At 69.8% G+C, this 114,872-nt stretch carries 101 protein-coding genes and 4 pseudogenes (2 of these 105 cut by a window edge); 59 read left to right on the forward strand and 46 right to left on the reverse strand.

What is annotated here, in order from left to right; translation table 11 throughout:
* Positions 1–378 carry the 3' portion of a MerR family transcriptional regulator gene (locus QF037_RS04345; protein WP_307021965.1) on the forward strand. It extends 342 nt beyond the left edge of the window, so only the last 378 of its 720 coding nucleotides appear in the window; its start codon lies beyond the left edge, outside the window; its stop codon occupies positions 376–378.
* 151 nt (positions 379–529) lie between these two features.
* Here QF037_RS04345 and QF037_RS04350 read toward each other — a convergent pair whose 3' ends face one another.
* Positions 530–2,704, reverse strand: coding sequence for an MMPL family transporter (locus QF037_RS04350; protein WP_307021969.1), 2,175 nt, complete (start codon positions 2,702–2,704; stop codon positions 530–532).
* Positions 2,705–3,026: 322 nt separating this feature from the next.
* On the opposite strand from QF037_RS04350, the gene QF037_RS04355 reads away from it, so the two are divergent.
* From QF037_RS04355 to QF037_RS04375, 5 genes are all read left to right on the forward strand, one after another.
* Positions 3,027–3,704: a TetR/AcrR family transcriptional regulator gene (locus tag QF037_RS04355; protein ID WP_307021970.1), complete on the forward strand. Its 678-nt coding sequence runs from the start codon at positions 3,027–3,029 to the stop codon at positions 3,702–3,704.
* Between the two features lie 177 nt (positions 3,705–3,881).
* Positions 3,882–5,009, forward strand: a complete 1,128-nt coding sequence (locus tag QF037_RS04360; RefSeq protein ID WP_307021972.1) for a 4Fe-4S binding protein — start codon at positions 3,882–3,884, stop codon at positions 5,007–5,009.
* Positions 5,006–6,304: a DUF3533 domain-containing protein gene (locus QF037_RS04365; RefSeq protein WP_307021974.1), complete on the forward strand. Its 1,299-nt coding sequence runs from the start codon at positions 5,006–5,008 to the stop codon at positions 6,302–6,304. Before QF037_RS04360 ends, QF037_RS04365 begins: the two co-directional genes overlap by 4 nt.
* 234 nt (positions 6,305–6,538) lie before the next feature.
* A complete protein-coding gene (locus QF037_RS04370) occupies positions 6,539–7,108 on the forward strand; it encodes a TetR/AcrR family transcriptional regulator (protein ID WP_307021976.1) in 570 nt (189 codons plus the stop codon).
* Positions 7,109–7,279: 171 nt separating this feature from the next.
* Positions 7,280–8,095, forward strand: a complete 816-nt coding sequence (locus QF037_RS04375) for an oxidoreductase (protein WP_307021978.1) — start codon at positions 7,280–7,282, stop codon at positions 8,093–8,095.
* Between the two features lie 226 nt (positions 8,096–8,321).
* Here QF037_RS04375 and QF037_RS04380 read toward each other — a convergent pair whose 3' ends face one another.
* The 3 genes from QF037_RS04380 to QF037_RS04390 all read right to left on the reverse strand — a co-directional run bounded on the left by QF037_RS04380 (position 8,322) and on the right by QF037_RS04390 (position 9,404).
* On the reverse strand, positions 8,322–8,702 hold the full coding sequence (locus QF037_RS04380; RefSeq protein WP_307036978.1) for a toxin Doc: 381 nt from the start codon (positions 8,700–8,702) through the stop codon (positions 8,322–8,324).
* A complete protein-coding gene (locus QF037_RS04385) occupies positions 8,702–8,941 on the reverse strand; it encodes a hypothetical protein (RefSeq protein WP_307021980.1) in 240 nt (79 codons plus the stop codon). Before QF037_RS04385 ends, QF037_RS04380 begins: the two co-directional genes overlap by 1 nt.
* 67 nt (positions 8,942–9,008) lie before the next feature.
* A complete protein-coding gene (locus tag QF037_RS04390) occupies positions 9,009–9,404 on the reverse strand; it encodes a VOC family protein (protein WP_307021982.1) in 396 nt (131 codons plus the stop codon).
* A gap of 144 nt (positions 9,405–9,548) precedes the next feature.
* On the opposite strand from QF037_RS04390, the gene QF037_RS04395 reads away from it, so the two are divergent.
* Positions 9,549–10,598 carry a hypothetical protein gene (locus QF037_RS04395; RefSeq protein ID WP_307021984.1) on the forward strand — a complete coding sequence of 350 codons (1,050 nt, stop codon included), beginning with the start codon at positions 9,549–9,551 and terminating at the stop codon, positions 10,596–10,598.
* A gap of 52 nt (positions 10,599–10,650) precedes the next feature.
* Here the strand turns inward: QF037_RS04395 and QF037_RS04400 are convergent, their stop codons facing one another.
* From QF037_RS04400 to QF037_RS04445, 10 genes and pseudogenes are all read right to left on the reverse strand, one after another.
* Positions 10,651–12,771 (reverse strand): PQQ-dependent sugar dehydrogenase, encoded by a 2,121-nt coding sequence (locus QF037_RS04400; RefSeq protein WP_307021986.1) that lies wholly within the window; start codon positions 12,769–12,771, stop codon positions 10,651–10,653.
* Between the two features lie 204 nt (positions 12,772–12,975).
* Positions 12,976–14,139 (reverse strand): sugar phosphate isomerase/epimerase family protein, encoded by a 1,164-nt coding sequence (locus QF037_RS04405; protein ID WP_307021988.1) that lies wholly within the window; start codon positions 14,137–14,139, stop codon positions 12,976–12,978.
* A gap of 61 nt (positions 14,140–14,200) precedes the next feature.
* Positions 14,201–14,397: pseudogene (locus QF037_RS04410) on the reverse strand (alkaline phosphatase family protein); the annotation flags it as partial.
* 21 nt (positions 14,398–14,418) lie between these two features.
* Positions 14,419–15,570, reverse strand: coding sequence for an inositol-3-phosphate synthase (locus tag QF037_RS04415; RefSeq protein ID WP_307021990.1), 1,152 nt, complete (start codon positions 15,568–15,570; stop codon positions 14,419–14,421).
* 535 nt (positions 15,571–16,105) lie between these two features.
* A complete protein-coding gene (locus tag QF037_RS04420; RefSeq protein ID WP_307021992.1) occupies positions 16,106–17,113 on the reverse strand; it encodes a sugar phosphate isomerase/epimerase family protein in 1,008 nt (335 codons plus the stop codon).
* A gap of 145 nt (positions 17,114–17,258) precedes the next feature.
* The gene (locus QF037_RS04425) at positions 17,259–18,473 is read right to left on the reverse strand and encodes a Gfo/Idh/MocA family protein (protein ID WP_307021993.1); all 1,215 of its coding nucleotides are present in this window, start codon (positions 18,471–18,473) and stop codon (positions 17,259–17,261) included.
* Between the two features lie 68 nt (positions 18,474–18,541).
* Positions 18,542–19,591, reverse strand: coding sequence for a substrate-binding domain-containing protein (locus tag QF037_RS04430; protein ID WP_307021995.1), 1,050 nt, complete (start codon positions 19,589–19,591; stop codon positions 18,542–18,544).
* A gap of 101 nt (positions 19,592–19,692) precedes the next feature.
* On the reverse strand, positions 19,693–20,721 hold the full coding sequence (locus tag QF037_RS04435) for an ABC transporter permease (RefSeq protein ID WP_307021997.1): 1,029 nt from the start codon (positions 20,719–20,721) through the stop codon (positions 19,693–19,695).
* Positions 20,718–22,241 (reverse strand): sugar ABC transporter ATP-binding protein, encoded by a 1,524-nt coding sequence (locus tag QF037_RS04440; RefSeq protein ID WP_307021999.1) that lies wholly within the window; start codon positions 22,239–22,241, stop codon positions 20,718–20,720. Before QF037_RS04440 ends, QF037_RS04435 begins: the two co-directional genes overlap by 4 nt.
* A gap of 375 nt (positions 22,242–22,616) precedes the next feature.
* Positions 22,617–23,798 (reverse strand): ROK family transcriptional regulator, encoded by a 1,182-nt coding sequence (locus QF037_RS04445; protein WP_307022001.1) that lies wholly within the window; start codon positions 23,796–23,798, stop codon positions 22,617–22,619.
* A gap of 441 nt (positions 23,799–24,239) precedes the next feature.
* Between QF037_RS04445 and QF037_RS04450 the strand changes: the two genes are divergently transcribed.
* Positions 24,240–24,665, forward strand: a complete 426-nt coding sequence (locus tag QF037_RS04450) for a MarR family winged helix-turn-helix transcriptional regulator (protein ID WP_307022003.1) — start codon at positions 24,240–24,242, stop codon at positions 24,663–24,665.
* Between the two features lie 166 nt (positions 24,666–24,831).
* The gene (locus tag QF037_RS04455) at positions 24,832–25,293 is read left to right on the forward strand and encodes a MaoC/PaaZ C-terminal domain-containing protein (protein WP_307022005.1); all 462 of its coding nucleotides are present in this window, start codon (positions 24,832–24,834) and stop codon (positions 25,291–25,293) included.
* A gap of 58 nt (positions 25,294–25,351) precedes the next feature.
* Here QF037_RS04455 and QF037_RS04460 read toward each other — a convergent pair whose 3' ends face one another.
* Genes QF037_RS04460 through QF037_RS04470 form a run of 3 tightly spaced genes read right to left on the reverse strand, consistent with a single transcriptional unit; the run spans position 25,352 to position 27,331 of the window.
* Positions 25,352–25,576: a hypothetical protein gene (locus QF037_RS04460; protein ID WP_307022007.1), complete on the reverse strand. Its 225-nt coding sequence runs from the start codon at positions 25,574–25,576 to the stop codon at positions 25,352–25,354.
* Between the two features lie 28 nt (positions 25,577–25,604).
* Positions 25,605–26,549 carry an LLM class F420-dependent oxidoreductase gene (locus QF037_RS04465; protein ID WP_307022009.1) on the reverse strand — a complete coding sequence of 315 codons (945 nt, stop codon included), beginning with the start codon at positions 26,547–26,549 and terminating at the stop codon, positions 25,605–25,607.
* Positions 26,546–27,331, reverse strand: coding sequence for an ABC transporter ATP-binding protein (locus QF037_RS04470; RefSeq protein WP_307022011.1), 786 nt, complete (start codon positions 27,329–27,331; stop codon positions 26,546–26,548). The genes QF037_RS04465 and QF037_RS04470 overlap by 4 nt, the downstream gene beginning before the upstream one ends.
* 271 nt (positions 27,332–27,602) lie before the next feature.
* On the opposite strand from QF037_RS04470, the gene QF037_RS04475 reads away from it, so the two are divergent.
* The 6 genes from QF037_RS04475 (at position 27,603) to QF037_RS50885 (ending at position 34,861) form a co-directional block, all read left to right on the forward strand.
* Positions 27,603–28,631, forward strand: a complete 1,029-nt coding sequence (locus QF037_RS04475; protein ID WP_307022013.1) for an ABC transporter substrate-binding protein — start codon at positions 27,603–27,605, stop codon at positions 28,629–28,631.
* A gap of 58 nt (positions 28,632–28,689) precedes the next feature.
* On the forward strand, positions 28,690–29,427 hold the full coding sequence (locus QF037_RS04480) for an ABC transporter permease (protein ID WP_307022015.1): 738 nt from the start codon (positions 28,690–28,692) through the stop codon (positions 29,425–29,427).
* 311 nt (positions 29,428–29,738) lie between these two features.
* Positions 29,739–31,277: an RICIN domain-containing protein gene (locus tag QF037_RS04485; RefSeq protein WP_307022017.1), complete on the forward strand. Its 1,539-nt coding sequence runs from the start codon at positions 29,739–29,741 to the stop codon at positions 31,275–31,277.
* Positions 31,278–31,495: 218 nt separating this feature from the next.
* A complete protein-coding gene (locus QF037_RS04490) occupies positions 31,496–32,836 on the forward strand; it encodes a jacalin-like lectin (protein WP_307022019.1) in 1,341 nt (446 codons plus the stop codon).
* A gap of 216 nt (positions 32,837–33,052) precedes the next feature.
* Positions 33,053–34,387, forward strand: coding sequence for a glycoside hydrolase family 43 protein (locus QF037_RS04495; protein ID WP_307036980.1), 1,335 nt, complete (start codon positions 33,053–33,055; stop codon positions 34,385–34,387).
* 189 nt (positions 34,388–34,576) lie between these two features.
* Complete coding sequence (locus tag QF037_RS50885; RefSeq protein WP_373463939.1) at positions 34,577–34,861, forward strand: RICIN domain-containing protein; 285 nt, start codon at positions 34,577–34,579, stop codon at positions 34,859–34,861.
* Positions 34,862–34,957: 96 nt separating this feature from the next.
* Here QF037_RS50885 and QF037_RS04505 read toward each other — a convergent pair whose 3' ends face one another.
* Positions 34,958–36,307, reverse strand: coding sequence for a mucin-1 (locus QF037_RS04505; protein WP_307022021.1), 1,350 nt, complete (start codon positions 36,305–36,307; stop codon positions 34,958–34,960).
* A 179-nt stretch (positions 36,308–36,486) separates the two neighbouring features.
* On the opposite strand from QF037_RS04505, the gene QF037_RS04510 reads away from it, so the two are divergent.
* The 9 genes from QF037_RS04510 to QF037_RS04550 all read left to right on the forward strand — a co-directional run bounded on the left by QF037_RS04510 (position 36,487) and on the right by QF037_RS04550 (position 47,284).
* Positions 36,487–37,506: a LacI family DNA-binding transcriptional regulator gene (locus QF037_RS04510; protein ID WP_307022023.1), complete on the forward strand. Its 1,020-nt coding sequence runs from the start codon at positions 36,487–36,489 to the stop codon at positions 37,504–37,506.
* A 98-nt stretch (positions 37,507–37,604) separates the two neighbouring features.
* Positions 37,605–38,948, forward strand: coding sequence for an ABC transporter substrate-binding protein (locus tag QF037_RS04515; RefSeq protein ID WP_307022025.1), 1,344 nt, complete (start codon positions 37,605–37,607; stop codon positions 38,946–38,948).
* A gap of 28 nt (positions 38,949–38,976) precedes the next feature.
* Positions 38,977–39,969, forward strand: coding sequence for a carbohydrate ABC transporter permease (locus QF037_RS04520; RefSeq protein ID WP_307022027.1), 993 nt, complete (start codon positions 38,977–38,979; stop codon positions 39,967–39,969).
* A gap of 5 nt (positions 39,970–39,974) precedes the next feature.
* A complete protein-coding gene (locus tag QF037_RS04525; RefSeq protein WP_307022028.1) occupies positions 39,975–40,817 on the forward strand; it encodes a carbohydrate ABC transporter permease in 843 nt (280 codons plus the stop codon).
* Between the two features lie 294 nt (positions 40,818–41,111).
* On the forward strand, positions 41,112–42,329 hold the full coding sequence (locus QF037_RS04530) for a DUF3500 domain-containing protein (protein ID WP_307022030.1): 1,218 nt from the start codon (positions 41,112–41,114) through the stop codon (positions 42,327–42,329).
* Positions 42,326–43,732, forward strand: coding sequence for a HupE/UreJ family protein (locus QF037_RS04535; RefSeq protein WP_307022032.1), 1,407 nt, complete (start codon positions 42,326–42,328; stop codon positions 43,730–43,732). Before QF037_RS04530 ends, QF037_RS04535 begins: the two co-directional genes overlap by 4 nt.
* A 237-nt stretch (positions 43,733–43,969) precedes the next feature.
* Positions 43,970–44,659, forward strand: a complete 690-nt coding sequence (locus QF037_RS04540; protein WP_307022034.1) for an NPCBM/NEW2 domain-containing protein — start codon at positions 43,970–43,972, stop codon at positions 44,657–44,659.
* A gap of 24 nt (positions 44,660–44,683) precedes the next feature.
* The gene (locus QF037_RS04545) at positions 44,684–46,402 is read left to right on the forward strand and encodes a 5'-methylthioadenosine/S-adenosylhomocysteine nucleosidase family protein (RefSeq protein WP_307022036.1); all 1,719 of its coding nucleotides are present in this window, start codon (positions 44,684–44,686) and stop codon (positions 46,400–46,402) included.
* A 66-nt stretch (positions 46,403–46,468) separates the two neighbouring features.
* On the forward strand, positions 46,469–47,284 hold the full coding sequence (locus QF037_RS04550) for an SAM-dependent methyltransferase (protein WP_307022038.1): 816 nt from the start codon (positions 46,469–46,471) through the stop codon (positions 47,282–47,284).
* Between the two features lie 132 nt (positions 47,285–47,416).
* Here the strand turns inward: QF037_RS04550 and QF037_RS04555 are convergent.
* A pseudogene (locus QF037_RS04555) lies at positions 47,417–48,517 on the reverse strand (pectate lyase family protein); the annotation flags it as partial.
* Positions 48,518–48,953: 436 nt separating this feature from the next.
* On the opposite strand from QF037_RS04555, the gene QF037_RS04560 reads away from it, so the two are divergent.
* A complete protein-coding gene (locus QF037_RS04560; RefSeq protein WP_307022040.1) occupies positions 48,954–50,141 on the forward strand; it encodes a right-handed parallel beta-helix repeat-containing protein in 1,188 nt (395 codons plus the stop codon).
* Between the two features lie 217 nt (positions 50,142–50,358).
* Here the strand turns inward: QF037_RS04560 and QF037_RS04565 are convergent, their stop codons facing one another.
* Complete coding sequence (locus tag QF037_RS04565) at positions 50,359–50,799, reverse strand: tetratricopeptide repeat protein (protein ID WP_307022043.1); 441 nt, start codon at positions 50,797–50,799, stop codon at positions 50,359–50,361.
* On the reverse strand, positions 50,799–51,908 hold the full coding sequence (locus tag QF037_RS04570; protein ID WP_307036982.1) for an LLM class flavin-dependent oxidoreductase: 1,110 nt from the start codon (positions 51,906–51,908) through the stop codon (positions 50,799–50,801). The genes QF037_RS04565 and QF037_RS04570 overlap by 1 nt, the downstream gene beginning before the upstream one ends.
* Before the next feature lie 235 nt (positions 51,909–52,143).
* On the opposite strand from QF037_RS04570, the gene QF037_RS04575 reads away from it, so the two are divergent.
* Positions 52,144–52,515: a DoxX family protein gene (locus tag QF037_RS04575; protein WP_307022045.1), complete on the forward strand. Its 372-nt coding sequence runs from the start codon at positions 52,144–52,146 to the stop codon at positions 52,513–52,515.
* 171 nt (positions 52,516–52,686) lie between these two features.
* On the opposite strand, the gene QF037_RS04580 is transcribed toward QF037_RS04575, so the two are convergent.
* The 3 genes from QF037_RS04580 to QF037_RS04590 all read right to left on the reverse strand — a co-directional run bounded on the left by QF037_RS04580 (position 52,687) and on the right by QF037_RS04590 (position 56,663).
* Positions 52,687–54,006 carry a replication-associated recombination protein A gene (locus QF037_RS04580; RefSeq protein ID WP_307022047.1) on the reverse strand — a complete coding sequence of 440 codons (1,320 nt, stop codon included), beginning with the start codon at positions 54,004–54,006 and terminating at the stop codon, positions 52,687–52,689.
* 60 nt (positions 54,007–54,066) lie between these two features.
* Positions 54,067–54,267 (reverse strand): hypothetical protein, encoded by a 201-nt coding sequence (locus tag QF037_RS04585; protein ID WP_307022048.1) that lies wholly within the window; start codon positions 54,265–54,267, stop codon positions 54,067–54,069.
* Between the two features lie 173 nt (positions 54,268–54,440).
* A complete protein-coding gene (locus QF037_RS04590) occupies positions 54,441–56,663 on the reverse strand; it encodes an alpha-L-fucosidase (protein ID WP_307022050.1) in 2,223 nt (740 codons plus the stop codon).
* Positions 56,664–57,091: 428 nt separating this feature from the next.
* On the opposite strand from QF037_RS04590, the gene QF037_RS04595 reads away from it, so the two are divergent.
* Entirely contained in the window at positions 57,092–57,586 is a 495-nt protein-coding gene (locus QF037_RS04595) for a carboxymuconolactone decarboxylase family protein (protein WP_307022052.1), read from the forward strand.
* Between the two features lie 218 nt (positions 57,587–57,804).
* On the opposite strand, the pseudogene QF037_RS04600 reads toward QF037_RS04595, so the two are convergent.
* Positions 57,805–58,116, reverse strand: a pseudogene (locus QF037_RS04600) (NmrA family NAD(P)-binding protein); the annotation flags it as partial.
* A gap of 263 nt (positions 58,117–58,379) precedes the next feature.
* Complete coding sequence (locus tag QF037_RS04605; RefSeq protein ID WP_307022055.1) at positions 58,380–58,724, reverse strand: MarR family winged helix-turn-helix transcriptional regulator; 345 nt, start codon at positions 58,722–58,724, stop codon at positions 58,380–58,382.
* 246 nt (positions 58,725–58,970) lie between these two features.
* Between QF037_RS04605 and QF037_RS04610 the strand changes: the two are divergent.
* From QF037_RS04610 to QF037_RS04630, 5 genes and pseudogenes are all read left to right on the forward strand, one after another.
* Positions 58,971–59,081, forward strand: a pseudogene (locus QF037_RS04610) (HAD family hydrolase); the annotation flags it as partial.
* Positions 59,082–59,286: 205 nt separating this feature from the next.
* Positions 59,287–59,523, forward strand: coding sequence for a hypothetical protein (locus QF037_RS04615; RefSeq protein ID WP_307037826.1), 237 nt, complete (start codon positions 59,287–59,289; stop codon positions 59,521–59,523).
* A gap of 83 nt (positions 59,524–59,606) precedes the next feature.
* A complete protein-coding gene (locus QF037_RS04620; protein WP_307022057.1) occupies positions 59,607–59,915 on the forward strand; it encodes a GNAT family N-acetyltransferase in 309 nt (102 codons plus the stop codon).
* Positions 59,916–59,926: 11 nt separating this feature from the next.
* Positions 59,927–60,337, forward strand: a complete 411-nt coding sequence (locus QF037_RS04625; RefSeq protein WP_307022059.1) for a (4Fe-4S)-binding protein — start codon at positions 59,927–59,929, stop codon at positions 60,335–60,337.
* A 308-nt stretch (positions 60,338–60,645) separates the two neighbouring features.
* Positions 60,646–61,647 carry an NAD-dependent epimerase/dehydratase family protein gene (locus QF037_RS04630; RefSeq protein WP_307022062.1) on the forward strand — a complete coding sequence of 334 codons (1,002 nt, stop codon included), beginning with the start codon at positions 60,646–60,648 and terminating at the stop codon, positions 61,645–61,647.
* Between the two features lie 35 nt (positions 61,648–61,682).
* Here QF037_RS04630 and QF037_RS04635 read toward each other — a convergent pair whose 3' ends face one another.
* A complete protein-coding gene (locus tag QF037_RS04635; protein ID WP_307022064.1) occupies positions 61,683–62,795 on the reverse strand; it encodes a sensor histidine kinase in 1,113 nt (370 codons plus the stop codon).
* Positions 62,792–63,532 carry a response regulator transcription factor gene (locus tag QF037_RS04640; RefSeq protein ID WP_307022066.1) on the reverse strand — a complete coding sequence of 247 codons (741 nt, stop codon included), beginning with the start codon at positions 63,530–63,532 and terminating at the stop codon, positions 62,792–62,794. Before QF037_RS04640 ends, QF037_RS04635 begins: the two co-directional genes overlap by 4 nt.
* Before the next feature lie 122 nt (positions 63,533–63,654).
* On the opposite strand from QF037_RS04640, the gene QF037_RS04645 reads away from it, so the two are divergent.
* The 3 genes from QF037_RS04645 to QF037_RS04655 are packed head-to-tail and all read left to right on the forward strand — an operon-like array spanning position 63,655 to position 65,752.
* Positions 63,655–64,335, forward strand: a complete 681-nt coding sequence (locus tag QF037_RS04645) for a glycosyltransferase family 2 protein (RefSeq protein WP_307022068.1) — start codon at positions 63,655–63,657, stop codon at positions 64,333–64,335.
* Complete coding sequence (locus tag QF037_RS04650; protein ID WP_307022071.1) at positions 64,332–65,000, forward strand: TIGR04282 family arsenosugar biosynthesis glycosyltransferase; 669 nt, start codon at positions 64,332–64,334, stop codon at positions 64,998–65,000. The genes QF037_RS04645 and QF037_RS04650 overlap by 4 nt, the downstream gene beginning before the upstream one ends.
* Complete coding sequence (locus tag QF037_RS04655; protein ID WP_307022073.1) at positions 64,997–65,752, forward strand: class I SAM-dependent methyltransferase; 756 nt, start codon at positions 64,997–64,999, stop codon at positions 65,750–65,752. The genes QF037_RS04650 and QF037_RS04655 overlap by 4 nt, the downstream gene beginning before the upstream one ends.
* Before the next feature lie 316 nt (positions 65,753–66,068).
* Here QF037_RS04655 and QF037_RS04660 read toward each other — a convergent pair whose 3' ends face one another.
* Complete coding sequence (locus QF037_RS04660; RefSeq protein WP_307022074.1) at positions 66,069–67,331, reverse strand: molybdopterin-dependent oxidoreductase; 1,263 nt, start codon at positions 67,329–67,331, stop codon at positions 66,069–66,071.
* Positions 67,332–67,445: 114 nt separating this feature from the next.
* Here QF037_RS04660 and QF037_RS04665 point away from each other — a divergent pair, with 114 nt between their 5' ends.
* The 3 genes from QF037_RS04665 (at position 67,446) to QF037_RS04675 (ending at position 71,647) form a co-directional block, all read left to right on the forward strand.
* Positions 67,446–68,777 (forward strand): hypothetical protein, encoded by a 1,332-nt coding sequence (locus QF037_RS04665; RefSeq protein ID WP_307022076.1) that lies wholly within the window; start codon positions 67,446–67,448, stop codon positions 68,775–68,777.
* A gap of 63 nt (positions 68,778–68,840) precedes the next feature.
* Positions 68,841–70,742 (forward strand): SMI1/KNR4 family protein, encoded by a 1,902-nt coding sequence (locus QF037_RS04670; RefSeq protein ID WP_307022077.1) that lies wholly within the window; start codon positions 68,841–68,843, stop codon positions 70,740–70,742.
* A 734-nt stretch (positions 70,743–71,476) separates the two neighbouring features.
* Positions 71,477–71,647, forward strand: a complete 171-nt coding sequence (locus tag QF037_RS04675) for a hydrophobic protein (protein ID WP_307022079.1) — start codon at positions 71,477–71,479, stop codon at positions 71,645–71,647.
* An 88-nt stretch (positions 71,648–71,735) separates the two neighbouring features.
* Here the strand turns inward: QF037_RS04675 and QF037_RS04680 are convergent, their stop codons facing one another.
* Positions 71,736–72,905, reverse strand: a complete 1,170-nt coding sequence (locus QF037_RS04680; protein WP_307036984.1) for an MFS transporter — start codon at positions 72,903–72,905, stop codon at positions 71,736–71,738.
* Between the two features lie 121 nt (positions 72,906–73,026).
* Positions 73,027–73,575: a YciI family protein gene (locus QF037_RS04685; protein WP_307022081.1), complete on the reverse strand. Its 549-nt coding sequence runs from the start codon at positions 73,573–73,575 to the stop codon at positions 73,027–73,029.
* A 186-nt stretch (positions 73,576–73,761) separates the two neighbouring features.
* Here QF037_RS04685 and QF037_RS04690 point away from each other — a divergent pair, with 186 nt between their 5' ends.
* Together QF037_RS04690 and QF037_RS04695 are read left to right on the forward strand one after the other, a co-directional pair.
* The gene (locus QF037_RS04690) at positions 73,762–74,688 is read left to right on the forward strand and encodes a DUF1353 domain-containing protein (protein WP_307022083.1); all 927 of its coding nucleotides are present in this window, start codon (positions 73,762–73,764) and stop codon (positions 74,686–74,688) included.
* Between the two features lie 484 nt (positions 74,689–75,172).
* Positions 75,173–75,646, forward strand: a complete 474-nt coding sequence (locus tag QF037_RS04695) for a hypothetical protein (protein WP_307022085.1) — start codon at positions 75,173–75,175, stop codon at positions 75,644–75,646.
* A 20-nt stretch (positions 75,647–75,666) separates the two neighbouring features.
* Here QF037_RS04695 and QF037_RS04700 read toward each other — a convergent pair whose 3' ends face one another.
* The 3 genes from QF037_RS04700 to QF037_RS04710 all read right to left on the reverse strand — a co-directional run bounded on the left by QF037_RS04700 (position 75,667) and on the right by QF037_RS04710 (position 80,760).
* Positions 75,667–78,516 (reverse strand): ATP-binding protein, encoded by a 2,850-nt coding sequence (locus QF037_RS04700; RefSeq protein WP_307022087.1) that lies wholly within the window; start codon positions 78,514–78,516, stop codon positions 75,667–75,669.
* A 136-nt stretch (positions 78,517–78,652) separates the two neighbouring features.
* On the reverse strand, positions 78,653–80,095 hold the full coding sequence (locus tag QF037_RS04705) for a sensor histidine kinase (protein WP_307022089.1): 1,443 nt from the start codon (positions 80,093–80,095) through the stop codon (positions 78,653–78,655).
* Positions 80,092–80,760, reverse strand: a complete 669-nt coding sequence (locus QF037_RS04710) for a response regulator transcription factor (protein ID WP_307022090.1) — start codon at positions 80,758–80,760, stop codon at positions 80,092–80,094. The genes QF037_RS04705 and QF037_RS04710 overlap by 4 nt, the downstream gene beginning before the upstream one ends.
* A gap of 171 nt (positions 80,761–80,931) precedes the next feature.
* Between QF037_RS04710 and QF037_RS04715 the strand changes: the two genes are divergently transcribed.
* A complete protein-coding gene (locus tag QF037_RS04715) occupies positions 80,932–81,600 on the forward strand; it encodes a PepSY domain-containing protein (protein ID WP_307022092.1) in 669 nt (222 codons plus the stop codon).
* A gap of 187 nt (positions 81,601–81,787) precedes the next feature.
* Here the strand turns inward: QF037_RS04715 and QF037_RS04720 are convergent, their stop codons facing one another.
* The 6 genes from QF037_RS04720 to QF037_RS04745 form a co-directional block, all read right to left on the reverse strand.
* Positions 81,788–82,642, reverse strand: a complete 855-nt coding sequence (locus QF037_RS04720; RefSeq protein WP_307022094.1) for a DUF3592 domain-containing protein — start codon at positions 82,640–82,642, stop codon at positions 81,788–81,790.
* Positions 82,643–82,734: 92 nt separating this feature from the next.
* On the reverse strand, positions 82,735–83,580 hold the full coding sequence (locus QF037_RS04725) for a carbohydrate ABC transporter permease (protein WP_307022096.1): 846 nt from the start codon (positions 83,578–83,580) through the stop codon (positions 82,735–82,737).
* On the reverse strand, positions 83,577–84,935 hold the full coding sequence (locus QF037_RS04730) for an ABC transporter permease (protein ID WP_307022098.1): 1,359 nt from the start codon (positions 84,933–84,935) through the stop codon (positions 83,577–83,579). Before QF037_RS04730 ends, QF037_RS04725 begins: the two co-directional genes overlap by 4 nt.
* A gap of 5 nt (positions 84,936–84,940) precedes the next feature.
* Positions 84,941–86,266, reverse strand: a complete 1,326-nt coding sequence (locus tag QF037_RS04735) for an ABC transporter substrate-binding protein (RefSeq protein WP_307022100.1) — start codon at positions 86,264–86,266, stop codon at positions 84,941–84,943.
* Between the two features lie 51 nt (positions 86,267–86,317).
* Positions 86,318–87,964 (reverse strand): glycoside hydrolase family 13 protein, encoded by a 1,647-nt coding sequence (locus tag QF037_RS04740; protein ID WP_307022102.1) that lies wholly within the window; start codon positions 87,962–87,964, stop codon positions 86,318–86,320.
* A 195-nt stretch (positions 87,965–88,159) separates the two neighbouring features.
* Positions 88,160–89,428 (reverse strand): ABC transporter substrate-binding protein, encoded by a 1,269-nt coding sequence (locus tag QF037_RS04745; protein WP_307022105.1) that lies wholly within the window; start codon positions 89,426–89,428, stop codon positions 88,160–88,162.
* Positions 89,429–89,552: 124 nt separating this feature from the next.
* Here QF037_RS04745 and QF037_RS04750 point away from each other — a divergent pair, with 124 nt between their 5' ends.
* From QF037_RS04750 to QF037_RS04760, 3 genes are read left to right on the forward strand one after another with little or no spacing between them, the layout of a single operon-like run.
* On the forward strand, positions 89,553–90,068 hold the full coding sequence (locus QF037_RS04750) for a PadR family transcriptional regulator (RefSeq protein ID WP_266818932.1): 516 nt from the start codon (positions 89,553–89,555) through the stop codon (positions 90,066–90,068).
* Entirely contained in the window at positions 90,065–90,814 is a 750-nt protein-coding gene (locus QF037_RS04755) for an ABC transporter ATP-binding protein (RefSeq protein ID WP_307022108.1), read from the forward strand. Before QF037_RS04750 ends, QF037_RS04755 begins: the two co-directional genes overlap by 4 nt.
* Positions 90,815–90,817: 3 nt before the next feature.
* Positions 90,818–93,109 carry an ABC transporter permease gene (locus QF037_RS04760; RefSeq protein ID WP_307022111.1) on the forward strand — a complete coding sequence of 764 codons (2,292 nt, stop codon included), beginning with the start codon at positions 90,818–90,820 and terminating at the stop codon, positions 93,107–93,109.
* Between the two features lie 54 nt (positions 93,110–93,163).
* Here QF037_RS04760 and QF037_RS04765 read toward each other — a convergent pair whose 3' ends face one another.
* Positions 93,164–95,233, reverse strand: a complete 2,070-nt coding sequence (locus QF037_RS04765; RefSeq protein WP_373463940.1) for an alpha-galactosidase — start codon at positions 95,231–95,233, stop codon at positions 93,164–93,166.
* A gap of 242 nt (positions 95,234–95,475) precedes the next feature.
* On the opposite strand from QF037_RS04765, the gene QF037_RS04770 reads away from it, so the two are divergent.
* The 5 genes from QF037_RS04770 to QF037_RS04790 all read left to right on the forward strand — a co-directional run bounded on the left by QF037_RS04770 (position 95,476) and on the right by QF037_RS04790 (position 102,537).
* The gene (locus tag QF037_RS04770; protein WP_307022115.1) at positions 95,476–96,546 is read left to right on the forward strand and encodes a LacI family DNA-binding transcriptional regulator; all 1,071 of its coding nucleotides are present in this window, start codon (positions 95,476–95,478) and stop codon (positions 96,544–96,546) included.
* 108 nt (positions 96,547–96,654) lie between these two features.
* Positions 96,655–97,965 (forward strand): ABC transporter substrate-binding protein, encoded by a 1,311-nt coding sequence (locus QF037_RS04775; RefSeq protein WP_307022117.1) that lies wholly within the window; start codon positions 96,655–96,657, stop codon positions 97,963–97,965.
* A 78-nt stretch (positions 97,966–98,043) separates the two neighbouring features.
* Positions 98,044–99,000 carry a carbohydrate ABC transporter permease gene (locus QF037_RS04780; protein ID WP_373463664.1) on the forward strand — a complete coding sequence of 319 codons (957 nt, stop codon included), beginning with the start codon at positions 98,044–98,046 and terminating at the stop codon, positions 98,998–99,000.
* Complete coding sequence (locus QF037_RS04785; protein ID WP_373463665.1) at positions 98,997–99,851, forward strand: carbohydrate ABC transporter permease; 855 nt, start codon at positions 98,997–98,999, stop codon at positions 99,849–99,851. Before QF037_RS04780 ends, QF037_RS04785 begins: the two co-directional genes overlap by 4 nt.
* Before the next feature lie 130 nt (positions 99,852–99,981).
* On the forward strand, positions 99,982–102,537 hold the full coding sequence (locus tag QF037_RS04790) for a CBM35 domain-containing protein (protein WP_307022119.1): 2,556 nt from the start codon (positions 99,982–99,984) through the stop codon (positions 102,535–102,537).
* Between the two features lie 48 nt (positions 102,538–102,585).
* On the opposite strand, the gene QF037_RS04795 is transcribed toward QF037_RS04790, so the two are convergent.
* The gene (locus QF037_RS04795) at positions 102,586–102,897 is read right to left on the reverse strand and encodes an NIPSNAP family protein (RefSeq protein ID WP_307022121.1); all 312 of its coding nucleotides are present in this window, start codon (positions 102,895–102,897) and stop codon (positions 102,586–102,588) included.
* Positions 102,898–103,047: 150 nt separating this feature from the next.
* Here QF037_RS04795 and QF037_RS04800 point away from each other — a divergent pair, with 150 nt between their 5' ends.
* Positions 103,048–104,265, forward strand: coding sequence for a GNAT family N-acetyltransferase (locus QF037_RS04800; RefSeq protein ID WP_307022123.1), 1,218 nt, complete (start codon positions 103,048–103,050; stop codon positions 104,263–104,265).
* Between the two features lie 116 nt (positions 104,266–104,381).
* Here QF037_RS04800 and QF037_RS04805 read toward each other — a convergent pair whose 3' ends face one another.
* Positions 104,382–106,733, reverse strand: a complete 2,352-nt coding sequence (locus tag QF037_RS04805; RefSeq protein WP_307022125.1) for an ABC transporter permease — start codon at positions 106,731–106,733, stop codon at positions 104,382–104,384.
* A complete protein-coding gene (locus tag QF037_RS04810; RefSeq protein WP_307022126.1) occupies positions 106,730–107,437 on the reverse strand; it encodes an ABC transporter ATP-binding protein in 708 nt (235 codons plus the stop codon). Before QF037_RS04810 ends, QF037_RS04805 begins: the two co-directional genes overlap by 4 nt.
* Positions 107,438–107,678: 241 nt before the next feature.
* Between QF037_RS04810 and QF037_RS04815 the strand changes: the two genes are divergently transcribed.
* From QF037_RS04815 to QF037_RS04825, 3 genes are all read left to right on the forward strand, one after another.
* On the forward strand, positions 107,679–108,953 hold the full coding sequence (locus QF037_RS04815; protein ID WP_307036991.1) for a sensor histidine kinase: 1,275 nt from the start codon (positions 107,679–107,681) through the stop codon (positions 108,951–108,953).
* Positions 108,950–109,648 (forward strand): response regulator, encoded by a 699-nt coding sequence (locus QF037_RS04820; RefSeq protein WP_307022128.1) that lies wholly within the window; start codon positions 108,950–108,952, stop codon positions 109,646–109,648. The genes QF037_RS04815 and QF037_RS04820 overlap by 4 nt, the downstream gene beginning before the upstream one ends.
* A 160-nt stretch (positions 109,649–109,808) precedes the next feature.
* Positions 109,809–110,336, forward strand: a complete 528-nt coding sequence (locus QF037_RS04825; protein ID WP_307022130.1) for a mycothiol transferase — start codon at positions 109,809–109,811, stop codon at positions 110,334–110,336.
* Between the two features lie 91 nt (positions 110,337–110,427).
* Here QF037_RS04825 and QF037_RS04830 read toward each other — a convergent pair whose 3' ends face one another.
* Entirely contained in the window at positions 110,428–110,673 is a 246-nt protein-coding gene (locus tag QF037_RS04830; protein ID WP_266883698.1) for a hypothetical protein, read from the reverse strand.
* Between the two features lie 110 nt (positions 110,674–110,783).
* Here QF037_RS04830 and QF037_RS04835 point away from each other — a divergent pair, with 110 nt between their 5' ends.
* Positions 110,784–110,987, forward strand: coding sequence for a hypothetical protein (locus QF037_RS04835; protein ID WP_307022132.1), 204 nt, complete (start codon positions 110,784–110,786; stop codon positions 110,985–110,987).
* 177 nt (positions 110,988–111,164) lie between these two features.
* Positions 111,165–111,809, forward strand: a complete 645-nt coding sequence (locus QF037_RS04840; RefSeq protein WP_307022134.1) for a hypothetical protein — start codon at positions 111,165–111,167, stop codon at positions 111,807–111,809.
* A gap of 108 nt (positions 111,810–111,917) precedes the next feature.
* On the opposite strand, the gene QF037_RS04845 is transcribed toward QF037_RS04840, so the two are convergent.
* Complete coding sequence (locus QF037_RS04845; RefSeq protein ID WP_307022136.1) at positions 111,918–112,892, reverse strand: helix-turn-helix transcriptional regulator; 975 nt, start codon at positions 112,890–112,892, stop codon at positions 111,918–111,920.
* A 144-nt stretch (positions 112,893–113,036) separates the two neighbouring features.
* Between QF037_RS04845 and QF037_RS04850 the strand changes: the two genes are divergently transcribed.
* From QF037_RS04850 to QF037_RS04865, 4 genes are all read left to right on the forward strand, one after another.
* On the forward strand, positions 113,037–113,432 hold the full coding sequence (locus tag QF037_RS04850; protein ID WP_307036993.1) for a RidA family protein: 396 nt from the start codon (positions 113,037–113,039) through the stop codon (positions 113,430–113,432).
* Positions 113,433–113,551: 119 nt separating this feature from the next.
* On the forward strand, positions 113,552–114,019 hold the full coding sequence (locus QF037_RS04855) for an NUDIX hydrolase (RefSeq protein WP_307022138.1): 468 nt from the start codon (positions 113,552–113,554) through the stop codon (positions 114,017–114,019).
* 70 nt (positions 114,020–114,089) lie between these two features.
* Positions 114,090–114,413 (forward strand): antibiotic biosynthesis monooxygenase, encoded by a 324-nt coding sequence (locus QF037_RS04860; RefSeq protein ID WP_307022140.1) that lies wholly within the window; start codon positions 114,090–114,092, stop codon positions 114,411–114,413.
* Between the two features lie 159 nt (positions 114,414–114,572).
* Positions 114,573–114,872, forward strand: partial view of a glycosyl hydrolase gene (locus QF037_RS04865; RefSeq protein WP_307022142.1) — the 5' portion only. Its footprint extends 2,712 nt past the window's final position; 300 of the gene's 3,012 nt are visible here — the first part of the coding sequence; the start codon lies at positions 114,573–114,575; the stop codon falls past the right edge of the window.

Consider the following 114,872-nt stretch of genomic DNA (forward strand, 5'->3'; position numbering starts at 1 on the left):
GCCGCCGGCGAGGTGGCACCGGCCGGAGCCGCCGCGAGGGTCGAGGCTCTCATCGAGAACATGGGCTGGCAGATCTCCGACGCGTCGCCGCACCGCCCGGCTCTCGCCGAAAGCCTCGCGGCACTCAGCCGCCTCGGCACCGACTACACGGCCGACGACCTCGTCCCTTATGCACGGCTCGCCACCTCCACCGCGGACCTGGACTTCGCGCAGTTCGACGGGATCGAGGACCGCATCGCCCTCGCCGAGCGAGCGGTGGTCCTCACCGTGCTGTTCGAGCCGGTCGTCAGGCTGCTGCGACGGCTGGCCCAGGAGGACGCGAACCACCGTCGCCACCAGCGCCGGGCGGGCGGGCGGGGTGAGCAGCCGACGGAGTGAACCGTCGGTGGGGTGGCCAGACGGCAGGACACCGGCATGTACTCCCGCTCACGCCATGAAGACGCAGCAGGGGCCGAAGTGCCGCGTGGGGAAGGCACTTCGGCCCCTTGCCGGGTTCAGGCCCCGACCGGGTTTCGGACTCCGACAGGGGTCAGACCCCGACAGGGACCGGCTTGTCGGCCTCTGCCGGGAGGTCGCCCTCCTTGATGCCGAACCGGTCGTAGAAGCGGGCGAGCGGGCCCGGAGCCCACCAGGCCGCCCTGCCCAGCAGCCTCATGACGGCCGTTCCCAGCAGGACCCGCACCACCAGCACGTCCGCCAGGACCGCGAACACCATGCCGACGCCGAAGAGCTTGATGGTCAGCACATCGCTCATCCCGATCGCCGCGAGCGGCACACACATCAGCACCGCGGCGCTCACGACCAGGCGGCCGATGGACTGCAGCCCGGTCGCCACGGCCTCCGTGCTGTCGCCCTGCTTGTCGTACTGCTCCCGCATCCGGGACACCAGGAACACCTCGTAGTCCATGGAGAGTCCGAAGATCAGCGCGAACAGCATGATCGGCATGTTGGGCTCGATGTTGCCCGTCGGGTCGAAGCCGAGCAGGTGGTGCAGATGACCGTCCTGGAAGATCCAGACCAGGACACCGAAGGTCGCGGTCAGCGACAGCATGTTCATCGCGATCGCCTTCAGCGGCAGCAGCACCGAGCCGAACGCGAGGAACAGCAGGATGTACGTCATCACCGCGATGTAGAGCAGCATCCACGGCAGGGTCTCGCCGAGCGCGTCCAGGGTGTCGTCGTACACCGCCGACTCGCCGCCGAAGTACGCCCGGGCGCCCGGCGGTTCGGGGACGTCCTTGAGCCGGTTCACCAGGTCGCGCGCGTGGGTCGAGACGGGATTGCCGTCGAAGGTGACCGACACCCGGGCCGTGGTTCCCTCCATGCCGCTGATCCGGGCGCCCGTGGCGCCCTCGGTGGCGCCGAGCCGCTCGGCGTACGCCTTCAGTGCCGCGCCCTGCTCCTTCGAGGTCCCGTCGGACTTCAGGACGAGCAGCGAGTCGATGGACTTCACCGCGTCGCCGTCGAAGTCGTGCTCCATGGCGTTGAAGACCTGGCGGCCCTCGGAAGTGCTCGGCAGCTGCTGCGCGTTGATGGAACCGAACTCGATCCTGGAGAACGGCAGGGCGAGCGTCAGCAGCAGGCCCACCGCGCCCACCACCACGAACCACCGCCGCCGCATCAGGCCGTGCCCGAACCGGTACCAGGCACCCTCACCTGCCGCCGTCGGAGGAGTGGCCTTCCTGCGACGCAGCGGGAAGGCGTTGACCTTCGGTCCCATGACGGCGAGCAGCGCGGGCAGCGCGACCAGTGAGAAGAGCACCGCCAGCAGGACCGCTGCCACACCGCCGTACGACATCGACTTCAGGAAGGTCGACGGGAAGAGGGTCAGGCCGGCCAGCGCCGCCGCGACCGTGGTGCCGGAGACCATCACGGTGCGGCCGGCCGTGGCGAGGGTGCGCCCGATCGCCTCTTCGCCGGTGTGGCCGGCCGCCAGTTCCTCGCGGTAGCGGCTCACGATCAGCAGGCCGTAGTCGATGGCGACCGCGAGACCCAGAATCGTGACCAGGCTCATGGAGAACACGGAGACGTCGGTGATGTTGGCGATGGTCCGCAGGACGGCCATCGAGCCGAGGATGGAGAGCACGCCGACGATCAGCGGGAGGAAGGCCGCGGCCAGACCGCCGAACACGACCAGAAGGAGCAGGAAGAGCACGGGGGCCGAGATGATTTCCGCGGTTCTCAGGTCATGTTCGATCTTCGCGCTGGCCTGGTGGCCGGTGGGCACCGTTCCGCCTTGGAGGGTCTGCAGACCGGGTGCCGGGATCTTGTCCTTGACCGCCTCGTACGCGTCCTCCTTGGCCTTCTCGGTGCTGCCGTGGAGGTTCAGGGCGACGTAGGTGGCGTGCCGGCCATGACTGACCTGCGCCGGCATCTTGGTGGTCCAGAAGTCCAGGTAGCCGGTCACCTCCGACGTCGGCAGCGACTCCAGCTGCCGGACGACCGCCTGCCGGAAGGACGGGTCGTCGACGGTGCGGTCCTTGTCGCGGTAGACGATCACCGCGTCGGGTGTCCGCTGCGGGAACGCCTTCTCGGCGATGTGCGCCGCCCGCACGCTGTCCGAGCCGGGGTCCTGGAAGCCGAGCGGTGTCAGGGAGCCGAAGACTCCGGCGCCGTAGGCCCCGGACAGGACGGCGAACAGCACGGTCAGCATCAGCAGGGGCTTTCGCCTGCGGTGGAGCAGACGCCCGAATCTTTCAAACATGGAGACTCCTGGATAAGTGGGAAGTTGCTGTCAGCCGTTGCTGGGGCCGGCCTTCGACCAGCAGGCCGGGCTGCTGCTTCTGGAGGAAGTGACCGGCGTCGTAGGCGGCCTTCTCCTCACGGCTGAGGACAGGGGCGGTCTGGTAGCCAGGCACCGGTTCAGGCCGCGTGGGACTCGTACGCAGGCCCTCACGTCAGGTGCGCTTTCGATGTCCGCCCAAGGAACCATAACAGTGTTTTGATTGCTCGCCTCAAGCCCGGCAGGCGCTTCGAAGCCACCAAGGGAGGGAGCATTCATAACGGTGTTGTAATACGCTGGCACCATGGCCAAGCCCAAGACACATGACGAAGCGCTCCGGCTCAAGCTCCTGCACCGCGCGGCGGCCACGGTCTTCGAGCGGGGCACGGCCGCGCTGAGCCTGCGACAGCTCGCCGCCGACGCGAAGACCTCGACCACGGCGGTCTACTCGCTCTTCGGCAGCAAGGCCGGGCTGCTCAGCAGCCTGTACCAGGAGGCCGTGCGGCTCTTCGTCGAGCGCCTGGCCACCGTCCGCCCGTCGGACGACCCGGCCGGCGACGTGATCCGGATCGGGCTGGCCTATCGCGAGTACGCCGTCGCCAACCCGCACCTCTACGCGATCCTCTTCTCCGACCGCAGCGCCCAGTGCCCGTCCGACGCGGACAGGCCGCGCGAGGTCGTCGAGACGTACCGGCCCCTCGTCGACGCCGTGCACCGCGGACAGCTCGCCGGGCAGTTCGGGCCCACGTCCGACCCCGAGGTCGTCGCACTGTCGGTCTGGGGAACGGCCCACGGCCTGGTGTCCCTGGTGCTGTCCGGGAACGAGCCGCCGGAGCTCGCGGTCGCCGACTGCTACGAGCAGGCGCTGCGGGCGTTGGTAACGGGATGGCGGGACAGCGAGGAGCCGGTTGCCGGGTTCGCAGGTTCGGGCTCCCGCACCCCAGGTGCCGGCGCGAGTGACATTCGCCCCGCAAGCACATAAGGCGGGCACACCGCGCCCATCACCGGCTCCCCAGAACGCACGCGGCGCCACGCCCCCAACACGCAGGGACTCTCGCAGCTCGGGCTTGCGCGCGGAAACCGATCAGTTTACGGTGGTGAAACTGATCGGTTTCTCGCTGTGAGGGCGAGTCTCGACCCCCAATCCCCAGGAGTACGGATGACTGCCGCGCGCGACGCCGACGGGCAACCGACGACCCCGGCTCCCCGGCTTCCGGCGAAGTTGGCCGCCCACCCGTCGGTACAGGCTGTACTGGCCCGGCGCAGGGCCGGTGCCGCGGTGAGTCCGCCGGGGGTGATCGACGCGGAATGGCTGCGCGAGCTGTGCCTGGCGGCCGGCGCGGACGATGCTGCGGCGGTGAGCCTCGACCACCCCGACCTGGCCGGTGAGCGCGAGCACGTACAGTCCGCGCTGCCCGGCACCCGCACCCTGATCGCGATGGCGATCCGAATGAACCGCGACAACTGCCGCTCCCCCGCCCGAAGCGTGGCCAACCAGGAGTTCCACCAGAGCGACGAGAAGGCCAACCACGCCGCGCGCGGTGTCACCCAGGCACTCCAGGACGCCGGCTACCGGGCCCTCAATCCTTCGGTCGGCTTCCCCCAGGAGATGGACCGATTCCCCGGGCGCATCTGGGTGGTGGCGCACAAGACGGTCGCGGTGGCCGCGGGGCTCGGTGTGATGGGCCTGCATCGCAATGTCATCCACCCGAAGTTCGGCAGCTTCGTCCTGCTGGCCACCGTCCTGGTGGACGCCGAGGTGAGCACGTACGGGCAGCAGCTGGACTACAACCCCTGCATCGACTGCAAGTTGTGCGTCGCCGCCTGCCCGGTCGGCGCCATCGCCAAGGACGGCGCCTTCGACGCCCTGGCCTGCACCACGCACAACTACCGGGAGTTCATGAGCGGGTTCACCGACTGGGCGCAGACGGTGGCCGACAGCGAGGACGCCGCCGACTACCGCTCCCGGGTCACCGACTCCGAGAGCGCCTCCATGTGGCAGAGCCTGTCCTCACCCCCTGGCTACAAGTCCGGCTACTGCCTCGCCGTCTGCCCCGCCGGCGAGGACGTGCTGGGCCCCTACCTGGACGACCGCAAGTCGTTCATGGACACCGTGCTGCGACCGCTCCAGGACAAGAACGAAACCCTGTACGTCCTGCCGGGCTCCCACGCGCAGGAGTACGCCCGGCGCCGCTTCCCGCACAAGCCCGTCAAGGAAGTGACCGGCGGCTGGCAGCCCCCGGCGAAGCCTTCCGCGTCCACCGACCGAGAGACACGTACGTCATGAGTGGCATTCACCCCTTCCGCGTCCTGCGCGCCAAGCCCCTGTGGATCGCGAACGGCGTCATCACGGGCGTGCTCGCCCTGCTGTTCGCCGTGTTCTACGTCGGCGCGAACATCGACCCGGTCGATCACATGACCAAGTTGCCCGTCGGCCTGGTCAACGCCGACAAGGGAGCCGTCGTCGGCGGCAAGCAGGTCAGCCTCGGGGACCGGATCACCGAGTCGATCAAGAAGTCGACCGCGAGCGGGGACAAGATCGACTGGAAGGTGATGGACGAGAAGGAGATGAAGGACGAACTCGGCGAGGGCAAGCTGTACGGCGCGCTCGTCGTCCCGGCCGAATTCACCTCGTCCGCCACCGCGTTGACCGGCCCCGGGACCACCGGGACCCCCGTCCGTCCGACGCTGACGGTGCTGACCAACCAGTCCGCCGGCAGCGTGGGATCGAGCCTGGCCCGGGCGGCGACGACGCAGGCGGCCGAGAACGCCTCGCTCCAGGTGGGCAGGGAACTGACCGCCCAGAGCGGGACCGTGCAGGCAAAACTGCCCGCGGCGGCACAACTCCTCCTTGCCGATCCGGCCGCGGTCACCGTCAAGGACGGCCATCGGCTCGACTCGCACAGCGGCCTGGGCCTGACGGCGTTCTATTACGCGCTCGTCCTCGTGGTCTGCGGCATGCTCTCCGCCAATGTCATCAGCGGCCAGGTCGACCACGCCCTCGGCTACACCCACAACGACATGGGCCCGCTGCGCCTGCACCGCCCGCTGATCCGGGCGACCCGGGTGCAGACCCTCGCCATCAGCAGCACCCTCATGGCTGTTCTGTCCCTGCTGATGGCCACCCTGGTCATGGTGGGTGCGGTCGGCCTCATGGGGATGGACGCCGCCCATCTGCCGCTGCTGTGGCTGTACTCGGTGTGCGCCATCGCGGTCTCCGGGATCGGTGCGCTCACCCTCCTGGCCGTCTTCGGTACGCCGGGCATGCTGGTGGTCACGCTGGTCTTCATCGGGATGGCGGTGCCGACGGCCGGCGCCACCACTCCGCTCCAGGCGCTGCCCGGCTTCTACCGCTTCCTCGCGGAGTTCGAGCCGCTGCGACAGATCACCGGTGGCATCCGTTCGATCCTCTATTACGACGCCCAGGGTGACGCGGGGCTGACGCGGGGCTGGGTGATGATGGCCGCCGGTCTCGTGACGGCCGCACTGTTCGGCTTCGGCGCGCTGAGGTGGTACGACCGCAAGGGGCTGCACCGCATCCCGGCCGAGACGAAGCCCGAGAAGGCCGCCGTCCCCGCGTAGCCGACGCGACGCACCGAGGAAGCGGCCGCTACTGGGAATGGGACCGATGCGCGTCGCCCCGTAGGCACGGGACGCGCGCGCATCCTCGAGGCTCGGCGACGGCCCTTCCCCCGGGGCCGTCGCCGAGCCGCCTCTCGTTGGCCCACAGGTGTCCGCACGGTCTCGACGGCCTACCCGACACCGCAAGTAAACCGATCGGTCTCAAATCCCGTCGATTCGAGTTAACCTCGTGACATGACCACCGAAGTGAAGCCAAGCCCCAGAGCGCGGCTGCTGGAAGCAGCGGCCACGCTCACCTACCGAGACGGTGTCGGCATCGGCGTCGAGGCGCTGTGCAAGGCGGCGGGAGTGTCGAAGCGCTCCATGTACCAGCTGTTCGAGAGCAAGGACGAACTGCTGGCGGCGAGCCTGAAGGAGCGCGCCTCCGCCTTCGTTGCCGAGCTGCTGCCGATGGCGGACGACGACCGCTCACCCCGCGAGCGGATTCTGCACGTCTTCGGCCGGATGGAGGCGCAGGCGGGCGAGCCCGACTTCCGGGGCTGCCGATACCTGGCCGTTCAGGTCGAGCTCAAGAATCAGGCCCACCCCGCGAGCCAGGTGGCCCACCAGATCAAGGCGAACCTGACGGCCTTTTTCCGTTCCGAGGCCGAACAGGGTGGCGCGAGCGATCCCGACCTGCTGGCCCGCCAGCTCATCCTCGTCTTCGACGGCGCCAGCGCTCGCGCGGGAATCCAGGCCGACGACCTGACCGGGCTCATCGCTCCCACCGTGACCACCCTGCTCGACGCGGCACACATGCGCTGAGGCGCCCCGCACCCCGTCCTGGAGCAGGCTCGACGGCCGAAGCGCTCAGCGGGTAGAAGCCCTTGAGCGCGAACTCGGCGATCGCGGCGCGGATGACGGGCTTGCACATGGAAACCGACCGGTTTACAGTGAGGGGAAACCGATCAGTTTTGCACCAGTCAGGAATTCATCATGGCGACGAACCGGCCAGTGGCACTCGTGACCGGCGCTTCCTCCGGCATCGGCAAGGAAACCGCTCTCGCGCTGGCCGCATCGGGTTTCACCGTGGTGGGCACAAGCCGTGACACCTCACGCGTCGCCCCGCTCGACGGCGTGACATTCGTCGGCCTCGACGTGGCCGAGGACACCTCGGTCACCGCCGCGGTCCAGGAAGTGAGCGAGCGGTTCGGACGGATCGACGTCCTGGTCAACAGCGCCGGCGTCGGCTCGATGGGCGCGTCCGAGGAAACCTCCCTCGAACAAGTCCAGGCCCTCTTCGACACCAACGTCTTCGGGGTCATGCGCATGGTGAACGAGGTCCTGCCGCACATGCGCGCGCAGCGACGCGGTCGCATCATCAACATCTCGTCCGTCCTCGGGTTCCTGCCCCAGCCCTACATGGCCGCCTACGCCGCCTCCAAGCACGCGATCGAGGGCTACACCGAGTCCCTGGACCACGAGGTCCGAGACCACGGCATCCGGGCACTCATCGTGCAACCCGCCTACACCAGGACCGGATTCGAGGCCAACAGCGCCAAGCCCGACATCCCCCTGCACGCCTACGCGAAGCAGCGCCTCGCCGTCGACCGCCTGATGGCGGACGCGGTCAGGGACGGCGACGCCCCCACCGTCGTCGCCAAGGCGATCGTCGCGGCAGCGACCGACGCCAAACCGAAACTGCGCTACACCGCCGGCCCCATGGCCGGACGCGCACGCATACTGCGCCGCGTCGCTCCCGCCCAGGTCTTCGACAAGCAGATCCGCAAGATGAACCAGCTGGCCGGCTGACGTCCGCCGACATCCAGGACCCCGCAGGACGAAGGCCGACCCCCGCGACATCGCCGTAGCCGCATTTGAGGGCATCGAGGCAGGGGCCCACGAGGTGCTGACCGACGACACCACCCGCTGGGTCAATTCCCAGCTGTCCGCTGGCCTGGAAGCGATGTACGCCCAGCTGAAGTCGTAGCGCACGCGTCGGCGGCGTCGCCACTTCCCCGGCTGGTCCCTGCCCCGGTCAGATCTTCCAGGAGCGCAGTTGGTCCGCGACCTCGGGAACGCGCAGGCGGGTGTCGCGGATCTTCCGCACGAGCTCGGACAGGGCGCCGTACGGCGGGTCGATGCCCTCGCCGGACTGGCTCATGTACTGGGCTGTGACGAACGCGGCGTACAGGCCGTTGCGGTACGGGAGGGGCTCGAGGCGGACGATGGTGTGCATGAGCGCAGCGGCGCGCCATGCGGCGTCCGGGTCGGCGGCCTGAAGGGTGGGCAGCTTGGTCTTGTGCCGGGCGACGGCGGCGACCAGCGCGGAGTAGTCCGCTACGGACATGTCCTCGTCGTTGCCGAGGGCGGCCTCCTGGACATCGAGGAGCCAGGAGACGTCGATGTACAGGTGGATCAGGCGGCTGTGGCTCCGCCCGGGCGCTCGGCGGGCGGCACGTCGTCGGGGAAGGCGTCGTCGAACTCCCCGCGCAGCCGATCGGCCCAGTGGCTCGCGCCCGTGATGAACTGCCTGCGCTGCATCTCACGGACACCGAGGTCGTGCAGGTACTGCTTGAGGCTCTTGCCGTCGGCGGCCGCGGCCGCGCGGACTCCTTCGAGCTCCTCGTCGGTGAACGACACGTTCAGGGATGGCATACACCCGATGGTACCTAGTAGGTGCCTGCCGTGCGAGACATTCGGCGCCCAGGATGCCGCTCGCCATCTACGTCTGCGGGGCCAGGGTGCGCAGGACGCAGAACTCGTTGCCCTCGGGGTCTGCCATGACCACCCAGTTTCGGTCCGGGCCCTGGCCCACATCCGTCTTGGTGGCGCCGAGGCCGAGCAATCGGGTCACCTCGTCCTCGGTGCTGCCGTCGATCGGACTGACGTCGAGGTGAAGGCGGTTCTTCACGGTCCTGCTCTCGGGCACCTGGATGAACACGAGGGTGGGCGGCATCTGGCGGGCCCGGACATCCTCGACGGTCGGCTCCCAGGATCCGATCTCCACCTTGCCCTCGCCCCGGTCGATCACCTTGAAGTCCAGGACCTCGCACCAGAAGCCCGCGAGGCGCTCCGGATCGTGGCAGTCAACGACCAACTCGGTGAACCTACTTGTCATGCCTCTCCCCGATCGTGCGGACGGGCTCACAGTATTGGCCCGTGCCGCTCATCAGATACGCGAGAAGGCCGCAACTCTCTTTGTCCGGCAGCGAGTCCCGCCCGGATATGCTGCCGCTTCGGTTTTGGGGAGCGGGGGGAAACCATGATCGGTAGCAGTGACGCCGTCAGTCAGATCCCGGTGCCGCCGCGTTTGGGCGCTGTCGTCGATGTGGCGCCCGTGCGTGGCAGCGATCGGCCCATCTGGCTGACGTTGAGCGAGGACGGCATGGTCAGCCGGTGGGACGTGGCCAGCGGTGATCAAGAGGCCCTCGCGGCCACCGAGGTTCCGGAGGAAGATCGCGAGGCATGGGGTGACTGGGTGCTCCGCAGGCACCTGCACGCCTCCCACGACGGCATGTTCGCCGCGGTGGTCAATGACTTCGGCCGCTATGGCGAGGTGGTCGACCTCCAAACCGGCGATTGGACCCTGGAACTGGACAACCATGGTGACAACCAGGGCGACAACGAGGACACAGTGCCGTTCTCACTGGAGTTCGCGCAGAGTCGCGGGCGTTGTGTGGTGATCCACCGCACGGGCTGGAACCGCCTGGATGTGTCGGACGCGCAAACGGGGGCGTTGCTGACCGACCGCTCGATCCCGGCGCCGGAACACGAACTCGACTACTTCCACGGCGCGCTGTACGTGAGCCCTGATGGGAAGCGGATCCTGGACGACGGCTGGGTGTGGCATCCCGCCGGGATCCCTGTGGTGTGGGATTTCGACTCCTGGATCGAAGGCAATGTCTGGGAATCCGAGGACGGTCCGAGCCGGCTCGATGTCTGCGACCGGGGCGACGCCTGGAACCATGGCATGACCTGGATCGATTCGGCCCGGGTCGCCGTCGTGGGTATCAGGGATGTCGACGGTGAGGTGCCGTCCGGGGCACGGATCTTCGATACGAGTCGAGCCGTTCAGAGTGGACCGCGCGACCCGCTGGCCGTGGAACTGCTTGCGTTCGAGGGCCCGGCCGGCCGCTTGTTCAGCGACGGTACTCACCTGTTCAGTAGTGGTGACACCGATCTGTCGATATGGGATCCGGCCGAGGGGAAGCTCCTGGGCACCGTTCCCGACTTCTCCCCCACGCATTACCACCCGGGTGCCCGGCAGTTCCTGCGGCTCGACGACGGCGTGGTCCGTCTCTGGACTGCCTGACCGGTAGCGGGGCGCCGATGGTGGCGCCCCGCTGCGGTGTCGTCGCGTTGGATCAGTCGGTCGGTGTCAGGGCGACCTCGGCGCTGCCCGAGAGGGACGGCAGGCCGTCGGGGGGCGAGTCCGTGTAGGTGGCGTTGAAGACCGCCTTGAGGTTGTCCGAACCGGAGTGACCGCCGTCCACGAAGGTCACGAACGATCCGGAGCAGCCGTTGCTCGTGGAGAGCGGGTGGCCGTGCGAGTCGTGGCCGAGGATGAACGAGACGCTGACCCTGGCGCAGTCCACCGGCTGGTCGTCGGTGACGGTGACCTGCCAGGTGACCGTGTCGCCCCAGTGGAACGGCGTGCCGCCGTGCGGGGCCGGGTCGGTGGTGAGCGAGACGGTGGGCGCTTTGTTGCCGACCACGACGGAAACGGAGGCGGAGGCCGAACGCCCGGTGCTGTCGGTGACCTTCAGCGTGGCGTCGTAGACGGCGTTGTCGGTGAAGGTGTGCTTCGGGTTGGCCTCCCTGGAGTCCACGGTGCCGTTGGCGTCGAAGTCCCAGGCGTAGCGCAGGGCGTCACCGTCGGCGTCCTTGGTGCCGGCGCTGGAGAACTGGACCGTCAGCGGGCTGGTGCCGTTGACCACGTCCGCGGCGACCTTGGGCTCCGGGGTGCGGTTGCCCCGCGTGAAGTCGATGCGGGAGAGCTGGGCCTCGGGCAGTTCCGCGAAGTAACCGGTGCCGTACTCCAGGACGTACAGCGCGCCGTCGGGGCCGAACTCGGCGTCGATCGGTCCGTCCGTCGTGATCGAGGGGATCGCGTCCTCGATCTTCAGAACCTCGTTCTTCTTGCCGAGGGTGATGGCCTTCATCTGGTCGCGGGTCCACTCGTAGAAGAGCGGCTTGCCGTCGAAGTACCGGGGCCAGCGGTTCTGGGCCTTGTTGTGCTGGTCATAGCTGTACACCGGGCCGCCCATGGGGCCGATGCCGCCCGTGCCGAGCTCGGGGAACTCCGCGGAGGCTCCGTAGCCGTAGACGATCTCCGCGTCGGTGACCGGGGGCAGCTCGCTGCGGCCGGTGTTGTGGCGCGAGTCGTTGACCGGCTTGGCGCAGTTGAAGGCGCCGCTGGAGGTCTGGGTGGCGAAGTCGTAGTCCTGGTACGGCATGTCCTGGGTCACGCAGAACGGCCAGCCGTAGTTGGCGGGGCGGTCGATGACCATCCAGCGTCCCTGGCCGGCGGGGCCGCGGCCCGGGTTGGCGGTGTTGGCGTCGGGCGAGTAGTCGCCGACGTAGACCTCGCCGGTCTTGTCGTCCACTGCGAAGCGGAACGGGTTGCGCAGGCCCATGGCGTAGATCTCGGGGCGGGTCTTCGCGGTGCCGGGCGCGAAGAGGTTGCCCTTCGGTATGGCGTAGCCGCCGTTGGGCTTGGTCTTGATGCGCAGGACCTTGCCGCGCAGGTCGTTGGTGTTGCCCGCGGTGCGCCGCGCGTCGTAGGCGGGGTTGCGGTCGGCGCGGTCGTCGAGCGGGGCGTAGCCGTCGGAGGAGAACGGGTTGGAGTCGTCGCCGGTGGAGAGGAAGAGGTTGCCCTTGTTGTCGAAGTCGATCTTGCCGCCGACGTGGCAGCAGATGCCGCGGTCGGCGGGCACGTCGAGGATCTTCTGCTCGCTGGCGTAGACGAGCTTGTTGCCCACGAGCTTGAACCGTGACAGCCGGGTCACGCCCTTGTACTTGGCGAATTCCTGGGCCGTGCCGAACTGCGGGGCGTCGCCTTCGTTGACGCCCGGGGTGGCCGGGTCGTCCATGGGGGTGTCCAGGCGGGGCGAGTAGTAGAGGTAGACCCAGCGGTTCTTGGCGAAGCCGGGGTCGACGGCGATGCCCTGCACGCCTTCCTCGTCGTGCTGGTAGAGCCCGGCGGGGCTCTTCTTCATGTCGGCGGCGAGGAAGTTCACGCCGCTCTTGGGGTCGTGGATGCGGACCTCTCCGGTGCGCGCGGTGTGCAGCACCCGCCGGTCGGGCAGGACGGCCAGGGCCATGGGCTCGCCCGGGCGGTCGTTGAGGGTGACCTTCTGGAAGTCCGACGAAGCCGGCGGTGCGGGGTCCGGTTTGGCGGCCTGTGCCGGGGTGAGCGGCAGGAGCCCGACGGCTCCGGCCAGCGCAGCCGCCCCCGCGAGGGTGACGATCCGTCTGTTGCGCACTCAGAACTCCTTTGGTCTGGCCGGCGGGTGAAAAGCCAGGCGAAATGCGTGAGTTGGACGCTAGGGCGCACACTTTCAACTCGTCAAGGACAAAGTTTCAACCTTTTCGAGGAAAGTTCGTCTTGGGTTGCGGGTCCTTTCGGGCAGGCCCGGGGGCCCGCCCGACGTCAAGGCGCCCGGGCGGGCGCTACGGGTGACGCTGCGTCAGTTGCAGGGGCGCAGGGCCGCGAGGTTGCCGTAGCCGATGCGGGCGAACTCCAGGGACTGGCCGGGAACCGTCGCGCTCGGTGCGTTGTCCTGCTCGACCATCGGGTTGTGGTAGTTCTTCGCACCGACCCGGGTGAAGAACTTCCGGTAGTCGATGTCGCCCGTGCCGAACGGCACCATGTCGTAGCCCATACCGCTCTGGAGGTTGACGACGCCGTCCTTGGCGTGGAAGAGCGGGAAGCGCTGGGTGTTGCGGACCACGAGTGCGGCCGGGTCGAAGACGTCCTTGCGCTGCGAACCGTCGTGGGCGGTGTACGTGTGGAACTTGTACTGGGCCACGTGTGCCCAGAAGACGTCCAGCTCCAGATAGACGCTCTTGCGGTCCGTCGTCTTCAGGAAGTACTCCAGCTTGCGGATGCCGGAGCTGCGGGTCGGCCGGCCCTGGGCGTCGAGGGGGCCGCCGTCGAGCAGGAAGTCGTAGGCGCTGTCGTGGTTGTGGGTGTAGAGCTTGATGCCCTCGCGGCGGGCGATGGCGCCCAGGGTGTTCCACTTCTGCGCGGCGGCGTCCCAGTCGGCCCGGTAGGGGGTGTTGACGGGGTCGGCGCCGGTGCCCATGTGCTCCATGCCGAGGATGTTGGATATCTCCAGCCAGCGCTTGAAGGTGTCCAGGTCGGCCGTCGTCAGGGGCCAGGACGGCGGGATGAAGCCGTGGCTGCCCTGCGCCCGCAGCCCGTACTCGTCGAGCCAGGAGCGCAGCAGCTTCGCGCCCTGGACGGTGCCCAGATCGGCGCCGCCGGGCGCGTTGGCGTGCTGGCCGTATCCGGCGAACTCCACCTGGCGGTAGCCGAAGCGCGACAGCTGCTTGAACACCTCACGGAAACCGGAGGGCAGGTCGGAGGCCAGCGGGTCGCGGCCGACCGCGTCACGGACGGTGTAGAGGATGATGCCGCGCTTGTGCGGCGGGACCAGAGCGGAACGGCCCCGGTCATCGCCGGCGGCTGCGGATCTGTCCTGTGCCAGGGCGGGCGCGGCGCCGAAGACCGGGGCGGCGATCGCCGCGCCGGTGACGGCCGTGCAGGTGGTGAGGAAACGGCGGCGGCTGACGCCGAGTGTGCGGCGCAGGGCGTCGCTGGTGACGGCTTCGTCGTTGAACGCGGTCACAGGGGTTCTCTCTTTCGTTGTCGCGGTGCTGCGGATGCCTGACGTCGCCGTCCCGGGCGAAGCCGGCGAGCCGCAGGAGAAGGGACTTCACTTCGGTGGCCGCGACGCGGCCGGACACTGTGCGGGGGGTGGGGACAAGGACGAGCGGACTTTCGTCGTCGCTCGCGGGAGGCGGCCGTGGCTGGCGCTCGGGCGTGAAGGGTCATGGGGGACGACGGCGAGCAGGTGGCGCATGCGGGGCTTCTCGCGGGCCGGCGCCTTGGGATGGAAGGGAGCGGATCACTGGGCCTCCCGCAGGCGGTCGGCGAAGGACAGCAGTGCGGTGAACTGCTCCGAGAGCCCGGCCGGGCCCGCGTCGGGGTCCTTGAAGTAGAAGCCCAGTTCCGGCAGCGGTCCGGACAGGCCCGCCTCGTGGGCGCGGGCGACCAGGCGGGCCAGGTCCAGCACGAGCGGTGCGGCCAGGGCCGAGTCGCAGCCCTGCCAGATGGTCTGGAGGATCATGCGCGAGCCGAGGAAGCCTTCGAAGGCGATGTGATCCCAGGCGGTCTTCCAGTCGCCGAGCACCGGCACGTCGTCGATGTGCACCTCACCCTGCGGTGTGTGCCCGAGGGTTTCGGCGAGGACGCGTTCCTTGCCGGCGTTCTTCGCCGCGGCCGCGCCCGGGTCGGCGAGCGCCGCGCCGTCGCCTCCGCCCAGCAGGTTGGTGCCGGACCAGGCCCGCACGGGCAGGGCGCGCTGGACGAACATCGGGGCGAGCACGGCCCGCAGCAGCGTCTGGCCCGTCTTGCCGTCACGGCCCGCGTGCGGAAGCCCGCCTGCCGCGGCGGCTTTTGTGAGGGCCGGGGTGCGCAGCCCGGTGGACGGTGTGAAGTTGACGTAGGGGCAGCCGGTCCGCACGGCGGCGGCCGCGTAGAGGGAGCTGGGCGGCAGTCGGACGGCGTCGGGTGCGGGCAACGGCTCCGTGGAGGAGACGTTGACGACGACCACCCGTGCCAGTGCGTTGCGCTCGCGGAAGGAGGTGAGGTCGGCGGCGAAGTCCGTGATGAGTTCCTCGTCGCCGCGCGGGTCGTTCGGGAGCGGGCCGCCCGGCCGTATCTCCTCGTCCGCGGCCTGGAGTTCGGCGCGCACGGCGGGGGCGAGGCCGTGCGGGAGGACGCCCGCCTCGGTGAGGTGTTCGGCCCGCTTGGGCAGCGGGCAGTGGGTGGTGTCGTGGCCGCCGAACACGAGTGAGGTCAGGGGCGGCACGCCGGAGCCGTCGAACGGCGGCGTCTCGGTGACCATGCCGGTCGGCGGATGCAGTGTGGCGGCGACCGCCGCGCATCCGGCGACGGCCGTGGTGGCGACCGATCCGCGGGCTCCGACGAACCAGACGCCGGTGCGTGCGGTCGGCCCGCCGGTCTGGGGCTCCGATGCTGTCCCGTCGTTGTTCACGGGCTGCCTCCCTGCCATGTCGAGGTACCGATGTGGTGTGGAGGACGGTGGGTCGGGGGCCCGGGGGCCTGCCCGTCCACCGTCGGCATTGGGGCGGCTTCGGCCGCGGCCCAGGAGGACTCCTCCGTGTTCCGCGCGGTTACGGCGTGCGCGGGGGCGGCAAGGGGCCGCCGGTGAGAACTGCGGGATACCTGAGGGCTCGTCACCCTGCGCCGTGCAGGGGCGTCCTCCGGGGCCGGTCGCACGAACCGTGCGCCGTGCGACCTGAATGCGGCGTCAGTTTCGAACCACTGTGTGGTGCTTGTGCACGAAGGGACCGTAGCCCCGTTCGTCCTCGACCGGAACCCTTTGCGCACCGAAGCAGCGAACTTTTTCCTTGATCAGGACAAAGTGGGGTCGGGGCAGCCCGGACCGGCCCGGCGGCTCTCCCGCCACCGGGCACCGACCCGGCCGGCTCTCCCCAGGTCACGGGAGGCGGACCCGGTTCGCCGACGCCCCAACTACGCGTGAGCGGAACCGATATGCGCCAGGAACGCTAGTTGTCGCCGCCCGCGAAGGCGGCATCGAAGGACGCCGAAGGCGGGTCGAAGTCGAACCGCTTCAGATGGGCGAGCGCACGCGGCGCGCCGACGAGGCGGTCCATGCCGGCGTCCTCCCACTCCACGGAAACCGGCCCGCCGTAACCGATCGAACGCAGCATCCGGAACACGTCCTCCCACGGCACGTCGCCGTGCCCGGCGGAGACGAAGTCCCAGCCCCGCCGCGGGTCTCCCCAGGGCAGATGGGAGCCGAGCCGGCCGTTGCGCCCGTCCAGACGCCTGCGAGCCTCCTTGCAGTCGACGTGATAGATCCGGTCCCGGAAGTCGTAGAGGAAGCCGACCGGGTCCAGGTCCTGCCAGACGAAGTGGCTGGGGTCGAAGTTGAGGCCGAAGGCCGGCCGGTGGTCCACCGCCTCCAACGCCCGTTGCGTGGTCCAGTAGTCGTAGGCGATCTCGCTCGGATGGACCTCGTGGGCGAAGCGGACACCCTCGCTGTCGCACAGGTCCAGGATCGGGTTCCAGCGCTCGGTGAAGTCCTCGTAACCGCGCTCGATCATCCGCTCCGGTACCGGCGGGAACATCGCCACCAGATGCCAGATCGACGATCCGGTGAACCCGACGACCGTATCGACGCCGAAGGCGGCCGCGGCCCGCACCGTGTCCTTGATCTCGGCCGCGGCCCGTCGGCGTACCCCCTCCGGCTCCCCGTCGCCCCAGATCCGGGCGGGCAGGATGCCCTGGTGCCGTTCGTCGATGGGGTGGTCACACACGGCCTGGCCGACGAGATGGTTGGAGATCGCCCAGCACTTGAGGCCGTACTTCTCCAGCAGGGCGTGCCGTCCGGTCAGGTAGGACGGATCGGCAAGCGCCTTGTCGACCTCGAAGTGGTCGCCCCAGCAGGCGAGTTCGAGGCCGTCGTAGCCGAACTCGGCGGCCAGTCGGCACACTTCCTCCAGCGGCAGATCGGCCCACTGACCGGTGAACAGGGTGAACGGGCGTGGCATGGTGCCTCCGAGCGGGAATCCTGGCGGCTCTCTAAGCGGCCTTGGCGAAGTCGAGTGCGGCACCGCGCCCCGTAAGGGGCGCGGGGAACTGCGCGAACAGCCCCCACCGGCCCGCGGTTTCCGTACTGCCCTTCCAGCGCAGCGCTTAGCGGACTTCGGCCTCGACGGCCTGGACGGGGGTGTAGACGGAGTTCTTCTGCGCGCTCTCCTCCACCGCGGCGAGCACCCGCTGCACCTGCAGCCCGTCGGCGAACGACGGCACCGGGTCCGTCCCCGACGCGATCGCCTCGACCAGGTCACGGGCCTGGTGGACGAAGGTGTGCTCGTAGCCGAGCGCATGGCCCGGCGGCCACCAGCCCTCCAGGTAGGGGTGCTCGGCCTCGGTGACGACGATCCTGCGGAACCCCGCCGTGGCGGCGGGCTCCCGGTGGTCGTGGAAGGACAGTTCGTTGAGCCGCTCGAGGTCGAAGGCGAGCGAACCGGACTCGCCGTTGATCTCCAGCCGCAGGGCGTTCTTGCGCCCCGACGCCATCCGGGACGCCTCGAACGTGGCGAGCGCCCCCGAGGCGAGCCGCCCGGTGAACACGGCGGCGTCGTCGACCGTCACCGGAGCGCGCTGGGCGCCGCCGGAAGCGGACAGGCCCGAGGAGGCGCCGTCGAGACGGGGGCGCTCCTTGACGAAGGTTGCCATCTGGGCGGAGACGCCGACCAGCGGCTCACCCACCAGGTACTGCGCGAGGTCGACGATGTGCGCGCCGAGGTCACCGAGCGCCCCCGACCCCGCGTGCTCCCGCTGCAGCCGCCAGGTCAGCGGGAAGTCGGGATCGACCAGCCAGTCCTGGAGGTAACTGACCCGCACGTGGCGCAGCGTGCCGAGCCTGCCGTCGGCGATGAGCCGGCGGGCGAAGGCGAGGGCGGGCGCCCGCCGGTAGTTGAAGCCCACCATGGCCAACTGCCCGCGCCCGCGAGCCTCTTCGGCGGCCGCGGCCATGGCCTCCGCCTCGGCGACCGAATTGGCCAGCGGCTTCTCGCACAGCACGTGCTTGCCCGCCGCCAGCGCCGCGATCGCGATCTCCGCGTGGCTGTCGCCCGGTGTGCAGATGTCGACGAGCTGTACGTCATCGCGGGCGATGAGGGCACGCCAGTCGGTCTCCGCCGCGGCCCAGCCGTGCTTGTCGGCCGCCGCCCGCACGGCGTGCGCGTCGCGGCCGGCGATCGCGGCCATGACCGGCCGCAGCGACAGGTCGAACACGCGCCCGACGGTGCGCCAGCCTTGTGAGTGCGCGGCCCCCATGAACGCGTAGCCGACCATGCCCACGCCGAGTGCCGGCGGTGCGGTCCGACTGTCCCTCTGTTCCATACGGATTCCTCCTCGTCGGAGTGTCACTGACTCATCACTGTGTTCGCGGGGCGCACGGCCCGGCCCGGTCAGATGAAGCCGGTCGGCAGGTACTGGTCGACGTTGTCCTCGGTGACCACGGCCGAGTACAGGGTCAGCGAGGACGGGATCTCGAACTCGGCGAGGCCGCCGACGCCCTTGCCCTGGCCGAGCGCCCGGGCGAGATCGATGGCGGAGGCGGCCATCGTCGGCGGGTACAGGACGGTCGCCTTGAGCACGCTGTCGCCGGCCTTGATGGCGTCCATCGCGGACTTGGCACCCGCGCCGCCGACCATCAGAAAGTCGTCGCGGCCGGCCTGCTCGATGGCGCGCAGCGCGCCGACGCCCTGGTCGTCGTCGTGGTTCCACAGCGCGTCGAACTTCGACTGGGCCTGGAGCAGTTGCGCCATCTTCGCCTGCCCGGACTCCACCGTGAAGTCGGCCGCCTGGCGAGCCACCTTCTTGATGTTGGGGTAGTTCTTCAGGGCGTCGTCGAAGCCCTTGGTGCGCTGCTGGGTCAGCTCCAGGTTGTCCAGGCCGGCGAGTTCGACGACCTTGGCGTTCTTCGTGTCCTTGAGCTGTTCGCCGATGTAGTGGCCGGCGTTGAGGCCCATGCCGTAGTTGTCGCCGCCGATCCAGCACCGGTAGGCCTGCGGGGAGGCGAAGACGCGGTCCAGGTTGATGACGGGTATGCCCGCCCGCATGGCCTGCAGGCCGACCTGGGTGAGTGCCTTGCCGTCGGCCGGCAGGATCACCAGGACGTCGACCTTCTTGTTGATCAGGGTCTGGATCTGGCCGATCTGCTGGGCGGTGTCGTTGGACCCCTCAGTGATCTCCAGCGTGACGTCGGAGTACTTCTTCGCACGCGACTTGGCGTTGTCATTGATGGCGTTGAGCCAACCGTGGTCGGCCTGCGGTCCGGCGAAGCCGATGGTGACGGCCTTGCCCGGCTTGTCGTCGGCGACCGGGGCGGCGTTGTCCGCGGCCGGTTCCTGGTCCTTGGGCTCATTGCTGGTGCAGGCCGTCAGCAACGCGCCGGCGGAAACGGCTGCGGTGCCGAACAGCAGCGCTCTGCGGCTGGTGGCGGGGGTTCTTGCCATGGCGGATCGACCCTTCGACTGGGCGGTGTACGTCGGTTGGGGAAGCCGGGGTGCCGGACGGCGGGGTCAGGGGCCGCCGTCCGGCGGTGTGCGGTACGGCGTCAGGTGTCGCCGTGCAGCGAGCGGCGCTGGACCAGGACGGCGGCGACGATGATGGCGCCCTTCGCGATCTGCTGGACAGCGGTCTCGAGGTTGTTCAGGGCGAAGATGTTGGTGATCGTGGTGAAGATCAGGACACCGAGGACGGAACCGATGATGGTGCCGCGGCCGCCGCTGAGCAGGGTGCCGCCGATGATCGCCGCGGCGATGGCGTCCAGCTCGTAGAGGTTGCCGTTGGTGTTCTGGCCCGAACCGGCGAGCACGATCAGCATGAACGCGGCGATACCGCAGCACAGTCCGGACAGCAGGTACAGGTACAGGCGCTGGCGGCGGACGTCGATGCCGGCGAGGCGGGCGGCCTCCGCGTTGCCGCCGACCGCGATCGTGCGGCGGCCGAAGGTGGTGCGGTTGAGCAGCAGCCAGCCGATGACGGTGACCGCGCCGAAGATCAGGACAAGGGGCGGGATGCCGAGGACGTAGGCGTCCCTGCCACCGAGATCGAGCACCGAGTCCACGCTCACGACCTGGGTGCTGCCGTCCGTGATCTGCAACGCCAATCCACGGGCCGAGGCGAGCATGGCCAGCGTCGCGATGAACGGGACCATCCTGCCGTAGGCGATCAGCAGACCGTTCACGAGGCCGCAGCCCACACCGACGATCACCGCGGTGAAGAGGATGCCGGCGAACCCGAACTCCTGGGTCGCCACGGTCGTCGCCCACACCGAGGCGAGAGCCACCATCGCGCCGACCGACAGGTCGATCCCGCCGCTGGTGATGACGAAGGTCATGCCGACGGTGACGACGCCGATCACGGACGCCTGGGTCAGGACGAGCTGCAGATTGCTCGTCGCCAGGAACTCGTCCGGTGCGGTGATCCCGCCGACCGCGACGAGGACGGCGAGGACGCCGAGCAGGGACAGCGTGCGCACGTCCCACCGCAGCACGGGGCGACGTGAACTGCCCTGATCCCCCGCGGACTTGGCGTCGGACGTCGGCGTTTGCTTCTGCGCCGCGGTGGCCGGTTGCGTCATGGCGTCGGGCTCCCTTCCATCACAAGATCGAGTACACGGTGCTCGTCGAGCTCCCGGGCGTCCGCGGTGTGCACGACGCTGCCTTCACGCAGCACCAGCACCCGGTCGGCGAGACCCAGGACCTCAGGCACCTCACTGGACACGAGAAGTACGGCCAGGCCCTCGTCGGCCAGCCGGCGAATCACGGCGTAGAGCTCCGCCCGGGCGCCGATGTCGACACCCCTGGTCGGCTCGTCCAGCAGCAGCACCTTGCAGCCCCGCAGCAGCCAGCGTGCGAGGACCGCCTTCTGCTGGTTGCCGCCGGACAGGGTCCTGATCGCGGCATCGGGATTGTCCGGGCGCAGAGACAGTTCCCGAACCGCCTGGTGGGTCGCGGCCCGCTCGGTCCGCCGGTCGATCCAGCCCGCGCGGGCGAACCTGGACAGGGTGGAGACCGAGACGTTGCTGCTGACGGACTCCAGCATCAGCAGGCCCTGCGCCTTGCGCTCCTCGGGCGCCAGGCCGATACCGGCGCGGACGGCCGCGCGGACGCTTCCCGGGCGCAGAGGTGTGCCCTCGACGAGGACCCGGCCGCCGTCAGGCCTGCGAGCCCCGTAGATCGTCTCCAGGATCTCGCTGCGGCCGGATCCGACGAGCCCGGCCAGACCGACGATCTCACCGGGCCGCAGCTCCAGATCGACGGGCGCGAACTCCCCTCGCCGGGTGAGCCCCTCGACCGCCAGCACCGGATCCTTCCCCGCGGCGAACCCGGTGTCGGGGCGCTCGGGGAAGACGTACTCCACATTCCGGCCGGTCATCAGGGACACGACCTCCTGGGTCGGCGTCGACTCGGCGGGCAGACCGCCCGCGACCGACCGGCCCTCCTTCAGGACCGTGACCCGGTCGCCGATGCGCCGGATCTCCTCGAGGCGGTGGGAGATGTAGATGACGGCGACCCCCTCAGCCGTCAGATCACCCACGATCCGAAAGAGGTTGTCCACCTCCTCGGGGTCGAGCGCCGCGGACGGCTCGTCCATCACGATCAACCGGACCTCGTGGGACAGCGCGCGGGCCATGGAGACGATCTGCTGCTGCGCCGCGGACAGGTCACCGACGAGTCGCGAGGGGGCGATCTCCGAGTGCCCCAATCGTTCCAGCAACTCCGCGGTCGCGGTACGGGCGGCGGAGCCGCGCACGACGAACCCGGCGGAGGTCGGCTCGTGCCCGAGGAAGACGTTCTCCGCGACGGACAGCCCCTCGATCAGGTCGAGTTCCTGGTAGATGGTGGCGATACCCAGGCGCATGGCGGCGATCGGCGACCCCAGGGTCACGGCCTCGCCCCGCCAGGTGATCTCACCGCTGTCGGGCTGGTGTGCTCCGGCGAGCACTTTGATCAAAGTGGACTTGCCGGCTCCGTTCTGGCCGAGCAGGCAGTGGACTTCGCCGGCCTGGACCTCGAGATCCACACCGTCCAGGGCGCGAACACCCGGGAACGACTTGGTGATACCGGACATGGTGAGCAGGGGCGATGGTGGTGCCATGAGGAATCCCCTCGGCGGGTACGGGCCGTGAACGAGCGGAGCCGGACAGGGTGGTTCGGGTACGTGGACAGCTCTGGGAAGCCCGGGGCGGCGTGCCGCCGGGGCGCAGGGGCTGAGCAGGGCACGGCAGGCCCAATGGCCTGGGAACTGTGGGGTGTTGGGGGCCGGCCGTCGGCGCTTCAAGCGATGGATACGGCAGGGCTTTGGTGGTGCGGTGGTGTTGCCGTGGTGCTACGGGTCTCGCGATGGCGCCTTGGGGTCACCGAGGCGCGATGGTTGTCGGGCGACGCCAGTGGGGTTGCCGTGACGTCGTAGCGAGGCCGCGGGGTGCAGTGGCGTGAGTGGTGATCCGGTGCAGACCGGGTCGAGCAGCGGTCAGGCGGGCGAGAAGACGTGGTCGCTGATGAGCCGGGCCGCGCCGATCGCTCCGGCTGCCGGTCCCAACTCCCCCAGCACGATCGGCAGATTACGCGTGGCGAGCGGCAACGACTGCCGGTACACCTGGGTCCGAACGCTGGCCAGCAACGTGTGCCCGAGCCCGGTCACACCGCCGCCGATCACCACCAGCCCCGGATTGAAGAAACTGACAAGCCCGGCGATGACCTGCCCCAGACGCTTCCCGCCCTCCCGAATCAGCTCCAGGGACACCGCGTCCCCTGCCGCCGCCGCAGCCGACACGTCCTCGGCCGTCAGACGCCCGGCCGTCTCCAGCCGGGCGGCAAGCTGCGCGGAGCGGCCCTCACGTGCGGCCTGCTCAGCGTCACCGGCCAACGCGGCCCCGCTGAAGTGGGCTTCCAGGCAGCCCCGGTTGCCGCAGGCGCAGGGGCGGCCACCGGGCACGGCCTGGATGTGCCCGATGTCGCCCGCACTGCCCGTCGCACCGCGGTAGACCTCACCGCCGACGACGATGCCGCACCCGATACCGGTGCCGATCTTGACGCAGAGGAAGTCGCCCACGGAACGCGCGACGCCCGCGTGCTGCTCCCCCATCGCCATCAGGTTCACGTCGTTGTCGACCATGACCGGGCAGCCCAGGTCCTGGCTCAGCGCCTCCCGGACCGGGAACCCGTCCCAACCCGGCATGATCGGCGGAGCCACCGGCACACCTTCGGGAAAACGGACCGGCCCCGGCACGCCGATGCCGGCACCGTCGAACCCCTCCGCGAGCCCCGTCGCCCTCAACTTCGCGGCCATGGACAGGACTTGCTCGAAGACCGCGACCGGGCCCACGCGCACGTCCATCGGTTGATTCAGATGCCCCAGAACCTCCAACTCCGCATTCGTCACAGCGACGTCGATGGACGTGGCACCGATATCGACACCGAGAAAACGCAGCGTCGGCGCGAGCCGGATGTTGTGCGACCGCCGACCGCCCCGGGACGGTGCCAGCCCGTCCGCGGCAACCAGCCCCGTCTCCAGCAGCCGATCCACTTCGACGGCCAGCTTCGAGCGGGACAGGTCCACCAGATCACCGAGCTGGGCACGAGAGTTGGACCCGTTGTCACGCAGTAGACGAAGCAGCCGCGCCTGATGCGCGTTCTCAGGTCGAGCAGTCATCCGTCGCACGATCCCTCCCCTCCCCTCACCCATGGCCGAGGTTCCAGGCGCCGGTCCGCACCGACTGCGCCGTCAGGCCGTTGCAGAGGAACGTAACAACGATTTTCCAGACTGGGAAGTACTTACGCTGGAGTAGGGCGCTTCTTTTTCCACACTCAGGACAAAGTCTGGATGGGTGAGGTTCCGCGGGAGCAGACGGCCTGGCTACCGGGACAGATTCAGGTCGGCCCACTGCAGGTTCGTGGCGTCCAGGCACGGCCACGGTCTCCGGCGCGAGGCCGTGGCGCTCGCGCCGGCCCAATAGCTGATGTCGGGCTGGTCCTTCTCCTTCCGGATCGCGCTACCGGAGAGGGTGCGGTGTCGGCGGTGAGGGAGAGGGCGCCATCGCGAGTTGCACGACACAACCTTGACAGTTGCATCGCGCAACTCAATGATGGCGCCATGTCGGCACAGGACGAACCCCTCGACGTGATCCACGAGGCGATCATCCTGTTCTCCCGTAACGCCAAGGTGCGCGAGAACAGGATGTACGACGACCTGTCCTTCGTCGCCTACACGATGCTGTCGTACGTGGGGTCCTCCCCCCAGCCGACCGCCTCCGATCTGGCGGAGCGATACGGCCTGGAGAAGTCCACCGTCAGCCGTCAGTTGTCCACGCTCGAAGACGACGGCCTTCTACGACGGGTGACCCACCCGTCGCGGCCCAGGACCAAGTTGCTGGAACTCACCGACACCGGTCTCGCCTGCCTGGCCCGCGTCAGGCAGCACCAGCGCGAGGGCCTCGAGGAGCGGCTCGGCCGATGGCCGGACGAGGACGTCGAGACGTTCGGCCGTCTGCTCTGGCGGTTCGTCACGGAACTCGACTGAGGCCGCCTGGGCCGGCCCGCCCGACGGAAGAGGACCGGGCCGCCATCAGCCACCGCGACAAGGACACGAACGGAGACCGCATGCGACACGGCGTACACATCAACTGGTCCGCCCGACACCAGGACCCTGCAGGGTCCGCGCCGACGCCGGAACGGTGGTGAGTGCCATGCTCTACGCCGAGGACCTTCACCCCGGGACCCTGTTCGAGCTGGGCAGCACCAAGGTGTCCAGGGAGGAGATCCTCGACTTCGGCCGCCGCTTCGACCCTCTCCCCCTGCACACGAACGAGGACGCTGCGGCCGCGAGCCGCTTCGGGGGCCTCATCGCCAGCGGTTTCCACACCGCCGCGCTGCTTCAACGCCTCGTGGTGGACGCGGTGTTGTCGCGCGCCGCCCTCATCGCCGGCCGAGAACTCGGACCCGTGCGCATGCGGGCGCCGGTCAGGCCCGGCGACGTACTGCACGGCTCCATGGAGATCATGGAGGTCCGCCCCCGCGACGACGGCACAGCCGTGGTCCGCAGCCGGGGCACCCTCACCAACGACTCCGGCACCGTCGTCATGGAGGTCCAAGGCGAGACGCTCTGGGAACAGAGGCCTGCGGGCGAGAGCGCGAGCGGCGCGGTCTGACGCATCGTGGGGGGAGGACTTCCCGCCACCGTGCCGCCCCGGCCAGGCTCCGGCGGCCTCAGCGCAGAGTGAAGAAGATCATGGGGTTGTCCCTGGTGTCCCGGAGAGGGTGGCCCAGGGCAAGGGACCGTTTCACGTCGTTCAGGCGGTCGTGGGTCTCGGGGGCATGCACCCGCGAGGCGGTGGAACAGGCGTTCTCCCGGTCGGCGAGCCGGCACAGGACGACCGCGCCCTCGGCGAACGGCAGCAGGCGGCGGCCGTGGAAGACGTCATGGGCGCACACCGGGATGCCCGGCCGCGGCTTTCACGCTCTACAACTGCGGGAGCACCTCACCGGCGATGAGTTCCAGGTGGTCGAGGTCATCGAAGTCGATCAGCCGCAGATGGATACGGGTCGTGCCGATCGCGGCGAACTCACCGAGCCGTTCGACGAGTTGGGCCGGGGATCCGACCACCGCATCCTCCGGCGGCAACGCGCTCTTGGCGCGGAGCGGGGCGGCCCTCCGTCGCACTTCCGCGTCCGTACGACCGATGGCCGCCACGACACCGGCCGACAGCACCAGTGGTGGCCGACCGGCGCCGACCCGACCGGTCCGGTCACACGCCTCGGCAACCCGTCGGTACGCCCGGGCCGTCTCCGCCACCGACTTGAAGGGCATGTTGAACTCGTCGGCGTACCGGGCCGCCAGCTCCGGGGTGCGCTTGGGGCCGCGGCCCCCCACGATGATGGGCGGCCCCGGCACCTGCACAGGCTTCGGGAGGGCGGGCGCGTCGACGAGCTGGTAGTGGTCGCCGCGATAGCTGAAGCTCTCGCCGACCGGTGTCCGCCACAGGCCGGTGATCACCGCCAGCTGCTCCTCCAGCCGATCGAAGCGCTCCGGGGCGGGCGGGAACGGGATGCCGTACGAGGTGTGTTCCCGTTCGTACCATCCCGCGCCGAGCCCCAGTTCGACCCGCCCCCCGCTCATCCGGTCCACCTGCGCCACCATCACGGCGAGCGGCCCCGGCAGCCGGAAGGTGGCCGAGGTGACCAGGGTGCCCAGCCGGATCCTGGAGGTCTCCCGGGCGAGCGCGCCGAGCGTGAGCCAGGCGTCGGTGGGGCCGGGCAGGCCGGGATCGGCACCCATCGTCTGATAGTGATCGGCCCTGAAGAAGCCCTCGAATCCGCCGGCCTCGACGAGTTGTGCGAAGCGCCGCTGATCCTCGTAGTCGGCGCCGCGGTGCGGCTCGGTGAAGACGCAGATCCGCAGGCTCATCGCCGCTCCGTTTCGGCCGTCCCGGACAGGTTCCGTTCCATCAGCAGTTCGTGCAGATCGGCGCTGCACCGGGCCACTTCGCCCAGGTGCGCGGTTCGGCCCAGCGTCCTCGGCCGGGGTATGGCGATGTCGACGATCTTGCGGATCCGGCCCGGGCGCGGGGTGAGCACCACCACCCGGTCGGCGAGCAGCACGGCCTCGTCTATCGAGTGGGTGACGAAGACGACGGTGGAGGAGTTCTCGAGGTGGATGCGTTGCAGCTCCACGGCGAGGTCCGCGCGGGTCAGTGCGTCGAGTGCGGAGAACGGCTCGTCCATGAGCAGCACCCGCGGCTCGCCCATCAGCGATCGGCACAGCGCGACACGCTGCTGCATACCGCCGGACAGTTCGTGCGGCCGGTGCTTCTCGAAGCCGTTCAGTCCGGCCGTCTCCAGCAGCCGGTACGCCCGCTCGCGGTGCTTCGCCTTGTTCCAGCCGAAGATCTCCACGGGCAGCAGGACATTGTCGAGGACGGACCGCCAGGGCAGCAGGGCCGGCCGCTGGAACAGCATGGCGACATCGCGCCGGGCTCCCGTGACCCGCTCGCCGCCGATGGTGATCTCGCCCTCGGTGACCGGCAGGAGACCGGCGATCAGCCGGAGCAGCGTGGACTTGCCGCACCCGGACCGGCCCACCACCGCCACGAACTCGCTCTCGGCGATGTGAAGGCCGATGTCCTGGAGCGCCGCCGTCGAGCCGGACCGGCTGGTGAAGCTCCGGGACACACCGGTGAGTCTGATCATCCGGCGGTCTCCCCATCCACGGGCAATCGTCGTGCCGGCCGGGTCCTGTCGCCCGATCAGGCTACCCGCAGCAGGCCGATCGGCGGTACCTGTCGTCCGGTCGATGCATGCCTCAATGACATACACCTGGCCCACAACTACCCATCCCTCGTACGCTGTTGCCTGCACCACGTGTCATGCCCTCGGCAGCTCTGTGCCGCCGTTCCGTCTCGTCTGTCTCGACGCCCCTCCGCCGGCGCGTTCGGCGGCCGGAAAGGACAACACTGTGCGCATGATCCGGTTCGCCCGTACGGTCACCGCGGCAGCCCTGACCACCGCGCTGGCGCTGATGGCGGGCTGCGGCGGCTCGGATTCCGACGCGGACGCCGGTGACGACGGCAAGGCGCTGAAGAAGGTGACCTACCTGACCTCCTTCGGCAGCTTCGGCCGGGACTCGTACGCCTGGGTCGCGAAGGACAAGGGGTTCTTCGAAGAGGCCGGCTTCGACGTGAGGATCAGGCCGGGGCAGGGCACCGGCGGCGTGATCCCGGCCGTCGTGAGCGGCCAGGCGCAGTTCGGCCCGATCGACCTGACGGGAGGTCTGCTGCACATGGGCAACGGCCAGGCGAAGGACTTCGTCGCGGTGGCCGCCATCCAGCAGCACACCATGGCCGCGATCGCCACCACCGAGGGCAACGGCATCGCCACACCGAAGGACCTCGAAGGCAAACGGCTCGCCGACACGCCCGGCTCTGTCGTACGCAACCTCTTCCCGACGTACGCCCGGCTGGCCGGGGTGGACGCCGACAAGGTGACCTGGGTCAACGGCGAGGCGCAGACCCTGATGGGCACGCTCGCCGGCGGCTCGGTGGACGGTATCGGCCAGTTCGTGGTGGGCAAGCCGACCATCGAGGCGGTGACGAAGAAGAAGGCCGTGCTGCTGCCGTACAGCGACGTGATCCCCGACCTGTACGGGAACGTACTGATCACGTCCAAGAAGATCGCCGAGCAGGATCCGGAGATGGTGCGGCGGTTCACCGCCGCGCTGCTCAAGGGCCTGGAGTACAGCCTCGCCCACTCGAAGGAAGCCTCCGAGATCCTGAAGCGGAACGTGGACACCACGAATCCGGCCGCTGCGGCAGCCGAGTTGGAGTTGATGGCCGCGTACGTCACCCCGAAGGACGGTTCCGGCACGACGATCGGAACGCTGGACTCCGGGCGGGTGGCGAGGAGCATCAAGATTCTGGAGGACGCGGGCGCGCTGCCGAAGGGGATGACCCCTGAGCAGATCATCGACTTCGGCCTGGTGCCGAAGGCCTGAGCCCGTGCCACGAGTCGGTCCACGTCGCGGGGCGGGCGTCGGCGTCGGGCTGCTGCCGGTGGCCGGGCTGCTGGTCGCGCTCGGCGTGTGGTGGCTTCTCACGTCGGTGCTGGAGGTGATCCACCCGGCGGTACTGCCTCCGCCGGGTGCTGTGCTCTCGGCGTTCATCGCGACCCCGGTCCGGTTTCTGGAACACACCGGCGACACCACGGTGGAGACGGTGGTCGGGTTCGTTCTGTCCAGCGCCTGCGGAGTGCTGATCGGACTGTCGCTGGCCGCCTCGCGGGTACTGGAGCGCATGTTCACGCCGCTGCTGGTCGCCGTCAACGCGGTTCCGAAGATCGCGCTCGGGCCGCTGTTGGTGGGGGCGCTCGGATGGGGGCAGAAGCCGGTCCTGACCATGGTCTTCCTGCTCTGCTTCTTCCCGATCGTGCTGTCCACCGCGACCGGCCTGACCTCGACCCCGGCGGACCTGGCCGAGTTGGCGCGCTCGCTGGATGCCTCTCGCTGGCAGGCATTCCGGAAGGTCCGCTTTCCCGCCGCGCTGCCGCAGATCTTCGTCGGGTTGAAGGTGGCCATGCCGCTCGCCGCGATCGGTGCGGTCATCGGCGAGTTCCAGGCCGGTGAGGCGGGGCTGGGCTATCTGATCGTGCAAGCCGGCGGGGTGGGCGACACCGCCACCGCCTGGGCCGCGATCATCCTGATCGGGTTGATGAGCATCCTTCTCTACTTTGCCTTGGTGTTGTTGGAACGGTTCGCACTGCCCTGGGTCAGGGACACGACCTGGCACGAATGACGTACGGGACTTTGTCGTCCTGCCGGAGAAATGCCGCGAGGCTCACCAGAGCGTCTGATAGTTTCCCATCCCAATCTTCGAATACGGGTGCGACTACCGCCGGTAACATTCTATCGCCCGCACGGTTTTGAAAATCGGTCAGAGAGAGCGCTTGTCTCGCCCGACTCGCGTATGCGAAGGTGAGCCTCGCTTGAGAGAGTCCCGGCCCTGACCAGGCAAAAAGGCACCCTCAAGGTATGAACCAATCACCCAGCGCTTTCCGACGGAACGTCATTTCGCATGCCGTCCTGCCACGAAAAGGAAAGGGTTCCGTGCAGGTTTCCCACCCCCCACGCCCGCCGTACCCGCCCCGCCCCGGACTGCCCCTCGGGGAGCCGGATCCGGACCTCGTCGCCCAACTGGGCGGCGACGTCGACGAACGACACCACGCGACAGCCGTGTTGCTGGCCCGCCACTGGCTCGCCGCGCGCGACTACGCACTCCTGTGCCTGGCCTCCGCCACTCCCACCGCCCAGTTCGTGGCCGCCAGCGCGTTCCAGCGGCTGCTGGGCCGACTCGCGGGCGGCACTCCCGCCGCGGCGCTACGTCCGCAACTGCTGGTGACGGTCCGCGAGACCGTCCGCGCCTGGGCCGCGAACGACAAGACATGCGCGGCCCTGCCAGAACTGCGCAAACCGACCGGTGGCCGCGGTCTGCACACGGCCAGGCCGGAAGCCCCCGCCAACCGGAAACTCGCCGAACGCGCCTTCGTGGCCTTGTCGGATTTCTCCCAATGCCTTCTGTGGCACACGGAGGTCGAGGCGGAACCCATCGAGATACCCGCCGGCTTGCTGGGTATGGAAACCGTTGCCGCGAAAACTGCCTTGAGTAAGGCCCGTGAACAATTCCGGACCGGTCTGGTGCGCGCTCACACGCAATTCGCCCCGTCCGAGGAGTGCCGGTTCTACAGCAGCCTTATCGACGTCCCCATTCGACGGGGCGCCACACTGCTCCCGGATGTCCAACAGCATCTGACGCAGTGTCCGCATTGCCAATCCACCGCCGAGCAACTCGAATACTGCGAAGGCCGATTGGGGCTTCTGCTGGCCGATTCCGTGCTCGGCTGGGGAGGGCGGCGTTACCTCGCCACGCGCCCCGGCCGCAGTGCTCCCGGAGCATGGCAGTCCGCACCGGAGCGCGAGCAGGCACCTCCGGTCACCGTCGGACGCCATCGCACCACGGCCGAGAGAAGGTATCGCGCGTTCGCCGCCGCGGCCGTGGCCTCTCTCGCTCTCCTGGCGGCCGTACTTGCAGCCCAGAACTGGTCCGACGACAACGACCCGCCCGCGTCGGACACACCGGCCTGGGGGGCTCCCGCCAACGGCATCCCGAGCCCCGGCTCCACCGGACGGACCGGCGCCGCCTCCTCCACCTCACCGGGTACCTCCGGCACGTCCGTCGAGGGCAGGCTGCACAACCTGGCCACCGGAGAGTGCCTGACCGTCGACAGCCGGGCCTCGGTCGGCGCGGCCGTCGCGCTGGCAACGTGTTCGTCGGCCGGGTCCGAGCGGTGGTCCTACGAGTTCGACGGCCTGCTCCGCAGCGGCCCCGACCCCTCCCTCTACCTGGCCGCCGACCCGCAGACTCTCGACGTCCGACTCTCGCTGTGCGTCGCGCCCACCGGCGAGGTGACGTACGTCCTCACGAGCCACGGAGAGCTCCTGCTGCGCCGCCGTCAGGATCTTGCTCTGGCGCCGGACCGGGATGGCAAGCTCTCCGAGGTGGTCGTGGCCGACCGCGACGCATCCGGCGGCCAACGCTGGGCGCTCGAGACCACAGATGCCAACGCTGCCCCCAAGTCCCATACGTAGAAGCACGGTTGGAGGGGGCGGCGGGACAGGGGGGCGACGGTATCGCGTGAATCCGTGCGGTGCGGTGAATGACCCCCGGCGGAGATCCGAACCGCCCATGTACGGCCGGCGACTCCTGTGAAAGAACGCCCGAAGTCTCGACAGACCCCGGGTAACCGGGGGTAACTTCAGCCCCGTCCTCGCCGCAACCGCTTTCTCTCCCCAGGAGCCACCCCCTCATGCGCAGACTCCTCGCCTGTCTGACGACGGCGGCCGCCGTTCTCGGCGGGCTCACCGCGGCCGCCCCCTCCGCGGCGGCCGCCGACTCCGGCACCTTCAGCGTCCTCAGCTACAACGTGGCCGGCCTGCCCGAGGCCATCTCCAGCGCCCCGACGCCCCGTGAGTCGGCCACCACGGCGATCGGCGGGCGGACAGCGCCGTACGACATCGTCCACGCCCAGGAGGACTTCAACTACCACGCCTACCTCTACGCGGCCGACACCGCCCACGCCCACCGCACCGCCACCAGCGGCGGCGCCGCCATCGGCAGCGGCCTCAACACCCTCTCGAAGATCCCCTACGACGAGGACGACTTCGAGCGGGTGCGCTGGAACACCTGCACCTACGGCTCGGGTGACTGCCTGACCCCCAAGGGCTTCACCTTCATGCGCGAGCGGCTCGCCGAGGGGGTGTACGTCGACTTCTACAACCTGCACACCAACGCGGGCACCAACGCCGACGACCTCGCCGCCCGCGCCGACAACCTCAGCCAGCTCACCGCCTTCATCGCCACTCACTCCGCCGGCAACGCGGTCGTGGTCATGGGCGACACCAACACCCGCTACACCCGCTCCGGCGACACCATCGCCGAGTTCGCCGCTGCCAACGGCCTCACCGACACCTGGGTCCAGCTGATCCGCGGCGGCAGCGCGCCCGCCAAGGGCAGCGACGCGCTGGTCTGCGACCAGACCGGGACCACCGTCCCCAACACCTGCGAGGTCGTCGACAAGATCCTCTACCGGGGCAGCAAGCTGGTCTCGCTCAACGCCACGTCGTACAACAACGAGCACTCCAAGTTCCTCACCGGCGACGGCCTGATGCTCTCCGACCACGACCCGATCACCGCCGGCTTCAGCTGGTCGCGCAACACCGCCTTCCAGCTCAGCGACCAGTTCGGCGGCCCGCACGGCGACTACTACAACGACATCGGCAGCGTGCCCGCCGGCGCCCGCGCCACCACCATCGCCCTGCGCGCCGGGTCCCGGGTCGACCAGGTGAGCCTGACCCTGGCGAACGGCACCACACTCACGCACGGCGGCACCGGCGGCACCGCGTCCTCCCTGACGCTCGGCAGCGGGGAGTACGTGACGACGGCGTACCTGTGCCAGGGTCAGAAGGACGACCACACGCGGATCTTCTACGCCAAGTTCACGACCAACCTCGCCCGCACCCTGGCCGGTGGCACCACCACCTCCGACTGCGTGACGCGCACCGCGCCGTCCGGTTGGCAGCTCGCCGGCTTCCACGGCCGGGCCGGTGACGAGGTCGACAAGGTCGGTTTTCTCTACACCCAGCGCTGATCCGCTTCCCGCCCCGGGGCGCGTCGCTCCCGCCCCGGGGCGCACAGGAAACACAAAGGCACGTCAGGACGATTGACGGACGCATGTCCAACCCCTACGTTCTGATCGATTTTCCGAACCACGTTCGAAATACCGGCCATTTCAGGTGCCCCCGCACGCCACCCTGGAGCCCAAGTGAGCAAGAACCCCCACCTGTCCCGTCGCGCTCTGCTCGGTATGACAGCCGCCGTCCCCGTCGCCCTGACCCTCGGCACGGGCACCGCCCACGCCGCCGACTCGGCCTACGCGATGGTCTACTTCACCGAGTCGACGAACCTCGGCGACGGCACCGACTACGGCCTGCACCTGGCCGTCAGCCCCGACGGACTCAACTGGACGCCGCTCAACCAGAACAACCCCCTGGCCACCCCCACCGCCGGCGCACAGGGCCTGCGCGACCCGTTCCTGATGCGCAAGCAGGACGGCACGTTCGTGGTGCTCGCCACCGACCTCAAGGGCACCGACTGGAACTACAACAGCCAGTACATCCACGTCTGGGACTCCGCCGACCTGCGCACCCTCACCGGCTACCGGCGCCTGAAGCTGCACGACATGACCACCCACAGCTGGGCTCCCGAAGCGTTCTGGGACGCCGGCCGCGGTCAGTACGCGGTCATCTACTCCTCCGTGAACAGCAGCGGCCACAACGTCATCATGGTCAACTACACCAGCGACTTCGTCACCGCCTCGGCCCCGCAGGTGTTCTTCGACCCCGGCTACGACGTCATCGACGGCGACATGGCGGTCGGCGTGGACGGCTACAACTACCTCTACTTCAAGAAGAACCAGACGCTGGTGAGCGCCCGGTCCACCTCCCTGAACCCGGGCAGCTTCACCGAGTACAGCGCCGGTGTGGCCCACGGCGGCACCGAGGCCCCCACGGTGGTCAAGTCCCTCTCCTCCGGCACCTGGTGGCTGTGGGGCGACACCTACACGCCCAACGGTGTCTTCTACGCCTGGCAGTCGAGCAGCCTCGCCTCCGGCACCTGGACCGCCCTGGACCAGAAGACCTACACCCAGCCGGTCAACTCCAAGCACTGCGGCATCACCACGATCACCACGACCGAGTACAACAACCTGCTCGCCAAGTGGGGCGCCCCGGCCTGGAACCGGCTCAAGTCCTACAACTATCCGGGCCGTTACGTCCGCCACTCCAACTACGCGGCCCGCATCGACGAGTACCCGGTCGAGCCCTACAAGGACTCCCTGTGGACTCTGGTCCCCGGGCTCGCCGACAGCTCCGGGGTCTCCTTCCGGTCGGTCAACTACCCCACCCGCTACCTGCGGCACTACAACTACGCGCTCCAACTGGACGCGAACGACGGCACCTCGACGTTCGCCGCGGACGCGACGTTCTACCGCACGGCGGGCCTCGCGGACGCGAGTTGGGCCTCCTTCCGGTCGTACAACAACCCGACGCGCTACATCCGCCACGCGAACTACGTCCTGCGCATCGACCCCATCTCCACGACCACGGAGCGGCAGGACGCGACCTTCCGCGTCGGGTACTGACATGGAGGACGCCCGCGTGTCGAACGCCTCCGCCCCCGGCTGGGCCGGACGCGTCACCGTGCGCGTGTCCTCGCCCTCGCTCTCGCCGTGTCCGGCCTGACGGCCCTGGCCGACCACGAACCATCGGCACCTCTGACCGCCGAGCCGGCGGCGGTCAGCACCGCACAGGCCGCCGTCACCTCGCCGTCGATGGGCTGGGCGTCCTGGAGCAGCTTCGCCAGCAGCATCGATTCCGATGTCGTCAAGGAGCAGACGGACGCTCTGGCCTACTCCGGGATGGCGGCGGCCGGCTGTCAGTACGGGGACTGCACCGGCGGCACCAACCAGAAGTGGACCGTACACTCCGACGGCACGATCACCAACGACCGCTCGGGACTGTGCCTCGACGCCGAGGAAGCGGCGACCGCCAACGGCACCAAGCTGGTCCTGTGGACCTGCAACGGCCAGACCAACCAGCGGTGCGCCCTCAACTGACCTGACCCGCACCGCCTGCACCGCCCGTCGCCGGGCCGGCCCTCGAGCCGGTCCCGGCGGCGGGCGGTGTCGTCCGCCGGGCGGGACCGCCGGCCGTCAGCGCACCGGTGGGCCGGGCCAGATGGCCGAGGCGTCGTCGCGGTCCATGTCGGGCAGGCGGATCGGGCGGACGGGGACGGTGCGGGTGCGGCCCTCCGACACGACCGTCCACGTGGCGGGACGGCCCGAGTAGCACAGGGTGGTGAGCACGAAGACGCCGTCGGCGTAGACCTCGACGTATTCGCCGATGGTGAGGATGCGCAGAGTGGCGGCGGGTTCGGTCAGTATCGTCTCGCCGAGCCGGTCCCCGTGGGGGCCGGTGACCCAGAGGTTCTTGCCGTCGCAGCCGACGAGCAGGGCCGGGCTCTCGCCGTCGGCGATGTCGGTGCGCAGGGCGATCTCCACGCGGCCGGTGAGGGTGACGTCGCCGACCGCGTGCAGGGCGGGCTGTTCGGTCTCCTCGCCGAGCCAGGCGTTCAGGCCGGGCCACCATTCCAGACGAGGTGACTGGTCCGGGGCGGTCACCAGGAGTTTGGGCTGGGCGAGCATGCCGCGGCAGCGTTCGCCGGAGTCGGTGAGGTTCACGCGCCGGGGCGTGGTGTGCAGCACGACGCGGGAGCCGTCGGGAGCGGCGATGACGCGCGGGGCGTAGGAGCCGGTCGGGCCGAGCGGGCCGCGGCGGGTCCACGGCCCCCTCAACCGCGGCGCGGTCCACGCCTCGAAGCCGCGTGTGGCGCCGACGGACCCGAGCAGCAGCCAGCTGCCGTCGTCGAGCCGCTCCAGGACCGGGCATTCCAGCTCGTCGACGTCGCCCGGTGAGACGAGCGGCGGGTGGACGGTCCAGTGCTCCAGGTCCTCGGAGGTGGCCCAGGCGACGCAGCCGCCGGACTCGACGGGCAGGGAGGCGTCGGCGGCGCAGACCACCATGACCCAGCCGTCGGACTCGTCGTCGCGGACGACGAACGGGTCGCGCCAGCCCATGTGTTCGCCGGTGCGATACCAGCGCGCGTCCGCCTCGACGACGGACCCGGTGCCGTGCCGGCGCCAGCCGGTGCCGTCGGTGCGGTCGGAGTAGGCGAGACCGACCGACTGCAACGGCCAGCCGTCTGGAGTGAGGCCGGAGACGCCGGTGTAGAACATGGCCATTCCGTCCCCGTACCGGACGGGGTGCATGGTCCATACGGCCTGCTGGTCGAAGCGGCCGGGCAGGCCGTTGCCGAACACGGTGCCCTCCGGCTTCCAGCGCACCAGGTCGGTGGAGGTGGCCCGGCCGTAGGACGTCTCCATTCTCAGGTGGTCGAACTCGGCCGTCCACGGGCCCTGCAGATGCAGCACGGCGTAGGTGCCGGCGTCGTCCCGGAGCAGGGCGAAGTCGTTCACACAGAGGCCGGGTGGGGCGTATCGCATGCGCAGTTCCTGTCGGCTCGCAGCGCTCAAACGCGTGCGCTGACCACGGATCTCGAAGGTCTCGCTTAAGAATCGGCCCAAGTAAAACCCAACGCAAACGCTTGCGCAACAACGATGCCGGGTCTACGGTCGCGTCACCCACAGATCACACCGATGTGAACCAACGGGAGAAGAGCGCTGTGACCGTCAGCATCACCGATGTCGCCCGCGCCGCCGGCGTCTCGGCGTCCACCGTGTCCCGCGCACTGCGCGGTCAGCCGGGCGTCTCCGACGAGGTCCGCGCCCAGATCACAGCCGTCGCCGCACAACTCGGCTACACGGCATCCCGTTCGGCCTCCAGCCTGGCCAGCGGACGCACCTACACCATCGGCGTCGTCGTCCCCTACATCGGCCGCTGGTTCTTCGGCACCGTGCTCGACGCCGCCGAGAAAGTGTTCAGCGCCGCCGGCTACGACGTGTTGCTCTACAACCTGAACTCACCGGAGGCACGCAAACGCTTCTTCACCAAGCTGCCGGTGCGCAAGCGCGTGGACGCCGTCCTCTCCCTGCTCATCCCCGACCTGGACGAGGAATCCGCACTGCGCTCCCTCGGCGTTCCGCTGGCCACCACCGTCGGCGGCCCCCGGGACGGCTTCACGGTGGTCGGCATCGACGACCACAGCGGTGCCACCAGCGCCGTACGGCATCTGGTCAACCTCGGCCACCGGCGCATCGGCATGATCTCCGGGGCGAGTGAGCCGCTGCACTGGACCACTCCGATCGACCGCCGTCAGGCCTACCTGGACGTGCTGGCCGAGGCCGGTATCGCCCACGAGCCGGCGCTGGAGGCGGACGGCGGCTACACCGTCGACGGCGGCGAGCGGGCCATGACCGAGCTCCTCGCCGTCTCCCGCCCTCCGACGGCGGTGTTCGCGCAGTCCGACGAAATGGCGATGGGTGCGCTGCGCGCCCTGCGCCGGCACCGCCTGAAGGTGCCGGACGACGTGTCCGTCGTCGGTTTCGACGACCACGAACTCGCCGAGGTCATCGGGCTGACCACCGTCGCCCAGCCGGTGCCGGAACAGGGCGCCGAGGCCGCCCGGCTGCTGCTACGCCGGCTGGAGGAACCGGATGCCGAGCCGGTCGGCCAGGTGCGGATGCCCATCCGCCTGGTGCTGCGGGAGACCACGGCTCCGCCGAGCCCGCACAGATCCTCGTGACTCCCCGCTCCCCGTCGAGCCACCGCCTTTCGAACCCACCTCCCCACACCCCTAATCGTCGAGTACCAGAACCCTCACCCAGCTCGGAGGCACCGTCCATGAACGCCGGAAGCAGAAGGTTCCGCCGCACGCTCTGTTCGAGTCTGACCCTCGCCCTGCCCCTGGCCGCGCTGGCCGCCTGTGGTGGAGGCGGCGGCAGCGACGCCTCCGCCGAGGCGGGCAGCGGCAAGGGCACGATCAGCGTCTGGGCCCACCAGGGGCAGGCGGGCGAGACCGCCGCGCTGCAGAACACGGTGAAGACCTTCAACTCCTCACAGAGCGACATCAAGGTCGAGCTGAAGCTCATCCCCGAGAACGACTACACCAAGACCATCACCGCCACCGGCGCCTCCGAGCTGCCGGACGTGATGGAGTTCGACGGCCCGACGATGGCGAGCTTCGTCTACAACAAAAAGCTCGCGCAGATCGACTCGTATGTGTCCGCGAAGACGATGTCCAACGCCACCGACGCGATCAAGGCGCAGGGCGAGATCGACGGCAAGCACTACGGCCTGGGCATGTTCGACTCCGGCCTCGGCGTGTGGGGCAACAAGAAGCTGCTGGACGCGGCCGGCGTCAAGTACCCGACGAGCGCGGACGACGCCTGGACGGCCGCGGAGTTCGACGCGGCACTCAAGGCACTCAAGGCCAAGGACGCCGACGGCAAGGTCCTCGACGTCTCCGAGCAGTACGGCCTGGCCACCGAGTGGGGCACCTACGGCTTCTCCCCCATCGTCTGGTCGGCCGGCGGCGCCCTGCTGAAGGACGGCAAGGCCGAGGGCGCCCTCGACAGCCCCAAAGTGGTCTCGGCGATGAAGACCTTCCAGTCCTGGAAGACGTACGTCGACCCCAACACCGACGGCAATGCCTTCGCCAAGGGCAAGGTGGCGCTGAGCTGGGTCGGCAACTGGACCTACCCCGGCTACGACAAGGCCCTCGGCGACGACCTCGTCGTCCTGCCGCTGCCCGACTTCGGCAACGGCCCCAAGACCGGCCAGGGATCGTGGGCCTGGGGCATCGGCGCGGACACCAAGAACGCCAAGGCCGCGGGCGCCTTCCTGGACCACCTCCTGAGCGACGACAGCGTCGGCGCGATGACGAAGGCCAACGGCTCGGTCCCGGGCACCGAGTCCGCGCTCGCCAAGAGCGCGCTGTACAAGCAGGGCGGCCCGCTGCAGCTCTTCGCCGACCAGCTCGCCAAGCCGTGCGGTGACCGCGACATCGACACGTCCTGCGTCGCCGTCACCCGCCCCGTGACGGCCGGATACCCCACGGTCACCGCCAAGTTCTCCCAGGCCCTCAACGCGATCTACGGCGGTGCGGACCCGAAGGAAGCCCTGGAGAAGGCGGCCCGCTCCATCGACCAGGACTTCTCCGACAACGCCGGCTACGAGATCCCGTAGGCCCCCGCCGGGAAAAGGACCCACACCCGTGAAAACCGTGGAACCCGCGCACTCCGCGGCACCCGGCCGCTCCGAGCAGCCCTCCCCCGCCCCGTCCGGCAAGCCCCCGAAAGCCGGGCGCAAGAACCAGGACCGGGTGCACGCCCTGCTCATGGTCGCCCCGGCCGTCGGCGGACTGATCGCCTTCGTCGGCATCCCCTTCGGCTACGCCGTCGTGCTCTCCTTCTACAACGTGCGGCTCGGCTCCCCGCTGGAACCGTCGTTCTTCGGCCTGGAGCACTACCGGCGCCTGTTCACCGACCCCGACCAGTCCGGCCCGTTCCTGCGGGCGCTGCTGAACAACCTGACCTTCGCCGCGGTCGTCGTACCGCTCCAGACCGGTCTCGCCCTCGGCCTGGCGATCCTCCTCAACCGCAAGCTCAAGGCCATCGGCCTGTTCCGGTCCCTGTTCTTCATGCCGGTGGTCTTCCCGATGGCCCTGGTCGCCGTGATCTGGCGGCTGATCCTGGCCCGCAGCGAGCAGGGCATGCTCAACTCCCTGCTGGACGCTGTGAGTCTCGGCAACTGGGGCGCGTTCGACTGGCTCGGCGACACGGCCACCGCGATGGCCTCGATCGTCGTGCTGTCGGTGTGGCAGGGCGTCGGCTTCCAGATGGTCATCCTGCTGGCCGGCCTGCAGCAGATTCCCGGTGAGCTGTACGAGGCCTCCGAGTTGGACCGCGCGAGCCGCCGGCAGCAGTTCCGCCATGTCACGCTGCCCGGCATCCGCGGCACGCTGGTCTTCGTCGCGCTGCTGACCTCCGTGATGTCCTTCCGGATCTTTGACCAGGTGTACATCCTCATCCGCGGCGGCGGCCTGGACGAGGACGCCACCCGCACGGTCATGTACCAGGCCGTCACCACCGCCTTCGACCAGAACAACATCGGTCAGGCGTCCGCGATCACCGTCGTCTTCTTCCTGATCGTCCTCGTCCTGACGATCGTCCAGCGCCGCGTCGTCCGGCCCGACAACGAGGACTGACCTCCATGGCCATGACCCGCACCCCCGTCCGCCGCATCCTCGACTACAGCGTCCTGAGCGTCCTGGCGTTCGTCTTCGTCCTGCCCGTCCTCTATCTCTTCCTGGGCAGCCTCAAGCCGTCCGACGAGGTACTGAACGGACTGTCCGGCTTCCTGCCCACCCATCTGACCTTCGACAACTACTCCGCCGTCCTCGACAGCCTGAACTCCGACAGCACCGGCTACTTCTGGCAGTTCATGGGCGTGTCGGTACTGGTGGCGTTCGTGGTGGTGACGGGCGGGCTGTTCGTCAACTCGATGGCGGCGTACGGCCTGTCCCGCCTGAAGTGGCGCGGCCGGGAAGCGGTCTTCACCCTCGTCCTGCTGCTGATGCTCATCCCGTTCGAGTCGGTGGCCGTCCCGCTCTTCTACATGTTCAACGGGCAGCGCAACACGCTCTACATCCAGGCGGTGCCCTTCATCGCCAACGCCTTCGCCATCTACCAGTTCCACACGTTCTTCCGGAAGATCCCCACGAGCATCGAGGAAGCCGCCCGGCTGGACGGCGCGGGCCCCTGGCGCACCTTCTTCGCGATCATCGTGCCGATGTCCAGGCCCGTGTTCGCCTCCGTCGCGATCCTGACCTTCCTCATCCAGTGGGGCTCCTTCCTGTGGCCGGTCCTGATGGTCTCCGACCCCTCGGTGCGCCCCCTCCCCCTGGAGATCAGCGTCTTCCAGGGCCAACAGCCCCCGGACTGGGGCCAGATCCTCGCCTTCGGCGTCCTGCTGGTCCTGCCCGTACTGGTGGTCTTCGCCTTCTTCCAGCGCTGGTTCGTCCAAGGCGTGGCCAGCTCCGCCGTCAAGGGCTGAGAGCTGGGGCGCCGGCCGTTTCCGCGGCTGAAGTCGCGATGAGAGCAACCTGTCAACGAGCACAGGATATTTCCCGTATACGGGCGCCCGCCGCCCAATTGAGACAGGCCTGAAGGCTCGCGCGTTGAGCTGTCAACAATATTGCTGATAGTTCTCTCATCCAGCGCGCGCGTGTTCTGGACGTCGCCGTCCGCAGAGTCGGCGACGTCCCCGCCTTTCCTTCAGGGAGTGTTCGTGAGCAAAGACAGAACACGTCGGGCCCGTAGCCGACGGACGTGGCGAGGTATAGCGGGCGTGGCCGCCGGTGTCGTCCTCGTCGGCGGCGGATTCGTGGCGGCCAACGCCGCGACGAGTTCGAGCGACGCCAAGAAGGCCGGGGTCCACTATCCGGTCGACAAGAAGGCCAACGGTGTCGCGGCCGTGGTCAGCGCGGCCAACGCGTTCCTGAACACGCTGGACTCCGACCAGCAGGCGGAGACGGTCCTGGACCACTCCCAGGCGAACGCGACCGCGTGGTCGAACCTGCCGTGCGGCTCGTCCTGCCGGGTCGGCATCCAGACGGGCTCGCTGAGCGACGACCAGCTGGCCGCGCTGAAGAACGTGCTGAAGGTGGCCCTGGGGACCGGCGAGGGTACCGGCTACGAGCACGTCCTTGAGACCCTCCTGGCCGACGACCAGCTGGCCTCGGCGGAGGGCTCGGGCTCCGGGCCCGCCGCGCCGTCGGGCAGCGCGTCGAGCGACACCTCCGCCTCGGCCGACCCCTCGGTCTCCACCTCGGCGGACCCGAGCGCCACAGTCAGCGGCGCCCCGACGGGCGCCCCGCCGTCCGGCGGAACCGGCGGCGGTGGCGGTGGCGGGTACGGCAGCGGCATCTACTTCCTGGCCTTCCTGGGCACCCCGTCGGTCGACGGCACCTGGCAGCTGCAGTTCGGCGGCCACCACCTCGCCGTGAACGTCACCTACAAGAAGGGCAAGGTGGCCGGCGCCAGCCCGTTCTTCACCGGCGTAGAGCCCGCCAGCTGGACCACGGACGACGGCACCACGTACGAGCCGATGGCGAAGTTCCGCAACGGCATACTCGCCCTGACCGGCAGCCTGAGCACCGAACAGCTGGCCAAGGCCAAGCTGTCCGAGTCCTTCAGCGACGTCCTGCTCGGCCCGAGCGAGGACGGCCAGTTCCCGGAGACCAAGGAGGGCATCAAGGCCAGCGAGCTGTCACCCAAGCAGCAGAAGCTGGTCCTGGCGGCGATCCACCCATGGGTCGCGGGCGTGGACGACGCCACCGCCAAACAGCTCATGAAGACGTACGCGCGTGAGCTGAGCAAGACCTATGTCAGCTACTCCGGCGGCACCGCCCTGGACACCCAGGGCGACTACGTCCGCATCGACGGCCCCAGCGTCTGGATCGAGTTCGTCTGCCAGGACGGCGTTGTCTACCGGGACAAGATCCACTACCACACCGTGTACCGGGACCACACCCGCGACTACGGCAGCGAGTTCTCCTTCTCATGACCCAACCGCGAAACTGGCTGACCGCAGCACTGACACGTCTGGTGGCCGGGATCGCGATCGTGGTACCGGCGGCGCTCCTCCTCGGGGCGTCGCCGGCCGCCGCGCATCCGATGCCGCACTCCGTGGTGGAACTCGACGTGTACCAGGCGTCGGTGAGCGCACGGCTGGAACTGCCGGCCGACGACTTCTCCCGGGCCAGCGGGATCGACCTGAGCGACACCACCCAGGCCACGCTGTCCCAACGGGCCAAGGCCATCCGGACCTACCTCGGCAAGCACATCAACCCGACCGGCACCGGGGGCAAGGCCTGGCAGGTCAGTGTCGGCGACCTGAGTCTCAGCAGCACCGAGCAGACCTCCACCGGCCCCTACCGCGAGCTGGTCGCCGAGGCCGTCCTCACGCCACCGGCCGGCGCCGACGTACGCCACTTCACCTTCGACTACGACGTCATCGTCCATCAAGTCATCACGCACACAGTCCTGGTGAGTGTGCGTCAGGACTGGGCCAGCGGACAGGTCGACGACGCGGGCACCACCCAGGTCGGCACCATCCGGGTCGACACCCGGACCATGAAGGTCCCGGCCCTGAAGGTCGACCTCGAGGAAGGCAGCGCCTGGCGCGGCTTCCTCGCCATGGTGAAGCTGGGCGGCGACCACATCCTCACCGGCACCGACCACCTTCTCTTCCTGCTGATCCTGCTCCTGCCCGCACCCCTCGCGGCCACCGCAGGACGATGGGCCGGGCTGGTCGGCGCGCGCTCCGCCCTGGGCCGTATCGGCCGCATCACGCTCGCCTTCACCGCCGGGCACTCCGTCGCGCTGGCCGCGACCGCACTCGGCCACCTGGACATCCCGGGCCGGCCCGTCGAGGCGTTCATCGCTCTGAGCATCCTCATCGGCGCCGTCCACGCGATCCGCCCGCTGTTCCCAGGCCGCGAAGCGCTCGTGGCAGGGCTCTTCGGGCTCGGTCACGGCATGGCGTTCTCCTTCGTCCTGGCCGAGATGCACCTGTCCACCGGACAGCTCGTGACCAGCCTCCTCGGCTTCAACCTCGGCATCGAGCTGGTCCAGCTCCTGCTGGTCTGCCTCGCCCTGCCCTCGCTGCTGGTCCTCGCACGCCTGCGCATCCAGCCCGTACTGCGGCTGGCCGGCGCCACGCTCACCGGCACGGCGGCACTCGGCTGGCTGGCCGACCGCCTCGGCCTGCCCAACCCCGTCGCCCGGGCAGCCGACAGCGCCGGATCCCACACCTCCGCGATGCTGGCCACCCTCGCGGTGACCGCACTCGCCGCCACCGCCTGGACCCTGACCACCCGCCGGCACGCACGGCACGGACCGGCCGGGACCCCGACGACGGCATGTCCCGAGGGCGATGGGCGTGCGCTGCGAGCGCACGCCCCCTGAATGTCCCGAGCGCCCGGAGGCGAGTCGGCAACTCCGGTGTTGTCGCTGTGCCGGGTCCCTACTGTTGTGGCAGCCGTGAAAGGGAAGGACACGCTCTCCTTCCTGACGACCTGACATGGCATCACTCATCAGTCATCTCATCGCTCGAGTGCCGGAACGGTCTCCCGGCCGTACGACGGCAGTCGACGGCCCGAGACCGGTTCCCGGCCCGGAGCACGGACGTTCGGGGGGACAGAAATGGATCTCGACAAGAAGACGGACAGCGACAGGGACGAGCGACGTCGACGACGTCGCTGGGGCGTCATCCCACGCTGGCTGGAGGTCCTTGCGATCTGCATGGCGACCGTGGCGGCCGGCTTCTTCGGCGGCAGGGTCACGGTGGTTCAGGCCGACGCCCCCACGCCGACCGCCACCATCACGGCGACGGTCACGGCGACACCGGAACCCAAAGTGAGCGCCAACGCCGAGACGGATCCACCGACCGACGACGCGACCACGCCCGAACCGAGCACACCCGAGAACGCCTCCAGCGTCTACCTCGCGGACCTCGAACCGGTAGAGGGGGACCGAAGCGTCCAGCCCATCACCGTCCACGGCCGGCACTACGCCAAGAGCATCACCCTGACTTGCAGCAGCAGCGGCACCAGCGTCGTCTACAGCACCAGCGGATACACACGGCTCCAGGCACAGGCCGCCATCGTGGCCGACTCGCCCAACGCGATCGGTTCCATGGGGACCATCAAAGTCACCAACGCGGCCGGAGACCCGATCGGCAAGGACGCCACCATCCAGTCCAGCAAGGCCACCGAACTCTCGGTCGACGTCACCGATCAGGACCAGATCCAGATCGCCTGCGTGATGACGAAGTCGGGCGACGAGGACGACTGGTACTTCTACGGCGGCCTGGGCGATGCCACGCTGTCGTGAACAGCCCGGAACGAAAGAGACTCGATGAGGCCACCGGCGTCCGGAGCGGACATCGTCGTCTTCAGCGCGCTCGGCAAGGAGTCGGCCGCGGTGATGGATCACCTCAAAGGACCACTTACCGAACACGAGGTCCGCGGAGCCCTGTTCGAACTCGGCGAATTCACCGGCGAACACGCCACCTGGCGCGTGGCATGCCATGAGACGGGAGAGGGAAACGCCGCCGCAGCAGCCCTCGTCGAACGGGCCGTGACGGAGTTCGAGCCTCACCACATCTTCTTCGTGGGCATCGCGGGCGGTCTCAAGGACGTGCAGCTGTGCGACGTCGTCGCCGCCCGCCACATCTACGACTACGAGAGAGGCAAGGACGAGGAGGAGGGCTTCCAGGCCCGTATCACCACCCATCTGTCGTCCTTCGCCCTCGTCCAGCGTGCCCAGTCGGTCGCCCGCTCGGAAACCTGGCGGGACCGCATCAGGTCCCCGCTGCCCGACCGCACCCCGAAGGCCTACGTCAAGCCCCTCGCCGCCGGCTCGAAGGTGGTGGCCAGTGAGCGCTCCGCCACGGCTCGGCTGCTCGCCCGGCACTGCGGTGACGCGCTCGCGGTGGAAATGGAGGGATACGGCTTCCTGCAGGCCGCGTACGTCAACGCGGGCGTCGGCGCACTCATCGTCCGGGGGATCTCCGACCTGCTGTCCGACAAGGGCGAGGACAACGACGACGTCTGGCAGCCGGCTGCCTCCAGGTGCGCCGCGGCCTTCACCTTCGAGGTGCTGTCCAAGCTGTCCGCTCCCCCGAAACGGCGACGGGGACTGGGGAATTTCGTCGGCGAGTTACGCCGGACGCGGCAGCCCGGCGGGCAGGCGACGATCGGGTTCGGGCCGGATCACTCGGCGGTCGTCATCGGCGGGGACGGATCGATCGAGCGGTGGGACCTGAAGTCGGGCGAGGCTCTGCCCGGTGCCCCGGGCGAAGCCGAACTGCGCCTCGGCCACCAGGCCATCGCCTCCCCGTACCGCCACAGTGTCGCCGTCGCCCGCCGCACGCGACTGGAACTCGTCCACTTCGTGGCCACGTCCGGCGAACACCGGCGGCGTACCGCGCCCCTGGCCCAGGACGAGTTCCTGGTCACCAGTGGCGGCACCGTTCTGGCCACCCATGACGGCCGCCGCCTGGCCGTGCGCGACTTCGAGGACGGCCGGACTCTCCGCGAAGTGCCCTGCCCCCAAGGTCTCGCGGCATCCGCCATCAGTAGCGACGCCTCGGTTGTCGCCATGGCCACCTCGAACAAGGTCCACGTCCACCAGCGGCATCGTGTATCGGTCGAACTGGACATCCGCAACCGGCTGGAGATTCTCAAACCGGGCTGCTGGCTGAGCGTCTCCCCCTCCGGGAGGTACGTCGCGTGCGCCACCTTCCGCGAACTACGGGTCTGGCAGACGGCTGATCAAACCATTGTTGCACCGGGAGTTCAGCAGGCAGGAGAGCGTCGACAGCCTCGGGGCCCAAGGCATGCGCCTGCTCTGCACCGACGAGGGGAAGGTGCTGTGGCTCCGTCGGGGCCTGCTGTCCCAGGTGACCCACCAGCCCGAGATCCGCCATCTCGAACAGGCCGGCCGTTACGACGACTTCACCGTCCACCCCGACGGAGACCTGCTGGCGGCCGTCAGCGGCACCAGCCTCGTACGGACCTGGGAATGGAACGGCTGAGGCCGACCGACCCGAACCCCTCAACGGGTGGGCACTAAGCGGGTGTTCGGACGTAGGTTGTGCCATGAATGACCCGCACCTCGGCCGAAGGACTGACGCGACTCATGACTGACCCTGTGACGACGCCCGAACCAGCGGAGCACCAGAAGATCGACACCTCTGTGCCGCACTCGGCCCGCATCTGGAACTACTGGCTGGGCGGCAAGGACAACTACCCCGTGGACGAGGCGGCCGGCGACGCCTACACCGCCGTCTTCCCCGGAATCGTCACCATCGCCCGCAGCAGCCGCGCCTTCCTGCGCCGCAACATCACGTACCTGGTCTCCGAGGCGGGGATCCGTCAGTTCCTGGACGTCGGCACCGGCCTTCCGACCGCCCAGAACACCCATGAGGTCGCCCAGCAGATCGCCCCCGAGGCACGGATCGTCTACGTCGACAACGACCCCATGGTCCTGGGCCACGCGCGTGCCCTGCTCTATTCCACCCGCGAGGGCGCGACCGCCTACATCGACTCCGACGTCACGGATCCGGACCGCATCCTCGCCGCGGCCGCGAAGACGCTGGACTTCGGTCGGCCCACCGCGCTCATCCTCAGCAACATCCTGGGACACGTCGCCGACCACGATCAGGCCCGCTCCATCGTCACCCGGCTCATGGACGCCCTGCCCTCGGGGAGTTACCTCTCCATCAACGACGGCTCACGCGGCGTGGACCCGGTCTTCGAGCAGGCCCAGGACGCGTACAACGACAGCGGGGCGGTGCCGTACAACCTGCGCACTGTTGAGGAGATCACCGCGTTCTTCGACGGCTTGGAACTGGTCGAGCCGGGCGTCGTCTCGGTCACGCAGTGGCGTCCGGAGCCTGGTTCCACCAGCGCGGACGTCATCGCCGAGCACGGCGGTCTTGCCCGGAAGCCGTAAGCGGCGACCGTAGCGGTCGTCGCGGCGTGACCCAGGTCCCGCGATGAAGCCGATCGTGCGGGCCGGCAACCAGGAGGTACCCCCCTGTCGCCGTCCCGCACGTTGCCGTAGCCCATTCCGGCGATCTGGTCAGCACCTGCCGTCCGACACCAGCAGACCCTTGCCGGCACCAGCCGTCCGGCTCACGATGTTCGGCACGCAGGCGGCCGCGTCGAGGCTGTGGGCGTAGGGGATGCTCACCGTGGTGTTGGACTTCGGGTCGGGGCCGGCGGGATGGTTCTCCGTACCGGGGCTGGACCAAGTCACGTTGTCGTAGATGTTGCCGCTGACCTGCCAGTATCCGGCCGCGTCGGTGTAGAAGGTGCCGAGGACGTCCTTGGAGTCCTCGAAGTAGTTGTTGTCCACCTTGGCCTTGGCGCCGGCCCGGGAGTTGATGCCGGACTCGTTGAGTTTCACGTAGTGGTTGTTGTACATGTGGGCTGTGCCGCCACGCAGCAGAGGGGTGCGCGAGTCGATGTTCTCGTACCGGTTGTGGTGGTAGGTGATGAAGCTGTTCGAGACGTCGCTCTCACTCGATCCGACGAGGCCACCGCGGCCGGAGTTGCGCAGGATGCTGTAGGAGAGCGTCACGTACTGGGTGTTGTCCTTCATGTCGAAGAGACCGTCGAACCCCTGTGCCTCCCCGCCCGATGCCTCCAGGGTGGTGTGATCGACCCAGACGTTGCGGACGTTGCGCTCCATGCCGATGGCGTCACCGCCGTTGGACGTGGGCGAGCCCGACTTCTTGACGTTCCGGATGGTCACGTTCTGAATGATGATGTTGCGGGCGTCGCGCAGGTGGATGCCCAACTGGTCGAAGACAGCGCCGCTACCGACCCCGATGATCGTGACGTTACTGACCTCCTTGAGCTCGATCACGCCGGCGGCGGTGTTGCAGCTGGCGCCCGACACCTTGGTGGTGTTGCCGTGGTTGATGGTCCCCTGCACCTCGATGGTGATCGGGGTGCTGCTGCTGGCCCGGCCGCACAGGGCCGCGTGGATCGCGGTTCCCGTGGTGGCCCGTACGGTCGCCCCGCCCGCGCCGCCGGTGGTCCCGCCGTTCTGGGTCGCGTAACCGCTGGCGCTACCGGTCGCCGCCGATGCCTCGGGTATCGACAGAACCGCACCGGTCGCGGCCGTAATAGCCATCGTGGCCAGCGCCGCATGGAGTCGCAGTGAGAGTGGTCGCTTCATCCTCGTCTCCTCGTCTTCTCGTTCGTCCTCGAATGTCGGGGCGTTGCTTGCGTCGGCATGGCCGGCCGGACAGGCGCACGAGTTGATCCCCTGTGGGTAAGCGCTTTCTCGGACCGTAGGGACCTGTCACGACCGCGTCAATACTGTTGTACGGATTTTGTTCACGTAGGTGAACTCCTAGTGAGCGCGACACTTTGGTCGATACACCCCGAGCCTGGCGGACGGCATCCCTGAAGAACTCGTCCAGCCCGCATTACTGAGGATTCAACCCAGAGCACCTGCCACGCTCCGGCGCGCCGACGATCACCACGCTTGATTCACGGATGCAGACAACGATCATGTGCAGATACCTTGACGCGACTCCGACACGCTTCTTAACTTCTCCGGAAAGCGCTTTCCCGCCACCCGTTCAAGGCCTCGCTCTGGAGACGAATCCATGCGCCTGAAGCACGTCGCCGCGTCGACCGCCCTCTCCGGACTGCTGGCCGGCTTCCTCACCTTGGGCTCCGCCGGCGGTGCGCACGCCGCGACCGACCTGTATGTGGCGCCGAACGGCAGCGACAGCAACGCGGGGACACTCTCCGCCCCGTTGAAGACCATCCAGCGCGCCGTGGATCTGGCGCAGGCGGGGACCACCATCCAGGTCCGGGGCGGGACATACGCACCGAGCACGAACCTTCAGTTACTCAAGAGCGGCACGGCGAGCCAGCCCATCACCCTGCGCAGCTACAACGGCGAGCGCGTGATCATCGACGGCGAGAACATGCCGTACACCCCGGGAGCGGTGGATTCGAGCATCCCCCGTTCCGAGCGTGGTGCCGTTCACATCGAGGGAGAGTACTGGCGGCTGGTCGGCCTGGAGATCATCCACGGCCCCTACGGCGTGTTCGGCGTGGACACCAGCGGCAACGTCTTCGACCGCGTCGTCACCCGGGACAACTACGAGTCCGGGTTCCACCTCCAGGGCGCTTCCAGCAACAACCAGATCCTGAACCTGGACAGTTACGGAAACCGCGACCCTCGCAAGAACGGTGAGAGCGCCGACGGGCTCGCCATCAAGGAGGGCACCGGCAGCGGCAACGTGTTGCGTGGCGCCCGGCTGTGGAACAACGCCGATGACGGCCTGGACTTCTGGATGTTCGACAACTCGCCCATCCTCGTGGAGAACACGCTCGCGTGGGGCAACGGGTACAACCGGTGGAACCTGCCTGACTACCAGGGCGACGGCAACGGCTTCAAGATGGGCGGCAACGGTGTGGCCGCCAACCACACCGTCCGCAACAGCATGGCGTGGGACAACTCCGCCGGCGGCCTCGTCGACAACAACAACCCGGGCAAGATGACGATCGAACGCTGCACCGCGTGGGACAACGTGAAGACCGGCTTCACCTTCAACCGGTCCTCCAGCACGCTGACGAAGAACCTCGCGGTGGCCAACGGCACGGACGTATCGCTGGGATCGAACTCCACGGGCAGCGGCAACTCCTGGAACCTCGGCGGCAGTTGGCCCCTCGCCAGCACCAACGCGAGCACGATCACGGGTCCCCGGGCGGCCGACGGCTCCATCCCGACCTCCACGTTCCTGCGCCCCAGCAACGGCGCGGACGTCGGGGCACGGTTCTGAGCGAGCACGCCCGAAAACCCGTCAAGAACCTGCCGGAGCGACGGCGCTCGCGTTGGCCGAGGCGGCAGCGACAGACATGACGCGCGTTCAACCGCGTCTCAGTCATGAACGGGAACCCGTGCCGGATCCTCGACCAGCACTGCCGCACGGGAACCCCGCGGGACAGCCAAGAGGGGCACCGGATCAACCGGCGCCCCTCTTCCGCGCACCCGCCGCTTCAGGACTGGAAAGGCAGTTCGCCCGAGAAGGCGGCGGCCATCCGCAGCCAGGGTGCCGCCTCGTCGCTACGCCCCTGACGCTCCAGGGTGCGGCCCAGCATCAGGTGGGCGTAGTGCTCCACCGGATCGCGGTCGATGACCTGACGCAACTGCTCCTCGGCACGCCCCAGTTGGGCCGAGTGGTAGTACGCGCGGGCCAACAGCAGCCGAGGACCGGTCTGCTCCGGAACCTCCTCGACGACGATGGCGAGGAGACGGGCGGCGCCGATGTAGTCCCGGGCCTCGAAAAGCAGTTGGGCCCTCTCCCAGCGCTCCAGGACGCTCTCTTCGTGCGGCACGCCGACGCCGTTGTCGAACAGGTGCAGCGCGCTGGCCCAGCGGTCGGGCGCGACTCCGTCCTGCGCGGGATAGTCGTTGAAGCTGTCGATGCTGTCGGCCATCACTCTTGCCTTCCTGTCGGCTCGTGGACGAGGTCGGTGCCGCGGGCGGTGAGCAGCGACGCGTGGGTGGGGGCGTCGGGCACATCGGCCGGCCGGCCCACGGCGAACTCCTTGCGCAGCACCGGGACCACCTCCGCACCCAGCATGTCGATCTGCTCCAGCGCCGCCTTGAGCGGGACTCCGCCGCCGTCCACTATGAACAGTTGGCGCTGGTAGTCACCGGCGTAGTCGCGGAAGGACAGCGTCTTCTCGATGACCTGCTCCGGGGTGCCGACCGTGAGCGGGGTCTGCTCCATGTACTCCTCCATGGGCATCCCGCCGCCCATCACAGGTGAGCGGTCGAAGACCGGGCGGAACTCGCGTATGGCGTCCTGGGAGTTGCGGCGCATGTAGACCTGGCCGCCGAGTCCCACGATCGCCTGCTCCGCACTGCCGTGTCCGTAGTGCGCGTACCGCTGCCGGTACAGGTCGATCATCTTCCTGGTGTGCTCCTTCGGCCAGAAGATGTTGTTGTGGAAGAAGCCGTCGCCGTAGTACGCGGCCTGCTCGGCGATCTCGGGCGAGCGGATGGAGCCGTGCCAGACGAAGGGCGGTACGCCGTCCAGGGGGCGGGGGGTGGAGGTGAAGCCCTGGAGCGGCGTACGGAACTTCCCCTCCCAGTTCACGACGTCCTCGCGCCACAGGCGGCGCAGCAGGGCGTAGTTCTCGATGGCGAGGCCGATGCCGTCGCGGATGTCCTTGCCGAACCACGGATAGACCGGGCCGGTGTTGCCGCGGCCCATCATCAGGTCCACCCGGCCGTCTGCCAGGTGCTGGAGCATCGCGAAGTCCTCGGCGATCTTCACCGGGTCGTTCGTGGTGATCAGCGTGGTGGAGGTCGAGAGGATGAGCCTCTCGGTCTGCGCGGCGACGTAGCCGAGCATCGTGGTCGGCGACGAGGGCACGAACGGCGGGTTGTGGTGCTCGCCGGTCGCGAAGACGTCGAGCCCGACCTCCTCGGCCTTCAGCGCGATGGCGACCATGGCCTTGATGCGCTCGCGTTCGGTCGGCGTCCGGCCCGTGGCCGGGTCCGTGGCGACGTCACCAACGGTGAAGATGCCGAACTGCATCGTGATCAACCTCTCATCATGTTGATACATCAACCAAGACACCTTAACGCACCCCCGCGTATCCGTATTCCGGCCGCACCCGTCAGCCGCCCCTGTCGGCGCCCCGCTCGCGGTCGTCACCTAGTTGACACATCATCCGCGTCTCCCTATGTTCCTCGTGACGAACCTGTTGACGAAGCAACCAAGAGGCCACGCCCCCGCCGGGGCACGGCCATCACCGGAGGGAACCACCCCCATGTACATCACCGCTGCGGTCCTCAGCGTGCTGCTCGCCCTTGTGGCACTGGCCGCCGGCACGCCGAAGGCAATGCTGAAGGGCGACGTGTCCGCGGGGCTCCAGTCCCACATGGGCCTGAGCGCTGGGCTGGTCCGCTTCATTGGACTGGCCGAGGCCGCCGCGGCCGTGGGCCTGGTCGTGGGGCTCTTCTGGCAGCCTCTGGGCATCGCCGCCGCCGTCGGCTTCGGGATCACGATGATCGGCGCGGTGGGCTTCCACACCAAGGCCGGCGACTACGCCGATCCCGCCACGCGCGGAAACGCCATGGCCCCCATCATCCTCGCGCTGGTTTCCGCGGCGACCGCCGTCACCCTCGTCCTGGCTATGTGAGCCCGACCCCGAGGCACCGGTCCGGCGGCCCCCGCAGCGGTCGGACAGCGCCTACCGGTCGACCATCACCCAAGCGCCGACCTACCACTCCGAGGAGCGGCTCTGGCCCCAGAAGCGGGCGCGGCCTGTCCCGTCCTGACTGTTTCCGTACGGGTGTCTGTGCGCGGGCCGTCAGTCGGCGGAGTCGGGGCGTTTGTTGCGCAGGGCCGACCACCGGTCCAGTCGGCGGCGGATGTGCTCCTCGTAGCCGCTCCCCGTGGGATGGTAGAAGGTCTCGCGGTCCATGCCCTCGGGGAAGTAGTCGGCGCCGGAGAACCCCTCCGGAGTGTCTGGGTCGTACTGGTAACCCTCGCCGTAACCGATGTCCTTCATGAGCCGGGTCGGCGCGTTGAGGATGTGGAGTGGCGGCATCAGGGAGCCGGTCCGGCGGGCACGCTGCTGTGCGGCGCCGAACGCCCGGTAGACTGCGATGGACTTGGGGGCGGTCGCCAGATGGACCACGGCCTGCGCGATGGCCAGCTCGCCTTCGGGTGAGCCGAGACGCTCGTACACGTCCCAGGCCGCCAGGGCCTGTTGTACCGCCTGGGGATCGGCCATTGCGATGTCCTCGTTGGCGAAGCGTATGAGTCGGCGGGCGATGTACAGGGGGTCTTCGCCGCCGTCGAGCATGCGGGCGAGCCAGTACAGGGCCGCGTCGGGGTCGGAGCCGCGCATCGACTTGTGCAGCGCCGAAATCAGGTTGTAGTGACCCTCCTGGGCCTTGTCGTACAGCGGAGCCCGCCGCTGGATCTGCTGGGCGAGAGCGGAGGTGTCCAGCGGCGGTGTGCCCTCGGGCAGCGCCTGGAGCTGCTCGGCCATGTTGAGCAGGAACCGGCCGTCGCCGTCCGCCATGGCCATCAGGGCCAGGCGGGCCTCGTCGTCCAGCGGCAGTTCGCGCCCGGACAGCTCCTCGGCGCGTGCGATCAGGGTGCCCAGGGCCGTGTCGTCGAGGCGTTTGAGGACGAAGACCCGGCAGCGGGAGAGCAGGGCCCCGTTCAGCTCGAAGCTGGGGTTCTCGGTCGTGGCCCCGACGAGGGTGACCGTGCCGTCCTCCACGTAGGGCAGGAAGCTGTCCTGCTGGGCGCGGTTGAACCGGTGGACCTCGTCGACGAACAGCAGCGTTCCCTGGCCGATCTCGTGCCTGCGCCGGGCCGCCTCGAAGACCTTCCTCAGATCCGCGACACCGGAGAACGTGGCCGACAGCGGCTCGAAGGCCAGCTCGGTCCGCTGCGCCAGGAGCCGGGCGATGGTGGTCTTCCCGCATCCGGGCGGCCCCCAGAGGATCGCCGACACCAACCGCCCCTGCTCCACCATGCGCCCGAGGGGGGCGTCGGGCGCGAGCAGGTGTTCCTGGCCGACGACGTCCTCCAGGGTGCGCGGCCGCAGCCGGTCGGCCAGCGGGCGCTGTGTGTCCTCGTCGAACAGGGGCAGTGCTTGTGCTTCGTGCTTCATGGACGGGTCCTTGGCTCCTGGCTGGCCTCGCGGTGGATGTGGCGAGCGGCCGGGTGTTCGTCAGTCGGCGCCGCCACCGTGGGCGACGACCTTGGTGGGGTGCAGGCGGACGACCAGCTCACCGGGACCGGCATTGCGCCTGCCGAACCCCTCGGCCTTGTCCGCGCCCCGACCGGCGGGCCACAGGACAAGGGGCCGTTCCTGCATGATCAGCGCGTGCGCCGGCACCGGCAACACGACGATGGTGAGCCCTGCGCTCACCATCCTCTCCTCGCGGACGACGATCCGCTCCGCAAACTGCGGACACATGATGGTCGACAGACGACACGCGTCGGGAACGGAACGGAGTTCCTAGAGCCGTGGCCCCGAACCGGTGTCGCGAGCACGGTTGTGCCGTCGCGGCCACCGGCCGGGCTCAGGATGTCCCACGGTTCTCAGGCACGCCAGTGCACTTTGAAGACCCAGGCGTGCTGTCCCGCCCTGCGTGCGGCTTCGGGGACGTCGATCACCAGCGCCCCGTTGCTGACGGTCCACGTCAGGGGTCGGCCGTGGCCGAGCATCGTCACCCTGTCGCCGGCCCGGATCGGGATCGGTGCTTCGACGGTGAGTTTGGCGCCCGGCCTCGCCAGGGAGTGGATGTAGAAGGCCTCGTCCGGGCGGACGGTGAACCGCAGGTCCTCGCCCAGTTCGGCCATCCGGGACCAGTACGTGGTGTCGTAGATCGCCTCTCCGTTGGTACGCAGCCAGCGGCCTGTCTCACGCAGTCGGGTCTGCATGATCTCGGGGATGGTGCCGTCGGCACGCGGGCCGATGTCGAGAAGGAAGTTGCCGTTCTTGGAGACGATGTCGACGAGGCTGTGCACGACCTCCTCGGTCGTCATGTAGGCGTCGTCCGGGGTCGCCTTGTTGTACCCGTAGCTGAACGGGTCCAGTCCGCGGCTGGACTCCCACTTGGCGACGACCGTGTTGTCGTACGTCGTGTATTCGGGGGTCGTGAAGTCGTGGAAGCCGATGCCCGAACGGTCGTTGACGGTGACCTCGATGGGCCGCGCGCGGTTCTTCGCGTGGTTGAAGTACTCGGCCAGGACGTGAAGGCTGTCGTTGGCGCCGCCGATGTCGCACCAGATGAGCTCCGGGTCGTAGCCCTGGATCAGCTCCAGCATCTGCGGGGCCTGGTAGTCCTTCACGAAGTCCTTGCCCCCGGTGTAACCCGTGTACGGCTCCGGCTCCTGGGTGTACGGATTACGTGGGGCGTGACCCATCCACGGGTTGTCCGGGTTGAACCACTCGGGCATGGAGAAGTAGAGCCCGCGGTGGAGTTCGGGGGTGTAGCGGCGGGAGGCGTCGAAGAGTTCCTTGATGAGATCCCGTTTCGGGCCCATCTTCACGGAGTTGCGGTCGGAGACCTTCGTGTCCCACAGGGCGAAGCCTTCATGGTGCTTCGAGGTCAGCACGTGATACTCCGCGCCCGCGTCCCGGAACAGTTCGACCCAGGCGCGCGGATCGAACTTCTCCGCCGTGAACATCGGGATGAAGTCGTCGTAGGAGAAGTTCTCGCCGTACGTCTCGCGGTGGTACCCGTAGACGGCGTTCGCCGGGTCCTGCATGTGGTTCCAGTACCACTCGGCGTACTGCTTGCCGACCGGCGACCAGGCCGGCACCGAGTAGACGCCCCAGTGGATGAAGATGCCGAACTTGGCGCCCTGGAACCAGTACGGCGCTTGGTGGCCGGAGAGCGAGGACGCGGTGGGCTGGTAGTCGGCGACGCCGAGGGTCAACCGGCCTTCCTGCGCGGCGACTTGGGTTCCGCGTCCAGTGACGGTCACCGAGCCGTCGCGGACCGTGCCGGGGGCGGTGCCCGCGCGGTTGCGGATGCCCACGCGGACACGGGCCTGCTCACCGGGGTCCAGACGGCGGACACGGGCGGCCTCGACGGTCCGGGCTCCCGGAACCTCGACGCCCACCGACACGCCGTCCGCGGCCAAGACGGAGACCGTCCCCGCGTTGATGACGGTGGCTTCGATGCTCTGGGCGCCGGACGAGTCCAGCAGCGAGTTCGTGGACCGGGCCCCGCGCAGGGCCAGCGCGCGCCCCTGGGCGGCAGGCTGCACGGACAGCGCGAACACATGGAGCGACGCCTTGTTCGCCTGCGCCGGGTTCGTCACCGGGAGCGTGATCGCTACGGCGTCGCGCTGCGGGTCGATCCACAACTCTGACGTGCCGATGCCAACACGGTGTTCGTCCTTGGTGCCGTCCGGTGTGTAGCGGTACGGCACCGACAGTGATCCACCCGTCGCGTACCAGTCGGATCCGCCGAGGGGGGCGGTCGTGGTCGAGCCGTCCGCGTAGTGGACCGTGGCCTTGCCGGAGGCGTTGCCGTAGCTGCCCGCGGTGAGGAAGAGAGCCGAGAGGTAGCGGCCTTTGGGCAGTTCCACGCGCTGGCCGAGCGCGACGACATTGTTCTTCCCGCCCGTGTCCGAGGCCGGGAAGATAAAAGGCACACCATCGACTTCGACCCGGCCTGCGGGAAGTTCCTCGCCCGGGAACGTGTAGCCCGAGCCGTCGAAGTCGCCGCCCCGCGCGGAGGCGGTGTCGATGCCGTCGTTGTCGTAGAGGGAGTCAGGGGAACGGGGACGGGGTCGGGGACGGGAGCCCACGGCCCGGCATATTCGGCCAGTGGTTCGACGGCGAGTGGTTCGACAGCGTGTGCGGCGGTGGCTGAGGCAAGAGGAAGGGCCGCAGCGGCGGCGACTCCGGCCGCGGCGCCCAGGACCTGACGTCTCGGATACGTACCCATGAGCGGCTCCAATTCATCGGATGTCTGATGATTGAATGGACTCACCAAGCTGTCAACTGCCCCGACAGAGCCAAAGATTGAGATATAGGTCGGATGAAAAATTTGACTGCCAGCCTCGTCCCGCCAACGCGTCGAGCGGTTCGGCGGTCATGACGATCACCTGCGCGGTCTGCCCGCAGTCCGACCCAAGGGCCACGCAGGCGTATCACAGATCCGAAGTTGTTGCGTCAACTACAATGCCGTGATCATAGAGCGAAGGCCACAGCAAGCAGACAACGAGCGGGAGACATGCGGATATTCATCGACAAACAGAGCCCCAAAGCCTTCCACGCCCTGCGGCAGACCGCGGAAGCGGTGCGGACGGTTGCCGCCGAAGCGGGGCTCGACCGCACCGCTGTGGAACTGATCAACCTCCGCGTGTCGCAGATCAACGGCTGCGCCTACTGCCTCGACACCCACACCAGGGCAGCCCTGCGCGCGGGTGAGTCGACGCAGCGGCTGGGAGTGCTGGCCGCCTGGCGGGACACCGAGGTGTTCTCCCCCACGGAGCGCGCGGCCCTTGCGCTGGCCGAGGCCACGACCGACCCCACCGATGCCGTCGCACAGGAAACCGCTTACGAGGCCGCTCGACAGGTACTCACCGACGACCAGATCTCCGCTGCGATCTGGGTGGCGGTCACCATCAACGCGTTCAACCGGGTCTCGATCATGAGCAAGCACCCGGTACGGGCGAATCGAGATGCTCCGGGAGGGAAGAGCGGCGCCCCACTGTCCGATGGGTGATGCGGCCCCCGTGATCTGACCCGGGTACGGGAGATCAACCCGGCGCTGAAGGCCCTGCGGTGAGCGGGCAGCTCGACGGCAAGGTCACCGTCTCCTTGGCCGAGGGCCTGCCGTCGGGTAGGACGCGGCGTGCCAACGCCGACGCCAGTGAACTCTCGGTCGAAGTCGCCGTAGTACTGGAACATCTTGCCGAGCTCCTCGGCCAACGGAATCTCGAGGGTACGGAAGTAGTCGTTGGGCACGGACTGGAAGCGCACCGGCTCGCCCAGCGCCCCCGCCGGCTTCTCCGCGTACTGCGCACCGGTCAGATGGTCGCCGACCAGACCGACCGTCCGGCCGATGAAGCCCGCACCGCCCTTGAGAATGGCGAAGGCCGTCCGGTCGATGTCCGCCACGTCCACCCCGGACAGGAGCTTGCCGTCCCCCAGGGGCAGGGTCAGCGTCAGTACGCCTTCCTCGCCGCGCTGGGGGCCGAGGCCCTGCAGGAAGCCCTGGAAATAGAAGGTCGTATTGAGGAAAGTGGTCGGCACTCCGGCCTGGCTGAACAGCTCATTGCCCTCACCCTTGACGTCGAATGCGGCACGTTGTACTTCCCCTGCAACACCGACATACGGCTGTCCTCCAGCGGCAGCAGCACGCGGGTGTCCTCCAGCGTCGACCAGACCACGTGCCGCAGTCCGGTGGCCGCGGCGGCTTGCGCCAGATCAGAAGGGGTTGTTGTTGATACATCAACAATACTGCCGCAGCCCAGTTGATGCATCAACCCAGGGAGCAGGTTCGCATCGTCACGGCGTCAGGGTGGGTCCATCTCCAGTCGACCGAGGATGCGTTCACAGAGAACGGTGAGCGTGTCGAGCTCTTCGGGGCTGAGGGGATCGATGACCAGTCTGCGCACAGTGGCGACGTGGTGGGGGGCGGCCGTCTCGATGGCCGCGCGGCCATCGGGGGTGACGACCACATGGACACCGCGCCCATCCTTGGGGCAGAGCTCCTGGGTCACCAGGCCGCGCTTGGCCATGCGGCGGAGGTGGTGGGACATACGGCTCCGCTCCCACTCCACCGTGTTGGCCAGGTCCTGGAAGTGCCGCAGACCGTCGGGCGCGTCGGTGAGGGCCACAAGAACGACGTAATCCGCCATGGACAGATTGCCGCAGCCCTGCAGTGCGCGCGCCGCGCCACAGCGCACCGGACCACATCGGTTCAGTCCCTCGATCCAGAAGGGTGCCGCCATGACAACCGCCCCTGCCGCGCCTCCCGTTGTCCCTCTCGTCCCTCCGAAACTGATCGCTACGGACCTTGACGGCACGCTCCTCCGCAGCGACGGAACGCTGTCGGACCGACCCGGGCCACCCTGACGGCAGCCGAGCAGTCCGGGATCCGCGTAGTGCTGGTCACGGGCCGCCCGCCGCGCTCCGTGCCGGAGTTGCCGGCCACCATCGCACCGCATTTCGTCATCGCCGCCAACGGCGCGGCCGTCTACGCCCCTGACGGAACCCTGGCGCACGCGTCCCCGATCCGGCCCCCGGCGGCCATCCGGCTCATCTCGCGCGCGCAGGACGCTGCCCGGCACCGCTTTCGCCGTCGAGTACGACGGGCACTTCGGCCACGAACCGGCCTACCCGACCTCGTCGTTCGGGGAAGAGACCGCCGATCCGGTCGGCACCGCCGGGGAACTCCTCACCCGCATCCCAGGCAGGCCGGTGCTGAAGATCCTCGCCCACCACCCGGCCCTACCCCTCGACGACTTCTACGAGCGGGCTCGGAGCACCGCGGGCAGCAACGCCGAGACCACCTACTCCACCGGCCTGTCCCTGGTGGAGTTCAGCGCCCCCCTCGTCACCAAGGCCACCACCCTGCTCGCACCCATCCGGACGTCCTGCGGGCCGCACATCATCGCGCCCCTCCCGCTGACCCCTCGTCCTCGCGGTAGAGGTTGACTCATCGGCTCCCCTTGGGTATTTTTGTTGATTAATCAACTATAAAGTGATCGCGGACTTTCCCGGATTCCAAGGAGGAACAAGTGACGGTCAAGGTGATCGACCAACCTGAGGCGCGCCGATACGAAGCCACGGTGGACGGGCAGTCGGAAGTCGCGGGTTTCTCGCAGTACATCCGGACACCGGAACTGATCGCCTTCCTGCACACGGAGGTGCGGCCGGAGTTCGAGGGCCGTGGGGTCGGTTCGGCGCTGGCTCGGACCTCTCTCGACGAGGCACGCGCCGCGGGGCTGAGGGTCCTTGCCACGTGTCCCTTCTACGCGGCCTGGATCGGCCGCCACCCGGAGTACGCCGACCTGCTGTACCAGGCCCGGAGCAAGGTCAGCGACTGAGGGAGATCGGCATGAGCGGCACACCCCCGAAGAAGGCCTACAAGGCGCCGGAGATCACCGTGACCTTCGAGTCGCGGCGTTGCCTGCACGCCGCCCGGTGTCTCAACGGCTTGCCCGAGGTCTTCGACGTGAACGCGCGTCCGTGGATCCGGCCCGACGGCGCCCCGGCCGACCAACTGGCAGAGGTGGTGCGCCGCTGCCCCTCGGGGGCGCTGCGATACGAACTGCCGGATGGCGGGAGCGAGACTCCGGACCGGCCCACCCGCATCACCCGGACTCCTGACGGACAGCTGGTCGTGCGTGGCGACCTGTCGCTGGACACGCAGGAAGGGACGCACAGCGAGACCAGGGCCGTGCTGTGCGGCTGTGGGACCAGTCAGATGCAGCCGTACTGCGACCACTCCGGCCCCTGCGGCCGGTAGCAACGGCGGTGGCGAAGGAACCGACCACGAACTGGTCGGCCCGCTGATCACTGCCGAGCCCGTACGCGGTGGCCTGCGTGAGAAGTGGCGTGGCGGCCGCCATCGCCAAGGCGGTGTCGCCACCGGCCGCCGGGTGCGTGAACTGCCCGTCACGGCAGATGCGCTGCTCTGACGCCCCGCGCTCCGGAACCGAGGTCGCGCGCGGGTCGTGGGGTGTCCCGGTCCGACGCGGCCTCGGCTTCTTACGGAGTCGTGACGTGCGGGCGCTGTCCCGCTCTTCCGCGTTCCGCCGGGCCTAGCGTGGCCGTATGCGTGTACTGGTCACCGGCGGTGCCGGGTTCATCGGGTCCCATGTCGTCGAGGCGCTGGCGGCGCGCGGGCACGAGCCGATCGTGTACGACGTCCGGGCCGATCCCGGCGCCGACGTCCGCGATCCGCCTGCAGTCGCCCGCGCGCTCGCCGGTGTGGACGCCGTCTGCCATCAGGCGGCCATGGTCGGGCTCGGCAACGGGGTCGCCGACGCGGCACAGTACGTGGCGCACAACGACCTCGGTACCGTCGTGCTGTTCGCCGCCATGGCCGAGGCCGGCATCGGGCGTCTTGTGCTCGCCGGGTCGATGGTGGTCTACGGGGAGGGGCGCTACGAGTGCCCGCGGCACGGTGTCGTACGGCCCGGACCGCGTGCCGTCGCCGTCCTGGACGCCGGGCGGTTCGAGCCGCCGTGTCCGGTGTGCGGGGCGGACCTCTCCCCCGGTCTGGTCGGCGAGGACACCGCGACCGATCCGCGGAACGTGTACGCGACGACCAAGCTCGCCCAGGAGCACCTGGCCGCCGCCTGGGCCCGCTGCACCGGCGGTTCGGCGGTGTCGTTGCGCTATCACAACGTGTACGGGCCGGGCATGCCCAGGGATACGCCGTACGCCGGGGTGGCCTCGTTCTTCCGGTCCGCGCTCGCCCGCGGTGAGGGACCGCGAGTGTTCGAGGACGGGGCGCAGCGCCGGGACTTCGTGCATGTGCGGGACGTGGCGGCGGCCAACGTGGCGGCGCTGCAGGCGTCGCCGGCCGCGGGTGTGCTGACGGCGTACAACACGGGCAGCGGTGACCCGCACACCGTGGGCGAGATGGCGCGGGCCCTGGCCGCCGCGTACGGCGGGCCCGAGCCGGTCGTCACGGGCGAGTACCGGCTCGGGGACGTACGGCACATCACCGCCGACTCCGCGCGGCTGCGGGCCGATCTGGGGTGGAAGCCGGAGGTCGGGTTCGCGGACGGTATGGCGGAGTTCGCGCGGGCCGGGATGCGCACCGTGTAGAACTGCGGTGCCACAGACCGGTGGTGCTGCCCGCATCAGGAAGCGGCGGCGGGCAGCACCACCTCGAAGCGGCAGCCGCCGGGGATGTTGCGTACGGTGGCCCGCCCCTGGTGCGCCTCGACGATCCCCCGGACGATGGCGAGCCCGAGGCCCGCTCCGGCCGGCGGCGTGCGGGCGTGCGTGCCGCGCCAGCCGGTGTCGAAGACGCGGGAGAGGTCCTCGTCGGGGATACCGCCGCAGCCGTCCGTCACCGACACCACCACTCCCTCGGGCGAGCGCTCGGCGGCGACGGCGACCGTGCCGTCGGCCGGGGTCCGGCGAATGGCGTTGACCAGCAGGTTGCCCAGGACCCGGCTCATCTCCTTGGCGTCCACCTCGACCGGCAGCATCTCGACATGGCCGCCCACCAGCCGCACCCCGTACTCCCGGGCGAGCGGGTCGGCTCCCGCCAGCGCGTCGCCGATCAGGTCGTAGAGCGAGATGCGGGCGTAGGACAGCGGCAGCGTGCCGGCGTGGATGCGGGAGAGTTCGAAGAGGTCGCCGACCATGTCGTTGAGGCGTTCCACCTCGGTGCGCATCTGCCGGAGGTAGCGGGTGGGGTCGGCGGCGACGCCGTCCTCCAGCGCCTCCGACATGGCGCGCAGACCGGCCAGCGGAGTACGCAGATCGTGCGAGATCCAGGCGACGAGTTCGCGCCGGGACGCCTCCAACGCCCTTTCCCGTTCGCGGGATTCGGCGAGTCTGGCGCTGGTGGCCGCCAACTCCCGGCTCAGGTGTTCCAGTTCGGCGGTCGCGGGGACGTCGGGAGCGGCGAAGTCCCCGCCGTCGCCGAAGGAGCGTGCCGCCACGGCGAGTTCACGGCTGCGCGCGACCACCCAGCGGCCCAGGAGGAGCGCGGTGGCCAGCGAGACCACGGCCGCCATCGCGACGACCGTCGTGACGACGGTCAGGTCGTGCGGGGACAGGAACATCGCCCAGGCCACGGCGAGCGTGCCCGCCAGCATCGCGACGATCCCGACGGCCGCCACCACGGCCAGGGACGCGGTCAGTGAGCGGCGCCGGACCACGCGCAGTACGGCCGCTCCGGCCAGCCCGGTGGCGGCGGCGCCGGCGAAGGCGTACAGGGCTATCAGCAGCGTGTCGTTCACGATCCGCTCTCCTCTCCCGTGGATCCCGTGGGATCGAAGCGGTAGCCCACGCCCCAGACCGTCTGGATCAGGCGGGGGCGGGCCGGGTCGTCCTCGACCTTGCCGCGCAGGCGGCGGACGTGGACGGTGACGGTCGACAGATCGCCGAAGTCCCAGCCCCACACCTCCCGCATCAGGTCCTCGCGGCTGAACGCCCGTCCCGGATACCGCAGGAAGTAGGAGAGCAGGTCGAACTCACGCAGGGTGAGGGCGAGTTCGGTGTCGTTCTTGGCCGCCCGGCGGGCCGCGGGGTCGACGGTCAGGCCCGCCGCGCCCAGCCGTGCGCCGGGGGTGGCGGGCCTGCTGCGACGCAGTACCGACTCCACGCGCAGCACCAGTTCGCGGGGGCTGAACGGCTTGGTGACGTAGTCGTCGGCGCCCACTTCCAGGCCCAGGATGCGGTCGTCCTCGTCGCCTCGGGCGGTGAGCATGATGACCGGGACCGGCCCCTGGCCGCGCATCCGGCGGCAGACCTCCAGGCCGTCCATGCCGGGCAGCATGAGATCGAGCACGACCAGGTCGGGCCAGTGCGCGGCGGCACGGTCGAGGGCCGTCGGACCGTCGTCGGCGCGGTCGACGACATAGCCGGCGCGGTCCAGGTATCCGGCGACGACCTCGGCGACGGTGGGGTCGTCGTCGACCACGAGGATCCGCGTGGGACCGCTCGCGCTCTCTTCGTGCTGGTAGGGCTGCTGCATGCCCCCAGCCTGGCACCACGCCGCCGCCGTTGAGGTGCCCGGGCGCTCCCCAGGCTTCGATGTCCGCGTTTCGTAAGGAGCGGGTGTCCGTTATGCCTGATTCTCGTTCGTAGGGTGAAACGGTGACAACGACACCTTCCGACGTCGACGTGGTGCTGCCCTGTCTGAACGAGGCCAAGGCCCTGCCCTGGGTGCTCGAACGGATCCCGCCGGGCTGGCGCGCCCTCGTCGTCGACAACGGTTCCACCGACGGCTCCGCCCACATCGCCGACGCCCTCGGCGCGACCGTCGTGCACGAGCCGCGCCGGGGCTTCGGCGCTGCCTGCCACGCCGGGCTCGTCGCCGCCGCCGCCGACGTGGTGTGCTTCTGCGACTGCGACGCCTCCCTGGACCCCTCGCTCCTCGTGCCCTTCGTCGGGGAGATCCTCAACGGCGAGGCCGACCTGGTCCTCGGCCGGCGCCGTCCGCAGGGCCGGGGCGCGTGGCCCCCGCACGCCCGCGCCGGCAACCTCGCGCTCGCCCGCATGCTGCGCCGCCGCACCGGGCTGCGTCTGCACGACCTCGGCCCGCTGCGCGCCGCCCGCCGGAAGCCGCTGCTCGACCTCGATCTCACCGACCGGCGCAGCGGCTACCCGCTCCAGATGGTCGTCCGCGCCGCCGACGCCGGCTGGCGGATCACCGAACACGACGTGCCCTACCTGCCGCGCACCGGGGCCTCGAAGGTGACGGGCACCTGGCGCGGCACCTGGCAGGCCGTGCGGGACATGAGCCGGGTGCTGGCCGACGGGAGGGCCGCACGGTGACCACACTTCTCGTCATCGCCAAGGAACCCCTGCCGGGGCGGGTGAAGACCCGGCTGACCCCGCCGTTCACGCCGCGCCAGGCGGCGGCACTGGCCGAGGCGTCTCTCGCGGACACCCTGCGCGCCGTGGCGGCCACGCCCGCTTCCCGCCGCCTTCTCGTCCTCGACGGGAGGCCCGGACCCTGGCTGCCGCCCGGCTTCGAGGTCGTACGGCAGTGCGCGGGCCCTCTGGACGAGCGGCTGGCGGACGCCTTCGCGCACTGTGCGGGTCCGGCCCTGCTCATCGGCATGGACACGCCCCAGGTGACCCCCGCGCTGCTCGCCGCGGACTTCGCCGACTGCGACGCCCTGTTCGGTCCGGCCGAGGACGGCGGCTTCTGGGCGCTGGGACTGGCCGAGCCCGACCCCGACCTGCTGCGGGGCGTGCCTATGTCGACCCCGGTGACCGGGGCGGTGCAGCGCGAGCGGCTCATCGCGGCCGGACTGCGGGTACGGGACCTGCCCCGGCTGCGGGACGTGGACACCGCCGCCGACGCCGAGGCGGTCGCCGCCCTGGCCCCGCACGGACGGTTCGCGGCGCGGCTGGCCCGGTGCGCGCCGGCCGCTGCGGGGCCCGGGTCACCATCAGGTACCGGGTCCGCCGCGCGTTCGGCCACCCGCCGATGAGCAGCCCGCCCGTCACGCCTCGCGCCTGGGCGAGTGCCGATCCCTACGCCGCGGCCCTGCGCACCGGGCGCGGCCCGCTGTTCCTGCGCCGCGACGACGGCTGGCTGCTGCCGCTGGAGGTGGAACGCTGGTGCGCCCGCGCCGATGAGGTGGACCGGGACGTGCTCGACCGGTGCGAGGGCAACGTGCTGGACGTGGGCTGCGGCCCCGGACGGCTGGTGGCGGAACTCGCCGGCCGGGGCCGGACCGTCCTCGGCATCGACGTCAGCCAGGCCGCGGTCGAGCACACCGTGCGCCTCGGAGGTCAGGCACTGCGGCGCTCGGTCTTCGAGCCGCTGCCCGGCGAGGGCCGTTGGGACACCGTCCTGCTCATGGACGGCAACGTCGGTATCGGCGGTGACCCACGCGCCCTACTGGACCGCGTGGCCGCCCTTCTCAGCCCCGGCGGCCTGCTGATCGCGGAGACCGCACCGGTGGAGGTCGACGAGCGTGTGCAGGTGGCGGTAGTCGGCCTCATCGACAGCGGTGAGGCCGACCTCCCCTTCCCCTGGGCCCGGGTCGGCACGCGGGCCCTGCTCGCGCACGCGCAGGGCTGGCGGCCTTCCGGTCAGTGGACCGCGGGCGGACGATGCTTCGCGGCGCTGCGCAGCCGTAGCGCCAACAACAGCGCCGACCCTGCGAACAGCACGGCGGTGATCAGCAGCCAACGCGCCGCGAAGCCATCCGGCGACAGACCGGTGGCGGATCGGTAACGCCGGTCCACCATCCCGCTGATCAGCGGGAACCACACCAGCAGAAGCAGCGCGGACAGCGCGGCCGGCACCCGCACGTACATCACCCACTCGCGGCGGCCGGCCGCGCCGAGCCCGCGGACCACGACCCGGTCGAGCACCGCGTACACCGGAAGCAGCACCAGGTCGTGCAGCAGGGCCGCTCCCACCAACCACAGCGCCACACCGAACCGGTCGCCGTCGAGGAGCCGCACACCCGCATAGGCGGCGAGTGCGAACGAGCAAGCGAGCAGCAGGAGTTGAAAGGGACTTCCGACAGGAATCCGCGGTCGGCGCATCACAGGTCTCCGAAGGTCAGCCGGGCCACCCACTTGGTGTTCAGGACACCGGGCGCGGCGGGCACGATGATCCGGGCCGGGTGGCCGTGGTCGGGGGACAGCTCCTCGCCGTTGACGTACAGGGCGAGCAGGGACCGCGGATCGGCCACCTGGTTGGCGCGCAGGGCAGCCTTGCGGAACGATCCGCGCTGCTGGAGGGATTCGACGAAGACGTCCGGCGGGTCGTCCTCGTAACCGACGAGCGCCGCCAGGTCGCGCAGTCGCACCCCGCGCCACCACTGGTCCGAGGTCGACCAGCCCTCCACGCAGGCGATGGGCAACGCGGCGCTGTGCAGGGGCAGTTCGGCGAGCTGTGCCCGGCTGAGGCGGACGGTGCCGGTGCGCCCGGTGACGACGAGCCGCCACGCGTCCTCGCCCGTCTGTGCCGGGCTGATCCCGGCGTACGCGGCGGTCTTGTTGATCTGGAAGCCGTTCGGGCCGCTGCCGGGCTCGCCGGCGCCGTGCGGTGCGAGCAGGGCGGTGCGCCGCAGCGGTCCGTCGAAGCTCTGCCCCACCGTCGTGGCGAACAGCAGCAGCGAGCCGCCCCCGACGAACCACAGGGCGCCCCGCCGGGAGACGGTCGGCTCGTTGGGGCGCGGGGAGACCAGGTCATTGCGCTCCTCCCGCAGCTGCCGCAGATTCCGCAGCGCCATCGGCAGCTTCAGCACCGCGTGCGCGGTGAACGCGGCGAAGAACACCCAGGCGCCGTAGAAGTGCAGCCGATAGAAGGAGCCGGGGAAGACGTAGTCGAGCTGGACGTTGAGCACGCCCGTCACGAACTCGAACAGCCCTCCCCCGACCAGGAGCAGCAGCGAGATCCGTTCCAGGGCGTGGGTGAGGGAACGGGCGGGCGGCAGGGTGAACAGCCTGGGCACCACCGACCACAGCTTGGCCAGCAGTACGGGGATCAGGGTGACGCCGAGGGTGACATGGACGCCCTGGTTGAGCCGGTACAGCCAGTGCGGGCCGGTCGGCCAGGAGAAGAGGTAGAAGCCGAGGAGCCCCTTGTCCGGGGTCTTGTCGTTCACCGGCGACAGGTCCGGGTTGTAGGCGGCGTAGGAGACCAGTCCCGTCACGAACAGCACCGTGATGCCGACGAGCAGGACCAGACCCAGCACCGAGGTGAACCAGGGGCCGCGCAGCGCACTGCGCCAGAAACCGGGCGAGGACGGCAGCCGTGGGTCCGCTCGCAGGGAAAGGCGTGGGATGTCGGGGTCGCGCATGGCCCGACCGTAGGCCCGCGACGCCCCAGGAAAGGGTGCGCAACCCATGACGAAACGCTGACGTCCGGCCCGGGAGACGGCAAACGGCCGACCGGCGCGCCTAGCGTTCCCCGCGTGACCCGCTCCCCTCGCCGTGACCTGTACGCCGCCGGGGCCGCCGCAGCGCTGGTGACCGCCGCCGTGCTCATCGGCCGGTACATCCAGCACATGCACCACACCCTGTTCGTCGACTGGCCCCCGCTCCTGGCGTTCTGGGACCCCCACCTGGGTCCCGGCACCCCGGCCGCCGTCCTCGTGGCGACCGCGACTGTGGTGTACGGCCCCGCTCTCGCCGCCCGGCTCCCCTTCCGTGCCCTGCTCACGCTGGCCTGGGCCACGGCCATGGCGTGGATCTGGTCCCTCGCCCTGATCGACGGCTGGCACCGGGGCGTAGCGCGCAGGCTCACCACGCGCTACGAGTACCTCCAGGTCATCGACCGCTTCCACGACATCCACGCCGCCCTGCGGGACTTCACCCACCACATCCTGCTCGGCTCCCCCGACCACTGGCCCGCCCACGTCGCCGGCCATCCGCCCGGCGCGACGCTCACCTTCGTCCTGCTGGACCGGATCGGGCTGCGGGGCGGCGGCTGGGCCGGGGCGTGGTGCATCACGGTCGGGGCGGCCGCCTGCGTGGCCGTACTGGTCACGATCCGCGCGCTGGCCGACGAACGGCGGGCGCGGCACGCCGCACCGTTCCTGGTCCTGGCGCCGGCCGCCGTGTGGATGGGCACCTCGGCCGACGCGTACTTCGCGGCGGTGGCCGCGTGGGCGGTGGCGCTGCTGGCCCTGGCGGTCACCCGGCGGTCTTGGGGGTGGGCGTGGGGCTCGGGGCTGCTGTTCGGCCTGACCTGCTATCTGTCCTACGGTCTGACGCTCGTCGCGCTGATCGGGGCCGCGGTGCTGGTGCTCGGCAGACGGGAACTGCGGGAGCGCCCGGCCGTGCTGGTGCCGCTGCTCGTCGGAGCGGCCGTGGTGCCGACGGCGTTCACGTTCGCCGGGTTCGACTGGTGGGAGGCGTACCACCTGCTGGTCACGCGCTACTACCAGGGCGCGGGCGGCATCCGCCCCTACGGCTACTGGGTGTGGGCCAACCTGGCGTGCGCGGTGCTGATCACCGGCCTGGCGACGGCGGCGGGCCTGCGGCGGACGGGCGCGCTCCTGCTGCGACACCGCACCGGCAGCCGTGCCGACGTCCGCCTCGGCGTTCTCGTGGCCGCCGCGCTCGCCGCGCTGCTGGCCGCCGACCTGTCCGGCATGAGCAAGGCGGAGACGGAACGCATCTGGCTGCCCTTCGCGCTGTGGCTGTACCCGGCGTGCGCCTTCCTCCCCCACCCCCGTGCCTGGCTCGCCGCCCAGGCGCTGCTCGCCCTGCTCCTCAACCATCTGCTGCGCACCGGCTGGTGACCCCCGCGCAGACGCCCGGAGGTGGCACCGGGCGTTGTCAGTGCCGGGTGACACCATCCGGACATGAGTGGTGAGGCTTTCAACTGGCACGAGTTCCTGGGACGTTGGCAGGAGGAGTGGGTCCCGCGCGACGACCTGGACGAGGAAGAGGACGAGGACGACGGACAGACCGCGGGCCTGGGCCGGCCCGGGGCGGACGAGGCGGTGATCGCCGCGGCCGAGGAGCGGCTGGGGCGGCGACTGCCGGCCTCCTACCGGGAGTTCCTGGCCGTGAGCGACGGGTGGCACGTCGACCAGACGGCCGGGGTCTATCAGCTCGGCGGCGCCGCGGACATCGACTGGTTCCGCGACCCGTACGACATGACCCCGCTGTACGAGGAGAACCTCGGCGACAACCCGCGCGAGGAGGACGTCCTGCTGGCCGGGATGTGGCAACGAGCACTCCGGCTGGAGACGGACTCCGACATGTCGCACGCGCTGCTCGACCCGGGCGACACCGACCAGGACGGCGAGTGGGCGCTCTATCTCTACAAGGGCTGGGGCGGTGAACTGCCGGACCGCTACCCGTCGTTCCGCGCGTACATGGAAGCCATGTACCGCGGCTTCCACGCCGACCGGGCGCACAGATCCGACTTCGTGAACGCGACCACGCGCGTCCGGGACGCCCACGTGAAGGACGCTGTCCTGCTGGCCCTGCAGGGACGGTACGAGGTGGCACTGTCCCTGCTCGAGGAGGCACGGTCCTTCGGGCGGCCGGGCAGCGCCGTCCTGCTGAACCAGCTCCGGCATCTGCTGGCTCCGCGCAGCCCCCGAGATTACGGCAACCTGGTCGACGACCCGCGCTATGTGGCTGAGATCCTGCCCGTGGAGGCCATGACGCCGGCACGCGGCGAATGGCGGCTGGGCGGCGACGACCACTGGCTCGGAATGATGGCCGCGCGCGGGGCGGCCCGCGAGACCGCCCAGGCCGTACTGGGCGCGCTGCGGGACGGCACCCATCACTACGCGCCTCCCGGTCCCTGGGGGCAGGCCGTCGCCGAGGCCCGGGAAGCGGCCCGCTGGGGAGCGACCGACGCCGCGTGGCGGATGCTGCGGGACGCGCTTCCGCAGTGGGAGACACCCGGGCCCTCGCTGCTCGCCCCGATCGGCCTGCTCGCCGATCCGGTCCTGGGTCCGCTGGTCACACCGGAGCGTGGGCGGGAAATCCTCGCGACACCGCGGTCCGGGCAGACGGGACCGGTTCCGGAGCCGGTCGCCGATCTCGACCCGCCGGGTCTCGCGTGGCTGACGGGGACCACGGCGAACCGGCAGTCGCTGGACGGATACCGCTGTGTCTGGGTCGAGGGGATCGACCCTGCCGGCCTGCCCGCCCTGATCGGCGAGGAAGGCGCCGAACTGAGCGGGCCCACGGATCCGCGCAGGGCGGCCTGGCAGGCACGCAAGCCCCATGAGCGGGAAGGCGTGGAACTCTGGGAGGACCGGCCCGTGGTCGCCGCCGGCCGCACCGCCGAAGCGTGGGCCTTCGCCTTCGACGGCCACTCCCACCACCATCTGACCAAGCTGTTCCTGTCCCCCGCCCGACGGGCCTCCTCGGCCGGCCGCGCCGTGGTGGTGTGGCGCGACCCGAGGATCTCGTCCCCGGGTGAGCGCTCAGCCGCGTTTCATCTGTCGGTGTCCGAACAGGGCGAGGAGCTCTACGCGTTCACCGTGCGGGGCACGGAGATCGAGCACTCCGGGGCGATACCCGACGCGCTGGATCCCGCACGGCTGTTCCGCCCGGACGACACCGAGCTGGACTGCGAACTGCGTGCGCTGGAAGCCCTGCACACCGAACTCGGGCTCTCACTGCCCCGATTCGCGCTGACCCAAGGAAGTCTTCACACCTTCACGACCTGCTCCTGGACCCGGGCGCCACGCACGGGCGAGGGATTCTCGTACGTCAGGATCGGAGGGCTCGGGCACTGACCGCGGGCTGACGTAGTCGCGCGGGCCGCTTCCGCCAGGGCGGTTCGGCCCTGCTTCCCGCCCGCACGGCCCATAGGACCCTCGGCGGGCCCGGAAGACCATGCCGGAGATGACGTGGGCCGGCCACCGCACGCCCCTGCGGGGTCGCCCACGTCAGTGACACGCAACAAGGCGAGACGTATCGTCTTGTCATTCTCGTCGTCGCGCCGTACCGTCCTGCACATGGGTTCCCTGTGAGACAGCCGGCGCCAACCGCGTAGAGCACTGCTCCGCGATTGCGCGCCTCGCGTGCAGCCATCCACCCCGATCCCGCCCCGGGCTCAAACCCGCGCGGCCAGGAGGGACCCCTCGTGCACACCTCACAACTCACCCTTCACCACGCGCTACCCCGGCCGCACCGTCCTCGACCAGGTCACCGCGCTGCGAACAGCCGCTCAGCACGGTCACACCACATGCCTTCCCACGGATTAGACGGGCTTGATTCGCATTTATCGCGTCATCCATCGACGCACCCGTGTGCCGCATTCCAACATCGCTCTCTACACGTTCGGAGAAATCGTTGGACAGGGAATGAATTGCCGGCCTGCATCGATCCCGGGGGCCGCAGTTCCCTGTTCCAGGTGAACGCCGGGAGAAACAGAGCTGAGTGCCCGCCTTGGCAGTGGATAAACCAAGGAAATCGACCGTGTGTTCCTGTAATCGCCGGGCACTAGAAGCTACGGAGGTTGATAACTATGGTTCCCCTGCTTCTCGTTCTTCTGCTGGCTCTGGTCCTCTTCGGTGCGGGTTTCGCCCTGAAGGCACTGTGGTGGATCGCGGTCATCGTGCTGGCCGTCTGGCTGCTGGGCTTCGTCATGCGCTCCGCGGACACAGGTGGCCGCAGGGGCCGCTGGTATCGCTGGTAACCCACCGCTCAACACCGTGCCGGTGGGCTCCGGATGTCTCCGGAGCCCACCGGCACGTTCCTTGAGACGCTCAGTTTCAGGATGCCTTTCAGTCGGCGGGCTTCTCGAACCCGGTGGTCACCCGTGCCCCTCGGAAAAGCACCGGTAGCCACAGGAGGCATGCCAGCAGCGGGACCACGGCGTAGGTGGCCATGCCCACACTGGAGCCCAGCCCGTCCATGAGCGTGCCGAGAATGAGATAGCCGATGCCGATGAGTGCCGACTCCACGAAGGCAATCATCGACAGCAGGCTCGCCCGGTAGCGCGACGGCACGGCCTCGTTGAACACGTTGTCCACGATCACGGCGGTGATCTCGGGAATCCCGACCAAGGCCAGAAACGCGGCGACAGTCACCCAGACAAGGCCGAGGCCGCTCAGCCCAAGTGCCGCGGCGAGCATCAGGAGGGACACCGGGACGATGACCCGATACCCGAGGCGCCGGTCCGCCCGGTCCGACAGCAGCGGAGTGAGCCCGCCGACGAAGAATCCCGCCGATATGACCACGCTGACCCAGGCGGTGCCCGCTCCCTGATCGGAGAGGGTCTTCTGCGTGAAAATGATGTACGGCGTCAACGTCGCATGCATCAATCCGGACACCACGACAAGCGTCACGAGCGCCGGCGTGGCGACCCGAAGCATCGCCCGCCATGCCGAGGCGTCGCCGTGCCCCTCGGCCCCCTCCCGCTCGTCCACCGCGTCGGCGCCCCGGATCTCGGGCACCCGTGACATCAGCACCACCACGGCCAGGGCGAGGCACGCCGCCGAACCGGCGTAGACAACTCCCCAGGAAACCTGCTGCAGTTGGCCGCCGAGGACGATGGCGGCTCCCGAGGTGACCGTCCCGAGCATGGTGAACCGGGACCTGATCTTCACATAGCCGGCCGTTGCACCACGACGCACGAGCAGGTCGTACAGCAGGGCGGTGTCCGAGCCGGACACACATGCCATGCCCACGCCCTGCCCGATGAACAGCGCCAGGAACACCCAGTAGTGGGAGAACGCCGCCTGGCCGAGCAGACATCCGGCCATCAGCACCTGGCCGATCACGACGCTGGCACGCCTGCCGATTCGGTCGGCGATGACTCCCGTCGGCAACTCCGCGACTCCGCTGACCAGGTAGAGCAGTGTCTGCAGTAGGGCCACCTGCCCTGCGGAGAAGCCTCGCTGATAAAGGAAGAGGACGAATACGCCGCGCTGGAACAGCGTGTTGGCGAGCACGGCGTATACGTAGAACGGGCGCGTGACACTCCGTGCAGCATTGTCGACCGCAGCCGGCTCCTCGACCAACCGAGTCAGCACCGGCTACCAACCGCCGAATCTCCAGCCTGGTGCACGTGGCTCATCGACGCCCGCCGAACTCCCAGTCGTGGACCTCGATGGCCGCGTACCGCTCCGGAGTCAGGACGGCGCGTGCCGTGTCCGGATCCGGGGCCATGAGCAGCACCGCCGTACCCAGCCAGGTGTCGCCGTCGTCGGACAGCAACGGCCCGTACGCGACCAGCTGATCCCGGTCCGGCGGCAGGGCGAGATCGGCGGCCGGGCCCTCGCCGAGGCCGATCACCAGGTACCGGTTGCCATCGGTCCGGTCACCGGAGAACTCCCACATGGTGCGCCCCAGCACGTTGCGCCACCGGCGCAGCAGCACGTCCCGGTACGCACCGGCCTGGTAGTTGGGCTCGTCGAAGGCGAACGCGCGGGCGGCGGCGGGATCGGGCAGGTCCACGATGTGCACGCTGCCGGTAAGTGTTTCACCGTCATCGGCGAAGGTCGGACCGCGAGCGATCAGCTCCTTCGCGTACCGGTCCATGTAGGACCAGTGCTCCTCCAGCAACTCCTCGCGCAACGCTAGGGAGCCGGGCCGGTCACGGTGGTAGCAGAAGAACTCCATGACCGCAGACCCTTCCCCATCAAGGGGACCATCTCAACTGGCTTTGGCGACCATGGCTTCGCGCGCAGTCGGCGCAGGGCTGGCGATGGACACTTCTGGGTGACTGACCACGCGGAAGGCGAGTAGCGGCCGTCGTCCGTCGGAAGGAATGGGGAGAGGAACCGGTCCGGCACGAGGGAGGCGCTCATGGTTGTGTCTGGCGGAGGCGGCCCGATCGCCCAGGAGCCGCGCCGGTTCTACGACGGTGGCATCGACGGTTCGGCGGGACAGCCGGAAGTCCCGCCCGACCCCGGCTCCGATGCCCGTATCGAGCTCGAGCGGGTCGTCGTGGGCCGCCACGAGTACTTCATGATGCAGCGCCGTATCGCGTACCGGGACCGGCACCTGGGCGAGCTCCTGGTGCCGCGGGAGACCGGTACTTTCCGCACCGACCTGGCCTCGGTTCCCGCGTTTCTCACCTGGCTCGTGCCGAAGACCGGCGAGCATCTCCCGGCCACGTTGCTGCACGACGGACTGAGCCACCCGGAGGGTGTCCCGGAGTACACCTCGACCGACGGCAAGGTCGTGCGGCGTGCGGAAGCCGACCGCGTACTGCGCGATGCGCTGGCGGACGCCGGCACCGCGCTGATCCGGCGGTGGCTGATCTGGTCGGCGGTGGCGATGGCGACCATGTGGCGCGGCGAGGGAACGGACTGGCCGAGGTGGCTCCAGTGGCGCTACCGCCTGATCGTGGGCCTGACCGGCCTGGGAATCCTGCTGCTCGGCACCTGGGCGACCATCGACCTCCTCGACGTCGAGATCTCCTGGCTCGGCGACCTGTGGTGGATGGGGAACCGGCCGTGGTGGGAGGAACTCGTCGGCGGGCTGACGGCGGCGATCGTGTTCTCGATGGGCTGGGCGGTGACCTGGGGACGCTTCTGGCGGGCCGGCGTGGTCATCGGGATGAGCCTGGCGGTCCTGTTGCACGTCACGGCCGTCCTGCTCCTCATCTCCGCGATGTACCAGATGGCGGAGCGCTTCACGAAGAAGGCTCCGAAGACGGCGGGCACGCTGGCATGCCTCGGGCTGCTGGCGGCACTGGCCGGCTTCATCGCGGTGCTGGCGACTCCATGAGGCAAGACCCACGGGGCAGTTCACCACGTCACGGGCATGAACTCGGGCAGGGTGAGGGCGGAATGGGCCGGTCGCCCCTCTCCGGAAGGCATGACGCTGAGACTGCGCAGCATGTCGTTGGCCTGTTTCAGTAGAACTACGCAATCCACTACGGCCTTTCACCGCAAGAGGCACGTGGCGCGCGCGAGTGGCGGCGGCGTGTGTGACGCTGTGGCAGGCAGCATGGTCGATTGCTTGTGAGCACACGGCTCCGTTCCCGAAGCAGGCGGGGGAACTCATGGGAAGCGTACGCACGTTGATACCGGCCATGGCCGTGGCAGCGCTGCTCTCAGTCTCGGGATGTTCGGAGGACAAGCCGACCGCCCAGGAGGCCCGAACCGCTTCCCCGTCCGAGCTCGCTCGCTACACGGCCGCTCCCGACTCGACCACTCCGACGCCGAGCCCGACGAAGACCGCGCCCACGGAGTGCGTGAAGACCAGTGGCATGAGCGTCGAAGAACTGACCGACTATCTCAAGGAACTGCCCAGCAGCAGCGGCGCATACCAGTCCAGGGGCTTGACCCTGGACTCCTCCGGCCTGAACTTCACCCCGGAGGAGATCCAGAGGCCCTGCAAGGCGGTAAAGGTCAAGTTCGCCCGCTACTGGGTCGAGGTCGAGAAGACGCGGGAGGAGACCACCGTCACCCCAGCCCACTACGAGTACCAGTACACGCCGATCAGCGTCGTCTCCGTCAAGGTCGGCCCGCGTGACGGCAGAGTCCCCGACACCGCGCCGCCGGGGGGCTCCGACTGCCAGGGCTCGCTCTCGGTGGTCTACGTCGGCGAGGACATTCCGCAGAGCCGGCTCCCCTTCGACCTGGAGCTGACCTATGCGACAGCCCCCGCCCCGATCGAGGTCGCCGGAGACGGAGTGCTCTCCGCGCTCTACGTCTCGCCCATGAGCGTGGTGTCCTGCTGACAAGGCGGTGACGGCGAAGATCAGGTGGGCCCGATCGGCCCGTTCGCCGTGTCGCGCAGCTCGAGCCTGGTCTGGAGGACGGCGAGGGCGGCTCGCGAAGTGACGCCGGTCTTGCGGTAGATGCGGCTGAGGTGCGACTCGACCGTGCGGGGGCTGAGGAAGAGACGGGCGGCGATGGCCGGGGTGGTCAGGCCGTCGGCGACCAGCGCGGCTATCTCGCGTTCGCGGGCGGACAGCCCCGGCACCGGGGCCGGAGGCTGGGCCGGGGGCGCGGCGTGCACGAGGGGGTGGATCGCGTCGGCCAGGCCTGTCAGTTGACGTGCGCCGCCGGCCTCGGCGAGCTGTCGGGCCCGTGTCCACATGGCGCGGGCGCGGTCCGGATTGCCGACGGCGGTCAGAGGTGCGCCGAGCAGCAGGCTGAACGCTTCCCACAGCACCGCTCCCCCACGGGCCGTCCTGTCCACGGCCTCCTCGAACAGCTCGGCGGCCACTGCCGTGTCACCGGCGGCGGAACGACAATGGGCGGTGCTGCGCAGCGCCGAGGCCTGCTGCGACGGCAGGTCCAGCTCTTCCGCCTCCTTGCGGGCCCGGTCCGCCCAGGTCGCGGCGGCATCCGTGTCGCCGGTCAGGATGGCGGAGGTGACGAGGGTCTCCAGGATGAGCGGACGCATGGACGGGTGGAGCGCGTTCAGGTTCTCGCCTCCGCCACGCAGGACCGCGGCCCGGGCGCGCTGCGCGTCACCTGCGTGCATCGCCGCCTGGCCGAGCACGCACCAGGCGATGGACGCCCACCAGTTGGTACGCGCACCTGCTGCGGCGACGGCTTCCTCGGCCACCACCAGTGCGCCCTGGCCGCCCGGTGGGAGGGCGAACATCTGGGCGTACGCCTTGTTGGCGAGGACGAAGGCCAGCAGTTCGTCGCTGCCGATGCCACGGGCGATCGTCTCGGCCTCGTCCGCGAGTTCCATGGCCGTCTCCAGCCGCAGGGTCTGGATATGGACGTACGCCTTGCACAGCAGCAGGTGCGGCAGGACGTAGAGCTGGCCGCCGCGCCGGGCGATGGCCAGGCCGCGATCGGCGTGCCGTTCGGCGTCGGCGAACCGCTCCAGGAACGCCTCGGCCCAGCCGAGCCTGGCCAGCGGCTCGCACAGACCCGCGAGGTCGTGATCGGTAAGGGCGTCGACCAGCGCGGCGGCCCGGTCGCTCGCCTCCCGCGCGGCGCCCATGTTGCCTTCGTAGGTCTCCCCGAGGGCCGCGATCGCGAGGGCGCCCGCCTGGGCGACCTCGTCGCCCAGCGACCGGGCCAGGTCGAGAGTGCGTGCCACGTCGGCACGCACCTGGGGGTAGGCGGTGGCATGCGGGGCTGACGATCCGAGTTCCAGACCGAGTTCCACCGCGTCGGCGTCGGAGGGGCCCGGTGTCCGGGCGAGCTCGCGGCGCAGCAGAGCAACCGCCTCTGCGTACCGCCCGAGGTGACGCTCCATCACCGCGCACAGTGTCACCGCGGAGGCGCGCACGCTTCGTGGCGCCCCCGCCTCGTCGGGGGGTGACATGGCGATCACCTCGTGCAGGAGGTCCCGGCTCTCCCGCAGCCCTCCGCACACACCCAGGGCACGGGCCCGCCGCAGCATCAGATCGCGGCGCAGCGTGGCGTGTTGGGGCTGGTCGGGCAGGTGGATGAGGGCGACGCCGAGCCAATGGGCGCTGCTCGCGGGTGCGGTGGCGGCGGAGCGCTCGGCCGCTTCGGACAGTACGGCGACGGCGTGCGGGTCCCAGCCGGTCAGTGACTGCTCCACGTGGTGGGCGCGTTCGCCGGCGGGGGCTCCCGCGGCGGCCAGCGCGTCCGCGGCGAGGCGGTGCATGCGTACGCGTTCCAGGGGGCGGGTGCTCTCGTGCACGACGGCCCGTAACACCGGATGGCGCAGTGCCCACCGTCCGCCCGGCCCGGGACGCAGGAGATCACGGTCGGTCAGTGCTCCGAGGTCCGCGGTGACCTCGGTCTCGTCCCGGCCGGTCACCACGCTCAGCAGGGCGGTGCTGCCACGGTCGCCCAGGACGGCCACCGCCTCGGCGGTCCGGCGCTGTGCCGGGGTCAGCGGGGTCAGTTCGTCCAGCAGGACGGAGCCGAGCCCGGCCGAGTGCGGTGGGGCGTCCTGCCCGGCATTGCGTCCCGCTTGTCCGGCTTGCAGGAGGGCGAGGAAGTACAGCGGATTGCCGTCGCTGGCGGCGTACAGCTCGGCGGCCCGGCCAGGCTGCGTGCCGGGTGCCAGGCCGGGGGCCAGGATCTCGACGCACGCCTGCTCGGCGAGGGGTCCGAGGTTCAGCCGCAGCACCGTACCCAGGTCGATGCCCCGGGTGAGCGCGGCGTCCAGGGAGGCCGTGGTCTGACGGTCGCGACGGGCCACGACGATCACGACGGGGGCGTTCGGGGGATGGCGGACGACGTGGTCGAGGAGTTCCAGGGATGCCGGGTCCGCCCAGTGCAGATCGTCCAGCGCCACAACGAGCCCGGTGCCGGGGCCGGACCGCGCGATGCGTACGAGCAGCTTCGCGATGGAGCGTTGCAGCCCGAACCGGTCGCCGCGCGCGTCCTCGGCACCCGGATCCGTCAACTCCATGTCGTGGTCGGCGAGTGCGTCGCTGAACGGCCGGTACGGGATGTGCTGTTCGTATTCGCTGGCCCGGCCGCGCAGTACCGTCATCCCCCGGGCCTGCGCCCGTCGGCAGAACTCGGCCATCAACCGGCTCTTGCCGATGCCCGCGGTCCCGGCGAGGTCCACGACGGAGCAACCGCCGTCCTCGCCGAGTGTCCGGTCGAGCACCGAGTCCAGAAATTCCAGCTCTGCCGCCCGGCTCACCAGCGGAGTCACATCGCCACCTAACTCCCCATGGCCACGCGGCCGTCGGGGACGTTTCCGTGACGATCTTACGTAATCCATGCCCGGTGCAGCCAAGCCGACCGGACGGAGCCGGGGCGACGCCGCCTTCCGTGTGACGATCCCCTGTTCAGCGAGATCGCCCACCCCCCGACCGGCTCAGCCTCAGTTCGAACAAGGCGCCTCCCCCGGGAGCGTCAGTGACGGTCAACGTGCCTCCGTGGCGTACGGCGATGTCCTTCGCGATGGCGAGGCCCAGGCCGGCGCCGCCGTCGTCTCGGGCTCGGGACTCGTCGAGCCGGACGAAACGCTCGAAGATGCGGTCGCGGTCGGCGAGGGGGACGCCCGAGCCGTCGTCGGCGACCTGGAGGACCACCTGGTCGCCCGCCGTGCGCAGGGTGACGGCGACGCGATCGCGGGCGTGCCGACTCGCGTTGTCCAGGAGATTGCCGAGGACACGGCAGATCTGGCTGCGGGAGCCGTGCACCTCCACGGACGGGACGCTGTCGAGGGTCACTCCGTCCCGGGAGGCCACTTCCTGCGCCACGACCCTCGCCAGGTCGAAGCGGGCGTCCGGTGGGGGCCGCTCTCCCGCGTCCAGGCGGGCGAGCAGCAACAGGTCGGCAGCGAGGCTCTGCAGTCGTACGGTGTCCTCGACAGCCCCGTCCAGGTCCAGCAACTCCGGGTGCGCGGCGCCCACTTCGAGCTGGGTGCGCAAGGACGCGATGGGGCTGCGCAACTCGTGCGAGGCATCGGCGACGAAGGCGCGCTGCCGTGCGACCGAGGTCTCCAGGGCGGCGAGGGTCTCGTTCGTCGTGATGGCCAGACGGGCGATCTCGTCGTGGGTGCCCGGCTCGGGGACCCGCCGTGACAGGTCCTCGGAGGCCATGATGGCGGCCATCTCGGCGCGGATGCCCTCGACCGGGCGCAGCGCCCGTCTGGTGACGACGTACGTCACCCCGCTGACGGTCAGCAGCAGCAGGGGCAGCCCGATAAGCATCGTCGTCAGCGCGACGTCGACGGCGTCCTCCTCGATGGACAGCGGAGCGCCGGCGTAGACGGTGAGCGGGACACCTCCCGGCGTGATCACGTCGACCGCGGCGAACCGGTACTTCGCCGTCATGCCCTCGACGGTCGCGGTGCCCTCGCCGTACCAGGTCTCGTCGGTGATCTTCCCGGTGGTGAGCGCGTCGTTGTCCTCCGTGTCCCGATCGCCCTCCGCCCTGTCGTCGGCGTCGTCGTTGGTCTCGGAGTTCAGCCGGTCCGAGGCGGCGGCGGTCACGTTCATGCCCTCGACGTCCTCGCCGACCGCGACGGGCTTCTCGTCCCGGTCCAGGACCTCGACGGGGTTCTCGTCGCCGTCCGGCAGGTTCAGCTGGTCGTACGCGAACCCGTTCGCCAGCGCCGAGGCGGCGTTACGAGCGACGGCGTCGGCCTCGGCGTCCGCCTTGTCGGTGAGGGTGAACCGCAGCGAGAGGACTACGGCGGTGCCCGCCGCGACCAGGGCTATGGCGACGACGACCGTCGCGGCGAGGGTGGCCCGCGCCCGCACGGAGCGGAGACGGCGCTTCACGGGCGGGCCTCCAGCCGGTATCCGGCCCCGCGTACCGTCTTGATGAGCGCCGGGCCGAGCTTGCGGCGCAGCGTGCTGATGTAGACCTCGACGATGTTCGGGTCGCCGTCGTACGCGAAGTCCCAGACGTGCTCCAGGATGTCGGACTTCGACACGACCTCACCTGCTCTCATCACGAGCTGCTCGAGGACGGAGAACTCCTTGGTGGTCAGGGTGATCTCGTCCTCGGCGAGGAACACCCGCCGGGCCGCGGTGTCGACCTTCAGATCGCCGACCGTATGCACGGGTGAGGCTCCGCCCGCGGGCCCGCGCCGTCTGAGCAGCGCCTTCACCCGGGCGACGAGGACGACGTAGGAGAACGGCTTGGTGAGGTAGTCGTCGGCACCCGTGTCCAGGCCCTCCGCCTCGTCGTACTCGCCGTCCTTGGCGGTGAGCATCAGGATCGGCACGTCATGGCCGGCGGCGCGCAGGGCGGCGCAGACCCGGTAGCCGTTCATGCCGGGCAGCATGATGTCGAGGATCACCAGGTCGTAGGCCCCCTCGCTCGCCCGGTGCAGGCCCTCGGTTCCGTCGTGGACGACGTCCACGGCATACCCCTCGGCCGTCAGGCCCTTGGCCAGCGACAGCGCGAGCCGCTTCTCATCTTCCACGATCAACAGACGCATGCGCTCAGCTTGGCAAACCGAACCTGAAGCGGCCTTCAGGGGGCTTCAGCTCTGCTTCAGTGTCGGTCGGCCAGATTGAGTCCCGTCGACAGCGGACGAGGAGGACCAGCCGACTGCGGTCGGCAAAGCCCTCTGTCATTCGTTGCAGCCGTTCGCATTCTGGAGGAACCCATGAAGCGCAACACCGTCATCGCCGCCGTCGCGGCCGTCGCTCTGGTCGGCGGCGGCACCGCGGCCGCCATCGCGGTCTCGGGTGACGACGAAGGGCCGGCGAAGAAGACCGTGGCGGTGACGAACGACGCCGACGACACCGATGGCACCGCCCAGGACGGGGACCGGTCCGCCCGCCCCACGGACGGGTCCGCCGAGGACAAGGCCCAGGACTCCGCCGCGGCGAAGGCCGGACAGATCACGGCCGCGGACGCGATCAGGGCGGCGCTGCGGCACACGAGCGGTACGGCGGTCTCGGCCGACCTGGACGACGAGGGCACGGCCCATGTGTGGGAGGTCGATGTGCTGGCAGGCGGCGGTACCTGGCACAGCGTCCAGGTGGCCCCGGCCGACGGCAAGGTCCTCGGCTCGCACACCGAGAAGGACGAAGACGGTGACGACGCCGCCGAGACCGCGCAGATCCGTGCCGCCCTGAAGGGCACCTCGGTCAGCGCTGCGGAGGCCGCCGAGGCCGCCGCCGCCAAGGGCACGGTGACCTCCGTCGACCTGGACGAGGAGAGCAGGGATCCTGCCTGGGACGCCGACACCACCGCCCCCGACGGCACCGGCAGCGAATGGCGCGTGAACCCCGACTCCGGCAAGGTCACCGCCGACCGCTCGAACGACTGACCAAGGCGCACACCATCAAGGCCCAGAGCCTGACCGCCCCGGCCGACGACCGGTTCCCGGCCTGCGCGGAGGCTGCCTTGGCGACCAGGCGCCTTCGCCATTCCTGAGGGCGCTTCATCTCGTAGTCGCCGAGGTTCTCGTCGACCCCGGCGAGGAAAGCGCCGCTCGACCCGCCGGGTGCCGCCCGTCAGACCCAGTCGAGGGCGGCCGGTTCCCGCATGAAGCTGACGAACACCGAGTCGTCGTCGTCCGGGCGGGCAGGGTCGTGGAGCACCTGCACCGCGCCACCCTGGACGAGCACGGACGCGTCGCTGTACTTGCGCGTCACCCAGCGGCGCGTGCCGGCGGCGTCGACGTAGGTGACCGTGGCGGTGGCCCCCGCGACGTGCCGCCCACCGGAGTCGTCGCTGGAGTGGTGGATGCGCAGCTCGCTGATGGTCCCGGTGGTCCGCATCCCCTCGGTCAGCAGCCGGTCCCGGGTGGCGGCGCTCGCGGCACTGCGGCGCTGGGCGCGGACGGCCGACCACACCAGCAGCATCGAGAGCATGACCAGGAGGCCGGGCAGCCAGAGGTCGGCGTAGTAGAGGATCCACTGCCCCCAGCCCCACGGCTCCGGCGGCTCGTAGTCCGTCACCACCCAGCCGACGCGGTCCGCCTCCACCCAGCCGCGCGACGCAAAGGCGACGCCCAGGGCGAAGACGGCGACGCCGATCGCCAGTGCCCATCCACCGCCGCCCCGTGCGGCCCGGTAGCCGTCGAGATGATGGGCGCCCACCGGCAGCCCCAGGCCCACCAGGAGCATCCCCGCGACCATCCCGACGACCACGAGCGGGACCGAGACACCGGAGACGTGGGTGCCCGACGGCGCGTTGAGGGAGATCGCGCGCAGCGCGTCGAACCACAGGGCGACGGGCAGAGCGAGCACGAAGGCGCCCGCGGCACCGAGGACGAACCAGAGCACGCCCATACGCAGAGCCGCCGGATTGCCCACCTGACGATCACGCTTCTGGCGCCGGCGCACTGACGGGTCCACGGTGTCCATGGCGCCTCCTGAGGTGCAGGTCGGCGCGGTCGCCGGGGAATCATCGTACTGAACCGACCGGGTGATGCCGGGGCGTGCGGCCGGCTGACCCCCTACTTCACCGACCCGGCCATCACCCCCTGGACGAAGTGCCGCTGGAAGGCGAAGAACACGACCACCGGCACGATCAGGGACAGGAAGGCGCCGGGCGCCAGGACGTCGATGTTGCTGCCGAACTGCCGTATCTGCGACTGCAGTTCCACGGTCAGAGGCTGCGCCGAGCTGTCCGCGAAGAGGAGCGCCACCAGCATGTCGTTCCACACCCACAGGAACTGGAAGATGGCGAGGCTCGCGAGGGCGGGCCGCCCCACCGGCAGGACGAGCCGGATGAAGATGCGCCACTCGCTGCCTCCGTCCATGCGGGCGGCCTCCAGCATCTCCCGCGGTATCTCGGCGAAGTAGTTGCGCAGCAGGAAGATCGCGAAGGGCAGGCCGTAGGAGACGTGGAAGAGGACGACGCCGGGGATGGTGCCGAACAGCCCCAGCTGGCCGAAGAGTTTGGCCACGGGCAGCAGGCCGATCTGCACCGGCACCACCAGCAGGGCGACGACGAGCAGGAAGAGTGCGTCGCGGCCGGGGAAGTCGAGCCACGCGAAGGCGTATCCGGCGAGCGCGGCGATCACCACGACGAGCATCGTCGTCGGCACCGAGATCAGCACGGTGTTCCAGAACGCCCGCGTGATCCCGGAGTTCTCCAGCAGCGCCGCGTAGTTGTCGAAGGACAGCTGCCCCGGGCTGGTGAACGTCGTCCACCAGCCGCCCTTGGCCGTGTCCTGCGTGGACCGCAGGGACGACAGGAGCAGTCCGGCGAGCGGGGTGAGCCAGATCAGTCCGACGACCACGAGGACGGCCTGGACCACGCTGTTGGCGAACCGGCGCCGGAGCGCACTGAGGTTCATCGCTGACTCCCTCGGAAGCGGCGGACGTTGAAGATCATGGCGGGGATCACCAGGAGCAACAGCAGGACACCGAGGGCACTGCCGAGACCCTGGTCGTTGCCGCCGCCGAAGGACACGAGCCACATCTGGGTGGCCAGCACGGTGGCGTCCTCCTGCACGGGTCCTGGCGCGATGATGTAGACGAGGTCGAACACCTTCATCACGTTGATGACGAGGGTCACGAAGACCACAGTCAGCACGGGCGCGAGCAGGGGCACGGTGATCCGCCGGAAGATCTGCCACTCGTTGGCGCCGTCCATCCGGGCGGCCTCCAGCGCGTCCCGGGGCAGCGTCGACAGGCCGGCGCCGATGAGGACCATCGCGAAGCCGGTCCAGATCCACAGGTAGGCGCCGATGATCGCCGGGGTGACGAGCGCCGGGCCCAGCCAGGAGACGCCTTCGTAGGGCGGGGCGAAGTTGGAGCCGGGGAGCGTGACGGTGTAAGAGCCCGCGTCCAGGCCCGTGAAGCGGAAGGAGCCGTCGGCGGCGGTGGTCGTGCTCGCGATCGTCTTCCCGTCGCGCACTGCCTCCACCCGCATCTGCGGCAGTCCGCTCTCCCGGGGGTCGACCACCCCTTGCCTGCCTCCCCCGCCGCGCGTGAAGTCCAGATAGACGACGCCGCGCAGTTCGTCCGCGCCCGCCCGGCGGGCGGCGGCCTCCTGGGCGGGCCGCGCGTCCTGGGGCAGTTCCTTGGGCGCCACGCCGACCAGGCCGAGAGAGAGCGTGTCGCCCGGTGCCACGCTCGTGCTGGTGCGGTACGAGCCGTCGGCGCCCTGGGTCAGGCCCTGCCCGTCGCGGGCGCGGGCGGTCGGGTAGGAGGAGGTGCCCTGGAAGGCGTCGTGGATGCCGACCACCGCCGCGTTCAGGACGCCCTTGTCCGGGTCCTCGTCGTAGGCGAGGCGGAAGATGATGCCGGCCGCCAGGAAGGAGACGGCCATGGGCATGAACAGCAGCAGCTTGAACGCCGTGGCCCAGCGGACCTTCTCCACGAGTACGGCGAGGATCAGTCCCAGGCCCGTCAGCAGGGCGGGGGCCACGACCACCCAGATGATCGTGTTGCGGAGTGCTGTGAGGGTGGCCGGGTCGCGGAACATCCCGGTGTAGTTGTCACCGCCCACGAAGCGGGTCCCGGAGGCGTCGAAGAAGCTGCGGCCGACCGTGAACAACACCGGGTAGAGGACGAGAGCGCCGAGCAGGAGCAGGGCCGGGAGGACGAAGAGGAGGGCGACGGTCCGCCCCCGCCGCCGGGCGCGCCGCTTGTGGGCGACGGTTCCGGCGGCGGGGGGACCGCCCACCTTCGTGAGTGTGGCGGTCATCGCGATCAGTCCTTGTAGGCCTTGGCCGCGGCGGTCTCCAGCTGTGCCGCGGTCGCCTTGGGGTCGGACGGGTCGCGCAGGAAATCCTGGAGGATCTTCCACTCGCCCGCGCCCTTGGTCCCGCCGAACGCGGCCGGTGCCTGGTCGGACATGTCGAAGCGGACCGAATCCCCGGCGGCTATGAGGGACTTGGCGGTCGTGCGGGTGACGTCGTCGCCGTAGGAGGCGAGGTCGAGCCCCTTGTTCGGGGAGAGGAAGCCGCCCGTCTTCGCCCACACGGCGGCGGCCTCGGGGGTCGCCAGGTACTCCAGGAGGGCCATGCCGGCCTTGGTGTTCTTGCCGTCCTTGAGGACGACGGCCGCGTCACCGCCGCTGACCACGGGCGCCTCGCCGGCGCCGACGGGCGGGAAGGGGAAGAAGTTCGCGTCCTCGCCGATCTTCCTGCCGAACTGGTCCTTGGCGACACCGGCGACGAAGTCGCCCTCGTAGACCATGCCGGCCGCGGGTTCGGGTCCGAAGACCTTCTCGACGGAGCCCGGGAAGTCGGTGTTGAGGGCGCCCTGCTGTCCGCCCGCCAGGAGCTGCTTGTCCTTGAAGAGCTTGCCGAGCGTGGTGAGCGCGTCGATGACGCTCCGGTCGGTCCACTTCAGCCGGTGCGCCGCGAGGGCGTCGTACTTCTCGGGGCCGGCCTGGGAGAGGTAGACGTTCTCGAACCAGTCGGTGAGCGTCCAGCCGTCCTGGCCCGCGACGGAGAAGGCGGCGAGGCCCGAGTCGGAGACGGTCCGTCCGGCCTTCAGCATCTCGTCGTACGTCTTCGGCGGCTGGACGCCCGCCTCATCGAGGGCGTCGGGGCTGTACCAGACGGTCGACTTGTGGGCAGCCTTGAAGTACAGGCCGTAGAGGGTGCCGTCGACGCTGCCGTAGTCCTTCCACACGCTCGCGTAGTTGGCGTCGACGGACTTGCGGGTGGCCGGGGACAGCGGCTTGAGCCAGCCCTTCTGGGCGAACTGCTGGAGCACGCCGACCTGCGGGACCATCACCACGTCGGGGGCGTTGCCGCCTTCGATCTTGCTGCCGACGACGGTGGAGACGTTGTCGCCGGTGGAGACGAACTGGGTCTTGGCGCCGGTCTTCTCGGTGAAGGCGTCCAGCACCTTCTGGAAGTTCTTCTGTTCGCTGCCGGACCAGACTCCGGCCACGGAGACCGTCTGGCCGCTGAACGCCTGGTCGCCGCCGCCGGCGGAGACGGGACCGCCACCGCAGGCGGTGGAGCCGAGCGCCAGGACGAGTGCGGTGCAGCCGGTGAGCAGGGCGGTACGTCGTCGCATCATCGTTGATGTCCCTTCGGGGAAGGTGATTGCCGGGGTGGGGAGGTGTGGGGGTCAGGAATCGGTGTCGGCGCCGATCCACCAGGCGGCCGTGGAGCCGGGGAGCACCCCGGCCGGGCAGGGGCCGCTGGACAGCAGGGGGGTGCCGGAGACGGGCGCCGGCGTGGGCGCCGTACCGAAGTTGACGGCGCAGACGAGGCCGTCGCCGCGGACGAAGCCGAGGACGCCGGGCTGGGTGACCAGCCAGCGCATCTCGCCCTCGCCCAACTGGGGCAGTGCGGAGCGCAGTTGGAGGCCGTCGCGGTACAGGTGCCAGAAGGAGCGGGTGTCGGCGAGGGCCCGGTCGGTGGCGTACTCGGCGAAGTAGTCCGGCTGCGGCAGCCAGGGCTTGACGTGCTCGACGCCCGAGGTGAAGCCGAAGGGCGAGGCCTGCCCGGACCAGGGCAGGGGTACCCGGCAGCCGTCGCGGATGCGGGCGCGGCTGCCGGTGCGGTGGAAGATCGGGTCGGTGAGCACGTCGTCCGGCAGGTCGACGACCTCGGGCAGTCCCAGCTCCTCGCCCTGGTAGATGTACGCGCCGCCGGGCAGTGCGAGCATCAGCAGGGCGGCGGCACGGGCGCGGGCGGCGCCGAGCCCGCTGCCCTCGGGGGCCGGTTCGCCGTAGCGGGTCACGGTGCGGACCTGATCGTGGTTGTTGAGGACCCAGGTGACAGTCGAACCCGTTCCCGCGATGTCCTGCATGGCCTCGGAGATGACCTTGCGGAAGGCGTCAGCGTCCCAGGAGGCGCTCAACAGGTCGAAGAAGAAGGCCTGGTGCAGCTCGTCGGGGCGTACGTACTTCGCGTGTTCCCGGGCTGTGGGGACCGAGACCTCGCCGACCAGGAGCCGCTCGCGACCGTCGCGCGCCGCGTACTCCTCGCACACCGCGCGCCAGCGGCGCCACACTCCGTGCACCTCCGGCTGGTTCCAGGCGAGAGGGTTGACGGAGTCACGCGTACGGGCGTCGGCCTCGGGGTCGGGCGAGTCGGGCAGTTCGGGGTGTTTGAAGAGCCCGGCGGCGACGTCGATGCGGAAGCCGTCCACACCCCGGTCGAGCCAGAAGCGCAGGACGCGGTCGAACTCGGCACCGACTTCGGGGTCGCGCCAGTTCCAGTCGGGCTGTTCGGGGGTGAACATGTGCAGGTACCACTGGCCCGGGCGGCCGTCCGGCTCCGTGACCCGGGACCATGCGGGGCCGCCGAACATGGCGTGCCAGTTGTTGGGCGGCTCGGTCCCGTCGGGTCCCTGGCCGTCGGCGAAGTGGAAGCGGGCCCGGGCCGGGCTGCCCGCCTCGGAGGCCAGTGCCTCGCGGAACCACGGGTGGTCGCTGGAGCAGTGGTTGGGAACGATGTCGAGCAGCACCCTGATGCCCAGCCGCCGGGCCGCCGCCATCAGCAGGTCGAACTCGGCGAGGTCCCCGAAGAGCGGGTCGACGTCGCAGTAGTCGGCGACGTCGTAGCCGTGGTCGTGCTGCGGTGAGGGGTAGAAGGGGCTCAGCCAGATCCCGTCGACTCCCAGCTTCTTCAGGTACGGCAGCCCCGCGCGGACTCCGGCGAGATCGCCGACGCCGTCGCCGGTGCTGTCCAGGAAGCTGCGGACGTACACCTGGTAGATCACTGCATCACGCCACCATTGCGGCGTGTCGATGTGCTTGGAGCTCACCCCATGGACCTGTCTGTGCGGGCTGACTGTTATGCATGCATGTTAGGTATCTGTTTCAGGCGGGTGTCAATGAACTCGTAGCAGCTATCGAGACAACAGGGCTCTATATACGGATAAATGGTCCCCAAGCGACAGAGAGTGAGACCATGGCGTTACCTAACATGTAGGTAGGAGGGAGGGAGGGCGGGAGAGCTCTCAGCCGCGGCGGGCGATCTCCGCCAGTTCCCTGGCCAGCCGTCGCACGGCCGCCGCGGGAGTCGTGTGCCCGGTCATCGCGTCGTGGACGACCGCCTGCACCACCAGGCTGACCTGGTCGTAGCGGGGGCTCTTCGGGCGCGGCGCGGCCGTGAGGACACTGGCGCGCAGGGTCGGCAGGTACGGGAACTTCCGCACCAGGTCCGGATCCTCGTACAGATCCGCACGTACGGGAGGCAGCGCACCCTTCAGGAGGACCTGCCGCTGGACTCCCTCACCGGTGAGGTAGGCGATCAGGCGCGCGGCGGTCTCCGGATGCGCGGCATGGGTCGTGACGGCCAGGTTGGAGCCGCCGAGCACACTGGTTCCGGGCCCGTCGGGACCCGGCAGAGGCACGGCGCCGACCTTGCCGGCGACCGCGGAACCCGCGGCGGACGCGCTGACGTACGCGTAGGGCCAGTTCCGCAGAAAGAGCAGCCGCCCGTCCTGGAACGCCCGCCTGGACTCCTCCTCCGTGTACGTCAGCGCCTCCTTGGGCACCCAGCCCTCCCGGACGCCGCGGGCGAGGAACCCGATACCCTCCCGGGCAGCCGAGCCGACGGTGACACGGTCGCCCTCGTCACCGAGGATCGTGCCCCCCGCCGAGTACACGGCCTCGGCCGCGTTGACGGTGAGTCCCTCGTAGGGCAGGAACTGGCCCGCGTAGCCGTCGAGTCCGTGCCTGGGCGCGATCGTCTTCGCGTCGCGCTCCAGCTCGGCCCAGGTACGGGGCGCCGGGACGCCCTCCGCGGCGAGGATGTCCTTGCGGTAGAGAAGCAGGCCCGCATTGGTGACGTACGGGACGGCGTACAGCTGTCCGTCGTACGTCGCCGTGTCCACGACCGGCGGGAGGAAACTGCCCAGCGGGAAACGGTCGCGCGGCAGCGGGCGGATCCAGTCGGCGGCGGCGAACTCCGAGGTCCAGGCGACGTCGATGTTGAGAACGTCGAAGCGGCCGTGGTCCCCGTCGCGCAGGTCGGTGATCATCTGGGCGCGGGTCTCGTCCGGGGAGTCCGGCAGTTCGACAAGGGTGACCCGCTCTGATGGATGGGCGCGGTTCCAGCCCTGGAGGAGCGAGCCGAGGTAGCCGGTCAGGTCGCCGCCCGTGGCCAGAGTCAGTGGTCCACGGCCCTGGGACCCCCCGTCGGCACGGGCACCGCTCCCGCCGTAACCGGCCAGGACCACCGCGAGGACGAGAAGGCCCCTACCGGCGGCGCGTATCCACCGCATAGGTTCCTCCCTGTACACCGGCGCTGGGCTCCCTCGCCCGGAATCAGTGGCCATGTATACCCGTTAGGTATGGGCGATACTAGGGCCTGGACCACACTACGAGGCTGCGAGGAGGACAGCACGAGTGCGCCTGCCCCTCCTGGCACTGCTGGCACGCGGCCCGGCCCATGGCTACGAGCTCAAGCAGGACCTTGAGCAACTGCTGGGTGCCGCGTACCCTCAGCCGAACATCGGCCAGATCTACGTGACCCTCGGCCGCCTCGAGAAGTCGGGACTGATCGAGGGCGAAGAGGTCGAGCAGTCGAGTCGGCCCAACAAGAAGATCTACCGCCTCACCGACGCCGGGCAGGAGACGCTGCTCGCCTGGTACGAGGACACGGCCGACGAACCGCGGGTGCGGGACGAGTTCTTCATGAAGTTCGCGCTCGCCCCGCAGACCGGTCTCGCCGACCAGATAGACCTGATCAACAAGCAGCGACGCCACTACCTGAACACCATGCGCAACCTGTCGAAGCTCGTCACGGCCGAGAACCGGGACAACCGGATCGCCCATCTGTTGGTCGAAGGCGCCATGCTGCACCTCCAGGCCGACCTCGACTGGCTGGAGCGTTGCCAGGAGGAACTGGAGGAGCCGGAATGAGCGACACCCCCACTCCTGTGCTGCGCGCCGAAGGCCTCGTCAAGACCCACCACGGCGAGGGTGCGCCCGCGCACGCCGTACGCGGAGTGGATCTGTGTGTGCGGCAGGGCGAATTCGTCGCCGTCACCGGTCCTTCCGGCGCCGGCAAGTCAACCCTGCTGCATCTGCTCGGCGGACTCCAGCGACCGGACAGCGGCAGCATCTGGCTGAACGGCGAGCGCGCGGACGCCTACAGCGAGGCGCGGTGGGCCGTGCAACGCCGGCGTCGGATCGGCATCGTCTTCCAGTTCTTCAACCTGGTCTCCAACCTGTCGGTCGCGGACAACGTCGAGCTGCCCGCGCTGCTGGCCGGGGTCTCCCCCAAGCAGGCGCGCGCGGAGCGGGACGAGCTGCTGACCGAGCTGGGTCTCACGGGCAAGGAGCGGAGCATGCCGGGCGAGCTGTCCGGCGGCGAGCAGCAGCGGGTGGCGCTGGCCCGGGCGCTGGTCAACCATCCGCCGCTGCTGCTCGCCGACGAGCCCGCGGGCAGCCTGGACAGCAAGGGCACCCGCGAGGTGATGCGGCTGCTGTCCCGTTTCCACCAGCGCGGCCAGACCATCCTCCTGGTCACGCACGACGCACGGCTGGCGAGCGCAGCGGACCGGGTGATCAGCTTCTTCGACGGCCGGATAGCCGACGACGCACGGCTGGACGGCACGCCGTCGCCGAGCACGGACGCCTCCGCCGTGCTCCAGCTGAAGGACTGACCGATGCGAGCCACCTTGCGCTGGGCGCATTCGGACCTGCGGACGCATCGCGGCGAGGCACTGTTCCTGGTACTCGCCACCGTCGGCATCGTCACCTCCCTGCTGCTGGCGGCGGCGCTCTTCGGCTACGCGACCAACCCTTGGCAGCGGGTCTTCACGCAGTCCCGGGGCGCACATGTGTGGATCCACACGGAACCCTCCGCCAAGGTGTCCGATCTCGCCCGGTTGGACGGCGTCGAGGCCGTCGCGGGCCCCTATCCCACGGCTTCCGCCACCGTCACCTCCCGTGGCTCCCGCGCCTCCGTCGAACTGCGCGGCACGACCGAACAGCCCGCGATCGGCCGCCCGTTGCTGACCTCGGGTCGCTGGCTGGACCCGGCGACACCCGACGGCGTGGTGCTGGAGAAGAGCCTCGCGCGGGCGCTGCTGGCCGAGCCGGGAGACGCGCTGACACTGTCCGGCGGCGCCGGCCCGCTGACCGTCCTGGGCATCGCCGACAGTGCCGAGCCGCAGTACCGCCGAGGCGAGCGGTCGGGGGTGGTCTGGGCGCTCCCGTCCGCCGTACCGCACGCCGGCTCCGAGGGCCAGGTGATCGGACTGCGCCTGACCGACCCCGAGGACACCGACTACGCCGTCCAGCGCGCCGTCACCGTGCTCGGTGCCGGTGCCGTCGGCGAGGTCTCCACCTGGCGGCAGGCCCAGTCCGAGGCACAGGGCGACGATCGGCTGCTCGGCCAGATACTGGGCCTGTTCGGCCTCGGCGCGCTGGTCGCAGCCGGTCTCGCCGTGCACGGGGCCATCGGCACCCGCATCCGAGGCCATCTGCGGGACATATCGGTCCTCAAGGCGATCGGTTTCACACCGGGCCAGGTGGTCCGTGTCTTCCTGCTCCAGCACCTCGCGTACGCACTGCTGGGTGCCGTGGCCGCGGCGACGCTCACGCAGGCACTGGGCAGCCGGATGCCCGGGCGCCTCGGCGACGCGGTCGCCATGTGGCAGGGGCTGCCGGGGCATGCCGTGACACTGGTCGCGGTGCCGGTGGGCGTGGTGCTCTTCATCGCGGCGACCACCGGGCTCGCGGCCTGGCGGGCAGGACGGGTGCCACCGGTCCCGGTGCCGCGGACCGCCGCACCGGCCGCCGGACGCCTGTCGGGCCCCGCGCGCCGCGCCCTCGGCCTGCGGCTGCCGCCCGCGCTGGTCCTCGGCTGGCACAAGGCGTTCACGCGCCGCGCGCGCTCACTGGCCACGATCGCCCGTCTCGCCCTGCCGCTGCTGCTGATCGTGGTGGCGATGAGCGCGTGGACGACCATCGACCGCTTCCACAGCAGACCGGAGCAGATGGGGCTGGCGGCCGCCCTCACCGTCCGTGCCGACGACGCGTTGAGCGACCCGGCCACTCGCACACTCCTCGCCCGCAGTCCCGAGGTCGCCGCCGTCTATCCGGGCGTCGAGGTGGCGGCCCTGGTACCGGGCCAGACGGCCACGATCGCCCTGCGCGGCCTCGGCACCCGTGAGGATCCGTACCCCTACACGCTGGCCGAGGGACGTCTCGCCCACGGTTTTGACGAGGCGGTCGCCGGGCAGGGACTGCTGGATCTGCTGGACGTACGTGTCGGCGACTGGGTGCGCATGACCGTGTCCGGCCGACCCCAGATCCTGCACATCGTGGGCCGCAGCATCGAACCCGAGAACGCCGGCCGGGTCATCTCCACCTCGCTCGACACCTTGCAGGAGAACGACCCGACGCTCAGGCCGATGCTCTACCAGATCCGGCTGCGGGCCGGTGCCGAGCCGCACCAGGTCGCCACCGACCTGGCGGCCTCGGCCGGTCGCGGACAACTGGACGTGCATGTCGTGGCGAACCCCGCCGACGGTCTGCCGCCGCTGCGCGCCGTCGTGGTCGGTCTGCTCGGCGTCCTCGCCCTCATCGGACTCGTCGATCTGCTGACCGCGATCGGCGGCAGTGTCCGCGAGGGGGAACGGGACCTGCTCGCGCTGAAGGCGATCGGACTGTCACCCCGGCAGATCACCGCGATCACCGTCACGGCCACCGGTTGCACCGCGCTCGCCGCGGTGGTGGTCGCCACGGCGGTCGGGCTCCCCCTTGCGCACTGGTTGATCGACGCCCAGGGCCGATCGAGCGGGATCGGGGCCGGGATCGCGCACGGCCCCTCCCTCATCATGCTGTCGGCGTTCGGCGCGGCCGCGGTCCTGGGCGCCCTGGCGCTGGCGGTGTTGCCGGCCGCCCGCGCCTCCCGCCGCCGGTTCGCGGACACGCTGAGCGGCGTGGCGTAAGAACCTCGGCACATCCCTCTCGGAGACCCGAACGGGCAGCACGCCCCGGGGGCGTCATGGCGAAGGGTCCACCACGGCCGAGCTCAACCGGAGGAGCACGGCGGTGTTCTCCCGCGGCAGCGAGACGGTGAGCTGCCCCGCGTCCGCGTCCCACTTCACGGCGGCATCGGCAGTCGTGGGGTACAGCACCGTGGGCTGTACGTGAGCGCCTCGCAGATGCGGGATGGTGAGGGTGCGGTCGGTGTCGGCGGACGGGTCGGGTGTTCCGGCGTCGCCCGGTGCCCTTCTCCAGACCGTGAGGAACGTGGCGCCCTGACCTCGTAGTCCGTGGGCGAGCCATGCGTCCTCCCAGGCGGGAAGCCCCACAGGCCAGAACGGACGCGCGCCGCCGAGCTCCGGCCGGAGCTCCTTGTAGACGGAGATCGCCGAGCGGACGAGGCCGGCCTGCTCTTCGCTCATCAGATTGATGAAGCCGGACAGGTGGACGCGGCCGAGCAGCGCCCCGGTGAGGGTGAAGGCGATCTCGTCGAGGGTGTGGTCCGGCTGGGGGTAGGCCCAGACCGCGGCCTGCTCCGGTAGCACGGCGGTGGCGGCCGCGGCGGCGATGGGCGGGTAGCGCAGGAGGTCCTGCTGGTCGCTGGTGGACTGCAGCTGGGCCACGGCCAACTGCGCGTAGTCCATGCGCAGGCCGCCCGACCCGCAGTTCTCCAGGACGAGATCGGGGTGCCGGTCGAGGAGCGCGGCCATCCAGTCGAGGTGGGCGCGGTGATGCCCGAGCAGACCGGCGCCCGGGCTCTCGGAGCCGTTCTCCGTGCCGGGGCCGATGTTGATGTTGTAGTCGAGCTTCAGGTACCCGACGCCCCACTCGCCGACCAGCCGGTCCACGACCTCGTCGAGGTGGGCGCGGGCGGCCGGGTGACGCAGGTCCAGGTGGTGGCGCCCGTGTTCGGTGACGCGCAGACCACCGCGCCGGAAGAACGCCTCGGGCGGCAGCGTGCCGGCCAGGGGACTGCGTACCCCGACGACTTCGGGTTCGAGCCAGAGTCCCGGGGTCATCCCGTGCGCTCTGATGGCGTCCAGGACCTCCGGCAGACCGCCCGGGAAGCGGCGGGCGGCGGGCTCCCAGGCGCCGACGGCGTCCCACCAGCCCTGGGCGTCGTCGTCGTACCAGCCCGCGTCGATCACGAACACCTCGGCACCGGCCGCGCCCGCCGCCTCGATCAGCGGCAGGAGCCGTTCCGTGGTGGGGTCGCCCATCAGGGTGTTCATGTAGTCGTTGTAGATCACCGGCAGCGCGAGGCGGTCGGGGTGATCGCGGCGGATGCTGCGGCGGTAGTCGGTCAGTTCGCCGAAGGCCGCGTCCAGTCCGCCGCTCTCCGTGTGGACCAGGACGGCCGGGACGGTGTGGAACTCCTCGCCGGGGGCGAGGGTGTGGTGCCACTGGTGGTGGGCGTCGTCGGGGCCGAACAGTGCCACGTAGGCGGCGCCTTCGCGCTCGCCGGTCTCGAAGCGCCAGCCCGCGCTGGACTCGATCTGCCACAGCCAGGCGCGGCCCGCGCTGTCGGTGAGGCCGGCCACGGGGAGGTGGCGGCCGGTGGACCAGCTTCCCTGCGAGTACCGCTCGAAGCAGCCCCGGCCTTCGTGGCCGTGGGCGGACCGGCTCAGCGGGACCACCCGATTGCGGAAGGCGTCCTGGCGCCAACGGCATTCGGCGAGCCAGTCGTTGTCCGCCCAGTGCAGGGTCAGGTCGCCGAGACCGCCGTCCACGTCGACGATGCCGCCGAGGGTCAGTGTGGAGACGCTCTCCAGGCGGAGCGCTGTGCCGCCCTCGTTGGCCAGGCGCACCCGGGCCCGCAGGAAACCGCTGCCCGGACGTGCCTCCAGGGTGACGTCGGCGGTCAGACCGGTCGTGGAGTCCGCGAGCCGGATCGTCGTACGCTCCCGGCCGCCGTCCTGGACCGTCTCATGGCTCAGGTAGCTCAGACGGTCACCGATCGCCGTCTCGATGAAGCGTTCTCCCGACCACATGCGTCCGTGGCCGGTGGCGGTGACCTCGACCAGGGGGACCAGGCCGGCCCAGTCCTGGCCCGGTCTGCCCAGTCGCACCGCGCCGGTCGCGTCCATGACGGCGTGCAGGCCGAGTTCCGGATGCGACCAGAGCCGGGACACCTCGGCAGCTTCGACGGCAGCGGTCAACGCGATTCCCCTTCCGGGATGGTTCGGTCCTGCGGCTGGTTCTCGTGGAGCTGATCTGCGAATTCACCCTCGGGGCGGTGAGGATGGGCCGCGCCGCCGAATGTACCGGGGTGATAACCCCCCGGTTACGGTCTCTTGACGCCCACGTTGTGACCGCTCACAATCCTCGCATGTCTGTGACCGGTCACACAAGGTCGGGCGGCCGCGCCGAGCCCCCGCAGGGGCAGCAGAAGGCTGCCAGCATTCGCGATGTCGCCCAGGCGGCGGGCGTCTCCTACCAGACCGTTTCGAGGGTCATCAACGGCCATCCGAACGTCCGGGAAGAGACGCGTCGGCGGGTGCAGGAAGCCATCACCGCCCTGGGCTTCCGGCGCAACGCCACCGCGTTCGCGCTGGCCAGCGGCGTGACCCGGTCGGTCACGGTCCTCACGTCGAACACGCTTCTCTACGGCTACGCAGCGACCCTGCAGGGCCTGGAGGAGGCGTCCCGCGCCGCGGGCTACACCCTCGGCGTACGGGTGCTGACCCCGGAGGACGACCTGGACCGCACGATCGCCTCGGCCGCCGACGCCGGCGGCGGACTGGTGGTCATCGGCTTCGACCGGCTCGGCGCAGCGGCCCTGGAGCGGGTACCGGCCCACGTGCCGTGCGCGGCGGTGGTGGAAGCACCGCCCCAGGGGCAGTCACCCGGACTTCCCGCCGTGTGGGCCGACGACCGCGAGGCGGCCCGTGCCGCCACCGAGCACCTCCTCGCACTCGGGCACGACACCGTCCACTACGTGGCGATCCCCGCCTCGACCGGAACCCCGGGCTCGGTGGGACCGCGCGCGGAAGGCTGGCGCCAGGCCCTGGAAGCGGCCGGCGTCACCGCCCCCGAGCCGTCCGGCAAGGGGTGGGACTCCCAGGCCGGATACGAGGCCGGGCAGAAGCTCGCCCAGAACCAGAACGTCACCGCGATCCTCTGCGGCAACGACGACCTGGCGCTCGGTGTCCTGAGGGCCCTGCACCACGCGGGCCGGCGGGTCCCCGAGGACGTCAGCGTCATCGGCTTCGACGACGCCCCGCACTCCGCGTTCGTCACACCGTCCCTCACCACGGTCCGCATGGACTTCCAGGGGCTGGGCCGCACCGCCTTCGGACTGCTGCACGCCCGGCTCGACACCGAACAGCAGGCACCCGCGCCGGTGCCGGCAAAACCCGCCCTCGTCCTCCGGGAGAGCTCGGGTTCCCGAGAGACGTAAGCCCCACGGAAGCCCCCGCCCGCCGTCTGCCCAGGTCACGCCCCGCAGCCTTCCCCCGCCTGGGCAGCACCGCACCGCCTCCCTCCCCTTACGACCAAGGATCCCGCCATGAGAAGAGCCCTCTCCGTCCTTGTCACCGCCTGTCTGCTCGGGCTGACCGCCACCGCCTGCAGCGACAGCACCGCCGGCGGCACCGGCACCGCGCCCGAGGGGACGGTCGACCCCACCGCGAACCTCAAGGGCGTCGAACTCACCATGTGGACGGCCCAGAACAGCGTCGGACAGCCCAAGCAGGCCATCGAGGCGTTCGAGAAGGCCACCGGCGCCAAGATCAACACCGAGGTGATCCCCGACCCCTACGAGTCGAACGTCCCGACCAAGCTCGCCTCGGGCGTCAAGCCGGACCTGATGTTCTGGCAGCCCACGGGCAGCACACTGCCGTTCATCCAGCCGCAGCAGAACCTGCTCCAGCTCGACAACGAGGACTGGGTCTCCAAGCTCGGCAAGACGGAGAAGGGCCTCGGCCAGGTCGACGGCCACCGCTACGCCGCCATCGTCACCAGCCCCGCGGTCCTCGGCATCTACTACAACAAGGACGTCTTCAAGAAGGCCGGCATCACCTCGATGCCCAAGAGCTACGACGAACTCCTCGCCACCGCCCGGACCATCAAGTCCAAGACGGGCACCGCCCCGTTCTTCGAGGTCGGCGGCGACAAGTGGCCCCTCCAGTGGCAGGTCCAGGTGCAGATGACGGACCTGCCCCAGACGTTCTGGGACAACCTCAACAAGAACAAGGACAGCTGGACCAACAAGGCCATCGTCGACGCCATCACCAAGTACAAGACGAAGGTCCTCGACGGCGGCCTGGCGCAGAAGAACTACAAGACCGCCACGTTCGTCGACCAGGGCAAGGCGATCATGGACGGCAGCGCCGCGATGGCCCTCAACGTCACCTCGCTCCAGTCCCAGATACAGGCCACCTCCAGCACGGAGGAGATGGACAAGAAGCTGGGCTGGTTCCCCATCGCCAACAGCGCCGCCGGCGCCGAGTACTCGCCCGACCAGACCAACGGCGTCGTCGCCTTCAAGACCGGCGACACCAAGCGCCAGAACGCCGCCCGGCAGTTCCTGTCCTACTGGCTCGGCCAGGACTACCCGGACTACATCAAGGCGAACAAGCTCGTGTCGGTGCAGCCGTCGGTGCCCAACCCCGACGGTCTGCCGCAGACCGCGATCGCCCAGGCCGAGGCGTTGTCCACGGCCACCGGCGTCTTCCAGGTCAGGGCACTCACCGCGCCCGACATGCACCTCGCCCTCGCCGACATGATCTACGGCAAGAAGACCCCCAAGCAGGTCGCCCAGGCCGCCCAGGACCAGTTCCAGCAGGTCCTCAAGGCGCGCGGTGTCGCCGGCTTCTGACCGGCGTCCCTTCGCCAGCCCGTTCCCCGGGCCGCCCGTCGGCGGCGCGCCCGGGGCCCCGTAACCGGAGGTAGGAAAGTGGTGGACACCGCCGCCAGGGGCGTCGTCGAGCCCCCGCGCGCGAAGGACCGGAGCGGCCCGCCCCGTCGCGGCCGGCGTGAGCGCACCCGGAAGAAGGCCAACCAGCCGTGGTGGTTCGCGCTTCCCGCGCTCGCCGTGTTCGGCGTGTTCTTCCTGCTGCCGAACCTGCTGAACTTCGTCTATCCGTTCACCGACTGGTCGGCGTTCCACCCGCAGATCAGCTTCGTGGGCCTGGACAACCTCAAGACCATCCTCGACGACGGATCGATGCTGCGGGACATCCGCATCACCCTGGTGTACGCGGTCCTCGTGGCCCTCTTCCAGAACGGCTTCGGTCTCGGCCTCGCCCTCCTGCTGGAGCGGGACACCCGTTTCAACCGCTTCTTCCGCGCGGTCTTCTTCCTGCCCGTGCTGATCTCCGCCCTGGCCGTCGGCTACATCTTCAAGGCCCTGCTGGAGCAGGACGGGGCGCTCAACGGCGTGCTGTCCTCCCTCGTGGGACACCAGGTCGACACCCCCTGGCTGGGATCGACCACGTGGACGCTGGTCGTGGTGACCCTCATCCACGGCTGGAAGTGGATGGGCCTGGCCATGCTCATCTATCTGGCGGGCCTGAAGAGCATGCCCGACGACGTGCTGGAGGCCGCCCGCATCGACGGGGCCGGCGCCTGGCGCACCTTCTGGTCGATCCGGTTCCCGCTGCTGGCACCCGCGGTGACGTTCAACGTGACCACCGCGCTGATCGGCTCCATGAACACCTTCGACATCGTCCAGGCCACCACCGCGGGCGGCCCCGGCAGCGAGACCGAGGTGTTCAACATCTACATGTTCCGCATCTTCGGCCAGGGTCTGTACGCCCAGGCGTCCGCGATGAGCCTGGTCCTCTTCCTCATCGTCGTCGTCCTCGCCGTACCCGTCATCGTCGGCCTGCGGCGCAGGGAGAACAACCAGTGACCACCATGCCCGCGCCCGCCCCGGTACGCCGACGCCCCGTGCGGTGGGTCCAGCCCTTCGTCACCCTGGTCGTCGCGGCCGTCACCATCGGCATCCCGCTCTGGCTGGTCGCGGTGACCTCAGTGAAGCCGCAGGCCGAGGCGATCAAACCCAACCTCTCCCTGCCGCAGCACATGCAGGCCGCCGAGAACTACCGGCAGACCTTCGACGAGGGCAAGATCGTCCAGGGGTTCGTCAACAGCGTGCTGGTCGTCGTCCCCTCCGTCGTCCTCGTCCTGCTGCTGGGCGCCGGCGCCGCATGGGTCTTCGCCCGTCGCAAGGGGCGCCTGGTCGGGACGCTGTACGCGCTGAGCATCAGCGGCCTGCTGCTCCCGCCCGCCGTCATCACCATCGTGATGGAGCTGCGCCAACTCGGCCTGGCGGGCACCCAGCTCGGCATGATCGCCGTCTACACGGGGATGTACCTCTCCACGTCGATCTTCTTCATGACCGGCTTCATCCGAAACCTCCCGGAGGAACTGGAGGAGGCCGCGCGCATGGACGGCGCGAGCCCTGCCCGGGTCTTCTTCCAGGTGATCCTGCCGCTGCTGCGCCCGGTCATCGCCACCGCGACGATCATGGTGATGCTCTTCGCCTGGAGCGACATCTTCTACGCCTTCTTCGTGCTGGGCGGCGGGGACAAGGCCACGCTCCCGCTCAACCTCTACCAGGTCGCCAACGCCCAGCTGTACCTGAACAACTGGCACCTCGTCTTCGCCTACGTCGTGATGATGAGCCTGCCCATGGTGGCGGTCTTCGTCATCGCCCAGCGCCGGATCGTCGCCGGCATCACCAGCGGCGCCGTCAAGTAGCCCCGCTCCCCCGATCTCCGGGGCGTGACTCCCCGCACGCCCCGGCCCCCACATCCGGGTCACCCGGTCCCCCGGGTTCCCGGGCCCACTCACGATCCCCCTGCAACGACGCGGGAGGCGGAGGACACACATGCCGCGAACCGAGCACGGATCACGCCACACCGCGCGCCTCATGGGGGCGATCGCCTTCACCGCCGCGCTGATCGGCACAGCCGTGACCATCCCGTCCGCCCAGGCGGCCACCGCGCAGCTCACCGTCGACCTGGGCAGAACCACCGGCGACGTGATGCACGGAGCCAACGGAACGCTGTACGGGCTCAGTGACGACGGCGTCCCCGGTGACGAGCTGGTCGCACCGCTGCACATGACCACCGTCATCCAGAAGGCCCCCGACGGTGCCCAGCACCCCAACGGCGACGCTCTCGCGATCAAGAAGGGCTACGACCGCAACGGCGGCGGCGAGGTCCACATCTACATGCAGGACGTCTACGCACAGTGGCCGTACGAGAACCTCGGTCTGAGCGACTACCTGACCAAGGTCGACACCATGGTCCGCAAGGTCGCGGCACGCCCCGACGCGGAAGATTTCGTGTGGGTGCCCTTCAACGAGCCCAACGGCAACTGGTATCCGGATCTGGGCAGTTCCGACAGCGCCAAGTACGCGAGCGCCCTGAGCAAGTTCCAGAGCGACTGGACCACCGTCTACAAAAAGATCCGCTCGATCATCCCCGACGCCCGGATAGCCGGCCCCAACGAGACCCACTACGACGCCAAGCTCATGGGCGACTTCTACCCCTGGGCCAAGGCCAACGGGGTGCTCCCGGACATCACGACCTGGCACGAACTGGGCCCGGACTCCCTCAAGGACTTCGAGTCCCACCTCGCCGACTACCGGGCCATCGAGAAGAAGGCCCGGATCAGCGAGCGGCCGGTCAGCATCAACGAGTACGGCAACCGGCGTGACCAGTCCGTGCCCGGACAGATGGTCCAGTGGATGTCGATGTTCGAGCGCAACAAGGTCTACGCCGACCAGGCGTACTGGAACATCGCCGGAAACCTCAACGACAACGCCGCCCAGACCAACATCCCCAACGGCACCTGGTGGCTGCTGCGCTGGTACGCGGGCCTGACCGGCAAGACCGTCAAGCTCGACCCGCCGCATCCCAACACCATCGACACCGTTCAGGGCATCGCCTCACTGGACCCCGCCCGCAAGCAGGCCCAGGTACTGCTCGGCGGCACCTCCGGCGACGTGAACACCATGATCCGCAACGTCCCCGCGCGCTTCGGCAAGAAGGTCAACGTCACCGTCGAGCGCATCGGCTGGAGCGGCTACGAGGGCGCCGCCGCGCCCAGCGTGGTGTCCCGCACCACCACCAAGGTCGCCGCGAACGGCAGCATCAACGTGCCGCTGACCGGCCTTGACGCCATGTCGGCCTACCGCGTCACCATTAACCCGGCCGGCAGCGGCTCGCCCACCGCGGAGAGCCTGCCCTGGTCCACGTCGTACGAGGCGGAGAACGCCACGATCACCGGCGGCACGGTCTACTCCCAGGGCTCGGTGACCAACCCCTACGGCTTCGCCACCTCGGGCACCAAGGACGTCGGCAGCCTGAACCAGTCCGACAGCAAGGCCGCCTTCACCGTCGACGTCCCGAAGACCGGCACGTACGACCTGGACGTCTTCTACGGCAACCAGTCCGGCGGGCCCGCCACCCAGACCCTCACGGTCGACGGCGGCCCGCCCCGGACCCTCACCTACGGGTCCACCCTGAACTGGACCTACCGCGCCACGGCGAGCACACCGGTGTCCCTGACGGCCGGCACGCACACCCTGACCCTGTCCAAGGGCACGAACGAGGTCACCCTCGACAAGATCGACCTCACCGCGTCCAGGACCCCGGACGCCGTCTACCCCGCGGCCTACGCCGACATCAGCGGCTCCCCGTCGTACGACTACAGCGCCTCCGGCATCAGCGGCGCCGGCGCCCTGGTGCTGGACCGCCGCGACAAGGCCGCCCTCGACGTCTACGCCCCGGCCGACGGCTACTACACCGTGCACGCCCACTACGCCGCCACCGGCGACGCCACCCTGAGCATGGACGGCGCCGACGCCGCCGTCCTCCCCTCCACCCGGGGCCGCGCGACCGACAAGGCCCTGCGGCTGTACCTGTCGGCGGGCAACAACCGCATCACCGCCGCCGCCCCGGGCAACGGCAGTCTCACCCTGCGCGACCTGCGCGTCACCGGTGAGGTCAGCACCTCGGGGACCGAGACCTACGAGGCCGAGGACGCCACCCCCGCCGGCACCGCGTCGGTCTCCGGCAACTCCTGGGCCTCCGGCGACAAATACGTCGGCCACATCGGCCTGGGAGCCGCCAACACCCTCACCTTCAAGGTGAACGCCCCCTCGGCCGGGCGCTATGTGATGAACGTGCGCTACGCCAACAACGAGACCGCCGGGTCCGGGAACTACAACACCAACGTCGTCTCCCGGGCCGCGGACATCACCGTCAACGACACGTCCCGGACGGTCATGTTCCGCAACTCCTACAGCTGGTCCAACTTCTGGGACCTGCCGGTCCCGGTCACCCTCAAGGCCGGCGTCAACACCATCTCCTTCGCCAACTCCACTGCCTACGCACCGGACATCGACAAGGTGACCGTCGCCCCGCTGAACGGCTGACGGCACCGCCGGTTGTCGTCGGGGGGCGGTCATGCCACGCCCCCCGGCCTAGGAAACGCCGTCGAGCGGCCGGAGAAAACGGCGTTCGTACCGCTTGATGCAACGCGTGCGACGAGCCAGTTCGAACGCCTCCTGGCACTCCGGATCGGACACGCTGTCCGTGCGGTACTGCTCGTAGGCGGCGAGGCTGGGAAACGAGAAGAGGGCGTAGGCGATGTCGCTGTCGCCCTCGCTCGGCAGGAAGTAGCCGTGGTGCGTCCCGCCGAAACGGTCGACGAGCCGGACCCAACGACGGCCGTATTCCTCGAAGTCCTCCAACTTGTCCGCGTCGATCTCGTACTTCAGGTGAATGGTGATCATCCGTACATGATGCAGCGAGTCGATGCGGGCTCGAAGGGCGGCTGCCGCGGGCCCGGTTCATAATTCGCTTGCTCTGGCCACAGGTCAACGCTGCACTGATCCCGGCACCACGACTCGTGGTGCCGGTATTGCGAGGAGGCAGCGGCGCCGATGGAGATTCGTTCCACGACCGATGAGGATTTCGACGTCTTCGTCGACACACTCTATGCCGCGTTCGGGAGCTTCCCGGAGACCCCGGTCGAGGGCGGCGGGCTCTGGTGGTCGGCGCTCGAGACAGACCGCTGCCTGCTCGCCCGGACGGCGGACGGGCGGCCTGTCGGCACCGCCGCCACGCACTCCTTCGAGCTCACCCTGCCCGGCGAGACCCTCGTCCCGGCCCCCGGAGTGACCGCCGTCGGCGTCCTGCCCTCGCACCGGCGCCAGGGCGTGCTCAACGCGATGATGCGGCATCACCTCGCCGAGCTGCGGGACGGCGCGGAGTTCCTCTCCGTGCTGCTGTGCTCCGAGGCCACCATCTACGGCAGATTCGGCTACGGACCGGCGACGTACACGGGGCAGCTGACGGTGGAGCGGCACCGGGCCGCCCTCGCGCTCCCCCGGGCGCGCGGAGCGGCCGAGGCCCGGACGGTCGGCTCGGTCGAGGTGCTGCGGCGTGCCGAGTGCGGCGAGATCCTGGAAGAGGTCTACGACCGGTACCGCCGCGCCCAGCCCGGCGCGCTGTCCCGGCCGCACCGCTGGTGGGCCCTGCGCGCGGGGCAGCCCCCGATCTCGCCGGCGCCACGCTACGTCGCCGTTCACCGGGACGCCGACGGCGTCCCGGACGGGTACGCCAGCTACTTGATCGACTCCGGCACCCTGACCGTCGACGAGACCATCACCACCGACGACGCCGTCTTCACGGCCCTGGCCCGGTTCGTTCTCGAACACGACCTGGTCTCTCGGGTCGTGTTCAAGCACGTCCCGCCCGAGCACCCGCTGCGCTGGCAGCTCGCGGACTTCCGCGCCGGCCAGGTGAGCGGCCAGATGGACTGGCTCTGGGTGCGGATCCTGGACGTCCCGGCCGCTCTGACCGCGCGCGGCTGGTTCACGGACGGCGAACTCGTCCTCGACGTCGCCGACCCGTTCCTCGGCGAGCACGGCCGCTACCTGCTGACCGTCCGGGACGGCAAGGCCGACTGCGTCCCCACGGACCGCAAGGCAGACCTGTCCCTGGACATCAGGGACCTGGGCTCGATCTACCTCGGCGGCACCGCCCCGAGCACGCTCGTGCGTGCCGGACACATACAGGCCCACCACCCGGGCGCAGCCACCCTCGCCGACACCCTCTTCCGCACCGAGCGCTCCCCGCACTGCCTGCACTGGTTCTGACCGCGCTCGCAGACCCTGCCTACGTCTCGTCGGTCCAAGAAAAGCGAACCAGCCCCCCGGGCCCCACCGCGACGTGCCGCGGGGGCCCGGAGGCACAACATCCGCACGGCAGCGTCCTATTCGGTGCGCAGCGCGGTGGCGGTTCGGGCCCGGGCGGCCCACCCGGCGGGCAGGAGGGCGCCCAGGGTGGCGATGAACAGGCCGCCGAGGGTGAGCGGGAGCAGTTCGGCCGCGTGGTAGACGGCGGTGACGGACCCGGGGAGGCGCAGCCCCACACTGTCGCCCATCGCGGGGATGACCCAGCCGTGCAGGGCCACACCGAGGGGTACGCCCAGTGCGCCCGCGGCCAGTCCGGTCACGACGACAGAGGTGAGGACCATCGCGACGGTCTGCCGCGGGGTCATGCCGAGCGCTTTGTGGACGCCGATCTCGCGGACGCGTTCGCGGGTGTCGAGGAGCACGCCGTTCAGTACGCCGAGCGCGGCGACGGCGACGAGCATCAGGGTGAGGATCGCGGACAGCGCGTTGAGCGTGCCGACCATGTCGCTGCCGGAGTTGAGCCCGCCGGCCCGCGCTGTGGCGCCGAGTGGTGTCAGGTTCTTGTTGAGGGTGTCGGCGTAGGCGGGGACGTCGGTGCCCGAGGTGACCGCGATGTGATGGCTCGTCTCCGTCAGGTCGGGATGCGCGTCCTTGAGCGTCGAGGCGTCGGTGAAGACCTGCATGCCGTCGTTGCGGGTGTCGAAGACCTCGCCGACGATCCGGACCGTGACCGGCCGGGCCAGGCCGTTGAGGGTGACGGTGTCGCCGATACGGGTGCTGGTGGCGGTCAGGAAGGGGGTGGGGGCCACGGCCTCGCCGGTGCGTTCGATCCAGCGGCCCGCAACCATCGTGTAGCCGCCCCAGGAGGCGTCGCCGGTGAAGGAGTTCACCTCGATGGTCCCGGTCAGACCGGACACCGTCGCCCGTACCCGCGTAGCCCCGTAGTACTTCCCGGTCCCGGGTGCGGCCTCGATGGCCGCGGCGACCGCGGCGGGATCGACTGCGGGCTGCGGCTCGGAACCGGGGCTCCGGGGTCCGAAGTCCGGCACGGGCGCGGGGACGACGACATCGGCCGCGTTGTGGGCCCTTGCCGTCATCACCTGGCCGAGCGAGGCGCCCATCCCCACGGTGAACGTGACGGCGATGGCGCCGAACAGGATGGCGGTGCCCATGGCAAGCGCGCGGGCTGGCCGTGCGAAGGGCCGGGCCAGCCCCAGGGCGACGGGGTGCGGCAGCGGCAGCCGTCCGGCGAGACGGGCCGCCCACCGGCCGCGCCCCGCCGAAGCGGTACGCCCGACGGCGAGCGCGTCGGCGGTTCGCAAACGACCGGCCCGCAGGGCACTCGCCCAGGCGGTCGCCGCCACCAGACCGAGCACCCCCGCGATCACCGTCAGGTCGACCCAGGGGGCGACGGCCAGGGACGAGGTGCTGTAGACGTCCTGCGCCTCGGCCAGTACGGGGACGGCGAGGAGATGCCCGGCGAGGACTCCGAGGCTCGCGCCCACGGCGGCCGGGATCAGCGCCTGGCCGACGTAGGCCCGTACGACCTGGGCCGGAGTGAAGCCGACGGCTTTGAGGACCCCGATACGGCGCGTTCCCGTGCCGACGGCCGACGCGACGACGTTGCCGACGATGAGCACCGACATGACCAGGCCCAGGGCGCCGAAGGCCATGAGGAAGGGGACGTAGAGGGCGGTGTCGCGCTCGACTGTCTTCTTGACGGTGAGCCAGGACTGTTCGCCGACGACGGCTCCCCGCGGCAGGGACCAGGTCACGGCCTTGCCGCCCGCGGTGATCTGCGCGGCGGTGCCGGCGTCGGTGAAGCGGTAGAGCATCTGGTGGCCGCCGCTGCCGGGCGCGGTCAGCGCCGGCATCTGGGACGGCAGCACCCAGGCGTCGGCGGTCTGCGTGACCGAGCGGGCCGCACCGACCACCGTCAGCGTCGGATCGCCGGGCAGGCCGGGGAAGGTGACCTTCATGCCCAGGGTCGCGAGGAGCGCCGAGTCGGCGGACACCACGATCTCACCGGAGCGCGTGGGCCAGCGTCCATCGAGCAGTGTCAGCTCGTCCACGTCGCGGCCGGGACCGTCCCGGCCGACCACGGTCATCGGCCAGCCGGGCCCGCCCATGCCGTCCGACCGCGGGGTGAGTGTCGCCGTGGGGAACGGGCCGGCAGCGTCGCTCACCCCTTCCGCGTTCTTGGACGCCGAGAGCTGTCCGGCGCCGACCGTGTCCGCGTCGAACTGCAGGGACAGATGCGCCCCGTGCCGGCGCGCGAACGCGTCATCGAAGGGAGCGCCCGAGACCACCAGCAAGGTTCCGCCGAGGACGGAGGCGGCCACCGCCATCATCGTGGCGAGCCCGATCACCAGCGTCTGCACCCGGCGTCGTGCGACCCCCGAGCGCACCACCTTGCCGAGCCCACTCATCGGACGGCCTGCGGGGTGACGGCCTGCGACCCGGTGTCCTGTGTGATCCGGCCGTCGGCGATGTGAACCGTGCGGTTCGTGCAGGACCGGGCCAGAGCGAGGTCGTGGGTGACCACGACGAGGGTCTGGCCCTCGGCGTTGAGGTCGGTGAGCAGCTCGCTGACGTCCTGTCCGGCGGCCGTGTCCAGGGCTCCGGTCGGTTCGTCGGCCAGGAGCAGCGCGGGCCGGTTCATCAACGCCCGGGCGACCGCGACGCGTTGCCGTTCGCCGCCGGACAGCCGTCCCGGGTAGGCGCGGGCGTGCCGGTCGATGCCCAGCAGTTCCAGGAGCTCTGCCGCCCGGCGGCCCGCCTCGCCCCGTGCCATGCCGGTGAGGCGCGCGGGCAGCTCGACGTTGTCGGTGACGGTCAGGTCGTCGAGCAGGTTGAAGAACTGGAAGACCATGCCGATCCTCGAGCGCCGGTAGAGCGCCGCACCGGCTTCACCGAGCCGGTCCACCCGCACCCCGTCCACGGTGACGGTCCCGGCATCGGGCCGGTCCAGGCCCGCGATCAGATTGAGCAGCGTGGACTTGCCGCTGCCGGACGGGCCCAGGATCGCGACGGCCTCGCCGGGTCGCACGGTCAGCGACGCCTCGTGCAGAGCGGGCGGGCCGTCGTCGTAGCGGCGGCTCACCTCGCGCAGTTCGATCACCGGCATGGTCATGAAAGGCTCCTCGGGTAAGGGCAGTTGGCTGCGTGAACGCTAGGAGCGGGCCCGGTCGGCACGCGTCGCCCGCTCGAACCCCTTGCGGTACCGAGCTGGGATGAGCCCCACGGACGTCATCCCTGCGATGTAGGCGGGTGATGTATCCGGCACGGCGGAAATGACCACGGGGGCGGACTCCGCGAGTCCGCGCGGCGGCGAGAATGATCCGGTGACGGACGTACGTACGACGCTGGAGCGGATGCGGGAAGCCGGCCGCCGGACGGTCCGCGACGCCAGGGTTCCGAGCGGTCCGCCGCTGCGGCCCACCCCGCGCGCCTGGCAGTTCGACGCGCTGGTGGCTCTGCTGATCGGCATCTCCACCGTCTACTACGGCCTCGACAACGTCGACGTCGTCGTGGTGCGGGAGATCGCACCCGGCGTGGCGTACACCGTGGTGCGCCCGTCCGGCCCCGGCGGGCTGGCCTTCATGGTGACCCTCGCGGTCGTCGCCTCGGGCGCCCTGGCCCTGCGCCGCCGCTATCCGCTCGCCGTGCTGTGCGTCGTGACGGCGGCGACCCTGGCGACACCGCAGAGCGTGCTGCGGCTGACCTTCTACGCGTTCATCATCGCCGTCTACAGCGCCGCCGTGTACAGCCCGTACCGGGTGGTGACCCTGGCGGCGCTGCCGGTGTCGGTCGTCCTGGTCGGCACCTCGGGGGACTCGGTGACACCGATCGTCCCCAACGACTACATCGTCCTGCTGATCCTGGCCCCGATGGCCGTGGCCGCCATCGGCCTGCGCACCTGGAAACTCCGGACCGACGAGGGCCGTACCCGGATCTCCACCCTGGAAGGGGAACGGGCCGAGGAACTGCGCCGGGCCGTCGAGCACGAGCGGGCCAGGATCGCCCGCGAACTGCACGACGTCGTCACGCACAACGTCAGCGTGATGATCATCCAGGCGGGTGCCGCCCGCAAGATCATGAGCACCTCTCCCGAGGAGGCCGGCGAGGCACTGCTCGCCGTCGAGGCGGGTGGGCGGGCGGCCATGACCGAACTGCGCCACGTCATGGGACTGCTCACCATGGCCGACGAGGAGGAGACGTCCAACGCTGCGGACCTGGCCGGCACGGCGCAGGAGCTGACCCCGCAACCCGGCCTGGACCAGCTGGAATCGCTGGTGGGGCGGGTGCGGGACACCGGACTGCCCGTCGACCTGACCGTGACCGGGCCGCCCCGCCCTCTCCCGCCCGGCCTCGAACTCGCCGCCTATCGCGTGGTCCAGGAAGCCCTCACCAACACCGTGAAGCACGCGTCCGGCGCCAGAGCCGCCGTGACCGTCGACTACGGCCCGGACCGGCTCCGGGTCGAAGTCACCGACACCGGTGGCCACTCGCGCGGGGCCGTCGGAAGCGGCCGGGGGCTGATCGGTCTGCGCGAGCGCCTAGCCGTCCACGACGGAACCCTCAACACCGGCCGACGCCTGACCGGCGGCTACCGTGTGGAAGCCCTGATCCCCCTGGAGGGACCGTGACCGAGCCGCTGCGCGTGCTCCTCGCCGACGACCAGACCCTGGTCCGCACCGGGTTCCGGCTGATCCTCCGCGCCGACGGCATCGACGTCGTCGCCGAGGCGACCAACGGGGGCGAAGCCGTGGAGGCGGTCCGCCGTACCCGGCCCGACGTGGTCCTGATGGACATCCGGATGCCCGAGATGGACGGCCTGGAGGCCACCCGCCGCATCCTCACCGGGGCCGCCGACACGCCCCGAGTCATCATCCTCACCACGTTCGACCTCGACCGCTACGTCTACGCCGCCCTGTCCGCCGGAGCCAGCGGCTTCCTCCTCAAGGACGTCACCCCCGAGCAGTTGACCGCGGCGGTCCGCACGGTCCGTACCGGCGACGCCCTCCTCGCACCCACCATCACCCGCCGTCTCGTGCAGCGGTTCGCACACCGGGGCAGCGACACCGCCACCCTCCACCGGGACCTCGCCTCGCTCACCCCACGCGAGCTGGAAGTCCTCGGCCTGCTGGCCCGGGGGCTGAGCAACGCCGAACTCGCCACCCGCCTCCATCTGGCCGAGGCGACCGTCAAGACACACGTCGCCCGCATCCTCGCCAAGCTCGGACTCCGTGACCGTGTCCAGGCCGTCATCGTCGCCTACGAGACAGGGCTGGTCAGCGTCGGCGCGGGCGGGGCCGCCCAGCAGCCGACCGAGCAGACGTAGAACGAAGCCGAGACCGGGCACGGACAGGCGAACCCTGCGTCCGACAGTCTCCGCACGTCCTCGAGGAAGCGCCAACCGCCTGGACGGCACACCGAGTTGGTGGAGTCCCGCCCCGGTTGTCGGACAATTCCCTGCCCGGCCTGGGAGATTCGGGGATCCTGTGGCAGTGACCGAGAATCTGAGCGACAACACTCCGGACCATGAGGTCAAGGCGCTGCTCCGAGTCCTGCACGGGCAACGGCGCCACGTGGTGGACATCCTCGACGGGCTCGACGCGCAGGATCTACGACGGCCCGTGCTGCCGTCCGGATGGCACTGCCTGGGGCTGGTCCAGCACCTCACGCTGGACGTCGAGCGGTTCTGGTTCCGCGCGGTCGTCGCCGGGGACCAGCAGGTCATCCGCGGCCTGACGAGCGACGACGAGGCCTGGAAGGTGTCCCCGGAAGTCCCGGCCGTCGACGTGCTCGACCGATACCGGCAAGAGGCGGCACTCGCCGATGACGTCATCACCGCCACCCCAGCCGACGCCGCGCCGGCCTGGTGGCCCCACGACCTGTTCGGCGAACCACACCTGCACACCCTGCGCGACGTGCTGCTGCACGTCATCACCGAGACCGCGTGCCACGCCGGGCACCTCGACGCGGCCCGGGAGCTGATCGACGGCCGCCGCTGGCTGGTCCTGACCTGAGAGCCCCGATCCGGCCCGGCGACCCCGCGGCAGTCGTCCGGCCGGCCAGTTCTGCCATCAAGTGGTGCGCCTGGAACGCGATGTCGGTGCGCTACCAGCCCATGTCCTTGGCCACCTCTTCCTGTGCTTGGGCGATCTCTTCCTCGGTGGACTCGATGACGTCCACTTCTTCCAAACGCGTCAGCAGGTCCGCGAGAGCCTGCTTCTGAGCCGGGTGCGTGATCGGCACGGTGTTGAGGTCGGTGCTCATCAGCCAGTCGAAGAGGACGATGGCATCGGAGCGCCACAGACGGAGATCGACGGTCGGCGTGGACCCCCACGGGAACCCAGTTTCCATGGGGGCAGCATGCCAGGTCAGCGGCGCGCCGATCGAACACCTGTACCGTATGCGCGTTATGCTGCGTTCATGGTGATTTACCCAGATCACCCGGAACGAGACCCTGCCCGATGACCACCGCTCCCCCGCCGCCGACCTCCGAGCCGGACCCGTCCGCGCTTGTCTGCTCCGGCGACCGCGTCGGCCTGTGCGCCGGCTGCCACCGCAGAACCCACCGGTACGGCAGCGGCGGTGAGCCACTTTGCCAGTGGTGCATGGCCACGGCGAAGAAGCAGTGGGACTCACACGTGCGCTACACCAGCACGCGCGGCTGATCACCCCGCCCAGCCGACCAGCGCGCCACGGTCTCGCGCTCGCCAGCGACCCCCGTGCGCGGGCTCGGGGAACGTCACGTTGGGCCCCGTGAAGTGGCCCGGCGATCTCGTGGGGCAGACGATGGAAACCGGCAAAAGCCGTGAACTGTCACATGCCGCTGGAAGGGGCTTGACCGCATGAGTGCCGACGTGTCACAGGCGAAGGACCCCTCACCGCGACGCCGAATCGCGGCCCCGGTCGTCGGGCTCGTGCTGGCAGCCGTGAGTGCCGCGGCGCTCGTCTCATGCAGTACCGACAGCGACGGCGACGACTCCTCCTCGTTCACCCCTACTCCTACGGCGGCCGACACGGCGTCGTTCTCCGGCACATCGCCGTCCGCCCTCGCCTCGATCGGGGAGTCCGTGAAGGCGTCCGCCAAGGAGGCGGCCTCGGCTGCGGCCTCCTCCGCCTCCGCTCGGGCGTCCGCGTTCGAGGCATCGGTGTCCGCCGAGACCGTACGCGCCAACGAGGCGGCGCAGAAAGAGCTCGCGGACGTCGAGGGCCGGGGCAACGCGACGGCCGACGTCTCGATGACCGGCCTGCCGCGCGCGGAGACGGGCGGCCTGCTCGCCCTCGTCGTGAACATCACCAACCGGACCGACGAGACCGCGTCGTACGCCGTCCAGGTCGACTTCCGGGACCCGGATGGCAAGGTGGTCGAGACCCGTTTCGTAGGCGCGCAGGACCTGAAGCCGGGCGACAGGGCGCAGCCGCTGGCCATCAGCCGCAAGCCCGCCGAGCCGAAACTGACGGCCGAGATCGCCAAGGCCCAGCGTTACTGAGCCGGACCCCTTGCGGTCAGGACCCGGCCTGAAGCCGGGCCGCCGGTGATCGACCGCATGGTTCACCAGGTGCGGACATCGTCCGATGCCCAGCCTCACGCGGCCCTCTCACGATGAGCTCGTGTAGCGAGCGGTGACCGCGGCGGCGCGGTTGCGCAGCGCGGCGCGCAACGACTGCGGGGCCAGGGCTTCCGCGTCCGTGCTGAGCTGCCACAGCGCCCATTCGGCGTGCTCCGCATCCTGGAAGGTCACCTCCAGCCGCAGCCAGCCGTCCGCGTCGGGTTCTTCGGCCCGTACGGCCAGCGCGCTGTCCAGCAGGTCCTCCCGCCGCGCCGGAGCCACTCGTACCCGCACGGTGAGGTGATCGCCGCCGGAGAGAAACTGCGCGGAGCGTTCCCGCCAGATCCGGTCCAGATCGACCCGAGATGGCCGCTGCGCCGTTTCGGGGAGTTCCTCGGCCGCCAGCACCCGCGACAGCCGATAGGTGCGGTCCGCGCCGGATCTCGTGGCCAGCAAATAGCTCCGCTCGCGTACGGTGACCAGGCCGATCGGGTCCACCGTGCGCCACTGTGCGGTCTGGCCCGAGGCCGCGTAGTGGATACGCAACTTGTGCCCGGCCAGCACCGCGCGCCGGACCTCGATCATCGTGGTGCCGGGCACCTCATCGGTGACCAGCCGGCGTGACAGCAGGTCGGTCTCCGGGTCGACGAGAAAACGCTGCGCCGCGTCGCTCGCGGTGGTCCGGTGGCTTTCGGGCAGCGCGTCGACCACCTTCCGCATGGCCGAAGCGAGCGCCGAGCCGAGGCCGAACACCTGCTCGCCACGCCCCGATCCGGCGGTCAGCAGGGCAAGCGCCTCGTCGTGGTTCAGTCCGGTGAGCTCGGTCCGGAAACCGGGCAGCAGCGCGAAACCGCCGTGCCGGCCGCGCTCGGCGTAGACCGGGACTCCGGCCGCGGACAGTGCCTCGATGTCGCGCAGCACCGTGCGGGTGGACACCTCCAGCTCGCGAGCCAGGGTGTCCGCCGTCAGCCGACCGCGCTGGCGCAGCAGGAGAACCAGTGAGACCAGCCGGTCGGCACGCATACGAGAACGCTAGCTGAATACATGACTGAGGGTGTCGTGATTTGTTGCGAGGCTCGTTGACGCGACGTCAGGGCTGCCGGCTACCGAGTCGCAAGCGGACGAGACGGACGCATTCGCGATGCATCGAATGGAGCTGAAGTGGCAGTGGAACGTACAGCGGTCAACCCGGTGACGTGGTCGGTGGAGATGGGGTTCAACCAGGGCGAGGTCGTCTCCGGGCACACGCGGACCTTGTACATCTCGGGGCAGACCGCGATGAGCGGCGACGGCAAGCCCCAGCATGACGGTGACATGGCGGCGCAGTTGGCGCTGAGCATCGACAATCTGGAGGCCGTACTCGGCGAGGCCGGCATGTCTCTCGCGAACCTCGTCCGGCTCAACGTCTACACGACCGACGTCGATCTGCTCTTCCCGCACTACGGCGTGCTGGCGGCGCGGTTGGGTGCCGCCGGGGTGGCGCCGACCACCACGATGCTCGGGGTGACGCGACTGGCGATCCCTGGCCAGCTGGTCGAGCTCGAAGGGACGGCCGTCGCGTGATGTGAACTCGCCGTTCCTGTCCAGCCGGGACCGGAGAAGCACCCGAGGGCGGCCGAGTTCACAACGGTCCGGCCGTTCCTCGCTTGACCGTTGGATAGGGTCTGGCGGGGGGTGCGGGCATGAGTTTTCGGTTGGCGGCGTATGCCGTGTGCATCCAGGACGGGCGGGTGCTGCTCGCCCGTCACGTGCCGCCGGAGGGCGGGAGTAGCTGGACGCTTCCGGGCGGCAGGGTCGAGCACGGGGAGGATCCGTTCGATGCGGTGGTCCGGGAGGTCGCCGAGGAGACTGGATACGCCGGGGTGGTGGATCGCCTGCTGGGTGTGGACTCACGGGTGATCCCCGCGGCCTCCGCGCGTGCGGGAGTCGAGCACCAGAATGTCGGTGTCTTCTACCGGGTCCGTATCACTGGCGGTCGGCTACGGCCCGAGCCGAACGGCGAGATCGTCGAGTCGGTCTGGACGCCGTTCGCCGATGTGGCTGCCATGCGCCGGTCATCGCTGGTCGACATCGGCCTCGCCCTGGCCCAGACCCTTCCGGCAAGCGGCCACGTCGCACCTGTCCCGGTCGGCGGTCTGATCCAGCACTGAGTCATCTCCAGTGTCTGCCCGGCCTGTTGTCCCCGACAGTCCTGTGGGGCACTGCGCCTAGACTGTGCCCATGATCTGTCGTGTGTGGCGTGGCTGGACCACAAGGGCGAACGCCGACGCGTACGAGCGCATCGTCCGGGGGCAGGTCATCCCCGGGATCGAGGCCCGGCGCATCCCGGGTTTCCAGTCGATCGATCTGATGCGGCGTGAGCGCGAGAACGACGTCGAGTTCCTGACTTTGATGTGGTTCGACGACCTGGCCTCGGTGCAGGCGTTCATGGGCGAGGACTACGAGCAGGCACACGTGCCGGAGGCCGCCCAGGCCGTGCTCTCCGACTTCGACGAGCGGTCGGCCCACTTCGAGGTACTCGACCGACGCCAACAGTCAAACTGAGCAAACCTGCGAACTGTTCGGCAGGACTGCGCACCGACCGCCCACCACGTGGCGCAGGTAAGGGATTTCGTACGCCGATCTTGACCCGCCAGGGAATCCAGGCTTAACGTTCCCGCGTTTACGGTCGATTGAAACGTTTCATTCCCTGGGGGCGTACCCATGCAGAAGCCCATCCCGCAGCGTGGCGGGATATCCCGGCGCGCGGTCCTCGCCGCCTCCCTCGCCACAGGCGCCGCCACGGCGCTCACCGCGACGGGCGCCGCGAGCGCCGGTGCCGTTCCTCTGACCGGCCGTCACCCCCTGTCGGGCGACTGGTTCGCCGCTCCCCCGCGCTCGGTGCGCCCCAAGTTCCGCTGGTGGTGGCCGGACGGACTCGTCGACCCGGTGGAGATCGCCCGCGAGATCGACCAGATCGCCGACGCCGGCTTCGGCGGCGCCGAGGTCTCCGCCGTCCACCAC

The organism is Streptomyces canus, assembly GCF_030815415.1.
Lineage (GTDB): Bacteria > Actinomycetota > Actinomycetes > Streptomycetales > Streptomycetaceae > Streptomyces > Streptomyces canus_F.

Excerpts from the sequence above, each read along its gene's own strand:
- QF037_RS04350 (WP_307021969.1), bottom strand. The coding sequence starts at position 2,704 with ATGTTTGAAAGATTCGGGCGTCTGCTCCACCGCAGGCGAAAGCCCCTG.
- QF037_RS04355 (WP_307021970.1), top strand. The coding sequence starts at position 3,027 with ATGGCCAAGCCCAAGACACATGACGAAGCGCTCCGGCTCAAGCTCCTG.
- QF037_RS04360 (WP_307021972.1), top strand. The coding sequence starts at position 3,882 with ATGACTGCCGCGCGCGACGCCGACGGGCAACCGACGACCCCGGCTCCC.
- QF037_RS04365 (WP_307021974.1), top strand. The coding sequence starts at position 5,006 with ATGAGTGGCATTCACCCCTTCCGCGTCCTGCGCGCCAAGCCCCTGTGG.
- QF037_RS04370 (WP_307021976.1), top strand. The coding sequence starts at position 6,539 with ATGACCACCGAAGTGAAGCCAAGCCCCAGAGCGCGGCTGCTGGAAGCA.
- QF037_RS04375 (WP_307021978.1), top strand. The coding sequence starts at position 7,280 with ATGGCGACGAACCGGCCAGTGGCACTCGTGACCGGCGCTTCCTCCGGC.
- QF037_RS04385 (WP_307021980.1), bottom strand. The coding sequence starts at position 8,941 with ATGCCATCCCTGAACGTGTCGTTCACCGACGAGGAGCTCGAAGGAGTC.
- QF037_RS04390 (WP_307021982.1), bottom strand. The coding sequence starts at position 9,404 with ATGACAAGTAGGTTCACCGAGTTGGTCGTTGACTGCCACGATCCGGAG.
- QF037_RS04395 (WP_307021984.1), top strand. The coding sequence starts at position 9,549 with ATGATCGGTAGCAGTGACGCCGTCAGTCAGATCCCGGTGCCGCCGCGT.
- QF037_RS04420 (WP_307021992.1), bottom strand. The coding sequence starts at position 17,113 with ATGCCACGCCCGTTCACCCTGTTCACCGGTCAGTGGGCCGATCTGCCG.
- QF037_RS04425 (WP_307021993.1), bottom strand. The coding sequence starts at position 18,473 with ATGGAACAGAGGGACAGTCGGACCGCACCGCCGGCACTCGGCGTGGGC.
- QF037_RS04430 (WP_307021995.1), bottom strand. The coding sequence starts at position 19,591 with ATGGCAAGAACCCCCGCCACCAGCCGCAGAGCGCTGCTGTTCGGCACC.
- QF037_RS04435 (WP_307021997.1), bottom strand. The coding sequence starts at position 20,721 with ATGACGCAACCGGCCACCGCGGCGCAGAAGCAAACGCCGACGTCCGAC.
- QF037_RS04440 (WP_307021999.1), bottom strand. The coding sequence starts at position 22,241 with ATGGCACCACCATCGCCCCTGCTCACCATGTCCGGTATCACCAAGTCG.
- QF037_RS04445 (WP_307022001.1), bottom strand. The coding sequence starts at position 23,798 with ATGACTGCTCGACCTGAGAACGCGCATCAGGCGCGGCTGCTTCGTCTA.
- QF037_RS04450 (WP_307022003.1), top strand. The coding sequence starts at position 24,240 with ATGTCGGCACAGGACGAACCCCTCGACGTGATCCACGAGGCGATCATC.
- QF037_RS04455 (WP_307022005.1), top strand. The coding sequence starts at position 24,832 with ATGCTCTACGCCGAGGACCTTCACCCCGGGACCCTGTTCGAGCTGGGC.
- QF037_RS04465 (WP_307022009.1), bottom strand. The coding sequence starts at position 26,549 with ATGAGCCTGCGGATCTGCGTCTTCACCGAGCCGCACCGCGGCGCCGAC.
- QF037_RS04470 (WP_307022011.1), bottom strand. The coding sequence starts at position 27,331 with ATGATCAGACTCACCGGTGTGTCCCGGAGCTTCACCAGCCGGTCCGGC.
- QF037_RS04475 (WP_307022013.1), top strand. The coding sequence starts at position 27,603 with ATGATCCGGTTCGCCCGTACGGTCACCGCGGCAGCCCTGACCACCGCG.
- QF037_RS04490 (WP_307022019.1), top strand. The coding sequence starts at position 31,496 with ATGCGCAGACTCCTCGCCTGTCTGACGACGGCGGCCGCCGTTCTCGGC.
- QF037_RS04495 (WP_307036980.1), top strand. The coding sequence starts at position 33,053 with ATGACAGCCGCCGTCCCCGTCGCCCTGACCCTCGGCACGGGCACCGCC.
- QF037_RS50885 (WP_373463939.1), top strand. The coding sequence starts at position 34,577 with ATGGGCTGGGCGTCCTGGAGCAGCTTCGCCAGCAGCATCGATTCCGAT.
- QF037_RS04505 (WP_307022021.1), bottom strand. The coding sequence starts at position 36,307 with ATGCGATACGCCCCACCCGGCCTCTGTGTGAACGACTTCGCCCTGCTC.
- QF037_RS04515 (WP_307022025.1), top strand. The coding sequence starts at position 37,605 with ATGAACGCCGGAAGCAGAAGGTTCCGCCGCACGCTCTGTTCGAGTCTG.
- QF037_RS04525 (WP_307022028.1), top strand. The coding sequence starts at position 39,975 with ATGGCCATGACCCGCACCCCCGTCCGCCGCATCCTCGACTACAGCGTC.
- QF037_RS04535 (WP_307022032.1), top strand. The coding sequence starts at position 42,326 with ATGACCCAACCGCGAAACTGGCTGACCGCAGCACTGACACGTCTGGTG.
- QF037_RS04540 (WP_307022034.1), top strand. The coding sequence starts at position 43,970 with ATGGATCTCGACAAGAAGACGGACAGCGACAGGGACGAGCGACGTCGA.
- QF037_RS04545 (WP_307022036.1), top strand. The coding sequence starts at position 44,684 with ATGAGGCCACCGGCGTCCGGAGCGGACATCGTCGTCTTCAGCGCGCTC.
- QF037_RS04550 (WP_307022038.1), top strand. The coding sequence starts at position 46,469 with ATGACTGACCCTGTGACGACGCCCGAACCAGCGGAGCACCAGAAGATC.
- QF037_RS04560 (WP_307022040.1), top strand. The coding sequence starts at position 48,954 with ATGCGCCTGAAGCACGTCGCCGCGTCGACCGCCCTCTCCGGACTGCTG.
- QF037_RS04565 (WP_307022043.1), bottom strand. The coding sequence starts at position 50,799 with ATGGCCGACAGCATCGACAGCTTCAACGACTATCCCGCGCAGGACGGA.
- QF037_RS04570 (WP_307036982.1), bottom strand. The coding sequence starts at position 51,908 with ATGCAGTTCGGCATCTTCACCGTTGGTGACGTCGCCACGGACCCGGCC.
- QF037_RS04575 (WP_307022045.1), top strand. The coding sequence starts at position 52,144 with ATGTACATCACCGCTGCGGTCCTCAGCGTGCTGCTCGCCCTTGTGGCA.
- QF037_RS04580 (WP_307022047.1), bottom strand. The coding sequence starts at position 54,006 with ATGAAGCACGAAGCACAAGCACTGCCCCTGTTCGACGAGGACACACAG.
- QF037_RS04595 (WP_307022052.1), top strand. The coding sequence starts at position 57,092 with ATGCGGATATTCATCGACAAACAGAGCCCCAAAGCCTTCCACGCCCTG.
- QF037_RS04605 (WP_307022055.1), bottom strand. The coding sequence starts at position 58,724 with ATGGCGGATTACGTCGTTCTTGTGGCCCTCACCGACGCGCCCGACGGT.
- QF037_RS04625 (WP_307022059.1), top strand. The coding sequence starts at position 59,927 with ATGAGCGGCACACCCCCGAAGAAGGCCTACAAGGCGCCGGAGATCACC.
- QF037_RS04630 (WP_307022062.1), top strand. The coding sequence starts at position 60,646 with ATGCGTGTACTGGTCACCGGCGGTGCCGGGTTCATCGGGTCCCATGTC.
- QF037_RS04640 (WP_307022066.1), bottom strand. The coding sequence starts at position 63,532 with ATGCAGCAGCCCTACCAGCACGAAGAGAGCGCGAGCGGTCCCACGCGG.
- QF037_RS04655 (WP_307022073.1), top strand. The coding sequence starts at position 64,997 with ATGAGCAGCCCGCCCGTCACGCCTCGCGCCTGGGCGAGTGCCGATCCC.
- QF037_RS04660 (WP_307022074.1), bottom strand. The coding sequence starts at position 67,331 with ATGCGCGACCCCGACATCCCACGCCTTTCCCTGCGAGCGGACCCACGG.
- QF037_RS04670 (WP_307022077.1), top strand. The coding sequence starts at position 68,841 with ATGAGTGGTGAGGCTTTCAACTGGCACGAGTTCCTGGGACGTTGGCAG.
- QF037_RS04675 (WP_307022079.1), top strand. The coding sequence starts at position 71,477 with ATGGTTCCCCTGCTTCTCGTTCTTCTGCTGGCTCTGGTCCTCTTCGGT.
- QF037_RS04685 (WP_307022081.1), bottom strand. The coding sequence starts at position 73,575 with ATGGAGTTCTTCTGCTACCACCGTGACCGGCCCGGCTCCCTAGCGTTG.
- QF037_RS04690 (WP_307022083.1), top strand. The coding sequence starts at position 73,762 with ATGGTTGTGTCTGGCGGAGGCGGCCCGATCGCCCAGGAGCCGCGCCGG.
- QF037_RS04695 (WP_307022085.1), top strand. The coding sequence starts at position 75,173 with ATGAGCGTCGAAGAACTGACCGACTATCTCAAGGAACTGCCCAGCAGC.
- QF037_RS04710 (WP_307022090.1), bottom strand. The coding sequence starts at position 80,760 with ATGCGTCTGTTGATCGTGGAAGATGAGAAGCGGCTCGCGCTGTCGCTG.
- QF037_RS04715 (WP_307022092.1), top strand. The coding sequence starts at position 80,932 with ATGAAGCGCAACACCGTCATCGCCGCCGTCGCGGCCGTCGCTCTGGTC.
- QF037_RS04720 (WP_307022094.1), bottom strand. The coding sequence starts at position 82,642 with ATGGACACCGTGGACCCGTCAGTGCGCCGGCGCCAGAAGCGTGATCGT.
- QF037_RS04725 (WP_307022096.1), bottom strand. The coding sequence starts at position 83,580 with ATGAACCTCAGTGCGCTCCGGCGCCGGTTCGCCAACAGCGTGGTCCAG.
- QF037_RS04730 (WP_307022098.1), bottom strand. The coding sequence starts at position 84,935 with ATGACCGCCACACTCACGAAGGTGGGCGGTCCCCCCGCCGCCGGAACC.
- QF037_RS04735 (WP_307022100.1), bottom strand. The coding sequence starts at position 86,266 with ATGATGCGACGACGTACCGCCCTGCTCACCGGCTGCACCGCACTCGTC.
- QF037_RS04745 (WP_307022105.1), bottom strand. The coding sequence starts at position 89,428 with ATGCGGTGGATACGCGCCGCCGGTAGGGGCCTTCTCGTCCTCGCGGTG.
- QF037_RS04755 (WP_307022108.1), top strand. The coding sequence starts at position 90,065 with ATGAGCGACACCCCCACTCCTGTGCTGCGCGCCGAAGGCCTCGTCAAG.
- QF037_RS04760 (WP_307022111.1), top strand. The coding sequence starts at position 90,818 with ATGCGAGCCACCTTGCGCTGGGCGCATTCGGACCTGCGGACGCATCGC.
- QF037_RS04765 (WP_373463940.1), bottom strand. The coding sequence starts at position 95,233 with ATGGACGCGACCGGCGCGGTGCGACTGGGCAGACCGGGCCAGGACTGG.
- QF037_RS04770 (WP_307022115.1), top strand. The coding sequence starts at position 95,476 with ATGTCTGTGACCGGTCACACAAGGTCGGGCGGCCGCGCCGAGCCCCCG.
- QF037_RS04775 (WP_307022117.1), top strand. The coding sequence starts at position 96,655 with ATGAGAAGAGCCCTCTCCGTCCTTGTCACCGCCTGTCTGCTCGGGCTG.
- QF037_RS04790 (WP_307022119.1), top strand. The coding sequence starts at position 99,982 with ATGCCGCGAACCGAGCACGGATCACGCCACACCGCGCGCCTCATGGGG.
- QF037_RS04795 (WP_307022121.1), bottom strand. The coding sequence starts at position 102,897 with ATGATCACCATTCACCTGAAGTACGAGATCGACGCGGACAAGTTGGAG.
- QF037_RS04800 (WP_307022123.1), top strand. The coding sequence starts at position 103,048 with ATGGAGATTCGTTCCACGACCGATGAGGATTTCGACGTCTTCGTCGAC.
- QF037_RS04805 (WP_307022125.1), bottom strand. The coding sequence starts at position 106,733 with ATGAGTGGGCTCGGCAAGGTGGTGCGCTCGGGGGTCGCACGACGCCGG.
- QF037_RS04810 (WP_307022126.1), bottom strand. The coding sequence starts at position 107,437 with ATGACCATGCCGGTGATCGAACTGCGCGAGGTGAGCCGCCGCTACGAC.
- QF037_RS04815 (WP_307036991.1), top strand. The coding sequence starts at position 107,679 with ATGCGGGAAGCCGGCCGCCGGACGGTCCGCGACGCCAGGGTTCCGAGC.
- QF037_RS04830 (WP_266883698.1), bottom strand. The coding sequence starts at position 110,673 with ATGGAAACTGGGTTCCCGTGGGGGTCCACGCCGACCGTCGATCTCCGT.
- QF037_RS04835 (WP_307022132.1), top strand. The coding sequence starts at position 110,784 with ATGACCACCGCTCCCCCGCCGCCGACCTCCGAGCCGGACCCGTCCGCG.
- QF037_RS04840 (WP_307022134.1), top strand. The coding sequence starts at position 111,165 with ATGAGTGCCGACGTGTCACAGGCGAAGGACCCCTCACCGCGACGCCGA.
- QF037_RS04845 (WP_307022136.1), bottom strand. The coding sequence starts at position 112,892 with ATGCGTGCCGACCGGCTGGTCTCACTGGTTCTCCTGCTGCGCCAGCGC.
- QF037_RS04855 (WP_307022138.1), top strand. The coding sequence starts at position 113,552 with ATGAGTTTTCGGTTGGCGGCGTATGCCGTGTGCATCCAGGACGGGCGG.
- QF037_RS04860 (WP_307022140.1), top strand. The coding sequence starts at position 114,090 with ATGATCTGTCGTGTGTGGCGTGGCTGGACCACAAGGGCGAACGCCGAC.